This is a genomic window from Rhodomicrobium vannielii ATCC 17100 (assembly GCF_000166055.1).
Lineage (GTDB): Bacteria > Pseudomonadota > Alphaproteobacteria > Rhizobiales > Rhodomicrobiaceae > Rhodomicrobium > Rhodomicrobium vannielii.
In genome coordinates, this window is sequence record NC_014664.1 from 1370885 (window position 1) to 1485481 (window position 114597).

Annotated in this window: 104 protein-coding genes, 2 tRNA genes, 6 pseudogenes and 1 riboswitch; of the genes and pseudogenes, 42 read left to right on the forward strand and 70 right to left on the reverse strand. The window is 62.1% G+C overall.

Translation table 11 applies throughout. The features are described 5' to 3' along the window. Positions 1-59: 59 nt before the first annotated feature. On the reverse strand, positions 60-272 hold the full coding sequence (locus tag RVAN_RS20050) for a hypothetical protein (protein ID WP_155942357.1): 213 nt from the start codon (positions 270-272) through the stop codon (positions 60-62). Positions 273-306: 34 nt separating this feature from the next. Then, complete coding sequence (locus RVAN_RS20055) at positions 307-597, reverse strand: hypothetical protein (RefSeq protein WP_155942359.1); 291 nt, start codon at positions 595-597, stop codon at positions 307-309. Between the two features lie 139 nt (positions 598-736). Here RVAN_RS20055 and RVAN_RS06215 point away from each other — a divergent pair, with 139 nt between their 5' ends. Beyond that, positions 737-1702: an IS481 family transposase gene (locus RVAN_RS06215; RefSeq protein ID WP_013418485.1), complete on the forward strand. Its 966-nt coding sequence runs from the start codon at positions 737-739 to the stop codon at positions 1700-1702. Between the two features lie 190 nt (positions 1703-1892). Here RVAN_RS06215 and RVAN_RS06220 read toward each other — a convergent pair. The 7 genes and pseudogenes from RVAN_RS06220 to RVAN_RS21065 form a co-directional block, all read right to left on the reverse strand. Continuing rightward, positions 1893-2814 (reverse strand): annotated as a pseudogene (locus RVAN_RS06220) (IS1595 family transposase). A gap of 86 nt (positions 2815-2900) precedes the next feature. After that, positions 2901-3881: a FecR family protein gene (locus RVAN_RS06225; protein ID WP_013418906.1), complete on the reverse strand. Its 981-nt coding sequence runs from the start codon at positions 3879-3881 to the stop codon at positions 2901-2903. Between the two features lie 44 nt (positions 3882-3925). Further along, on the reverse strand, positions 3926-4432 hold the full coding sequence (locus tag RVAN_RS06230; protein WP_013418907.1) for an RNA polymerase sigma factor: 507 nt from the start codon (positions 4430-4432) through the stop codon (positions 3926-3928). An 83-nt stretch (positions 4433-4515) separates the two neighbouring features. Next, a pseudogene (locus RVAN_RS20060) lies at positions 4516-4739 on the reverse strand (IS5-like element ISRhru5 family transposase); the annotation flags it as partial. 3 nt (positions 4740-4742) lie between these two features. After that, positions 4743-4853 (reverse strand): annotated as a pseudogene (locus tag RVAN_RS20765) (IS481 family transposase); the annotation flags it as partial. 217 nt (positions 4854-5070) lie between these two features. Then, positions 5071-5898 carry an HsdM family class I SAM-dependent methyltransferase gene (locus RVAN_RS06240; RefSeq protein ID WP_342411032.1) on the reverse strand — a complete coding sequence of 276 codons (828 nt, stop codon included), beginning with the start codon at positions 5896-5898 and terminating at the stop codon, positions 5071-5073. Beyond that, complete coding sequence (locus RVAN_RS21065) at positions 5847-6104, reverse strand: type I restriction-modification system subunit M N-terminal domain-containing protein (protein ID WP_342411033.1); 258 nt, start codon at positions 6102-6104, stop codon at positions 5847-5849. Before RVAN_RS21065 ends, RVAN_RS06240 begins: the two co-directional genes overlap by 52 nt. A gap of 398 nt (positions 6105-6502) precedes the next feature. Here RVAN_RS21065 and RVAN_RS18745 point away from each other — a divergent pair, with 398 nt between their 5' ends. Next, positions 6503-7987: a caspase family protein gene (locus RVAN_RS18745; RefSeq protein WP_013418909.1), complete on the forward strand. Its 1485-nt coding sequence runs from the start codon at positions 6503-6505 to the stop codon at positions 7985-7987. Between the two features lie 17 nt (positions 7988-8004). Beyond that, positions 8005-8772 carry an N-acetylmuramoyl-L-alanine amidase family protein gene (locus RVAN_RS19545; protein WP_013418910.1) on the forward strand — a complete coding sequence of 256 codons (768 nt, stop codon included), beginning with the start codon at positions 8005-8007 and terminating at the stop codon, positions 8770-8772. Positions 8773-8950: 178 nt separating this feature from the next. On the opposite strand, the gene RVAN_RS19550 is transcribed toward RVAN_RS19545, so the two are convergent. Continuing rightward, positions 8951-9711, reverse strand: a protein-coding gene (locus RVAN_RS19550; RefSeq protein WP_155942360.1) for an IS5 family transposase whose coding sequence is annotated in 2 segments (ribosomal slippage) — positions 8951-9378 and positions 9378-9711 — 762 coding nt in all. Because the reading frame shifts where the segments join, the coding sequence is not laid out codon by codon here. A gap of 70 nt (positions 9712-9781) precedes the next feature. Further along, complete coding sequence (locus RVAN_RS06260) at positions 9782-10747, reverse strand: IS481 family transposase (protein WP_013418913.1); 966 nt, start codon at positions 10745-10747, stop codon at positions 9782-9784. A 108-nt stretch (positions 10748-10855) separates the two neighbouring features. Between RVAN_RS06260 and RVAN_RS06265 the strand changes: the two genes are divergently transcribed. From RVAN_RS06265 to RVAN_RS06300, 8 genes are all read left to right on the forward strand, one after another. Further along, complete coding sequence (locus tag RVAN_RS06265) at positions 10856-11947, forward strand: IS5 family transposase (protein ID WP_013418914.1); 1092 nt, start codon at positions 10856-10858, stop codon at positions 11945-11947. Beyond that, positions 11947-12291, forward strand: coding sequence for a hypothetical protein (locus tag RVAN_RS06270; RefSeq protein ID WP_013418915.1), 345 nt, complete (start codon positions 11947-11949; stop codon positions 12289-12291). Before RVAN_RS06265 ends, RVAN_RS06270 begins: the two co-directional genes overlap by 1 nt. A 74-nt stretch (positions 12292-12365) precedes the next feature. Continuing rightward, on the forward strand, positions 12366-13580 hold the full coding sequence (locus tag RVAN_RS18750; RefSeq protein ID WP_013418916.1) for a DUF4384 domain-containing protein: 1215 nt from the start codon (positions 12366-12368) through the stop codon (positions 13578-13580). A gap of 196 nt (positions 13581-13776) precedes the next feature. Next, the gene (locus RVAN_RS06280) at positions 13777-14994 is read left to right on the forward strand and encodes a hypothetical protein (RefSeq protein WP_013418917.1); all 1218 of its coding nucleotides are present in this window, start codon (positions 13777-13779) and stop codon (positions 14992-14994) included. Positions 14995-15019: 25 nt separating this feature from the next. Further along, entirely contained in the window at positions 15020-15481 is a 462-nt protein-coding gene (locus RVAN_RS06285) for a hypothetical protein (protein WP_013418918.1), read from the forward strand. A 3-nt stretch (positions 15482-15484) separates the two neighbouring features. Then, complete coding sequence (locus tag RVAN_RS06290) at positions 15485-16804, forward strand: hypothetical protein (protein WP_013418919.1); 1320 nt, start codon at positions 15485-15487, stop codon at positions 16802-16804. After that, positions 16795-17781, forward strand: coding sequence for a hypothetical protein (locus RVAN_RS06295; RefSeq protein WP_013418920.1), 987 nt, complete (start codon positions 16795-16797; stop codon positions 17779-17781). Before RVAN_RS06290 ends, RVAN_RS06295 begins: the two co-directional genes overlap by 10 nt. A 69-nt stretch (positions 17782-17850) precedes the next feature. Continuing rightward, positions 17851-18321 carry a hypothetical protein gene (locus tag RVAN_RS06300; protein WP_013418921.1) on the forward strand — a complete coding sequence of 157 codons (471 nt, stop codon included), beginning with the start codon at positions 17851-17853 and terminating at the stop codon, positions 18319-18321. A 100-nt stretch (positions 18322-18421) separates the two neighbouring features. Here RVAN_RS06300 and RVAN_RS06305 read toward each other — a convergent pair whose 3' ends face one another. The 4 genes and pseudogenes from RVAN_RS06305 to RVAN_RS06320 all read right to left on the reverse strand — a co-directional run bounded on the left by RVAN_RS06305 (position 18422) and on the right by RVAN_RS06320 (position 22338). Continuing rightward, positions 18422-18925 (reverse strand): caspase family protein, encoded by a 504-nt coding sequence (locus RVAN_RS06305; RefSeq protein WP_155942362.1) that lies wholly within the window; start codon positions 18923-18925, stop codon positions 18422-18424. Further along, complete coding sequence (gene istB / locus RVAN_RS06310) at positions 18922-19719, reverse strand: IS21-like element helper ATPase IstB (protein ID WP_013418922.1); 798 nt, start codon at positions 19717-19719, stop codon at positions 18922-18924. Before istB ends, RVAN_RS06305 begins: the two co-directional genes overlap by 4 nt. Before the next feature lie 2 nt (positions 19720-19721). Then, positions 19722-20938 (reverse strand): annotated as a pseudogene (istA, locus tag RVAN_RS06315) (IS21 family transposase). A 68-nt stretch (positions 20939-21006) separates the two neighbouring features. Continuing rightward, positions 21007-22338, reverse strand: a complete 1332-nt coding sequence (locus RVAN_RS06320) for a tetratricopeptide repeat protein (protein ID WP_049779242.1) — start codon at positions 22336-22338, stop codon at positions 21007-21009. Positions 22339-22573: 235 nt separating this feature from the next. Here RVAN_RS06320 and RVAN_RS06325 point away from each other — a divergent pair, with 235 nt between their 5' ends. The 5 genes from RVAN_RS06325 (at position 22574) to RVAN_RS06345 (ending at position 29573) form a co-directional block, all read left to right on the forward strand. Further along, entirely contained in the window at positions 22574-23482 is a 909-nt protein-coding gene (locus RVAN_RS06325) for an OmpA family protein (protein ID WP_013418923.1), read from the forward strand. Between the two features lie 10 nt (positions 23483-23492). Then, on the forward strand, positions 23493-25139 hold the full coding sequence (locus tag RVAN_RS06330) for a caspase family protein (protein WP_013418924.1): 1647 nt from the start codon (positions 23493-23495) through the stop codon (positions 25137-25139). Then, positions 25136-26620, forward strand: coding sequence for a DUF1986 domain-containing protein (locus tag RVAN_RS06335; RefSeq protein WP_013418925.1), 1485 nt, complete (start codon positions 25136-25138; stop codon positions 26618-26620). The genes RVAN_RS06330 and RVAN_RS06335 overlap by 4 nt, the downstream gene beginning before the upstream one ends. 10 nt (positions 26621-26630) lie before the next feature. Next, positions 26631-27818 carry a serpin family protein gene (locus RVAN_RS06340; protein WP_013418926.1) on the forward strand — a complete coding sequence of 396 codons (1188 nt, stop codon included), beginning with the start codon at positions 26631-26633 and terminating at the stop codon, positions 27816-27818. Between the two features lie 207 nt (positions 27819-28025). After that, a complete protein-coding gene (locus tag RVAN_RS06345; protein WP_013418927.1) occupies positions 28026-29573 on the forward strand; it encodes a tetratricopeptide repeat protein in 1548 nt (515 codons plus the stop codon). A 370-nt stretch (positions 29574-29943) separates the two neighbouring features. Here the strand turns inward: RVAN_RS06345 and RVAN_RS06350 are convergent, their stop codons facing one another. Beyond that, complete coding sequence (locus RVAN_RS06350; protein WP_013418928.1) at positions 29944-31122, reverse strand: tyrosine-type recombinase/integrase; 1179 nt, start codon at positions 31120-31122, stop codon at positions 29944-29946. A 294-nt stretch (positions 31123-31416) separates the two neighbouring features. On the opposite strand from RVAN_RS06350, the gene RVAN_RS06355 reads away from it, so the two are divergent. The 3 genes from RVAN_RS06355 (at position 31417) to RVAN_RS20065 (ending at position 34595) form a co-directional block, all read left to right on the forward strand. Next, a complete protein-coding gene (locus tag RVAN_RS06355; RefSeq protein ID WP_041788473.1) occupies positions 31417-32679 on the forward strand; it encodes a L,D-transpeptidase family protein in 1263 nt (420 codons plus the stop codon). A gap of 332 nt (positions 32680-33011) precedes the next feature. Further along, positions 33012-33992, forward strand: coding sequence for a DUF5996 family protein (locus RVAN_RS06360; RefSeq protein ID WP_013418930.1), 981 nt, complete (start codon positions 33012-33014; stop codon positions 33990-33992). A gap of 357 nt (positions 33993-34349) precedes the next feature. After that, positions 34350-34595, forward strand: a complete 246-nt coding sequence (locus RVAN_RS20065) for a hypothetical protein (protein WP_155942364.1) — start codon at positions 34350-34352, stop codon at positions 34593-34595. Positions 34596-34828: 233 nt separating this feature from the next. On the opposite strand, the gene RVAN_RS06370 is transcribed toward RVAN_RS20065, so the two are convergent. The 4 genes from RVAN_RS06370 to RVAN_RS06385 form a co-directional block, all read right to left on the reverse strand. Further along, complete coding sequence (locus RVAN_RS06370; protein ID WP_013418932.1) at positions 34829-35206, reverse strand: hypothetical protein; 378 nt, start codon at positions 35204-35206, stop codon at positions 34829-34831. 696 nt (positions 35207-35902) lie between these two features. Further along, positions 35903-37078 (reverse strand): patatin-like phospholipase family protein, encoded by a 1176-nt coding sequence (locus RVAN_RS06375; protein WP_049779243.1) that lies wholly within the window; start codon positions 37076-37078, stop codon positions 35903-35905. Between the two features lie 262 nt (positions 37079-37340). Next, entirely contained in the window at positions 37341-37961 is a 621-nt protein-coding gene (locus RVAN_RS18755) for a methyltransferase domain-containing protein (RefSeq protein ID WP_013418934.1), read from the reverse strand. Next, a complete protein-coding gene (locus tag RVAN_RS06385) occupies positions 37958-39190 on the reverse strand; it encodes a hypothetical protein (RefSeq protein WP_013418935.1) in 1233 nt (410 codons plus the stop codon). The genes RVAN_RS18755 and RVAN_RS06385 overlap by 4 nt, the downstream gene beginning before the upstream one ends. Before the next feature lie 240 nt (positions 39191-39430). On the opposite strand from RVAN_RS06385, the gene RVAN_RS06390 reads away from it, so the two are divergent. From RVAN_RS06390 to RVAN_RS06405, 5 genes are all read left to right on the forward strand, one after another. Next, a complete protein-coding gene (locus RVAN_RS06390) occupies positions 39431-39997 on the forward strand; it encodes a sigma factor-like helix-turn-helix DNA-binding protein (protein ID WP_013418936.1) in 567 nt (188 codons plus the stop codon). Then, positions 39994-40869 (forward strand): hypothetical protein, encoded by an 876-nt coding sequence (locus RVAN_RS06395; RefSeq protein ID WP_013418937.1) that lies wholly within the window; start codon positions 39994-39996, stop codon positions 40867-40869. The genes RVAN_RS06390 and RVAN_RS06395 overlap by 4 nt, the downstream gene beginning before the upstream one ends. A gap of 146 nt (positions 40870-41015) precedes the next feature. Beyond that, entirely contained in the window at positions 41016-41876 is an 861-nt protein-coding gene (purU, locus tag RVAN_RS06400; RefSeq protein WP_013418938.1) for a formyltetrahydrofolate deformylase, read from the forward strand. 196 nt (positions 41877-42072) lie between these two features. After that, positions 42073-42240, forward strand: a complete 168-nt coding sequence (locus RVAN_RS20070; RefSeq protein WP_013418939.1) for a hypothetical protein — start codon at positions 42073-42075, stop codon at positions 42238-42240. A 224-nt stretch (positions 42241-42464) separates the two neighbouring features. Then, positions 42465-43364 (forward strand): cation diffusion facilitator family transporter, encoded by a 900-nt coding sequence (locus RVAN_RS06405; RefSeq protein WP_013418940.1) that lies wholly within the window; start codon positions 42465-42467, stop codon positions 43362-43364. Positions 43365-43397: 33 nt separating this feature from the next. Here the strand turns inward: RVAN_RS06405 and RVAN_RS06410 are convergent, their stop codons facing one another. The 6 genes from RVAN_RS06410 to RVAN_RS06435 all read right to left on the reverse strand — a co-directional run bounded on the left by RVAN_RS06410 (position 43398) and on the right by RVAN_RS06435 (position 49355). Continuing rightward, a complete protein-coding gene (locus RVAN_RS06410; RefSeq protein ID WP_013418941.1) occupies positions 43398-44318 on the reverse strand; it encodes a TIM barrel protein in 921 nt (306 codons plus the stop codon). 54 nt (positions 44319-44372) lie between these two features. Next, positions 44373-45281, reverse strand: a complete 909-nt coding sequence (locus RVAN_RS06415) for a sugar phosphate isomerase/epimerase family protein (RefSeq protein ID WP_013418942.1) — start codon at positions 45279-45281, stop codon at positions 44373-44375. Between the two features lie 171 nt (positions 45282-45452). Beyond that, positions 45453-46655 carry a pyridoxal phosphate-dependent aminotransferase gene (locus RVAN_RS06420; protein WP_013418943.1) on the reverse strand — a complete coding sequence of 401 codons (1203 nt, stop codon included), beginning with the start codon at positions 46653-46655 and terminating at the stop codon, positions 45453-45455. A gap of 440 nt (positions 46656-47095) precedes the next feature. Beyond that, a complete protein-coding gene (gene metW, locus RVAN_RS06425) occupies positions 47096-47755 on the reverse strand; it encodes a methionine biosynthesis protein MetW (protein ID WP_013418944.1) in 660 nt (219 codons plus the stop codon). Next, positions 47752-48930 carry a homoserine O-acetyltransferase MetX gene (gene metX, locus RVAN_RS06430; RefSeq protein WP_013418945.1) on the reverse strand — a complete coding sequence of 393 codons (1179 nt, stop codon included), beginning with the start codon at positions 48928-48930 and terminating at the stop codon, positions 47752-47754. The genes metW and metX overlap by 4 nt, the downstream gene beginning before the upstream one ends. A gap of 52 nt (positions 48931-48982) precedes the next feature. Beyond that, positions 48983-49060: riboswitch (SAM riboswitch) on the reverse strand. 73 nt (positions 49061-49133) lie between these two features. After that, positions 49134-49355, reverse strand: a complete 222-nt coding sequence (locus RVAN_RS06435; RefSeq protein WP_013418946.1) for a hypothetical protein — start codon at positions 49353-49355, stop codon at positions 49134-49136. Between the two features lie 471 nt (positions 49356-49826). Here RVAN_RS06435 and RVAN_RS06440 point away from each other — a divergent pair, with 471 nt between their 5' ends. Further along, a complete protein-coding gene (locus RVAN_RS06440) occupies positions 49827-51620 on the forward strand; it encodes an acyl-CoA dehydrogenase C-terminal domain-containing protein (RefSeq protein ID WP_013418947.1) in 1794 nt (597 codons plus the stop codon). A gap of 54 nt (positions 51621-51674) precedes the next feature. Here RVAN_RS06440 and RVAN_RS06445 read toward each other — a convergent pair whose 3' ends face one another. The 7 genes from RVAN_RS06445 to RVAN_RS06475 form a co-directional block, all read right to left on the reverse strand. Continuing rightward, entirely contained in the window at positions 51675-52397 is a 723-nt protein-coding gene (locus RVAN_RS06445; protein ID WP_013418948.1) for a class I SAM-dependent methyltransferase, read from the reverse strand. A gap of 252 nt (positions 52398-52649) precedes the next feature. Then, positions 52650-53837: a GNAT family N-acetyltransferase gene (locus RVAN_RS06450; protein ID WP_013418949.1), complete on the reverse strand. Its 1188-nt coding sequence runs from the start codon at positions 53835-53837 to the stop codon at positions 52650-52652. Between the two features lie 188 nt (positions 53838-54025). Continuing rightward, positions 54026-55537, reverse strand: a complete 1512-nt coding sequence (gene rpoN, locus RVAN_RS06455; RefSeq protein WP_013418950.1) for an RNA polymerase factor sigma-54 — start codon at positions 55535-55537, stop codon at positions 54026-54028. A gap of 127 nt (positions 55538-55664) precedes the next feature. After that, positions 55665-56468, reverse strand: a complete 804-nt coding sequence (lptB, locus tag RVAN_RS06460; RefSeq protein WP_049779599.1) for an LPS export ABC transporter ATP-binding protein — start codon at positions 56466-56468, stop codon at positions 55665-55667. Positions 56469-56542: 74 nt separating this feature from the next. Further along, on the reverse strand, positions 56543-57295 hold the full coding sequence (locus RVAN_RS06465) for an LptA/OstA family protein (RefSeq protein WP_013418952.1): 753 nt from the start codon (positions 57293-57295) through the stop codon (positions 56543-56545). Continuing rightward, positions 57292-58107, reverse strand: coding sequence for an LPS export ABC transporter periplasmic protein LptC (gene lptC, locus RVAN_RS06470; RefSeq protein ID WP_013418953.1), 816 nt, complete (start codon positions 58105-58107; stop codon positions 57292-57294). The genes RVAN_RS06465 and lptC overlap by 4 nt, the downstream gene beginning before the upstream one ends. Before the next feature lie 64 nt (positions 58108-58171). Beyond that, positions 58172-58786 (reverse strand): ribonuclease D, encoded by a 615-nt coding sequence (locus tag RVAN_RS06475; RefSeq protein ID WP_013418954.1) that lies wholly within the window; start codon positions 58784-58786, stop codon positions 58172-58174. 187 nt (positions 58787-58973) lie between these two features. Here RVAN_RS06475 and RVAN_RS06480 point away from each other — a divergent pair, with 187 nt between their 5' ends. Further along, positions 58974-60530, forward strand: a complete 1557-nt coding sequence (locus RVAN_RS06480; protein WP_013418955.1) for a c-type cytochrome — start codon at positions 58974-58976, stop codon at positions 60528-60530. A gap of 9 nt (positions 60531-60539) precedes the next feature. Here the strand turns inward: RVAN_RS06480 and RVAN_RS06485 are convergent, their stop codons facing one another. The 5 genes and pseudogenes from RVAN_RS06485 to petA all read right to left on the reverse strand — a co-directional run bounded on the left by RVAN_RS06485 (position 60540) and on the right by petA (position 65160). Then, on the reverse strand, positions 60540-60776 hold the full coding sequence (locus RVAN_RS06485) for a hypothetical protein (protein ID WP_155942367.1): 237 nt from the start codon (positions 60774-60776) through the stop codon (positions 60540-60542). 322 nt (positions 60777-61098) lie between these two features. Beyond that, positions 61099-62171 (reverse strand): annotated as a pseudogene (locus RVAN_RS06490) (IS630 family transposase). Positions 62172-62371: 200 nt separating this feature from the next. Next, positions 62372-63256 (reverse strand): cytochrome c1, encoded by an 885-nt coding sequence (locus RVAN_RS06495; RefSeq protein ID WP_013418957.1) that lies wholly within the window; start codon positions 63254-63256, stop codon positions 62372-62374. 11 nt (positions 63257-63267) lie between these two features. Then, on the reverse strand, positions 63268-64545 hold the full coding sequence (locus RVAN_RS06500; protein WP_013418958.1) for a cytochrome b: 1278 nt from the start codon (positions 64543-64545) through the stop codon (positions 63268-63270). Between the two features lie 30 nt (positions 64546-64575). Beyond that, entirely contained in the window at positions 64576-65160 is a 585-nt protein-coding gene (gene petA, locus RVAN_RS06505) for a ubiquinol-cytochrome c reductase iron-sulfur subunit (RefSeq protein WP_013418959.1), read from the reverse strand. Positions 65161-65216: 56 nt separating this feature from the next. On the opposite strand from petA, the gene RVAN_RS06510 reads away from it, so the two are divergent. Next, positions 65217-65744 carry a tRNA (cytidine(34)-2'-O)-methyltransferase gene (locus tag RVAN_RS06510; RefSeq protein ID WP_013418960.1) on the forward strand — a complete coding sequence of 176 codons (528 nt, stop codon included), beginning with the start codon at positions 65217-65219 and terminating at the stop codon, positions 65742-65744. 79 nt (positions 65745-65823) lie between these two features. Beyond that, the gene (gene hemF / locus RVAN_RS06515; RefSeq protein ID WP_169309524.1) at positions 65824-66738 is read left to right on the forward strand and encodes an oxygen-dependent coproporphyrinogen oxidase; all 915 of its coding nucleotides are present in this window, start codon (positions 65824-65826) and stop codon (positions 66736-66738) included. On the opposite strand, the gene RVAN_RS06520 is transcribed toward hemF, so the two are convergent. The 7 genes and pseudogenes from RVAN_RS06520 to RVAN_RS06550 all read right to left on the reverse strand — a co-directional run bounded on the left by RVAN_RS06520 (position 66735) and on the right by RVAN_RS06550 (position 71474). Beyond that, the gene (locus RVAN_RS06520; RefSeq protein ID WP_013418962.1) at positions 66735-67250 is read right to left on the reverse strand and encodes a hypothetical protein; all 516 of its coding nucleotides are present in this window, start codon (positions 67248-67250) and stop codon (positions 66735-66737) included. The genes hemF and RVAN_RS06520 overlap by 4 nt on opposite strands. A gap of 59 nt (positions 67251-67309) precedes the next feature. After that, positions 67310-67387, reverse strand: a tRNA-Pro gene (locus RVAN_RS06525). A gap of 473 nt (positions 67388-67860) precedes the next feature. Then, positions 67861-68163 (reverse strand): annotated as a pseudogene (locus RVAN_RS20770) (integration host factor subunit alpha); the annotation flags it as partial. A 166-nt stretch (positions 68164-68329) separates the two neighbouring features. Further along, the gene (locus RVAN_RS06535) at positions 68330-69307 is read right to left on the reverse strand and encodes a beta-ketoacyl-ACP synthase III (RefSeq protein ID WP_013418964.1); all 978 of its coding nucleotides are present in this window, start codon (positions 69305-69307) and stop codon (positions 68330-68332) included. Further along, complete coding sequence (gene plsX / locus RVAN_RS06540) at positions 69304-70368, reverse strand: phosphate acyltransferase PlsX (protein ID WP_013418965.1); 1065 nt, start codon at positions 70366-70368, stop codon at positions 69304-69306. The genes RVAN_RS06535 and plsX overlap by 4 nt, the downstream gene beginning before the upstream one ends. A 126-nt stretch (positions 70369-70494) precedes the next feature. After that, a complete protein-coding gene (locus RVAN_RS06545; RefSeq protein WP_013418967.1) occupies positions 70495-71028 on the reverse strand; it encodes a hypothetical protein in 534 nt (177 codons plus the stop codon). A gap of 2 nt (positions 71029-71030) precedes the next feature. Then, positions 71031-71474 (reverse strand): ubiquinol-cytochrome C chaperone family protein, encoded by a 444-nt coding sequence (locus tag RVAN_RS06550; protein WP_037237203.1) that lies wholly within the window; start codon positions 71472-71474, stop codon positions 71031-71033. 251 nt (positions 71475-71725) lie between these two features. On the opposite strand from RVAN_RS06550, the gene RVAN_RS06555 reads away from it, so the two are divergent. Continuing rightward, positions 71726-72232: an outer membrane protein assembly factor BamE gene (locus tag RVAN_RS06555; protein ID WP_013418969.1), complete on the forward strand. Its 507-nt coding sequence runs from the start codon at positions 71726-71728 to the stop codon at positions 72230-72232. Positions 72233-72285: 53 nt separating this feature from the next. On the opposite strand, the gene RVAN_RS06560 is transcribed toward RVAN_RS06555, so the two are convergent. After that, positions 72286-73461 (reverse strand): DUF2066 domain-containing protein, encoded by a 1176-nt coding sequence (locus tag RVAN_RS06560; RefSeq protein WP_013418970.1) that lies wholly within the window; start codon positions 73459-73461, stop codon positions 72286-72288. 135 nt (positions 73462-73596) lie between these two features. On the opposite strand from RVAN_RS06560, the gene purM reads away from it, so the two are divergent. Next, a complete protein-coding gene (purM, locus tag RVAN_RS06565) occupies positions 73597-74670 on the forward strand; it encodes a phosphoribosylformylglycinamidine cyclo-ligase (RefSeq protein ID WP_013418971.1) in 1074 nt (357 codons plus the stop codon). Beyond that, positions 74667-75302: a phosphoribosylglycinamide formyltransferase gene (gene purN, locus RVAN_RS06570; RefSeq protein WP_013418972.1), complete on the forward strand. Its 636-nt coding sequence runs from the start codon at positions 74667-74669 to the stop codon at positions 75300-75302. The genes purM and purN overlap by 4 nt, the downstream gene beginning before the upstream one ends. A 13-nt stretch (positions 75303-75315) precedes the next feature. Here the strand turns inward: purN and RVAN_RS06575 are convergent, their stop codons facing one another. Continuing rightward, a complete protein-coding gene (locus tag RVAN_RS06575) occupies positions 75316-76308 on the reverse strand; it encodes an alkane 1-monooxygenase (RefSeq protein ID WP_013418973.1) in 993 nt (330 codons plus the stop codon). Positions 76309-76484: 176 nt separating this feature from the next. After that, positions 76485-77600 (reverse strand): beta-ketoacyl-ACP synthase III, encoded by a 1116-nt coding sequence (locus RVAN_RS06580; protein WP_013418974.1) that lies wholly within the window; start codon positions 77598-77600, stop codon positions 76485-76487. 335 nt (positions 77601-77935) lie between these two features. Here RVAN_RS06580 and RVAN_RS06585 point away from each other — a divergent pair, with 335 nt between their 5' ends. Continuing rightward, on the forward strand, positions 77936-80167 hold the full coding sequence (locus RVAN_RS06585; RefSeq protein ID WP_041787313.1) for an alpha,alpha-trehalose-phosphate synthase (UDP-forming): 2232 nt from the start codon (positions 77936-77938) through the stop codon (positions 80165-80167). 44 nt (positions 80168-80211) lie between these two features. On the opposite strand, the gene RVAN_RS06590 is transcribed toward RVAN_RS06585, so the two are convergent. The 3 genes from RVAN_RS06590 to RVAN_RS06600 form a co-directional block, all read right to left on the reverse strand. Further along, positions 80212-80285 (reverse strand) — tRNA-Gly (locus tag RVAN_RS06590). Positions 80286-80413: 128 nt separating this feature from the next. Continuing rightward, positions 80414-81451 (reverse strand): KpsF/GutQ family sugar-phosphate isomerase, encoded by a 1038-nt coding sequence (locus RVAN_RS06595; protein ID WP_013418976.1) that lies wholly within the window; start codon positions 81449-81451, stop codon positions 80414-80416. A gap of 111 nt (positions 81452-81562) precedes the next feature. Continuing rightward, the gene (locus RVAN_RS06600; RefSeq protein WP_013418977.1) at positions 81563-82489 is read right to left on the reverse strand and encodes a UTP--glucose-1-phosphate uridylyltransferase; all 927 of its coding nucleotides are present in this window, start codon (positions 82487-82489) and stop codon (positions 81563-81565) included. Between the two features lie 152 nt (positions 82490-82641). On the opposite strand from RVAN_RS06600, the gene RVAN_RS06605 reads away from it, so the two are divergent. The 3 genes from RVAN_RS06605 (at position 82642) to RVAN_RS06615 (ending at position 86763) form a co-directional block, all read left to right on the forward strand. Further along, a complete protein-coding gene (locus RVAN_RS06605; protein ID WP_049779247.1) occupies positions 82642-83664 on the forward strand; it encodes a lytic murein transglycosylase in 1023 nt (340 codons plus the stop codon). Between the two features lie 145 nt (positions 83665-83809). Then, positions 83810-85087, forward strand: a complete 1278-nt coding sequence (locus tag RVAN_RS06610) for an SGNH/GDSL hydrolase family protein (protein WP_169309525.1) — start codon at positions 83810-83812, stop codon at positions 85085-85087. Between the two features lie 116 nt (positions 85088-85203). Continuing rightward, complete coding sequence (locus RVAN_RS06615; RefSeq protein WP_169309526.1) at positions 85204-86763, forward strand: GDSL-type esterase/lipase family protein; 1560 nt, start codon at positions 85204-85206, stop codon at positions 86761-86763. A 323-nt stretch (positions 86764-87086) separates the two neighbouring features. Here RVAN_RS06615 and hflX read toward each other — a convergent pair whose 3' ends face one another. The 5 genes from hflX to RVAN_RS06640 all read right to left on the reverse strand — a co-directional run bounded on the left by hflX (position 87087) and on the right by RVAN_RS06640 (position 93867). Further along, positions 87087-88475, reverse strand: a complete 1389-nt coding sequence (gene hflX / locus RVAN_RS06620; RefSeq protein ID WP_013418982.1) for a GTPase HflX — start codon at positions 88473-88475, stop codon at positions 87087-87089. Between the two features lie 6 nt (positions 88476-88481). Continuing rightward, complete coding sequence (gene hfq / locus RVAN_RS06625) at positions 88482-88730, reverse strand: RNA chaperone Hfq (RefSeq protein WP_013418983.1); 249 nt, start codon at positions 88728-88730, stop codon at positions 88482-88484. Positions 88731-88871: 141 nt separating this feature from the next. After that, complete coding sequence (locus RVAN_RS06630; RefSeq protein ID WP_013418984.1) at positions 88872-89750, reverse strand: D-amino-acid transaminase; 879 nt, start codon at positions 89748-89750, stop codon at positions 88872-88874. Positions 89751-90191: 441 nt separating this feature from the next. Then, positions 90192-91589: a sigma-54-dependent transcriptional regulator gene (locus tag RVAN_RS06635; RefSeq protein ID WP_013418985.1), complete on the reverse strand. Its 1398-nt coding sequence runs from the start codon at positions 91587-91589 to the stop codon at positions 90192-90194. 19 nt (positions 91590-91608) lie between these two features. Beyond that, entirely contained in the window at positions 91609-93867 is a 2259-nt protein-coding gene (locus tag RVAN_RS06640) for a sensor histidine kinase NtrY-like (RefSeq protein ID WP_049779248.1), read from the reverse strand. A gap of 326 nt (positions 93868-94193) precedes the next feature. Here RVAN_RS06640 and lipA point away from each other — a divergent pair, with 326 nt between their 5' ends. After that, on the forward strand, positions 94194-95204 hold the full coding sequence (lipA, locus tag RVAN_RS06645; RefSeq protein WP_280642122.1) for a lipoyl synthase: 1011 nt from the start codon (positions 94194-94196) through the stop codon (positions 95202-95204). Between the two features lie 123 nt (positions 95205-95327). Next, on the forward strand, positions 95328-95801 hold the full coding sequence (locus RVAN_RS06650; protein ID WP_013418988.1) for a type II toxin-antitoxin system RatA family toxin: 474 nt from the start codon (positions 95328-95330) through the stop codon (positions 95799-95801). A gap of 94 nt (positions 95802-95895) precedes the next feature. On the opposite strand, the gene RVAN_RS06655 is transcribed toward RVAN_RS06650, so the two are convergent. Together RVAN_RS06655 and RVAN_RS06660 are read right to left on the reverse strand one after the other, a co-directional pair. Next, positions 95896-96432, reverse strand: a complete 537-nt coding sequence (locus RVAN_RS06655) for a CinA family protein (RefSeq protein ID WP_013418989.1) — start codon at positions 96430-96432, stop codon at positions 95896-95898. Between the two features lie 128 nt (positions 96433-96560). Continuing rightward, entirely contained in the window at positions 96561-97763 is a 1203-nt protein-coding gene (locus RVAN_RS06660; RefSeq protein WP_049779249.1) for a bifunctional 2-C-methyl-D-erythritol 4-phosphate cytidylyltransferase/2-C-methyl-D-erythritol 2,4-cyclodiphosphate synthase, read from the reverse strand. 216 nt (positions 97764-97979) lie between these two features. Here RVAN_RS06660 and RVAN_RS06665 point away from each other — a divergent pair, with 216 nt between their 5' ends. The 3 genes from RVAN_RS06665 to RVAN_RS06670 are packed head-to-tail and all read left to right on the forward strand — an operon-like array spanning position 97980 to position 100572. Beyond that, complete coding sequence (locus RVAN_RS06665) at positions 97980-99125, forward strand: two-component system sensor histidine kinase NtrB (RefSeq protein ID WP_245258042.1); 1146 nt, start codon at positions 97980-97982, stop codon at positions 99123-99125. Next, the gene (locus tag RVAN_RS21120; protein WP_425337398.1) at positions 99122-99547 is read left to right on the forward strand and encodes a response regulator; all 426 of its coding nucleotides are present in this window, start codon (positions 99122-99124) and stop codon (positions 99545-99547) included. Before RVAN_RS06665 ends, RVAN_RS21120 begins: the two co-directional genes overlap by 4 nt. A 50-nt stretch (positions 99548-99597) precedes the next feature. Then, positions 99598-100572, forward strand: a complete 975-nt coding sequence (locus tag RVAN_RS06670) for a sigma 54-interacting transcriptional regulator (protein ID WP_425337403.1) — start codon at positions 99598-99600, stop codon at positions 100570-100572. A 36-nt stretch (positions 100573-100608) separates the two neighbouring features. On the opposite strand, the gene RVAN_RS18760 is transcribed toward RVAN_RS06670, so the two are convergent. From RVAN_RS18760 to RVAN_RS06705, 7 genes are all read right to left on the reverse strand, one after another. Beyond that, positions 100609-101103 carry a hypothetical protein gene (locus RVAN_RS18760; RefSeq protein WP_013418992.1) on the reverse strand — a complete coding sequence of 165 codons (495 nt, stop codon included), beginning with the start codon at positions 101101-101103 and terminating at the stop codon, positions 100609-100611. 143 nt (positions 101104-101246) lie between these two features. Further along, complete coding sequence (gene lpdA, locus RVAN_RS06680) at positions 101247-102647, reverse strand: dihydrolipoyl dehydrogenase (RefSeq protein WP_013418993.1); 1401 nt, start codon at positions 102645-102647, stop codon at positions 101247-101249. A gap of 40 nt (positions 102648-102687) precedes the next feature. Continuing rightward, entirely contained in the window at positions 102688-104028 is a 1341-nt protein-coding gene (locus RVAN_RS06685) for a pyruvate dehydrogenase complex dihydrolipoamide acetyltransferase (protein ID WP_041788504.1), read from the reverse strand. A 58-nt stretch (positions 104029-104086) separates the two neighbouring features. Beyond that, positions 104087-104365, reverse strand: a complete 279-nt coding sequence (locus RVAN_RS06690) for a hypothetical protein (RefSeq protein WP_013418995.1) — start codon at positions 104363-104365, stop codon at positions 104087-104089. A 6-nt stretch (positions 104366-104371) separates the two neighbouring features. Next, positions 104372-105784 (reverse strand): pyruvate dehydrogenase complex E1 component subunit beta, encoded by a 1413-nt coding sequence (locus tag RVAN_RS06695; protein ID WP_013418996.1) that lies wholly within the window; start codon positions 105782-105784, stop codon positions 104372-104374. A gap of 126 nt (positions 105785-105910) precedes the next feature. Continuing rightward, positions 105911-106918: a pyruvate dehydrogenase (acetyl-transferring) E1 component subunit alpha gene (gene pdhA / locus RVAN_RS06700; RefSeq protein ID WP_013418998.1), complete on the reverse strand. Its 1008-nt coding sequence runs from the start codon at positions 106916-106918 to the stop codon at positions 105911-105913. 121 nt (positions 106919-107039) lie between these two features. Beyond that, positions 107040-107366, reverse strand: a complete 327-nt coding sequence (locus RVAN_RS06705; RefSeq protein ID WP_013418999.1) for an FtsB family cell division protein — start codon at positions 107364-107366, stop codon at positions 107040-107042. Positions 107367-107595: 229 nt separating this feature from the next. Between RVAN_RS06705 and RVAN_RS06710 the strand changes: the two genes are divergently transcribed. After that, a complete protein-coding gene (locus RVAN_RS06710; RefSeq protein WP_013419000.1) occupies positions 107596-108027 on the forward strand; it encodes a hypothetical protein in 432 nt (143 codons plus the stop codon). A 141-nt stretch (positions 108028-108168) separates the two neighbouring features. On the opposite strand, the gene RVAN_RS06715 is transcribed toward RVAN_RS06710, so the two are convergent. Then, positions 108169-108423 carry a hypothetical protein gene (locus RVAN_RS06715; protein WP_013419001.1) on the reverse strand — a complete coding sequence of 85 codons (255 nt, stop codon included), beginning with the start codon at positions 108421-108423 and terminating at the stop codon, positions 108169-108171. 273 nt (positions 108424-108696) lie between these two features. Here RVAN_RS06715 and RVAN_RS06720 point away from each other — a divergent pair, with 273 nt between their 5' ends. Beyond that, positions 108697-109077, forward strand: a complete 381-nt coding sequence (locus tag RVAN_RS06720) for a hypothetical protein (RefSeq protein ID WP_013419002.1) — start codon at positions 108697-108699, stop codon at positions 109075-109077. Positions 109078-109122: 45 nt separating this feature from the next. Here the strand turns inward: RVAN_RS06720 and RVAN_RS06725 are convergent, their stop codons facing one another. The 4 genes from RVAN_RS06725 to lipB form a co-directional block, all read right to left on the reverse strand. Further along, positions 109123-109683: a type 1 glutamine amidotransferase domain-containing protein gene (locus RVAN_RS06725; protein WP_013419003.1), complete on the reverse strand. Its 561-nt coding sequence runs from the start codon at positions 109681-109683 to the stop codon at positions 109123-109125. A 174-nt stretch (positions 109684-109857) separates the two neighbouring features. Continuing rightward, positions 109858-112173 carry a hypothetical protein gene (locus RVAN_RS06730; RefSeq protein WP_013419004.1) on the reverse strand — a complete coding sequence of 772 codons (2316 nt, stop codon included), beginning with the start codon at positions 112171-112173 and terminating at the stop codon, positions 109858-109860. A gap of 170 nt (positions 112174-112343) precedes the next feature. Then, positions 112344-113642 (reverse strand): NUDIX domain-containing protein, encoded by a 1299-nt coding sequence (locus RVAN_RS18770; RefSeq protein ID WP_013419005.1) that lies wholly within the window; start codon positions 113640-113642, stop codon positions 112344-112346. A gap of 81 nt (positions 113643-113723) precedes the next feature. Beyond that, the gene (gene lipB / locus RVAN_RS06740) at positions 113724-114395 is read right to left on the reverse strand and encodes a lipoyl(octanoyl) transferase LipB (RefSeq protein WP_013419006.1); all 672 of its coding nucleotides are present in this window, start codon (positions 114393-114395) and stop codon (positions 113724-113726) included. Positions 114396-114597 lie beyond the last annotated feature (202 nt).

Below are 114597 nucleotides of genomic sequence, written 5' to 3' on the forward strand. Positions count from 1 at the left end.
TGCTTGATCCCCAGACTTTAACCATTGAGTATATCCTCCCGCTTGGCTTCTCCCAGAGGCTAATCAGACAGGAATTTGCCAGAAAAGCTTACCTTTGAAACTACCGGCGTTCCAAGCTGCTCTTCAAGTGCTTGGCGAGCAACAGCGGCGACCTTGGCTCCATCCACGGAGGCAGCCTTGGTGTCTGCGTAGCCCTTGGTGTTGCGCTTGCGAATAATTTCTGTGCCAGCGCGCTCGGCAAAGGCCGTTATAACAAGTTCTGGCCCTGTCATCTCATCCCGCAGGTTAGCTTTCTCTGGCAGTCCCTTATACGGGGAGTTTGAACCCATTACATTCTGTAATGGTTTGGCTCGCACCTTCGGTCCTGAGCCGAGCCTTCATCACCCGCCAATAATTGGCTGGGTCGGCGCTGTCAGAAAGGACGCCGACGACATCGACAACGGCAAAATGCAAGTCCCCACCATGGTAGATAGCGCGAATAGGCTTCCCATCGAACTCCATGACGTGAATATCGCCATCATGGGCCTTCTTGGCTTGATATTCGGCGAGACCGTTAAAGTTGCGCACGCGCTGACGTTCTTTTTTCACAACAGGCATAGGCTTTCGTCTCCTCATATCTGGGGGCGTAGGCTTACAATGGCAGGGGGCAAGGACTTACAAACTTGGCGCGATACGCTAGGTGTTTGATCCCGGCATTTGATGGTGCATTATTCTCCCTCGGCTGGAAGGATGCGCTATGGGACAAATTCTTCATGGGAGCGCCACAACGACTGAGGCGGTCCGTCGAGCGATACAGCATAGTCAAGAGAGCTTGAGGGCCCTGGCCAAGCGCTACGGCATCAACACGAAGACGGTCTCGAAATGGAAGAAGCGCTCATCCGTCGCCGATGTGCCGACTGGACCGAAAGAGCCGAAATCCACGGTTCTGTCGGTCGAGGAAGAGGCGATAATCGTCGCCTTCCGCAAGCATACGCTCTTGCCGCTCGACGATTGCCTCTATGCGCTACAGGCGACGATACCGCATCTGACTCGCTCGTCGCTGCATCGCTGTCTTCAACGCCACGGTATTTCTCGGCTGCCGGACGTCGAAGGCGACAAGCCCGCCAGGAAGAAGTTCAAGTCCTATCCGATCGGCTATTTTCATGTCGACATAGCCGAAGTGCAGACGGCCGAAGGCAAGCTCTATCTCTACGTCGCCATTGACCGCACGAGCAAATTCGCCTTCGTGCAACTCGTCAAAAAGACCGGCAGGACGTCCGCTTCAGCCTTCCTCGTCGCCCTGATAGAGGCAGTTCCCTACAAGATTCACACGGTGCTCACCGACAACGGCATCCAGTTCACGTTTCCGCCGCGTTATGCCGATGGACCAACGGCCAGATACATGACGCACATGTTTGACATGCGATGCAGCGAGAACGGCATTGAGCACCGCCTCACCAAGGTCAAGCATCCCTGGACAAACGGCCAGGTCGAGCGAATGAACCGGACGATCAAGGAGGCGACGGTCAAACGCTATCACTACGACCGTCACGAGCAGCTCGAAACCCACCTATCGGACTTCATCAACGCCTATAACTTTGCTCGCCGACTAAAGACCCTCAAAGGCCTCACGCCTTATGAGTTCATCTGTAAATGCTGGACGAATGAGCCGGAAAGATTCAAGATCGATCCAATCCATCAAATGCCGGGACTGAACAGCTAGGTGCGCGCCCACATCGCCGCTGCTCGCGACGGATTGCCGCAACTATCCTGCTCAAGCTCACACGGAGTCAAGTGAGGCTGGTGCATTCCCAACAACCAATGTTTGCGTGTCTTCGGGTTCGGAATGCGTCGGGTTTGAACGACGCCTACGTCGTTGTGGTTTAGGAGGCGAAGCGCTGCTCGGATTTCCCTCAATGAGCTGTCGTTCGATAGGTGAGGCGCTTGCCGACGACACCTTCCACGATCTTTCCAGCGCGGGTTTCGTCGTTCACGCCTTTGGCGACGCGGTTATTGTAACGGAAATCGAACTCCGCGAGATAACGGTGCAAGTGCTTCTCGGCGCAATGCTGATAGACGCCCTTCATACCGCGCTTGAAGATGGAGAAGTAGCCTTCGAGGGTGTTGGTGTAGCACTCACCGCGCTTCCATACGTCCTTGCTGTGGTCCACAGCTTCATGGCCCGAAAACTCGCGGCCGATGGCGATGTAGTAGCCCGCTTGATCGGTCATCAGGCGGCTTTCCTTGTTGAGGTTCGCGTCAACAATCGGCTTGATGTTGGCGACGTCGGCCTTGTCAATGACGAAGCTGCGCACTTCGCCGCCGCGCTCAACCAAGCTGAGCACCGCCTGCTTGTGAGCATAGCCGCGCGCGTTCGGATGCTTTACCGCGCCTTCCTTCTTGCCGATGAAGGTTTTCATCCGCTTCAACGATGGAGCCGGGGCCTCCCATAGGAGTTGCAAGGCTTCCAGTGCGCATAGCCTCGCGGATGCGGTGAGACATGAACCAAGCAGTCTTGAGGGTCACGCCCAAGGTGCGGTGCAACTGGTTTGAACTGATGCCCTTCTTGCTGCCAGCGATTAGGTAGAACGCCTGAAGCCAGATGTGCATCGGGACATGGCTTTTCTCGAAGATGGTGCCCACCTTCACGTTGAACTGCTTGCGGCAAGCGTAGCATTTGTAAAGGCCGATGCGGGTTGCCTTGCCTTGCATCTTGCTAACGCGCTCTTTCTCGCCGCAATGAGCGCAAACCGCACCTTCCGGCCAAATGCGGGCTTCAACCCAAGCATAGGCCGCTTCTTCGTTTTGAAGATGTTCCTGAGAAAGCAACGACATAGCCGAAATCCCCGTGATTTCCCTATTATATAGCACGAGGTTTTGGGTTTGGCAAGTATAATATCGCCCTTTTTTTGGGGGCGGTGCTAGTTGGCCACGAGCGCGGTGAACAGGCTCGTTGCGCGGATCACGCGAAGATCGAGGCTTTCCGCTATGGTGTCGAGCGCATCGTCGATACGATTTTTCTCGAAAACTGCGGTGATCCTCTTCTGGCCGGCCACGGCGCTCAGGAGGTCGATGCGTCCGACACGATAGCGGCGCAAATCCGCCAGCACGGCTTCGAGCGGCGTATCGATAAAAACAAGCTGATCGCGCCGCCAGGCTTGAATTGCGTCGAGATCCGCGTTTGAAGCAGGAGAGACGGCTTTCTGGTCGAAGCGCACCATCTTGCCTTGCTGAACAGACGCGGTATTGCCACCCGCCGATGTGACCGACACGCTATGCTCGGCGACTGCGACGGCTACCGCGTCGGTGATCTTCACATTGAATGCGGTGCCCCGCACTTCGATCTCGCCTTGAGCCGTCGCAACGATGAAAGGTCGCGCAGCGTCTTTGGCGACCGTGAAAAACGCCTCACCTTCAAGAAGGCGGACTTCACGATGCGTGGGTGAGAAAGCCACATCGATAGCGGTCGCCGAGCCAAGCTCGATTTCCGAGTGATCGTCAAGGAGCACTGTGCGGCGCTCGCCGATGCCCGAACGGTAATCCGCGAAGCTGTGCGGCATCCATGCCCATATCAACAGCGCGCATAACACAAGCGCTGCGCCCGAAACCCTCGAACCGAAGGACAGCGCACGGCGGCCAACGACGTGGGGTGGCGGTGTATGCGAGGGCATCAGCAGCGAAACGTTTTCCCTGCCTGGCCTGCGCAGGCCTAGAGATTGTGGGGACACATGATCGAGATTGCTCCACAACCGCTCGATCTCACCCCATGCGCGGGCGTGAACCGGGTCGGCATCGCGCCAGGCAAGAAAGCGCTCACGATCCTCGTCGGTGGCGGAAGCGTCGCGAAGCACGAACCACTCAACGGCGTCATCTTCGACGGAATGTCCATTCTTCGCGGCCATAGGAATTCTCGGATAGCAATATGCATCAATGAAGTCGAAAAGTTTCAGTGTTCCTGGAGACACGCCCGGAGGCGGCCAAGTGCCTTCACCATATGCACCATCACGGTGTTTTTTGCGATGCCGAGATGTGCGGCGATCTCCGCATAGCTCAGCCCCTCATATTTGTGAAGCAGAAGGACTTCCCGGCAGCGCGCGGGCAGTTCAGATATAGCGGCTTCAAGCGCCGCTATTTGCTCTTGTGAAATTATCTTGGCATCGGCGAGCGGGGCCGCATCGGCGACATTGTCGTCAACCTCCGCGCGCGGATCAATGACCGCCGCCCCGCGACGCGTCCCTCGCATGGTATTGCTGGCAACCGTTTCAGCTACCCTGTTGATATAGGCTCGCTTGTCCTGAATATCGGCACCTGAAAGGCGCAACAGGCGAACAAACGCATCCTGCACAGCGTCGTCTGCGGACGACGCCGATAATCCTCGCCGTTGCAATTTGCGCTTCAGCCTAGCTTGCTCGTTCGAGTATAGAGCGGCGATACCGAAATGATCGATGGTCATGATAAGGAGGTGGCTAAACGCACAAAAACGATTATTGCGTGAATATCGCAGGAAAATTTGTTACGCAATATCAATAAATTAGAGCTATTATAATAGTACCTCGCTGTCAGCGCCAAGCCGATCGCGCGGCCTTCGGCGTCGACAAGCGCGTGGATCTTGCTCGTAAGCCCGCCTCGGGAACGTCCCATGCCCCGATCCATGCCCCGCTCAAGTGCCCCCTTTTTGCGGTCGCTCCGTGTTGATGGACGCGCACGCAGGTGGAATCGATCATGACGATGTGGCCGTCGTAAGCCTTTGAAACCGCATCGAGATCGTTGATGTTGTAGCGCCTCGCGAGTTCCGCGATCGGAGCTTCCGATCGCTGTAGTTTCGTTCGAACGGCGTGCGTTGTCGTGGCGCACCCGTGTAGAACCTGGCCCATAGTCCCTCCCGCTGTGACGGTGTTAACAACACACCATCACACGCCGGGACTGAACACCTAAGGTAAACTCCTCATACTTTCATATCCTTGGGAGTCACCCAAGGGATATTTCCCTTGTAGAATTCGGGATTGCTTTTTGATGGCGTCCCTCCTCCCTTAATCTCGACTAAAATCACCTATGAAAGCGCGCCTCACGCCAACGTCTCCTCAAGCGTGTTCAGCCCTTCGGAGATTCCGCCTCAATCGCCTTCAACTCCGCGATGATCGCGGCGGGGCTTTCATGCTCGACGTCCGCGTGCTCGACCTCTCTGTAGCGGTTGAGCGAGAGGTCGTAGCCGCCAGAAGCCACGATGTCGGCCTTCAACACCATGAAGCTCTGTGCCGTGCGCGGGCGCGCGGCCTCTGTCGCCCGATCCTGCCAGCGCGCCAAAATGTCGGGCAGGTTGTTTTTCGCGTGTTCCTCCGGCGTCAGCGCTTCGTCCGGCAGCGGGCCAAGCTTCGTGCCGTCGAGCAGCGCCGTGCGCTTGTCGTCCAGCGAATAGCCATCCGCCTGCATGTCGTAGAACCAGACGCGATCCGTGCCGCCGGATTCCGTCTTGGTGAACACGACGATGGCGCAGGACACGCCCGCATAGGGGCGGAACACGCCCGAGGGCAGCTTGATGATTGCGTCGAGCTTCTGATCCTCGACGAGGATGCGGCGGATCTCCTTGTGCGCCGTGGACGAGCCGAACAGCACGCCGTCCGGCACGATCACAGCCGCGCGCCCGCCGGTGCGCAGGAGGCGCAGGAACAGCGCGAGGAAAAGCAGCTCCGTCTTCTTCGTCTTGACGGTGGCCTGCAGGTTCTTGGCCGTGCTGTCGTAATCGAGCGAGCCCGCAAACGGCGGATTGGCGAGCACAAGGCTGTAATTGCCGGCGTCCGCGCTGTGCGCCTCGGCGAGGCTGTCGCGATAAGAGACATCCGCGTCTTCCACGCCGTGCAGCACCATGTTCATCGAGCCGATGCGCAGCATGGTGTTGTCGAAGTCGAAGCCGTGGAACATCTTCGAATGGAAGTACGTGGCAAGCGCACGATCGGCTTGCCGAGGCGCTGCGCCTTGTTTTCTTCGAGCGTGTGCAGTTCGTCGAGGCGCTTGATGAACAGGAGGTAGGTGATCTGCTCGATGACGGAAAGCGGGTTCGATACCCCGCCAGACCAGAATGTATTCCAGATTTGATCGATCTGGCTGCGGATGTGTCCTGTGAGCATGGAGACGGGTCTGCCTTATGTGTCCGCGCGCTGCCGCTTCAAACGCATCGTTGCCGGTGCGTCGGAAAGGCTTGCTGCACCGGCTATCGGCGACTGTCAAGGTTGGGGTTTGGGGCCTGCGGGGCGGCGCACAGGCGGGGGCCAATGACGCGGCGGCATTGGAGAGGCAACGGTGCAAGACGCAATGGGCTCAACGGGAGAGCCAGGAAATTGCGCACCCTAAGTTTTGTCGAGGATCGGCCTGTGGGGACGAGGCACGCCGCGGTCTTGTCGCCTACGAAGTGGCAGCCGTCGTCGCCTTGAGTGGCAGCCCATGATGGATATGGCAGAGCACGACTTCCAAATCCATCCCGATTAGGTTATTGCTGGCAGGGCCTCACGATCGGAGCCAAGGGATAATGGGCACACTCCGCGTCGATCATTTGCTTTCGCGCTTTTTTATACTGGCGCTGCTTTTTATCGGTCCTGCCAGCGCTGCTTTCGCCGAAAAGCGCGTGGCGCTGCTTGTAGGCGTCGACGCCTACGACAATCTAGAACCGCTGAAAAAAGCCGTCGGCGACGCTAGGGCGATCCGCGACCTGCTCACCGAACAGGGCGATGTCGAGATAGCAGCCTTCCTGACTAACCCATCGCGCAATGAATTCTGGAATGCATGGCAGGGCTTTCTCACCCGCCTTCGCGAGGGAGACGAAGCCATCGTCGCTATTTCGAGCCACGGCATTGAGATCGAGGGCAACAATTATCTCCTCGCGAGAGATGCGCCGCCATCGGGCGCAGGCCAGCGCGTGATCCAGCAAAACGCCATTCGCTTCGGCGATCTGATGGAAGACCTGGCGGCCAAAAATCCGCGGGTTGCCCTCGTCATCCTTGATGCCTGTCGCGACAACCCCTACCGCGCGAGGGGCGAAAGGAGCTTAGGCGGCGAACGCGGCCTAGGCCGTATCGATCCGCCGCGCGGGACTTTCGTGCTGTATTCGGCGGGCGCGAGCGAGACAGCGCTCGACCGGCTCGCCGAAACCGACCCAGAGCCGACTTCGGTTTATATCCGCAATCTGCTGCCTCTGCTGAAAACACAGGGATCCAAGATTCAGGATGTCGCCGTCGCCGTGCGCGGCAAGGTTTCCGATCTTGCCTATAGGCAGATGCGGCACCAGCAGAACCCTGCCTATTACGACAATCTGAAGGGAAGCGCGCCCTATTGCTTCGCGGGATGCGCCGCACCAGCCAAGCCACAAGCCGCCGCACCGGTTCCACTCCCAGCGCCACAAGCGAGCTTGGCTCCCGAGGAACCATCTGAACGCGGCACAGAACGCGTCGCTCCATCATTCAACTGCAACGGTGTCAATCTAAACTCAGTCGAGCTAAAAATTTGCCATGTTGCGCAACTTGCTCGCTTGGATCTCGAAATGCAACGCGTCTACGACAACTTGCTACGAGCTTCAAAATCAAATGTCACCGCTTTCAACACACTTGTATCAGATCAAAGGCAATGGCTAAAACTCCGCAGCATGTGCGGGCCAAGCGAAAACTGTATAGATGCTGTTTATAAACGCAGGCTGGAAGAATTGAATGAGCGGTTTAGCGTGTCGCTTCCCAACGAAACGGAACGCGTCGCTCCGTCATTCAACTGCAATGATGCTAATCTAAACCTAGCCGAAATCAAGGTTTGCCAAGTCGATCAGCTTTCCCGCTTGGATATCGAAATGCAAAAATTATACGATAATCTGATTCAAGATTTGAGGTCAAATGTATCCGCTTTCAAATTGCTTGTATCAGAGCAAAGGCAGTGGCTTAAGCTGAGAAGCATGTGCGGCGCAAATGAACTATGCCTAACTGATACTTATAAACGCAGGCTGCAACAGCTAAAATACCGGCTTGGCTAGGTGAGGAGAAAAATAACATGCGGGAATACGCAATAACTTTTGTGTTACTCACGCTTCTTTCAGGAACGGCGGTCGCTCAGGAAACACCGCCAACTTGTGATCGCGAAAACTTTAAGGTCGCTATCGACGTTGGCCACAGCGAACAAGCGCCTGGCGCGACAAGTGCAAGAGGGGTTTCGGAATTTTACTTCAATACAGAGCTATCAAAAAAAATAGGAGAAGCCCTCACTAGCAGCGGGTTTCGAAATGCCATCTTAAATGAAACAGGTGGCGGCGTAGAATCATTATTGAGACGCGCTCGTCGCGCTTCTGAACTGCAAGCAAATCTATTTATTTCGATACATCACGATTCAGTACAGAAGGAATATTTGAAAGCCTGGATGTTTAACGGGCGAACGCATTACTATTATGATGGATTTAGTGGATTTTCACTCTTTGTGTCGAAAGAAAATCCTGGATATGAAAGAAGTCTTGCATTTGCGAAGGAGCTAGGGGCGCAGCTTATATCGCATGGTCGGATATTCTCGCGCCATCACGCTGAACCAATAAAAGGAGAGAGTAGAGAAATTGTTGACAACAAGAATGGGATATACCGTTACGATCACCTTGTTGTATTGAGAAGAACATTGATGCCGGCGGTTTTGCTCGAAGCGGGTATCGTTGTAAACCGTGAGGATGAAACCCGCCTAGCTGATCCCGCTTATCAGGAGACCACAGCCCGCGCAGTTGCATCGGCTGTAAATGCATTTTGCAATAGTGTAAGCGGAGAGTTGAAGAACAGATAGACTCTTTGCTTTGCCCGCTACGCGTTCGGAGCCAAGGGATTACGGGGACACTCCGCGTCGGTCATGTCTGGTTAGCCTTTATATAATGATCGCGGAAGGACTGTTCCCCCCCAGTGGGAACGGCGAGCGCCCCTAACAGGCTGTTGAAAAAGCCGCTCGCGGCTAGGCTCAGGACTCATTATTTAGGCAACCAGAAGATGACGGTTGCGGCGATGAGTATGGCGGAAAAGAAGGTGTGGGCGCATCGATCGTATCGGGTTGCGACGCGGCGCCAGTCTTTCAGTTTTGCAAACAGGTTTTCGATCCTGTGTCGCTCCCGGTAGAGCGCCCTGTCGTAAGGGTAGGGCCGCTTGCGGCTTCTGGACGACGGGATGCAAGGCGAGATGCCTTTGTCTTCAAGGGCTTGCCGGAACCATGCGCTGTCATAGCCCTTGTCGGCGATCAGCGCGTGGGCATCCGGCAGCGCGTCGAGCACCAGCGCCGCGCCCTTGTGGTCGCTCAACTGCCCCTCGGTGAGAAGCAGGACGAGCGGCCGACCTTTTTCGTCGCAGACCGCGTGCAGCTTCGAGTTCAGGCCGCCCTTCGTTCGTCCGATAAAGCGGGGTAAAGCCCCTTTTTGAGCAGGCTCGCCGCCGTGCGGTGTGCCTTGAGGTGGGTCGCGTCGATCATGATGCGCTCTGGCCTGGGTCCCTCTCCGGCAAGGCTCGCGAAGATGCGGTCGAACACGCCGAGCCTGCTCCAGCGGATGAAGCGGTTGTAGAGTGTCTTGTGCGGGCCATACGCCTTCGGCGCGTCTTTCCACTGAAGGCCGTGCTTGATGACGTAAACGATGCCGCTCACCACACGGCGGTCGTCGACGCGCGGCACCCCATGCGACAAAGGAAAAAACGGCGATATCCGCGCCATGTGGCGCTCGCTCAGCAAAAACAGATCGCTCATCGAATCAAAGCCTCCTCGTCTCCGGCAAGGCTTTGAATCACATCTTAACGGAAATTAACAGGTCCTGAGCCTAGGTGTTCAGTCCCGGCATTTGATGGATTGGATCGATCTTGAATCTTTCCGGCTCATTCGTCCAGCATTTACAGATGAACTCATAAGGCGTGAGGCCTTTGAGGGTCTTTAGTCGGCGAGCAAAGTTATAGGCGTTGATGAAGTCCGATAGATGGGTTTCGAGCTGCTCGTGACGGTCGTAGTGATAGCGTTTGACCGTCGCCTCCTTGATCGTCCGGTTCATTCGCTCGACCTGGCCGTTTGTCCAGGGATGCTTGACCTTGGTGAGGCGGTGCTCAATGCCGTTCTCGCTGCATCGCATGTCAAACATGTGCGTCATGTATCTGGCCGTTGGTCCATCGGCATAACGCGGCGGAAACGTGAACTGGATGCCGTTGTCGGTGAGCACCGTGTGAATCTTGTAGGGAACTGCCTCTATCAGGGCGACGAGGAAGGCTGAAGCGGACGTCCTGCCGGTCTTTTTGACGAGTTGCACGAAGGCGAATTTGCTCGTGCGGTCAATGGCGACGTAGAGATAGAGCTTGCCTTCGGCCGTCTGCACTTCGGCTATGTCGACATGAAAATAGCCGATCGGATAGGACTTGAACTTCTTCCTGGCGGGCTTGTCGCCTTCGACGTCCGGCAGCCGAGAAATACCGTGGCGTTGAAGACAGCGATGCAGCGACGAGCGAGTCAGATGCGGTATCGTCGCCTGTAGCGCATAGAGGCAATCGTCGAGCGGCAAGAGCGTATGCTTGCGGAAGGCGACGATTATCGCCTCTTCCTCGACCGACAGAACCGTGGATTTCGGCTCTTTCGGTCCAGTCGGCACATCGGCGACGGATGAGCGCTTCTTCCATTTCGAGACCGTCTTCGTGTTGATGCCGTAGCGCTTGGCCAGGGCCCTCAAGCTCTCTTGACTATGCTGTATCGCTCGACGGACCGCCTCAGTCGTTGTGGCGCTCCCATGAAGAATTTGTCCCATAGCGCATCCTTCCAGCCGAGGGAGAATAATGCACCATCAAATGCCGGGATCAAACACCTAGGCTCTTGGCGTGATTCATTGTCTCCGAAGGGATTCGGAGACCGGTGCATGCGCGGCGACGACAAACGAACTGGCCAACTGTTTAGCTACGTCGATCTTGAGGCGCGGGTTCGGCGCGACCATTCGCTGCGAGCGATTCGAACGATCGTGAACGAGGCTCTCGGCGCGCTGGAGCGTGAGTTCGCGGCGCTTTATTCGACGATCGGGCGACCATCGATCCCGCCGGAGAAGTTGCTGCGGGCGATGCTGTTGCAGGCGTTCTACTCGATCCGCTCGGAGCGTCTGCTTATGGAGCGGCTGGAATACGATCTTCTGTTCCGCTGGTTCGTCGGCATCGGCGTCGATGATGCGGCCTGGGACCATTCGACATTCTCGAAGAACCGCGACCGCCTGCTGGAAGGCGACATCGCCGCCAAGTTCCTGGGCGCGGTTCTGGCCCAGCCAAGAGTTAAGCGGCTTCTGTCGAGCGATCACTTCTCGGTAGACGGCACGCTGATCGAGGCGTGGGCGTCGATGAAGAGCGTCAGGCCGAAGGATGGCTCCGGTGAGCCGCCGGTTCAAGGCGGTGGTCGCAATGCCGAAGCGGATTTCCATGGCCAGAAGCGGACAAACGAGACGCACGCCTCGACCACGGACCCGGAGGCGAGGCTCTACAAGAAGGGCAGTGGCAAGGAGGCGAAGCTCTGCTTCATTGGGCATGGGCTGATGGAGAACCGCCACGGCCTGCTGGTCGACGCCTGCCTGACGCTGGCCGACGGGCATGCCGAGCGTGTGGCAGCGCTGCATATGATCGAGCCTCTGGCCGACCGTCCTCGAAGGATCACGCTCGGCGCCGACAAGGGTTACGACACACAGGACTTCGTCAACGAGTTGCGCTCGATGAAGGTGACGCCGCATGTGACGCGGAACACCAGCGGGCGACGTTCGGCGATCGACGTCCGCACGACCCGGCACGGCGGCTATGTCGCCAGCCAGCGCATCAGGAAGCGCATCGAGGAGGCGTTTGGCTGGATCAAGACGATCGCCGGGCAGGACAAGACGAAGTTCCGTGGTCGCGACCGCGTCGGATGGGCCTTCACCTTCGCGGCCGCCGCCTACAATCTGGTGCGGCTGCCCAAGCTGATGACGGAGACCGGCTGATGGCAAAGGTTCCCGCCTTCGCCAAGGCCTTCGCTGGCCGCTGGCGCATCGTCGAGATGGACAACTGGGACAACGACTTCCTGGATCTGATCGAGGAAGCGCATCTCACTTTCGACAGCGCGGCGGATGGCGAAATCGCCTTCGGCGCGCTCAAGGGCTTCCTCGACGTTCGCTACCGCACACGCGAAGGATCGGCCTGCGCGGAGTTCTCGTGGGAAGGACAAGACGAGAATGACCCCGCCTGCGGTCGCGGCTGGGCCGCAATCGGCACCGCCGGCCGCCTTGTCGGCCACTTCTACATTCACAACGGCGACGATTCAGGCTTCGTCTGCCAACGCGGCTGACTTCTTCAACAGCCTGCTAAATCCATCCCGATTACTTAAGTAACGGCCCCTTCGGCCGAATTGAGAGGATTGCCATGAAGACCATTTTCCGCGCAGTGCCGAGCGGGCTATTCGCCGCCGCTCTTCTGATTTCGAACGCCGACGCCGATACCGTCTACCGCGACATATCCATCACCGTCGAGCAGAGCGAGATCGTCAACATCGGCGAGGATGCGCCAGTACCTGCCTCCATCAAGGTTTCGGCGTGGCTCGACCGCGAAAACGCCACCTATCGCCCCGGCGACGCGGTCACGCTTCAGGTGCGGACGAGCAAACCTGCCTATATCACGGTACTCGATGTCGGCACGTCCGGCAAAGTACACGTGATCTACCCGAACCGCTACCAGCGCGAAAAACGCGTCGAGGCGTTCGAGGTTGTGCAGATCCCAACGCCAGACGAGCGCTATCGCTTCACCGTGAACGGTCCGGCGGGCCGGGAGGTTCTGAAGGTTATCGCCACAGAAAAGCCGATTGATACGCTCGACGCGCGACGGCTGAGCGAGGCCGGTCCGTTTTATGCCGTGCCCGGCGAGGCCCGCGCCATCGCCCGCGACATCAGTGTTGAACTGACTGGAAAGCAGAGCGCCGATTACGGCGTCGCGACGCAGATCTTCCGCATCGTGACAGATGGCGCGGCGGCGAAACCCGAGACGGGCGGTGGCGATAACGCCGCCCAACTCTTTAATCTGGCCGAAGCCGCCTACTATGGCGAGACCAAGCAGTCCATCGGCGCGGTAGTTGAGTATTACGAGCGCGCCGCGAAGGCAGGCCACGTGGCGGCCATGGTTCGCCTGGGCGACATCTATCAGTCCGACGCAAACGGGAAGCCCCAAATTCTGAGGGCGGTGGAATGGTATCGCAAGGCGGCAGACCTCGGCTCGACGACAGCCATGGTGCGGCTCGCCATCGTATACGGCAAAGGCGAAGGCGTTGCGCAAAACCTTGTCGAAGCGCTCAACTGGCTCGACAAGGCCGCGCGCGGCGGCGATGGCGTGGCGCTGGCTCAACTCGCTCAAGCCTACGACGAGGGCCGCTGGGTAGCGCGCAACCCGACTCAGGCTGCGCGCTACGGTCTGGCGGCACTGCGCGCAGGCGCATGGAGCATTCAGAAGAGTTTCCCAGCGTATTCGCAGCCGACCCGCGAAGAAGTGCAGAAGCTTCTGAAGGAAGCGGGGCTTTACAGCGGTCCGATCGACGGCGTTTTCGGCTTGGAAACGCGGGAAGCCTTGCTCAACTATGCCAGAGCCTGACGGCGAAAGGGTCGGCACTCTGGATCAGCGTGGCGGGCGCCGATCCGCTATCGAGTTCCAAAGCGTTGCACGCACGCTCCAGCCGTGCGGCGAACCGCCCTTCACGGCTTAATCTGCTTTACGGATGATGAGCACGTTTATATCTTTTTTCGAGCTTGTTCTTGGCTTTTCGCGATAGTTCATCCGGTTTCGCTTCATGGCTTCCCAATTCTCGCGCCGGGCATTCATCATGCGCTTCGCCGGCCTTGTCGCCCGGCGGCTCAATCTCTCAGGAAAAACAACGGCTGTCGTCCTAGGCGAAATCTACGCAGACCTCATCGATATTCTGAGCGGAAACGACCTTCGAAAAGGCGCCCAGGGCGGCGAAAGCACCTCATATTTCGAGCATCTCACGGGACATGCACTGGTCGCCTCGCGGTGTTCGCCGGAAGAGGCCGCCCAAATCTACTTCGACCGCGTTCTGGACCGGAGCCTGTTTCTCGCGAGAAACAATCCTCATCACAAGGGGCACGAACTCCTCGCTGCTCTCTGGCGCCGCTCCCCGGCAGCGGGTTGGACGGATTGCGCGCTCATTCGGAGCCTCGATGAACCCGCGATCCCTTTTCGCAAGCCGGACGGCTTCGCCTTCCTGTGCGCGAGCCTTGTCGGCTCTTCCCGCGACATCTCGAAAGGCAACCCGGCAGCCTCGACCCGCGCGAATCTCGGTCCGCTTTTCCTCCAGGCATCCGGAGCGCGCGTCGAACTGCCGGAGGAGCTGTCGCTCTGGGGTGCGATCAGGCTTTCGCCCGATCGGCTCGTTCCGCTCGAAGGCGAAGCGGGGATGACCTTTCGCAACCTCGTCATTCAGGCGTTCGAAGCGGCGAACGCCCCCTATGCGGCTCTGCTCTCCGTCGGCCTCTGGCCAGCGGATTGGGAGGACACGCTCAGCACACATCAGGCAAAGCAGCTCTCCGCATTTCTATCCGAAGTGAGACAGCGAGACAAAGATCTGCTTGCTGTCTGGCAAAACGTATGGAAGAGCGGGCGTCATGTGTCCGGCTACGACAGCGCCGAAGATCTCTGGCGGTCGGAACTGGGGCAAGCCCTGCGGCCGACAGCCCTCCACACGGTTTCCAATCTCGACATCGAGGCTCTGGAGGATGCGCAGGGAGACGATGAAGAGGGGTGTTCATCGGCGGAGTTCAGGAAACGGTTGCGCTTGTGCCGCGAGGCGAACGTCATCGATGAACTGGAAGAATGGCTGTATCTGCAACTTGAGGCGGGGGCGAACGCGGCCGATCTTGCGAAGGACGCCGCAATCAAGGCACGCCTCAGGGCGAAGAAGACAACGTTGGGGGTTTGGCTTCAAGCGATTGGCGAGCGCGTCTGTGCCTTCGTCCGCCAACTCGACGAATCCATCCCGATAGAAGGTTGAAGGCCCTTAGATTTGTCGAGAAGCCATGACTTTCGATCCAAACAATCGCCCTTGGCGGCAATTTTCGAGAAAAATCAATTTTCTTACCGAGATGGCGCTTGCCGATCTCCAGGCAGGCGAGCTGTTTGTCGAGCCCGATGAAAAGCTAGCGTTCAAGATCACCCTGCTCGCAGCCGCCGCGTCCGATGGCTTTTTCCTGCCAGATACGGAGTTACTTACGGAAGGCAGCGACCTTTCTGTCATGGTTACCCCAGACGAGGGACAAATCGTTGTCAAGTTGCAGCTGTTAGGCGTGGCCGCGCTTGAAGACTATGCGGGGCGCGAAGGGAGGCTGAAAAGCGGCAACGGGGCCATCAACTATCGCTTCTGTTTCAGCCTATCGGGGGGAGCCACCTGCCTGCTTTCGGATACGCCGGACATCCGCCACGGGCTGCGAGACATCGCAATTCTCGTAACCTCCGAAGCGAAATCTTCACCGCAGGAATAGACCGTGGCCTTCAGCGCACGCCGCGTCATGATTCCGCTGGCCTCCGCAGGAGACGCCGGGGGCCGCATCGCTCATATCCGCGCCGACGGCGTCAAACCTGCGAACGACGCCAAACTCATTCCCGAAATTGTTCTCCTGAACGATTGCCGCCTCTATCGCGCTGGCGAAGTGGCCGCAGCCGCGATCCGCGAGCTAGGACTTGCATCGGACAATTTCGTGACGCGGTTTGGACTGCACAGGAGGGCATACCTTTCGCCGGTGAACGCGCCCGATCTGCGCGCTCTTTCGTCAAACAATAGCTCAAGTGCCCAGCTTGGGCTCGCTCTGGCGATCTTGATGTACGAGGGGCAGAGCGAGGCCTCAGTCGCCATCGCGACAGGCCAACTCGCGACGCACGAAAGTCTCCATTCTTTTCGTGACGTTCCCGTCAAGCCTGTCGGATCAATGGGCGAAAAGATCGAAGCGATCAGAACCTACCTTGAAGACCATATGGGCAGCGCGATCGCCCCGCGTATTCCCTTCCTCTTTCCGGCGACGACCCCCGAGGGCGAGGAAACACTCCTAGCCTACAGGGTGGAATTCGAGCGCCTGCGAGAGACCTATCGCGACCACGGGGTCGATCTCCAGCTTCATCCGGTTTCGCACCTCCGGGAGGCGCTCGCCGTGCTCCGGATCAAGGGGCCGAGCCTCGACCCGTTTTACGGACTGATCCTAAAACGGTCGTTTGCAGCTTTGTGCATATTGACCGCCGTTTCACTCTCAGTTGTGGCGTTCAAGAAATGGCTCGACAGACCCATCCGGCTCGAGTTCGCGGATATCGAGCTTTCCGGAGGCGAAACTGTGCCCAGTCCATTCCCGATAGTGAGACGTAATGGCGTGTCGCTGGCTCTCCCTGTTTGCCTGGATTCCGCTGGCCGGGCAATTTATCCGACCAACACCGCCATCGCCCTCCGCGCCCAGATCAAGAACCCAAGTTCCTGGTCGGACTGGATCGCTCCCTATCATTTCGCCGTGCTGACGGTTTCGGCCAAGTCCGGTGTGAAGGTTTTTTCGCCCGGCATATGGGGGGGCGAAGTGGGAGTTCGGGAGGTTTCCATCAGCCTCTCGATCAAGGATGTGGAAGAGAGCAACAAACTCGTCGTTCTCGCGAGGCGATGGACCGCCTTCGACACGGTTGCGCTGAAGGCGCGGCTTGCGGAGGTTGCGGGCGCAACATCAGCCGACGATCGCATCAACGCTGTCATCAATGCAGCGGTCAGTGAAGCACCAGGCTACCTCGACTATTCGTTCCTCACGGAGAAAGGCCCGCCGAAATGCCTGTAAATAGATGTCTTTCAACGCTGATTATCGGTTGTCTCACCAGTGTGCCGGTACACGCACAGGCCGCGCTTTCGTTCGATACGCGAAGTTTCGAGCTTCGCTTCGAGAAGAATTCGAAAGATCTGTCTCAGACGGAAGCCACCGTCAATGAGGAGGCCCTCGACCGCATCGCGAAGCTGCTCGGGAGGATCAAGGACTGGAGAGATGTTCGGCTCGTCTTCGTAGGCCCGAGGCCGCATTGTGAGGCGGACGCAAATTGCAACCCCGAGCAACTGACATGGTTGCGCGTCAATCGGGTGCTGGAGAAGGCGAAAGACCGCGTCAAGGGCGATGACAGCGGCGCGCGGCGCCTCCCCGTAGCAATAGCGTTCTCCGACGAAATCAATGCTCGCGACATTTCCTCGGCACCCGAATCTTTGACGCTGCTTCTGGAGCACAACAGTTCAAGCGAGAATCCGTGTGGCACCCGCGTTTCGCTGCTGGACGCTTCGCTACCACGCTCGCTTTCTTCCGGCCGCACTTACTCGAGCTTTGTCCTGAACAACGGTGAGAACGTGCCTGTCGGAGATAACGCCGAAGTTCAGTTCAGCGAAGCCGCCTCGAAGTCAGTGATCGTGTGGGAGGACACCCGCGGCCGCTTCCGCAAGCAAGATTTCCCCGAAACGGGCCAGTCGCGGCTGTTGCCCTACGGCGCGAAGCGGCTTTACGTCATCGCGAATTCTCATCTGAATGGGGAAATATCGCGTTTTGTTCTGTCTCTCGGGGGGGATTTCGCTGCGCTCCCACGTCCTTCTTTCCTTCCTACATCGAAAGGAGAGAACTGGGCGTCCCTTGCGCCGAGCGACAGGGGTTTTGACGACAATCCCGTGGCAATTCCTCCGAGAACAATTCGCCCCCGCCCGAGAGACGCGATAGCGATCAAGACGCCTAGCGAGAATGGCGACGTGGCGGTCTGCGATTTCGAGTTTGTTTGGCGGTGAGAGCACGCGATTTAAAGCAAATAAGCGCACCAGCGATCTGGTGCAGAACGGCGAAGGGGTGGGACAATCATGAGCGCAATACTTGCCTTCATTCTGCGTATGTTCGTGCGCACATTTTTTGCCGGTGTTTTGGCCGGCATTTTGGTCACCGCATCTACGCCCGAGGTGAGATGCTGCCTTGGTCTAGAAGAGCACTGCAAGCAGTGCGTCGCGGCCGCCTGGGTTCCGGCTGAATGGCGCGCCAAACCGATTGTCGTGGCAAACAGATGCGTGAAGGACTTGAATATAAAGGTCCTCTATGTCGACGCTGACGGTGAGACGCGCGCTTCAGCGTGGAACAGCATCGAAGCCAGGTCGGAAAGTCGCCTCAAGGCAGAGGATGGCCGGGAAGTCGTCTCCTACGGCGGATCATATGGTTACAAGGCCTACCTGACCTCGCCGCCCGCCAATATGGACTACACAAACGTGAATGTTTTCAATGAACTGAGCGCATGGCGAAAGGCGGAGACTCGCATCAACGTCGTCTCGTGCGGCCTGTAAGCGCATCAAACGGGATCGGCTGCGAGGTTAACTCGGCACCCGCCCGAGGCGGCTGGCTGCCCGACCTTGCAACGCATACGTGAACCAGGCGCCGCGCGGCTTACCGCGCCGCCACACCGCAGCGCCCCGACAGGCACGATTTCGGCGCGCCACCACGCGCCAGCACGTCCGGCACCTGCGCGCCGCGCGTCGTCTCGCTCACATCGCGCGCCACATCGTCGAACAGCTCGCGATAATAGGCCTCGCGCTGTGCCTGCATCCGCTGCACCAGCACGCGCGCGAAGGGCGAGCCTTCGCCCGAACGGCCATCGCTCGCAACGCTGCCCGGCGCGGTCGAACTCACAATCAGCGTGCCTGACCGCGTCGCGCGCCCCAGCCCGCGAAAGCCTTCGCCGTCGCCGCGCGACCCGCATTGCTGGAGTGCCCCGCTGCGGCAGGCGTCGAGCACCATGACAAGGCTTGCCGTGCCTCGCATCTGGCGCTCGATCTCGTCGAGCGCGATGTCGCGGCGCACGGTCATGGCACCGGACTTCTCGTCGCAGTCATAGGCTGTCAACCGACATCCGGAACTGCCCCGTTTCGACACGAAGAACTGCCCCGTCATTGATCAGTCCTTTGAGGCTTTGGTTCTGTCGCAGCGGTCTTCTGCAGAAGACCGCTGCGACGTTTTTCCTTGAGGCGGTAGCTGTCGCCGCGGATGGTGATGACGTGGCTGTGATGGAGCATGCGGTCGAGGATCGCGGTCGCCACGACCGGATCGCCGAACACGGCGTCCCATTCGCCGACGCTTCGGTTCGAGGTCATCAGCATCGCGCCCTTTTCGTAGCGGCGCGAGACAAGCTGGAAGAACAGATGCGCCGCAGAGGGCTCGAACGGCAGGTAGCCCAGTTCGTCCACGATCAGGAGCTTCGGTTTGGCGAAGTGCATGAGCCGATCCTCGAGCCGGCCTTCCACATGCGCCCTCGCGAGTTGCGCCACCAGCGCAGTCGCCGGCATGAAGAGCGCGGCGTAACCCGCCAGAATGGCCTCGCGCCCGAGCGCGATGGCGAGATGGGTTTTCCCGACGCCGGGCGGCCCGAGCAGGAGCACATTCTCGCCGTTCGCGATCCAGCGTCCAGCCGCGAGATCGCGCACTTGTCTGGCGTCGACGGAGGGCTGCGCCGCGAAGTCGAAGCCTGTGAGGTCCCGTACCATCGGGAAGTGAGCGAGCTTCAGCGCCATCTCGATCCGGCGCGCGTCCTTGCGCGCAATCTCACGCTCCAAGAGCAGCGTCAGCGTCTGGCGCATGTCGAGGTCGGAACGGGAGGCCTCGTCGAGCAGGCTGTCGAGCCGATCGCGGATGCCGAACAGCTTGAGCTTGCCGAGCATGTCCAAAAGCCGGTCGTCGCAGGAAGACATCGTCAGAAGCCTCCCCCGACATGGGCTTCGTACTCGGCGAGCGGACGCAGCAAGGCGGGTTTTTGAGGCCGCTGCCGCGCCGCATCGTCTGGAAGGCTCAGGGGCCGGGCGCCGGCCAACCCCTCGAAGTGCGAGTGTTCGACGATACGCTGCCGGCGGCCATCGCAGGCGCGATGAACGGCCACCTCCCCCCCGCCATGAAAGATGCGCACCATGCCCCCCGTGACGGTCACGCGCACCCGCTCGCCCACCAGCCGCCACGGAACCGAATAGGCGTTCGCCGCCCGAAACGGCGGGACGCCGGCCGCCGCCTTCAAGGCGCCCGCCTCGTCGCGCTGAAAGCGCGCCACAGGGCTTTCCCCGGTCGTGCCGTGAATGCGCGTGTCGGCGATCTCGCGGGACCAGGCCTCAAGGTGCGCCTCGAACGCATCCCATGTCGCAAACGCTCGCCCCGCGACCGCGTTCTTCTTCACATAGCCCACGCCGTTTTCGGTCTTGCCTTTCGTGCGCGCCCGATACGGAGCGCAGGCTTTCGGCCGGAAGCCCCAATGCCTGGCGAAAGCCAACAGCTTTGCGTTGTAGGCGACCGCGCCGGTCAGCCTGTCATGCCGGTCGACGAGTGCCCTGGCGTTGTCGAACAGCACGTCTTCCGTCACGCCGTCGAACTTCGCAAAGGCGCTTTCCAGCCCGTCGAACCAGCTTTCCTGGCGCTCGTTATCAAAGGCGCGGACATGGATCCGGCGCGAGTAGCCGAGCGTGGCGACGAACAGAAACGCCTTGATCCTGACGCCGCCGATCTCGACCAGGCGCTCGCCAAAGTCGATCTGCATCTGCTTGCCGGGCCGCGTCTCGAAACGCACGCAGGCGCGCGCTTCGGCGTCGAGTTCCTGCCGGAACCACGCCACCGCCCGCTCCACCGTGCGAAGGCTGACGGCGATGCCTTTCTCGCCAATCAGCTCCTGGCGGACCACGTCGGCGTTTGCCGCGATGGCGCCGAAACCGCTCGCGCAGCCAATCCTCAAGGCCGTCGAGCTTGCGCGGCCGCTCCGGCTGCCTGTAGGCCACGAACCCGCCCGCATCAACGTAACGCTTGACCGTGTGATGGCTGCAGCGGAACTCCCGGCCGATCCGCTTCAACCCCCAAGCCGACCGACCACAGCCGCAGCATCGCCGCGACCTCCTCCGGCTCCTTCATGACCTTCCTCCGCGGATCGTTCATCCGCTTCGGGCTTTCGTCGATTCGATGATCGTTCATGAGACCCCTCCTTCGTCACGAGGGGCAGTTCCTCATGTCGTCAGAGGGCAGTTTGCCGTGTCGCCTGACACATAGGCGAGATCGATGGGCGCCAGCACGTCGCGGCCGCCGATGGACATGCCGTGGCCCGCGTAGAACACGAAGATTTCGGTCGCGCCGCGCAGATGGGACTGGCGGAAGGTTTCGAGCTTGTCGAGGAATCTTTCGCGCGTCAGGTCGTAGCCGTCGAGCACGTCGTAACCGTTGGCGCGAAGCTCGCTCGCAACCCGCCGCGCATCGCCGACCGGGTTGCCGAGCCGCGACAGCGCGCGATAGTCGGCGTTGCCGATGACGAGCGCGACGCGGCGACCGAGGGGGCGGGTTTGTGAGGCGGCCGGGGCAGAGGTTGTCATTGCGGGCGCGACCGGAGCAACCGGCGGCGCGGCTGCGACTTTGGCGGACTGCTCGAGCGCGGCGAGCCGCTCGCGGGCGGTGTCCTGGGCATCCCTGTCTTCCCGGTCGGCGGCCTTACCGTCGATAGCCTTCCTGTAATCCGCGACTGCCAAATCCTTCTTGCCCTGCGCCTCGTAAACCTGCCCGCGCCCCGAAAGCGCAGAAACCGCACCGCTTTCAAGCCGCAACGCCTCATTGAAATCGGCGAGCGCGCTGTCCTTGCCGCCGGAAGCGAGATGGATATGGCCTCGCCTGTAGAAGAAAAAGGCGAGTTGCTTATCTAGCGAGATTGCCTTGTCGATGTCGGCCATGGCCGCTTCAAGCTTCCCGGTCTTGAACATCGCATGGGAGCGACCCCCATAGGCATATGCCATTGCAGGATAGAGGCGGATGGCCTCGTCATAATCGGCAATGGCGCGGTCGTAGTCGCTCTTATCGCGATAGGCGTTGCCGCGATTGTAATAGGTGAAAGCGTATTGCGGATCGAGGAAGATGGCCTCGTTGAAGTCCGCGATGGCGCGGCCGTACTCGCCTTTATCGCGATAGGCGTTGCCGCGATGGGTATAGGCGTTGGAGTTTTTCGGATCGAGGCGGATGGCCTCGCTGTGGTCCGCGATGGCGCGGTCGTACTCGCCCTTGTTGTCATAGGCATCGCCGCGGTTGGAATAGGCTTTGGCGTCTTTCGGATCGAGGCGGATGGCCTCGTTGAGATCGACGATGGCGCGGTCGTAGTCGCCTTTGTTTTTGTAGTTATAACCGCGCCAATGATACGCGAGGGCGCGGTCGCCTTTCGCCTTGCGGTCAATGATGAGTGTGCAGCCGCGAATAGAAAGATCGCGATCCTTCTGCTGATTGCAATCCGCCACCGCGTCCGCGAGAGCCGCACAGCATCCCGCCACCATCAGCGCCAGGGCCAGAAACAACGCGCGCATGAAATCCTCCGCAAAGGCAATCCCTGAATTCAGTATCGGGATGTTTTAGCGCGGACGTGACAGCGAGGAAAGTCGCTCCTTTATGCAAAGCATCTTTCTGGTTTATACAGCTTCAGCTAGAGTGTCGGCGGGCGGCAACGCGGGCTCGACGCGGCGCATGTGCGGCGGTGCAGGCAGGCTTGAATTCCATCCCGATTAGAGGAACAGGACGCATCTGAAATCGCGGCGGGGGATCATGGGCGCGATCGGACGAAAGAGTGTGGCAACGGTGGCCGCCGCGCTGGCGATAGCAGCGCCAGCCTACGCGCAGGACGAATGCGCCGCGTTTCGGGCGCGCTTCGAGGCCGCGCTCACCGTGCCCGATTTTCGCGGCGCTATAGCGGTCGAAAACGAGATCGCGTTGAGCGGCGCCTGCGGCAATGAGCGAAACCCCTTGCGGGCGAAACGGGCGGGGCGTCAGATCGAGAGCGCCGAAGCGCTGAAGAAGAGTCCGGCTCACCAGAAGGAGCGCGAGGCGCTGCTTTTTCAGGCCGACGAGCCGGGGTTGCTGTGGACCGCTGCCTATGCCATCGGCGAGTTGCACATGGAAAAAAAGCGCTACAAGGAAGCGGTCCAAGCGTTCGAGCGCTCCATCACGCTGGCGGGCGGAAACAAAACCAACCCCGTCTCTCCCGCGATTATCGAAGACCTTGTGAAGGCGTCCTACGAGGCGCGAGCCTTCGCGGACGGCTATGTGAGTGTCGCCCATAATACGCGCGGCGGTGTCGGCGGATCGCTCGATCGGGGGATACCCGTCCGCAAAGTGCCGCTGCCCATCCAGTTCGAGACGGACCGCGACGAACTCACGCCGGTCGGCCGGCAGTATGCCGACGAACTGGCCGCAGCCATCAACGAACAGCGCCCGGCCGTTATCATCCTGGAAGGACACACCGACGAGCGCGGCACCGACGCTCACAACATGGACCTGTCGAAGCGGCGCGTCGAACGTGTCGCGGCCTATCTCAAGCGCGAGAAGGGGGTCGCCGCCCGCATCGAGACGCGCGCCAGGGGCAAGACCGAGCCCTATGTGCCGCAGAACGCCTCTAACCTGACGAATGAGCAACTTTGGGAACTGAACCGGCGCGTCGTCTGGCAGCGGAACTGAGGAGGCGGTCATGCGCACATACAGGCGATTGTCGTTTGCATTCGCGGCGCTCGGGGCGCTCGTCTTCGCGCTAATCGCGGGCTATGGCGGCGCAGGCGCGGCGATCTTCGCACCGGGCGGCGGCACGATCCGCGCCCTCGTCGTCGGCATCGACGATTACCGCTATCAAAGGCCGCTGCAGGGCGCGGTGGCCGATGCAAAGGATCTGGACAGAACTCTAAAGGCGGCGAGAGTGCCGCCCGCCAATATCGCGCTTCTGCTCGACCGGGTGGCAAAGCGGCAGGCGATCGTCGATGCGATGGAACGCCTCCTTGCAGAAGCGCGCCCCGGCGATCTGGCGATCATCGCGTTTGCCGGACACGGCACCCGCATCCGGGAGATGTACGAGAACACGAAGCCCGATCACAAAGACGAGGCCTACGTGCTGGCGGACTTCGATGAGAATAATGCGTCCGACCGCAGCGAGTTGATTGCCGGACCTGAGATGAAAAGCTGGATCGGCGTTCTCGACGGCAAGGGCGTCGATGTCCTGTTCATCGCGGACACCTGCCACGGTGGCGGTATGACCCGAACGTTCCAGCCGGACAGCAATATCCTGACGTACCGGCAGATCGACCTTTCAAAGGAAGTGCAACTCGAGGCCACGAGCGTCGCGACCGTGCTCGACGCAGCCCGCGACGCGGCAAGCTTTCCCCGGCTCACTTTCCTCGCCGCAGCCGATCCTTCGCAGAAAGCGCCCGAAGTCAAAATCGCCGGGGAAGCCACGCGGCGCGGCGCTTTGAGCTACGCCGTCGCGCGCGCCATCGAAGGGGCGGCACTGCCCAGAGGGGCCGGGGCGCTTTCGCGCGGAGACCTTTTCGAATATGCGCGGCAACGAAGTCTCGAATATACGAACGGACAGCAGACGATCTTCACTACGCCGGGGGAAAAAGCGAAGCTCGGCGAGCCCGTGTTTCGCACGGCATCCGGCGGCGAGCCTGTGCCGACCCCGCACCGGTTGGACGCGCGACCGATCCGGGTGGCCGTCTCGAATGGCGACCTCGCCCTTCTTTCAAACGTGAAGAGCCGCATCGCGAAATTCGAGATCACCGAAGACAAGGCGAAAGCCGACCTTGTTTTCGTGCCTGAAAAACGCAAGGCCGTATCGGACGGCGATATATTGGCGGAAGACGTCAGCGCCGCGGACATTCCCGGCGTGGTCGACCGGATCTATGCTTCACGCGCGCTCACAAGGCTCACGGAAGACAGGTGGCAAAAGTTCCGCCTTGGGCCTGACAACAGCCTTCATCATGCGGGCGATTATGTGTCGCTCGAAGCCGACGATGCCCAGGGCAAGTTCGTGATCGTCTTCAACATCACCGGGTCCGGGCAGGTTCAGTACCTCTATCCGCCAGCAGGCGGCGGTAACTATCCGTTCGGTGGGACGACATGGTCGATGCAGGCTCCCGTGCGGGAACCCTTTGGAAGCGATCAGGTCGTCGCGATCCTGTCGAAGAAACGGCTTGCCGATCTCGAACGCTATCTACAGGACCACGACGGCAGCTTCATCGCCGGTACGCTTCCCGAACTGATACGGAACCATCTCGACCCGGAGCGCGACGTACGCATCGGTATGGCCACCATTGTGACGCAGCCGTGGAAGGGGATTGTGCGATGATCCGCAACCTTTTTGCTGCGGGCTTCTTATGTCTTGTTGCGCCCGCGCTTCTTGCGGCGGAACCGCTCATCTGGCGCGGCCTTGGGCCTGCCACCGAAAGAGCGGCAAAGGCATGCGGGCGCATTGTCGGAGGCACCTGCGCAGCGTCCGGCGACTGGCCTTGGCAGGTCGCGCTCTTCGTCAACAAGCGCAAGGAGAGCGATTTCAGCTTCGCATGCGGCGGTTCCATCATCTCACGAGATTGGGTTCTGACGGCAGCGCATTGCCTCACTCAGCACGGCGAAAGTCTGCGGCCTGATGCCGTCCTCGTGCTGGAGGGCTCACAGAAAAAAAACTCTGGGCGCAAAATAAAGGTCGAGCAAATCATCGTTCACGATGGCTGGAACGACGGAACCAAGGAGAACGACATCGCGCTGCTGAAGCTTGCAGCGCCAGCGAGATCGACACCCGTAGCTCTGGCGACGCCGCGCGACGCTGGCTACGAAACTGGAAGTGCCGTCGTTACCGGCTGGGGACTCCTTCGACCGCTCGATATCCTCCGCGACGAGAACGGCAAGGAGGTTCCCGGCAAATTTGTCGACGGGCTTTCACATGAGGTCATGTCCGTCGAGGATGCGAGAAAATTCGTGACCGACGAGCTCATGCAGGTGAACCTCCCTCTTGTGACGCTCGAAGCCTGCAAGGTCGCTCACAGGAATACGCGAGACGATAACGGTGTTTCACCTGTGATCGATAGCCGTGTCATTTGCGCCGGCGACGCCAAGGGAGGAAAGGATTCCTGTCAGGGGGATAGCGGCGGCCCGCTCGTGGCCAGGGGAGGGGTGGGCTGGGTCCAGATCGGCGTTGTGAGTTGGGGATCAAGTTGCGCATTGCCGGGGACCCCCGGTGCCTACACGCGCGTCGCGGCCTTCGAGGGCTGGATCAAAGCAAAAACAGGCATCGATCAGAGCGCGCCCTCCACAGACACGCAAACCGCGCTCGAAGATAATGCCGCGTTCAAGAATCCTGCTGGATTGTCGATTTCCTTCGTGCAGGGCAAGCATTTGAAGCCGGGCCGATCGGTTTACGCAGCAGTCAGTGCGCGGAAGCCAGGCTATCTCGCCCTGTTCAACCTCGGAGCCGATGGAAAACTGACGCGATTGTTTCCATCGGCTATGTCGCGCCGCTCGCCGACAAGCGAATTACAGCGCGTTCTGACGCCGGGGAAGACGTTGCTCGTTCCCGATCCGAAAGACCCGTATAGCGGCTTCGAATTTACTATCGACCCACCGGCTGGACCGGGGTGGCTGGTCGCTGTGCTGTTGGCCAGTCCCGCAGAAGAAATTGACTTCACTGACGAGCGCGCCGTTATCGAGGATCGCGCGAGCGCCATGTCCTACCTTTCCACCATCGCCAGAGCGATCAACCGCGATATCGAGGTCTCGCAGAAGGGACCGGAGACGACATCGATCGCCGTATTCGACTACGAGATCCTTCCGTGAGGGCCGTGACATGACCGACGCGCCGCTTCACCGCCGCACCCTTTTGCGAGCCGCCGCCCTCCTGGCCGCATCGAGCGCCTTCGAGACCTCCATGTTTTGCGCCGCGAAGGCGGAGACGCCAGCCGCCAGCTCCTTGCCATCCCTGGCGGCTTCGCAGGCCGCTTTTGCGTTCAAGCTCGCGAAAGCGCTTGAAACGGATAGGAACGCCAATGTCGTGTCGTCGCCCGCGAGTGCGGCGGCAGCGCTTGCCGTGATTGCGCTTTTCGCGGATGAGCAGTTAACGCAATCCATCGTCGCCGCTCTCTCGCTTCAGCCAAACAACGGACGGCGGGATCTCGACGCGCTTCTCCTAGCCGCGAAACCTACCGAAGCCGGTCCGCTTGCCCTTGCCAATTCGCTCGCGCTCGATGCGTCGCTCAAGCCATCGGCAAGCCTGCTCGGCGAATTTAAACAGGCGCATGTGAAACTGTTCGATGACAAGGCGCTGGATGATGCGGCCCTTGCACATATCAACGGCTGGGTGAGCGAGGTCACGCACGGCAGAATACCCAAGCTCCTCGAAAGCATGCCAGACGGCGCTGTCTTGATCGCGCTGAACGCGCTGCACTTCAAGGACCGGTGGCAAACCGCCTTCGATCCGGCAAAGACCGAGCCGAAAGCCTTTATGCGGCTCGACGGTTCGACAGTTGAGAAGACGTTCATGCACTCCGGTCCTCGCAGCGCGTTGTTCCGCTCCGATGATCGTTTTATCGCCGCGCGACTGCCGTTCGCGACGGCACGCTTCGCGCTGACGGTGATCACGACGAAACGCGAGCCGGCGCCGCTTAAGGATTTCGAGCCTGTTGCGGCATGGCTTTCCGGTGACGGCTTTGAGCGGGGCGAAGGACAGATCGCGATCCCGCCGCTCGCCTTGTCGGCTCAACTGGAGCTCAAACCAGCGCTGAACGCCCTCGGTCTGAAAGACGACGGGCTCATCGGCTTCTCAGGGCGCCCGCCCTCGATCACCGCCATCGCGCAGCGCGTGGACTTTACTGCCAATGAGGACGGCGCGGAAGCTGCCGCTGCCACTGCCGTCATCGCCAGCCGCTCGGCAAGCACGCGATACACAAATTTCATCGCCGACAAGCCGTTCCTGTTGGCGCTCAACGACCGCACCACGGGCCTCATTCTCTTGTCGGGCTATGTCGCGACGCCGTAAGGGAAGGCGAACCGGCCGGATCGGACATCGGGACGACGAAGCCAAGGATTTGCCGGAAATCGAAGCCTGGCTGACCGGAGACGCGGTGCACGAAGGGGGGGGCCGCCGAACCTCGGCGCTTTCCCGCGCCGAGGCCGCAGGCAGGCGCTGGCGCGCCGATCCATCCCGATATAGAAATTGAAAGAACTGTGACGGGCGGAGGGGGATATGCGCGCGTTGTTTCTGGCTGTGGCGCTGATGGTGACGGGAAGTGGTGCGGCGTGGGCGGATACGAAGGCCGATTGCGAGTCGGGGAGAGATGACGACCATTCCCTCCGTGCCTGTACGCTGATCATCGACGGGAAGGCGACGGGAAACAAGGTAGTCGCCTATATAAAGCGTGGCGACGTCTACGTCTACGGCGATGACAAAAAATATGACCTCGCCATAGCCGACTACAGCAACGCCATTCGCTTAGCCCCCAAAGATTATTCTGCTTATTATCAACGCGGCTATGCGTATGCGATGAAAGAAGAACGCGACCGCGCAATAGCAGATTATAGTGAAGCCATTCGAATCTATTCAACAAACAACGGTATCTACTACAGACGCGGCATTGTTTACAAAGAGATGGGGGACTTGGATCGCGCACTTGCCGACTTAAATGAAGCCATTCGCCTTGAGCAAGACAGTAGCAATTACACGGAGCGTGCTGAAATCTACGCGAAAAAAGGCGAACTCGATCGCGCCATCGCCGATTATAGCGAGGCCATTCGCCTCAATCCGAAATACGACAATCTTTATAAATGGCGTGGTGAAATCTACGAAAAAAGGGGTGACCTGGACCACGCTATCGCTGATTTCAGCAAAGTCATCAGCCTCGATCCGAAATACGATTCTTATTATCGAGCACGTGGCGATATCTACGAGAAGAAAGGCGATTACGACCGCGCCATCGCCGACTATAGGGAAGCCGTTCGCCTCGATCCGAATTACTCCACCGCGCGCAAACGCCTCGCAGCCATAGAACAGGCTGCAAAGGATGCGCAAGCTGCGCCCGCGCCCGCACAAACCCGCCCCCTCGGCCGCCGCGTCGCGCTCGTCATCGGCAACAGCGCCTATGACGCTGTGACCACCCTGCCGAACGCGCGCAAGGACGCCGAGGCCATCGCTTCGAAGCTCGGCGCGCTCGGCTTCGCCGTCACCGCGAAATACGACCTGCCGCTCGCCGGAATGAAACAGGCGCTCGCCGCCTTCGAGACCACGGCGCGGGATGCGGACTGGGCGCTCGTCTATTACGCAGGCCACGGCATCGAACTGAAGGGCGAGAACTGGCTGATCCCGAAGGACGGGCAGCTTCTGCGGGACAATGACGTTCCCGATGAGACGGTTTCGCTCAACCGCGTGCTCGACCGCATGAAGCGCGCGCGCTTCCGCGTCGTGCTGCTCGACGCCTGCCGCAACAATCCCTTCCTGCCGCGCATGGAGATGGGAACCGCCACGCGCGCAGTGGACCGGGGGCTCGGGCGCATCGAGCCGGGGCGCGGCGAAGTAGTCTTTTATGCCGCCCAGGCCGGAACCTTGGCGAGCGACGGCGACGGCGCGAACAGCCCCTTTGCGGCGGCGATCCTAAGGCATATTGGCGAAGACCTAGAACTTAACCGCTTCTTTCGCAGGGTAACGAGCACGGTGCAGACCGCAACGAAGGATGCGCAGCAACCCTTCGTCTACGGTAGCATTCCGGATGAGGACTTCTACTTCAAGCCGCCGAAATAAGAACCTACGCGGTCGCCAAGGCCACATAATCCCGAGTCGTGCGCGCTGTGTTTTAAAACTCCCAAACAACGAGTCTGTCCATGGCGCATGAGTTGATCCCGACGAACACCAGTTCGATCGGGTTGAGAGCGGAAACAGGACGGCATAAAGAGGGGCCTCGCCCCGGCTCCGCGGATCGCCCTGTGCCGGCATCGGGATTGTCCATGACCGCTATGCTACCGGGTCTCATGACGGACCAGTGTTCGTATAGGCGTGGAAGCACTCACCGTTGATCGGGCGGCGAAGACGCCCCCGCAGCGCCCCAAGTAATGTCCGCGTCCGTCGCCGCCGGGTATCTACAAATGGGCGCCCATGCCGATAAGCCCCCGCTTCACCTTTTTCTCCATCCGTCCACGAGGTTGGACCAGTCCTGCATCATCGAGACCCTCTCGTTCCAATAAAGAGTGCGATTGTAGGCCCTTCGGACGGCATTTTTCTCGACGTGGGCAAGCTGCATTTCGATCACGTCGCTCCGATAGCCGCGCTCGTTCAAGATCGATGACGCGCTCGAACGAAAACCGTGAGGGGTCATCCTCCCCTGATACCCAATGGACTTCATTGCCTTCCTGAGAGTCCCATCTCCGAGCACACTCTTACCCACGTGAGCTGAGACAAAGATGTAATCTCCCCTACGGAATTTCGCCATGTCGCGGAGGATTGCGCGTGTCGAGGCTGTCAGGGGGACATCATGAGGTCGTCCCATCTTCATACGCTCTTCGGGGATGCGCCAGACGCCATCTTCTAGGTCAATCTCCGACCATGTGGCGAAACGAAGCTCGACGGTTCGAACGAAGGTGTGAGCGAGGAACAGCATTGCAGCCCTCACGTTCGGGGAACCTTCGTAGGTATCAATCCGCCGCAACAGCGGTGCAAATGTCTGTTCGCTTGTCACCGAAGCCCGGTTCTGAACTCGCCAACTCTTAAGCCGACCGCGAAGTACGACGGTTGGATCGGTCGGAGCACGGTCGCTCAACGCCGCGAGCTGGAACACCTTACCTATAAGGGTGCGGGCGCGATGGGCCATGTCGACTTGCCCTCTATCCTCGATAGATTGCAACGCTTCGAGGATTTCGTGCGGACGGAGTTCTGCTATGGGACGCCTGCCGAGAAGCGGATACACCTTCTTCCGCAGAATATGTGAGTTCGCACGAACGGTCCCCTCCGAACGATCTCGTGCGAGGGAGGCGAGATACTCCTCCGCTACCGCCTCAAAAGTGTTCGCCGCCGCTACCTTGGCCTTGGCGACCTCGACCTGCTTTCGATAGGACGGGTCCACACCCTCAGCTAGAAGTCTCCTTGCTTCTGCACGCTTGTCGCGCGCCGTCGATAGAGCGATGTCGGGGTACTTCCCGATGGCAAGGGTTTTGTTCTTACCGAGATGGCGATAGTTCAAGCGCCATAGCTTCGAGCCGTTAGGCCGAACAAGGAGATAGAGACCGTCTGCGTCGGAGAGCTTGAAATCGCGCTCTGTTGGCTTCGTGGTGCGGATCTTCAAATCGCTCAGAGCCATAATCGATACCTTCAATAATACCTCGACTTCGGGTGCGCTTGGACGGTACAACGCGGGATTACACGGGACAAGTCACTTTAAACGGTTGTCAGATTTCATTGGATTTAAAGGCTTTTGGGAGTAATTGGGACAGCGCGGGAATACGGAGCCGTTGACCTCGGCCCAACGGGAAAATAACCCCGTTATAGACATAATTCGGTGGCACGTAGCGCATTAAGGTTACCGGCAAATCGCGTTGCGTTTGCTTTCAAATTGAGTGCTGGAGACGGGATGGGGATGATGAAACCGAGGGTCATGGCTGCTTTCGTTGCGGCCGCCTTCATGGTTGTCGTTGGGTCTTTCGGAGCGGACGCTCAGCGCAGGGGAAGCTCGATCGACGATTGGCTCGGCTTTGACCAGTCCGACGATTCCTGGGAACAGCCGATGCGAGATCGCGCCTTTCAGCGTGAGTGGGAGACGCAGCCCGAACGCGGCTTCCCGACCCTCGCCAAGGAAAATATCGCCACCACGAAGACTGCGATCAAGCAATATGCCGAGATCGTCGCGCGTGGCGGCTGGCCGCAACTTCCGCCAATCGAACTTCGCACCGGGATGAGCCATCCGGCTGTCGTCCAGCTCCGCACACGTTTGCAGGTCACGGGCGATCTTCAGGCCTATGGCGGCTATCCGGAGGTGTTCGACTCCTATGTCGAGCAGGCTGTGAAGCGGGCGCAGGAGCGTCATGGCATTCCGCCCACGGGTTTTCTCGACCAGACGACGATTGAGGCCCTTAACGTCCCCGCTAGCGCGCGGCTGCGCCAGCTGCGCACCAACCTCGCGCGGCTCCAAAGCCTCGTGCCGGGTACGCCCGCCGGCAAATATGTGATCGTGAACATCCCGGCGGCGCAGATCGAGGCTGTGAACAACAATCAGGTCATTTCCCGACACGCGGGCGTGGTGGGCAAGCCGGACCGGCCGTCACCGCTGTTGAACTCGGCAATCGAAGAAATCAACTTCAACAAGGAATGGGTGGTGCCGCCCACCGTGTTGAAATACGACCTCGTGCCGAAGGGCCGTGGCGGTCAGGATGTGCTCGCGAAGTACAAGATCGACGCGTATGCAACCCACGAAGACTATCAGAAGGGCAAAAAGCTCGACGCGTCGCAGATCGACTGGTCGTCGGACGCGCCGCTCCGTTACTTCTATGTGCAAGCGCCCGGCGACGAGAACCCGCTCGGTTTCGCGAAGATCAACTTCGCAAGCCCGCAGGGCGTCTATATGCACGACACGCCCGGCCAGAGCGTGTTCCAGAGGAGCTTCCGCGCCGACAGTTCGGGCTGCATTCGCGTGCAGAACATTCACCAACTCGTGGCTTGGCTGCTCGAAGACAATGGCTGGTCGGTGCAGCAGGTGCTTCGCATGAAGCAGTCGGGCGAGCGTCTGTTCGTGCGGCTCAAGAAGCGCGTTCCGCTGTACTGGACCTATATTACGGCCTGGTCCACACCAGATGGAACCGTGCAGTTCCGCCGCGACATCTACCGCAAGGACGGCGTGGAGGCGATTGCCTCGGCCTACTAAGCTTGTTGGCAGCCGGGAAGGCTTCTCAAATCGAACCGCCGGGCACTCGCCCGGCGTTTTCGTTTTCGACGCTGCCATCCGTTTCCGGTCTTGAGCGTCCAGACCTCGATCTCCGCGCGCGCGTCCGTCTGCCCCGCCGCTGATGGCGCCGGATCGCCTTCGCCACCCTTTTCGCATCGCTGCGGGCACAAGATCGCGTCTCGTTTGTATGACTCTACGCGGCCGCCGCGAACATTTACCCGCATCTGGTTCGCGCCTCGAAACGCAACTTCGACACTGGCGCTTTCCGGCCGGGGGCCGCAATGGCTCGGAATGCGCACCCGGAGAAACGCATGGATTCGCCCTCGGCATCGACGTCGCGCGACTGGCCCGACATTCCCTACCCCGAATGGAAGGACACCGCCGCCACGCTGCAACTGTGGATGCAGATCGTGGGCAAGGTGCGACTCGCGCTCACGCCTTGGCTGAACCATTCGTGGCAGGTGCCGCTTTACGTGACATCGCGCGGCCTCGACACCTCCCCGATTCCCTATGGCGCGCGAACCTTCGACATCGCCTTCGACTTTCAGGACCACGTCCTCACCATCGCGACGAGCGAGGGCAGCCGCCGCGAGCTGAAACTCGAACCGCAAACGGTCGCCGACTTTCAGGCGCGGCTGATGGAAACGCTGGGCAGCCTCAATATTGCGGTGAATATCTACGAGATCCCCTCCGAAATTCCGAACGCCATTCCCTTTCGCGACGACCGCATCCACCGCGCCTACGACCGCGACGCCGCGCACCGCTTCTGGCGCGCGCTTGTCCAGGTGGACCGCGTGTTCAAGCTTTTCCGCACCGGTTTCATCGGCAAGTGCAGCCCCGTGCATTTCTTCTGGGGCAGTTTCGACCTCGCGGTGACGCGCTTTTCCGGGCGACGCGCGCCGCTGCATCCGGGAGGCGTGCCGGGCGTCTCCGACGACGTGACGCGCGAAGCCTATTCGCACGAAGTGTCGAGTGCGGGCTTCTGGCCCGGCGGCAACGGAATCGATTACCCCGCCTTTTACTCGTACGCCTACCCGACGCCGGACGACTTCAAGCGCCAGCCGGTCGAGCCGGACGCGGCGTTTTTCAGCGAAGCGCTTGGCGAGTTTCTGCTCCCGTACGACGCTGTAAGGACAGCGGCTGCCCCGGATTCGACGCTTCTCGTCTTTCTGCAGAGCAGCTACGAAGCGGCGGCGACAACCGCCAGATGGGACCGCGAGGCGCTCGAATGTCCACTGGGGCAACCGGGAGTACCGCGTCCGCTCGATGGACGTCGCCACTGGGCAGCGTGATCGGGGCGAGATGGGCGAGCCGACTGTCGCGGTGCCGCAGTCGGCGGGGGCAGCCAACTGGCGAGCGCGCCAGCATCCGGCAATCGTTAAAATCACCCGCATTCGCGCAGACATTCCTCAACATCGCACGCCTAGCATCGAACCGAGCGGCCGCCGCGCGTCTGAGGAGGGTTGTGGGCAGAAGCTGCCACGCTGAAGGCAGGAGCCCCGTGTTCGAGCGAACGCATATGAGTCGCTCCGATCTGGCCGCAGGCGGCACGACGCGGCATCGCTCAACTGTTTGGATCTAGCCCGGAGGGCAATATGGACCGGAAATGCTTACACGTCCTTGGACTTGCCTTGACCACGGGACTGGCGATGGCGGCTTTTGCAGGCGGCTCGGCCGCGCAGGAGCGAGGTCGCATCAACGACGGACAGCCGCTGCGAATCGAGCAGGAGCCCAATAGTCTGAATGAGCCAAACCCGGAAGCAGGTGGCGTCATTGACGTCGACGAGCTGCTCGGCGTCGCCCCCGCAAGGAAGACGCCCGAGGATTTGGAAAGGGAAAAACGGAGCGCGAACCAGCATCCCCGGCATAAGGAAAAGAGCCCGGAGGGGCGTTAGCTTTTTCGCATCCGTAAACACGAAATTGCTATCGCGCATTCTCCACGAAACCCCCTCATCTCCGCTCAAACGGACTGTGAGCCGGTTTCTGCGAATGGCCTCACGAGCGCGGTTTGGAGCGGCTGTGCGCCCGCCTTCGCACGCGCGCACCGCGGGATGAAAAGCGTAGCCGACACTGGACAGGAGCTGTTCGACGCGAACGCCCCCGCCAACGATTTTCCAACACGCAGGCCTCAGTGCGCCAGCGCATAGCCTCTCGACGCTTTGATGCGCTTCGCCAGAATTTCGGCGAACGCCAGTACACCGACGCCGGTAATAATGTGGGCGATGTGCACGAGCTTGGCCATCTCGATATCGACAATCCCCTGCTGGTAGATGCCGATTGCCGGCGTTGCAGCCGCGACGATCGCGGCGAGGATGGCGACTACGGTGGCGCGCGAGAAGCCCTGAATTGCAAGCAGAACCAGCGAGAGGGCCGCGATACCGCCCGCGATCTTATGCGCGAGCAGCGGCACGCCCTCGACCGGCAGATATTTGCCGAAGAACGCCGCTCCAAGGCCGAGCGCGATAAGGCCGCCGAGGCGGACCAATATGATGAGAACCGTTGTCATGTCACTTTCCCTCGAAAGAGCAGGCCGCATCGACGCGACGAGTCGCGGATGCTGTGTGCACGATTAGGCGCAAATCATGGTGAAGACGAGCGGCAGCGGCGTCGCAGTCGATGGCGGCGGCGGGGTTGTTCGGCGTCTCGCCCACGCCGCTTCGTAAAATTGGCCGGGAAATAGCAGCCTTCCTGTAATCCGCCGACTGCAAGCTGAGACCAGAACCTCACCGGGTGAATGCCATGTCAGCCGGCAGCGCCGCGATCTCGGCTCTCCGCGGGATGTCAGCGGGCTTTTCGAAACAACGCGCGCGGCTCGCGGATTTGGCGAGGCGGTCGCAACCGTTTCCGTAACGGAAGATGGATTAATGGAAAACCGACCGAAGCAGCATCGATGGCTCACCGCGACGCTCGCCCTTTTTGCCCTATTCGGTGCGGCGGTCTGCGGACCGAGGCACGCCGTCGCGCAAAGCCCCGACGGCCGAATTGGCGGTGGTGCCCCTATTGCGGTCGAACCTCCGCCGGATGTGCGTGGGCCGCTTCCCAGCAATCCGGCACCGCCGTTGCAGGTTGAGCGCACACCGAACCGGCTCGGCACTCCGCCAAGCGCTGTCGAGAGGCCGCGCACCGGTCTGTCGGCACGACGGAAAAACCGCGCTCGCCGATAGCGGATCGAGCGACGTCGCCCCGCGCCCGCCAGAGACCGCTATTGAATCGCGGCGATGGTCGCGCGCGGCTTCAACCCATTTCCCGGCAAAGGCACGGACAGCAGCCAAGGCTGAACAGATCGCGCCTTGTCGTAGCCGTAGCGAAACAGCGTCTGCATGTACGGCGCGTTGAATCCGGGTTGCAAGCCGGGCATCGTCTTCAGAAGATCGTCGAACCCCTTGTCGATGAAGGTCAGGTGGAAATGGCCCGGCCCCACATACGAAGTCGCCGCATAGAGCGTGCCCTTGGCGCTTGCCTTGATGAGGGTTGAAAACGCGCGGGGCACCTCGGACAGGATGCCGGATTCCACCACTTCGAACTCGGGCGAGAGGCGGTTGTTGATCACCACCCACAATTTTGCGGGAGTGCCCTTCGGCGTCGAGAGGCCGCGCCCCGTCGCGAAGACAACGTCCGGCAGGATGAAGACCTGCGTTGTCGCGCCGCCGTCGATGTGCATTTCGCGGAAGCGGCGGCCGTTTGCCTGAACCTCGATATAGGTCGGACCGAAAACGCCGGGGATGCTTGCAGAGGCGACGAGCACATCGCGGAACAGATCGCGGTACTGCGGCCCGGCGGCGGCGATGGCGCCCATATCCCAGACGACACCGCGCTGCGCGTCGAGGTTGGTCGTCACGACAAAAAGACGGCGGCCCTTGGCGTGTTCGGCCGCGACCGCGCGCAGAAGTTCGAAGTCGACGAAGGCATCCACCAGTTCGACAAGAGACTGACGGCGCACCTCGGCTGTGCCGAGCAGCGAGAACACGCCGCCAAGGTCTCCGAGAAACTGCGCGGCGGTGCCCGCGAAGGCTTCCTGAAGCCGCGCGTCGTAGGCCGGTCCGAGAAATGCCAGCGGCGCGATGAGTGCGCCTGCGCTGACGCCCGTCACGATGGCGAATTTCGGCCGCGTTCCCGTTGCCGTCCATCCATTGATGACGCCCGCGCCATAAGCGCCATCATAGGCGCCGCCGGAAAGGGCGAGCACGTCGAAACTGCCCGTCGAGGAAATGGCTCCCGACAAGGCGGTGCCGCGCACGAATTCGCGCAGTTCCGCGTCGCTGCCGTCTACCCAGAAGCGCGCGTTCGGAATGCCGGGAATCTCGGCGATGGCCTGTTCCTGCGCGGTAAATGGCTCGCGCGGAATATAGGCGCAGGCGGCGAGCAGAAACGCTGCCACGAAGAGCGCAAACGACTGTCGCGCCGCGACCGCTAAACGGCCCCGACGTTGCGCATCCCGGTTAAAGCCCATCCGCTTCCCTCTTGCACATAACGTATTCGAGCACGTTTTTTCCACCCGCCAGCCCGAAGCGTCAACAAGACAGCTTCCCTTGCGGAGGATTTGCCCCGTCACCGTTGCCCGGATGCAACCGTAACGGGTTGCTCACGGATGCGTGTGCAATTGCTGGTGGTCAACGAGAGGCACGTCGGCCGCCTCGTTTTCAAAGATAGGATCTCGGTGCAAAGGCGATGATAAAGAGCCACTCGGCATGCGCGCGCGAGGTCCGCGCCTCGCTCACACTCCAGGAAGCGAAACCGGCATCGGCAAGAAGCGGCTCCAAGTCTTGCCGCTCCCAATAACAAAAGAACCTCGGCGCGCCGATTTTCTCGCTCGACCAGGATTCGCCTTGGCCTTTCTTCAAGCTGAATGCGAAACGTCCGCCATCCTTGAGCGAACGCGCCATCTTCTTCAGAACGTAGGTGAACTCGTGTCTCGCAAAATGCAGCAAGACCGCGTTGGCGAGGATGAGATCGTATCGATCCGTCAATTCATCGGTCAGCACATTGAAGTGCCGCGCAGCCAGCCCCTTCGCTTTGAGTTCCGCCAGAAAACCGGGCACGGCGTCGGTGCATTCGATCTCGAATCCGTTCGAGGCAATGTAGGCGGCGTCGCGTCCGAAGGCGCTTCCCAATTCGAGAATGCGCGCTGTGTCGGGAAGGCCAGAGAGGGCCGCATCGATCCAGTCTTTCGCCTCGCCGCTCACCGTCTGCGCGGTCCCGGCGACATAGTTCCGGACGCGGGCGTCATAGGATCGCAAGGTTTCGCGGTTCGAGTCGCTCATTCCAAGGCCTCTCCCTCATTCTTCGACCGGTAAACCGCAACCGGCACGGGCGAGAACAGCCGCGTCTTCACCTCGCTCGCGAACGGCAGCGGCACCTTATCGAACAGCTCCATCTGCTCGCGCCCCTTTTCACGACCGGCGTTCTCGAAAATGAGCCAGATCTCGCGCGGGTCGAGGTGCAACGACGCGGATATGTAACTGAGGATGATGTCGATATGGCCGGTCGGAAGCGCGTCGGGGAAGAACAGCACGGAGGGCTGCGATGGGATCAGCAGGCCGTCGCGGTCGCCACGCAGCGCGCGCACGTCGCGGCAATCGAGCCAGGAGCGCGGGTATTGCGCGAGGTTCATTTCGAGGACTTCGCAGCCCTCGGTGTCGAAGGCGTACCCCGCCGCGTATTCGAAATTCCGCCGCGCCGCCAGAAGAAGCGTGCGACCGTTGCCCGCGCGGAAATCGAGGAAGGCATGGCGCTTCAGATCGCGGGGCAGCGCGGAAAGCGCCCAGTCGAGCACCTTCTTCGGCATCGGCCCGCGATAGACGAATTCCTTTTCGATGCCCTTTTCGCCCTCGCTCACCGCATAGACTTCGAGCGGCGGCGTCTTGCTGAACAGAAGCCGCTCCGTGTGCCGGTCGAACACATGCCGGTGTACGAGGCAGAGAAGCGCGAGACGCCTGCGTCGCCAGTCCTTGAGGCGCATGCGCCGGGACAATGCCGCGCCAGTATCGGTGGCAGCGCGTCGGCCGCTCGCGGCGAGATGCCCGGCCACGCGCGTCGAACGGTGCAGCCGCTCGGCCGCCGATATCCGAAGCCCGCGCACGTTCTCCTTCGCTCGGCGCAGAAAGGAGCCGCCCGGTTCCGGCGTCACATCGACCGCGTCCGGCACAGCGGGAGAGAGGGAGCCTGGCGGCGGCAAGATCTCGCCCTCCAGGATGTGCGGCGCCGCGCTTTCGTTCGAGGGCGCTTGCCGTATCTGCTCGCGCGCGCTGTGCAGTTCTTCGATCAGCCGCGAATGGATCGCTTGAGGTGCTGGGCGCGGCGGCGGCGGCGGCTCGTCGGGAACATGCGTCTCGATGCGGTCGGCAGGCTGCGCGCGGCCCCGGATCACCTGTTCCAGGGCTTCGGCAAGCGGGTCGGGCTTCGCGGCAGAGGGACCGCCGAAGCCATAGGCACCGCGGTCAGCCCTCGAAAACTTGCTCAGACGCTGGTTCTCGGAGTCGTCGTCCGTCATGCCCGCCCTGCCGCGATAAAGTCCGCGAACGGCCTTGAGCCGTCGCCGTAAACGCACGGATCATAGTTTTTTCACGACTTCGGCGATAAAGGCAATTGCCGTGAGCAACGAAATCGCCCGAAACCCGAAGCGGCCTTACGTTGTAGTGGCGGCTGTTGTCATTTTACCGCGCGTCAACCTTTCCGTGCCATTATCGGAAAGAGTAACGGTTCTTTCAATTTGTAAAGGAGGCCGCGTATCATGGCGAACTTCGGGCAGAGTCAGAGCCGCGCGCGCGACGGTCTTCTCGCGGCGGCACCGCGTCTTTACAAGTTCGCGCTGGCGATCACCGCCAATGCCGACCTCGCCCAGGCTCTCCTTCGCGGCGCGCTCAAAAGCCTGCAAAACCGGAAGGATTGGCGCGAGGACGACCGCGATCATCTGACGGAGGCCTTCCGCCGCATCTATGCGCTGTGGAACACGAAGCTTGCCGAAGATCCGAACCTTCAGAAGAAATACGTGCCGGATGCCCGCCTTTTCGGCGCGAGCCTCCTGAAGGGATCGCTTGCCGGCAACGCCCATTTCGCAAAATTCATCTCAAGTTTGCCGTCGCAGCAGAGGGCGGCTCTTTACCTCGTTTACGGCGAGGGTGCGTCCTATGACGAAGCCGCCGACGCCGTCGGTCTTCCGGTGCTCGGGCTGATGAAGTACCTCGCGCGCGGCCATGTGGCGCTTTCGCATTGGCTCGATACGCGCGGGCTCTCGGATAAGGCCCGGCAGAGCGACCTTGAAATCGATCCGTCGATCATCAGGGAGCGTGCCGCATGACGCAACTCTCCGACGAATTTCTTCTCGCCTATCTCGACGGGCAGCTTGAGAAGTCCCAGGCCGCCGAAGTTACGCAGCTTTCGTCCGTCAATGCCGAGGTGTCGCGCCGCATCGCGCGGCTGAAGCGCACGCAGGCGCAACTCATCGAGACGTTCGGCGCCTTCGCCCGTGACGAAATCGCCGTGCCGAAAGCCGCGCTTCAGACCGGCGACCCCGACGCGCAGGCCCGTCCGCAGCGCGCGGCGTCGCAAGCCGTGGCCCGACCCGCGGCGGCGGCCTCCACGTCGACGCAGCCCGCCGCCGCGCGGCAGATGATCTTTGTCGCGGCCGTCTTCCTCGGCGGACTGCTGGGCGGTTACGGCGCAACGCTGCTCGCCGGCGATCCCGCGCCGCTTCCCCCGAAAGACACCGATCGGCCCGCCTCGGCGGTGATCGCCCCGACGGCATGGCCGACCGACATCGCGCGGTTCCACAGCTACTTCCCGCGCGAGACGCTGACGCCCTACCCCGACGCCATCGCGAACCCGGAGCTTATCCGCTTCCAGCTCTCCAAGATCACGGGGCGCGCGCTGACGCCGCCCGATTTCACCCGGCAAGGCTATACGCTCTATCGCGGCCAGACGTTCAACTACCGTCAGGACCGCATGATGCAGCTCACCTATTCCTCGAAAGCCGAGCCGCCGATCACCTTCTACGCCCTCCCCGGCACCGAAAGCGGCGACAACGCGGTCACGGTTCAGACAATCGGCTCGCTCAAGGGCGTGAGTTGGGTCTTCGATCGCGTTCGCTTCTTCATTACGTCGGACAGGAGCGAGGAAGATTTGAAGGTGCTGGCTGCGGTCGCGCAAAGCCAGATGACGCCGAAGCGGTAACCGAGTCGGATTTACCGCAGGCCGATCTAAAGTTGCGCGGAACGCCATGCACTGCGGCGTTAAGCTGCGCGAACGGTGCTTCTTCCGCTTTCCTCGCGAGCGGAGTATGAAGGAGGTGTTAACCGGCCACACCTCAAGAGTTCTCCATGTCCTTCCAGAAGCCAGCGTTCGTTCTGACCCTGTCCTGCGCCGATCAATCGGGCATCGTCGCCTCCATCGCCGGGATATTGGCCGAGCACGGATGCAACATCACCGATAGCGCGCAATTCGGCGACGTGAAGTCCAACCGCTTTTTCATGCGCGTCTCTTTCTCCGCGCCGGACACGATGGACGAGGCGGGCGCGGAACGCATGCTGAAGCCCGTGGTCGACCGATTCAAGATGACCACGCGGCTGCATCCTGTAGCCGAACGCATGCGGGTGCTGATCCTCGTATCGAAATTCGGGCACTGCCTGAACGATCTGCTTTACCGGCACCGTGTCGGCGCGCTCCCGGTCGAAATCCCGGCCATCGTGTCGAACCATCGCGATTTCTACCGCCTCGCGGCAAGCCACGACATCCCGTTCCATCATCTGCCCATGGCGGCCGATACGAAGGAAAAGCAGGAGCACAAGCTCGCCGAGATTATCGAGGATGAGAAGATCGATCTCGTCGTGCTCGCCCGCTATATGCAGGTGCTGTCCGAAGACCTCTGCCGCACGCTCGAAGGGCGCGCGATCAACATCCATCATTCGTTCCTGCCCAGCTTCAAGGGCGCGAAGCCCTATCATCAGGCGCATATGCGCGGCGTGAAGCTGATCGGAGCCACGGCACATTACGTCACGCCCGCGCTCGACGAGGGGCCGATCATCGAGCAGGAAGTCGCCCGCGTGGATCATTCGATGTCGATCGAGGATCTTGTGAACATGGGTCGCGACGTCGAGAGCCTCGTTCTCTCGCGCGCAGTAAAGTGGCATGTGGAACACCGTATTTTGGTCAATGGCAACCGGACCGTCGTTTTCCGGTGAGAAACGACAAGAATAGCGCGGTGATCTTGACTGGGGTCATAGCACCCCCACCCGTCGCCATGGAAAGAATGACTTAAAGCGACGACATCCGATAAATTCTTTTATGTTTTTATATGTTAAGACTGAACAGATTTTTTGTTCCCGCACACCGATAACGACTCTATATTCAGCTCATCGTATTGTGAATGGTGATGCCATGAAAAAGATTGATAGTCTTATTGTCGACATCCAGTCGGTCATCGAAAAGCTCACGGGAATAAACGCCCGCCTTCAGGAAATAAAGGATGAGAACGAAGCAATCGAAAGAGCAAGGGACAAGCTGCGTAGCCAGAAAACCGTTAAGAAAAACTCGAACGAGAACTGAATTATATAACTACCTCTAGTTTGGCCAGCGCACCGGTGCTGTTTCAAATCTATGATACCCGCGCCGCTCGGCCGGGCTTGTCTACCTGAATGCCATGCTTCCCGGCATGCCCGGGGCCTTGGTCGTGCAGCATTTTTCGCTTGTAACGACCGCGCCGAACCTGCTCTGTGTGGGCCTTGGAGGCGCGACCTGACGACGCGCGACAGGTGACGAGGTCTCATTCCATGATTGCCCTCAGCCGCTATGCGCTCCAGAGCGCCGGGGTGGCGGCGTTCGTTCTCGCGCTGAAATGGCTCGCCGCCGTGCTTACGGGGTCGGTGGCGCTGTGGTCCGACGCGCTTGAGAGCATCATCAATGTCGTGGTAGCCGCCGTCGCCTATTTCGCGCTGCGGCTCAGCGCGAAAGGAGCGGACGCCAATCATCAGTTCGGGCATTACAAGGTGGAGTATTTCTCCGCCGTGCTCGAAGGCGCGCTCATCGCCGTAGCGGCCATTGCGATTTTCCGCGAAGCGACCGCCAGCTTCTTCGATCCGAAGGCGCTCGATGCGCCGATCCTCGGCCTTGCGATCAACGGCGTCGCCACGGTCATCAACGCCGGCTGGGGATGGCATCTGACGCGCATCGGACGCCGCGAGCGCTCGCCCGCCCTGTATGCCGACGGCCAGCACGTATTATCCGACGTTGTTTCGTCGATCGGCGTCATCCTCGGGCTCATCGTCGGCGTCCTGACCGGCTGGCTCTGGCTCGACGCGATCATCGCGGCCTGCGTCGGCGGGTGGATTCTCATGGCAGGCTGGCGGCTCATGAAGGACAGCGTCGGCGGTTTGATGGACGTGGCCGCCGATCCCCGCACGCTCGCCGCCATCAAGACAACCATCGGAGCGCAGGCGAACGGCGCGCTCGAAGCGCATGATCTGCGCACGCGCGCCGCCGGCCCTGTCACCTTCATCGAATTTCATCTCGTGGTGCCCGCGACCATGACGGTAAGCGCCGCGCACGACATTTGCGACCGCATCGAAGCTGCCCTGAACAAGGAGGTGCCGGGTGCACGCGTTACGATCCATGTCGAGCCGGAAAATAAGGCGAAGCATGCGGGGATAAAGACGCGCTCTATGCGCGCGTAAAGACGGCACACTTTCCGTTCAGCACCTACGGCGTTACCCCTCGAAGCGGCTGTGCTGTGCTCGCTCGTACGTGGCGGCCAGATCGCGCGCGCGGGCCACGCCATCCGGCAACGCAAACCGATATTGCGCCGACAACTCCAGCAGGAACAGAGCGTCCGGCAGGAAAGCCAACTCGTCCATCAGGCTTGGCCACGGCAGCTTTCCCCAGCCGAGCGGCAGATGCAGGTCGCCGAGGCCATAGGCGACGCGCTCGGACGGCACGAAGATGGGCATATCGGCGGGATCGGCGAAGCAGTCGTGCAGGTGGAGATGCGCCGACGCGCGGCCGAGCGTCCCGGCCTCCGTTATGAAATCTGCACCGTCGGCGGCGCAGGCGAGCGCCGCATGCGCGAAGTCGAGGCAGCCCGTCACGTTCGGATGCGCGATAGCCGCAATCTCGCGTGCGATCTGCGACGGAAGCGGCGCGATCCGGCCGCGATCGGGCACATAGATGTTTTCAATGGCAAGGCTCATGCCACCCCGCGCCGCGACATCGGCAAGCGCGCGAAACACGTCGCGCTGGCGGGCGTAGGCTGTCTCGATCTGCCCTTCGTCGGCGCGTGCGATATGGCCGGTGTGCATGACGATGCGGTAGACGCCAAGCTCGGATGCTGCGGCGATGGCCGCTTCCGCAACGATCCGGTGACGGGCGAGGAGGTCCGGCGAGTCCATCGCGTTGACCCCCACCGGGCCATGCGCCGTAAATGCAAACGGCCTCGCCCCGATGGCGTGCGCCAGCCGCTTCATCTGATCGGGCAGCAAACGGCCGCCCGCGATGATATCGAGCGCGAACAGCGGCAGTTCCACGACGCCGACGCCCAGTTCCTCGGCGAGATCCAGATTGCGCCGGAGCGCCTCGAAATCGGGGTCTTCGCATGCCGCGCTCGCGAACCCCACCCCGCCAACGATTGCCATCGCGCGCTCCTCCGCTTCCGAATCCGCAAACGATAGCACGGAGGCGCGACTGGTTCAGGCGTTCGCGCGACCGGCCTTGTAGACCTCGATCATCTCGTGCATCTCGCGCACGCTGTCGTCGAGCGCGTACCAATAGCGCGGCGGCAGTTCGAGGTTGAAGATGACGTCCGGGCGGAAAGTGAAGCGCTTCATCATCTCCTGCCACGGCAGGTTGCCCCAGCCGATGGGCGCATGCAGATCGCCGATGCCATAGGCGAGCCGTTCGGCGTCCGAGTAGGTGCGGAGCTTCGTCGGATCGCCGAACGAATCATGAATATGCAGGTGGATCGCCACGCGCGCGAGCGCCTCGGCTTCCGCCAGAAAATCCGCCCCCTGCGCCGCGCATGTGATCGCACCATGCGAGAAGTCGAGGCATGCCAACACGCTCGGATGACCGATGGCCTCGATCTCGTGGGCAAGGCGCGACGGCAGCGCGGTCGTCTCGCCCTCTGCCGTCGCGAAGACATTCTCGACGGCGACGATGATGCCGTGCTCGGCGGCGACATCACCGAGCTTTGCGAAATAGTCCCGCTGGTTGCTATAGGCCGCTTCGATTGCCCCTGTGTCGTTCATCTTCATGACGCCGGTGTGGAAGACGACATGCGCCGCGCCGATTTCGGCCGCCGCCTCCACGCTCGCGCGCGCCACGTCGAAGTGACGCTCGGAAAGTTCGCGCTGCATGAAGTTCACCGCGATTGGCCCATGCGCCGTATAGGAGAGCGCGCGCGGTCGCAGCGCTTCCTTGAGGCGGCGCATCTGGCTCTGGATGACGCGTCCGCCCGCAATCAGATCCATCGCGAAAATCGGGATTTCTACGAAATCGACGCCGAGTTCCTGTGCCTGATCGAGATTGCGCCGCAGGATTTCAAATTGATAGTCGTCTCGAACCGCACTCGAGAAACCGGCTCCACGAACAGCCGCCATTTTTCACCTCTTCCTTTTGGCGCGAAAAATTACGCCGCGCCTGCGAAGCGATGATGACACGGCGATGGGGCGGAGGAGTGGCGCAACCTGCGCGTGGTCTGGCGCGATGACGCGCGCAAAAAAAGGCCGGGCGAGCCCGGCCTTGCTAGCGTTTTTCGCTCGACGGCGCTGCTACTTGAGGCTTGCGCAGAAGCGCTGGATGCGGCGGCCAGCTTCCTCAAGCTCCTTCGCGGATGTCGCGTAGGAGATGCGGAAATAAGGCGAAAGCCCGAAAGCCGCGCCGTGGACAACCGCCACGCCCTCGTCTTCGAGAAGCGCCGTTACCACGTCTTCGTCGTTCTCCAGCACCTTGCCGCCGGGCGTCTTCTTGCCGATCAGCCCCGCGCAGGACGGGAAGACATAGAACGCGCCTTCTGGCGTCGGGCAGGTGATGCCTTCGGCGTCGTTCAAGAGCGACACGATGAGGTCGCGCCGCTGCTTGAAGTTCTCCGCGCGCACGGGCAGGAAATCCTGCGTGCCGTTCAGCGCCTCGACGCTGGCCCATTGCGAAATGCTCGTCGGGTTCGACGTCGTCTGCGACTGAAGCGTCGTCATCGCCTTGATGAGCGCTTCGGGGCCGCCACAATAGCCGATACGCCAGCCGGTCATCGCATAGGCCTTCGACACGCCGTTCACGGTGAGCGTGCGGTCGTAAAGCTTGGGCTCGACCTCGGCGGGCGTCGTGAACTTGAAGCCGTCATAGACAAGGTGCTCGTACATGTCGTCGGACAGCACCCACACCTGCGGATGACGCAGCAGCACGTCGGTCAGCGCCTTCAACTCGTCGCGCGTATAGGCCGCGCCCGTCGGGTTCGACGGATGGTTGAAGATGACCCACTTCGTCCTCGGCGTGATGGCCGCTTCGAGCGTCTCGGGCGACAGTTTGAACTTCGTGCCGATGCCCGCTTCCGCAAACACGCAGGTGCCGCCCGCGAGCAGCACGATGTCCGGGTACGACACCCAGTAAGGCGCGGGGATCACCACCTCGTCGCCGGGGTTCAAAGTCGCGACCATGGCGTTGAAGATGACCTTCTTGCCGCCCGGCGCCGCCATGACCTGGCTCGGCTTGTAGTCGAGGTTGTTCTCGCGCTTGAACTTGGCGCATATCGCCTGCTTCAGCTCGGGGATGCCGTCGACGTTCGTATATTTCGTCTTGCCGTCGCGGATGGCCTTGATGGCGGCTTCCTTGATGTTGTCCGGCGTGTCGAAATCGGGCTCGCCCGCGCCGAGGCTGATCACGTCCTTGCCCGCCGCTTTCAGCTCGCGCGCCTTGGATGACACGGCGATGGTGGGCGAGGGCTTAACGCGAGCAAGCGCGTCGGACAGGAAGGCCATTATCTTTCTCCAGAAATACGGGAATGCGCACGGCAAACTATGCCTCTCGGGCAAGACGCGCAAGAGCGGTTTCCTTTGCCAAGCCCGGTTCGTGACTTAGGATGAAAGCATCGCCCCGCCCACCGAAAGGTAGAACACACTTTTCTGATGTAGCCCGTCCTCATTTGCTCTTTACATCGGAAAAGTTCGATGACACCCTTAACCCATGAGCAATGCAACGAAAGGAGGTGATCCGATGTCGAGTGGGATTTCAGCGCTGGAGCCACAGCTTGTGCGTGTCCTGACGTCGTTGGAGCAGCCTCCGGCGAATGCCTGATGCGTCATAGCGTTGCGCCATTGCATGGCGCAACGGGCTGTGTGACAGCCTATCTCACGGCCGCGAGGAAGCGACACCTCGCGGCTTTTTTGCGTCCGCCGTCCGGGCGGCCCACCAAACGCCCTCAGCCTTTGTCTCCCGCCGTCAGCAGGAATACCGCCTGCTGCGCGACGATGTTGTGCATGAAAGCTGGAACACGACTGCCGAGCGGTCGCCCGTTCGGCGACAGCGCGAAGGAGCGCTCGACCCGGGCGCCCGCCACATCGCACAACTCGCGAAAATCCGCGATGGTGCAGAAATGGATGTTCGGCGTCTCGTACCACGCTTCCGGCAGGTTCCAGGTTACGGGCATGCGTCCGTTGAACAGGATCTGCGTGCGGATGCGCCAGTGCCCGAAATTCGGAAACGAGACGATCACATGGCGCGCGATGCGTAGCAGTTCCTGAAGCACCTCCTTCGGGCGCGTGGTCGCCTGAAGCGTCTGCGATAGGATCGCGTAGTCGAAGGCGAGATCGGGATAGTTAACGAGGTCGTGGTCCGCGTCGCCCTGGATCACGGACAGACCCTTCGCCACGCAGAAATTCACGCCGGATTGCGAGAGTTCGATGCCGCGCCCGTCCACATTCTTCTTTTCTTCGAGAAGCTTCAGCAACTGCCCGGTGCCGCAGCCGACATCGAGCACGCGCGCGCCGTCCTCCACCATGCCTGCGATGAGCAGAAGGTCGATGCGGTGTTGCACCGCCTGCGCCGAGGCAAAAGTCGCGCTGTCTTCATAGGCCGTCATCTTGCCCTCCGGGCCGCCGGCAGGCCGCGCTTCGCGCGCGCGGATTCGAGGAAGCCGCGCACGGTGTCGAACAACTCCGGCTCATGCAGCAGAAACGCGTCGTGGCCCTTGTCGCTCTCGATCTCGACGAAGCTCACATTCGCCGCCACCGCGTTCAGCGCCTGTACAACGGCACGGCTCTCACGCGTTGGATACAGCCAGTCGCTCGTAAACGACACGAGGCAGAACCGCGTCTTCGTGCCGGTGAAATTGTTCGCAAGCACGCCATCGCAGTCGGCCGCAAGGTCGAAATAATCCATGGCGCGGGTGATATAGAGATAGCTGTTCGCGTCGAAACGATCGACGAAGCTGATGCCCTGATATCGAAGGTAGCTTTCCACCTGGAAATCGGCGTCGAAGCCGAAAGTGACCTTCTGCCGATTTTGAAGGTTGCGGCCGAACTTCCGGTGCAGCGCGTCATCGGAAAGGTAGGTTATGTGCGCTGCCATCCGCGCCACCGCGAGGCCCTTTGCCGGGTTCGTGCCGTCCTCAAGATAACGGCCGCCGCGCCATTCCGGATCGGCCATGACGGATTGTCGGCCGACCTCGTTGAACGCGATGTTCTGCGACGATTGGCGCGCGGCGGTTGCGATCGGCATCGCGGAAAAAACGCGTTCGCCGTAGCTCGCGCACCATTCGAGCGCCTGCATGCCCCCCATCGAGCCGCCAAGCACGCAGAAAAGCTCCGAGATTTCGAGATGATCGATCAGCCGCGTCTGCGCTCGCACCATGTCGTCGATGGTGATGACGGGGAAGTCGAGCCCCCACGGCTTGCCAGTCGCGGGGTTGATCGATGCCGGGCCGGTCGAGCCCATGCATCCGCCGATCACGTTCGAGCAGATGACGAAATATCGCGTCGTATCGACCGGCTTGCCGGGCCCGACGAGCGTCTCCCACCAGCCGGGCTTTCCCGTCATCGGGTGCCGGTCGGCGACGTGCTGATCGCCCGTCAGCGCATGGCAGACGAGAATTGCGTTGGTTTTGTCCGCGTTCAGTTCGCCATAGGTCTGGTAAGCGATCTGGAAGGTTTCGAGCGAACGTCCGCAATCGAGCGGCAGAGGCTCGCGGCTTTGGAAAAGCTGACACGCTAACGGAATTGTCCGGTACTCGCTGCCGGTAACAAGCAACCTGCTCATTTGGGAAACGGCCTAACCCTCTCGACGGACGGCCGACCGTTAACGCGCCGGACCGGGGCGAGCCACGGCCTTTTAGCGAGTTTTTTAACGTGGCTGCAAGCCGGCCGGCCAAATCACCACGATTCACAAATAAAGGACGCCAGACGGCCTACGTCAAGTGCTGCCGAGTCAGCGCCCGAGCCGTCTGGGGTTGTAGCGTGCTATCAGCCGACCTGCGTTTCGCGGTCTTCTTGCGTTTCGGCGGTCTTGTCTTCCAGTCCGTTGCGATGGTGAAGGACGGTAAGAACCTCCAGGACGACCACGGCGAATTCGTTGAATTCCCAGCCGCGTCGTTCGGAATCAAGCCAGAGATGCTCGATCTTCTTTTCCATCGACGTCGTGAATTTGGGCCGGAGAGGTGGCGCTAAATCGATCTTCTTTTCCATCGGCGGCACGAGCCTATTATTGATATTGGCTATCAGGCTTCTTTCTGTACGCATTACATCCACCCCTTACGCTATGAGCTTGATCGCGCTATTCGCCGGCTCGAATAAGGCAAGCAACTCGTTTTTCCCAATACTCCACGTCTATTCCGTCGAATTTCAACGGCGACACGAAGTGTTTATGAGCATGTGATCGGACGAAAGCCTTCTCATCCGATACCATTTTCAATGGCCCTGCTCCCCGATCTTCCATACCCTCCCGAGCTTTGACTGTTCGTGAGGGTTTCCACACAAGCACCGCCGAACACAAAGGTCTGTGACAAAAGTCAACGCTTCTGCACCTTTAGGCGGGATCGCGTTTTGCTTGCCATTGACGTATACGTAAACTACTTAACGCATGCAGCAGCGCGACGGCCGGCCTTTCGCCGGCGGACCGGCGCTGAAAGCTCGAAAAAGGACCAGGGAGGGAAGACAATGCCCAGCTACAAGGCGCCGCTCGACGATTACCGCTTCATCCTGAATGAGCTGTGGGAAGCGCGCGAATTGTCGGCCATGCCGGGATTCGAAGACGCGACGCCGGACGTCATAGCGAGCGTGCTCGATGAAGCGGCGAAATTCTGCGAGGAGATTCTTCACCCGCTGAACCAGAGCGGCGACGCGGAAGGCTGCGTCTTCGAGAACGGCACCGTGCGCACGCCGAAAGGCTTCAAGCAAGCCTATGACAAATATGTCGAAGGCGGATGGCCATCGATGAACGCGTCGCCCGAGCATGGCGGCCAGGGCTTGCCGCACACGGTCGGCTTTGCGATCGAGGAGTTCATCTGCTCCGCGAACCTCGCTTTCGGCCCGTATCCCGGCCTCACGGCCGGTGCTTATTCGGCCATCGCCTCTCATGCCAGCGACGAATTGAAAGCGCTCTATCTTCCGAAGATGGTGTCGGGCGAATGGTCCGGGACGATGTGTCTCACCGAACCGCATTGCGGCACCGATCTCGGCCTCATGAAGACACGCGCGGTCCCGGCCGAAGACGGCAGCTACACCATCACCGGCACAAAGATCTTCATCACCTCGGGTGAGCACGACCTCACGAACAACATCATCCACCTCGTTCTCGCGAAGCTGCCCGATGCGCCCGCCGGGTCCAAGGGCGTCTCGCTGTTCGTGGTGCCGAAATTCCTGCCGGACGACGATGGCGAGCCGGGCGCGCGCAACGCCGTTTCATGCGGCTCGGTCGAGCACAAGATGGGCATCAAGGCTTCCGCCACCTGCGTCATGAACTTCGACGGCGCGGTGGGCTGGCTCGTAGCGCAGCCCAATCAGGGCATGCGCGCGATGTTCACGATGATGAACGCGGCCCGCCTCGGCGTCGGCATTCAGGGCCTCGGCATCGCCGAAATCGCCCGTCAGAACGCCGTGATCTATACGAAGGAGCGGCTGCAAGGCCGCTCGCTCACCGGCGTCAAGGCGCCCGAGAAGCCCGCCGATCCGCTGATCGTGCACCCGGACGTGCGCAAGAACCTCCTCGAAGCGAAGGCGTTCACCGAAGGCGCGCGCGCGCTCGCGGTGATGATCGGCCTTGGCATCGACCGCGCCGCCCATCATCCCGATGCCGCCGTGCGCCAGCAGTCGAACGACCTCGTCGCGCTGCTGACGCCCGTCATCAAGGCCTATTACACCGACATGGGCGTCGAGACCGCGATCAAGATGCAGCAGATGTTCGGCGGACATGGCTATATCCGCGAGCACGGCATGGAGCAATTCGTCCGCGATGCGCGCATTTCGATGCTTTACGAAGGCGCGAACGCCATTCAGGCGCTCGACCTCGTGGGCCGCAAGCTGCCGCAGAATGGCGGCGCGGCGGTGCGCGCGTTCTTCGCCACGATCCAGACCGAGATCGAGGACACGCTCACCGACCACGACATCGCGGACATCTCAGCCGCGCTCGAAGAAGCCTTTGCGAAGCTGCATCAGGCGACCGCATGGCTCGCGCAGCACGCCTTCGCGAACCCGGACGAAGCGGGCGGCGCCGCGACCGACTATCTCCGCATCTTCGCACTCGTCACCGTCGGCTGGATCTGGCTGAAGACGGCGCGCGTGGCGCAGGCGAAGCTGAAGGAAGGCGGCGAGTGCTCGCCCGAGACCTACGACGGCAAGCTCAAGACCGCGCGCTTCTTCATGGCGAAAGTGCTGCCCGAGGTGGAGGGCCGCTTTCGCATTCTGACCGGTGGATGCAAGCCCATGATGGACATGGCGGAAGATCAGTTCTGACGCTCTTGAGCATGAGGTGGCGGAGGAACGGCCCGAATGCCGTCCCTCCGGCCTTTACGATCTGGCGCGCTGGAAAACGAGAAAATACTGCCGCGGCAGAAAATCATGCGTTTCCGCGAGCGCGTACCCGGCCGCCTTCAGCTCCGCGATCGCTTTCTCCGACGCGATGCGATGCTCGCGCGGCGGACCGTCCGGCGAGTCCGGCTTGAAGTCGACGATGACGAGCCGCCCGTCCGGCTTGAGCTTCGACGCGAGCGCCGCAAAATACGTCTCGCGGTTTCCAATGTGATGGTACGTGTTGACGAGAAGCACCACGTCGACCGGTTCCGGGAGGTTGTCGGACGCCGCGCCCGCCTGAACGGGCACGATGTTCGCGAGCTTTTCAGCCTTCGCCCGTTCGCCGAGGTAGCGCACCATGTCCGGTTCGACGTCGGCCGCGAAAACCTTGCCCTCCGGCACGCGTAGCGCAATCCGCGTGGCGAAGTAGCCGGTCCCCGCGCCGATATCCGCCACGCTCTCGGTGCCCTTGAGCCCAAGCGCGCTCACCACCTCATCAGGCTTCTGCCATGCCGTGCGTTCTGGATTGTCGAACCGCTCGACCCATTTGGCGGCGTTGTCGAATCTCTTGTGGAAGCCGCCATCCGACGCATGCTGCCCGTGCCCTGCGTGCGCCTCGGTCGCGACGCCTCCCGGCGTCGTGTTCGGCTCTGCCTGCGCGACCTGAAGCCCTCCCATAAGCCCGAGAAGGGTCACTGTTCCTGCGATCCTGCTTTTCACGCTGTTCCCTCGTTCCCCGCTAGATCAGTCTGCGTTAAATCGGACTCGATTTGGCGCAGAGAAGCTGATCGACAGCCGAAATCTAGAGCGTCATGGCCCGTCTGATTTACGGCACGACGCGCTAAATCGATGTTCGCCCGATACTGTATCGGCACCGATATAACATTCAAATTTTTGAATGAGAAGACGCTACGCGCGGTATTCGCTAGTGTCGTGCAAGGGACGTGAAAGAGCTGTCGATGGTGGCGCGGGCTACGGCTCCGCCGTCCCGTTGTCGCGCCGGAACGGCAGCGCCGCGGCGAGCGCTTCCTGATCCTGCGCCACTGCCTCGCGTTCCTGCTCAAGAAAGCGCTCGACCGCGCGAGCAAGCCCCGGGCTTGCGAAGTGATGCAGGCTGTAGGTCGTTTCCGGCGCATAGCCGCGCGCGAGCTTGTGCTCGCCTTGCGCGCCCGCCTCCACATGCGCAAGCTTGTGCGCGATGGCGAAATCGATAGCCTGATAATAGCAGGCCTCGAAATGCAGGAACGCCTGATTTTCGAGGCATCCCCAATAGCGGCCGTAAAGCGTGTCGCCGCCGATGAAATTCAGCGCGCCCGCGATCGGCTCACCGTCGCGCATCGCCATGACGAGGAGAATGCGATCGGCCATCGCCTCGCCGATCAGGCTGAAGAAGGCGCGCGTCAGATAGGGGCGGCCCCATTTGCGGTTGCCGGTATCCATGTAGAACGCGAAAAACGCATCCCAGTGCGCCTCCTTGATGTCCGCGCCGGTGAGCCATTCGAACGCGATCCCGCTCCCGCGCGCCTGTTCGCGCTCCTTGCGCACCGCCTTCCGCTTTCGAGAGGCGAGCGACGCCAGAAAGTCGTCGAAGCTCGCATAGTCGCGGTTGTGCCAGTGGTATTGCGTGTCCGTGCGCTGCAAGAGGCCGAGGTCGCCGAGCGCCGCCCATTCGTTCTTTGTCGCGAAGGTGACATGCCAGGAAGACGCGTTGTTCGCTTTAGCAAGCTCGACGGCGGCGGCGCAGAGAAGCGCGCGCGCCTGCGCCGCATCGATGTCCGGCCGCACCAGAAGCCGCCGCCCCGTCACCGGCGTGAAAGGCACCGCCGTCTGTAGCTTCGGATAATAGCGGCCGCCCGCGCGCTCATAGGCTTCCGCGAACGGGTAGTCGAAGACAAATTCGCCGTAGGAATGCGATTTCATATAGCACGGCAAGACCGCCGCCACGCCGCCCGCGCCGTCCCTCAGCGCGAGATGGCAGGGAGCCCAGCCCTTTTTCGCCGTGGCCGAGCCGCTTTCTTCGAGGGCCGACAAAAAGGCATGCGCGATGAAAGGATTGAACGGGAGGTCCGGCGGGTTGGCGCAGGCATCCCACGCCGCCGGAGGAATATCGCGAATGCGCTCGTAAACGCTGACGCTCCACGCGCCGTGTTCAGCGGTCAAATTCAGCTCCGGAGCTGGTGCAGTGATTGATTCAACGCCCGTCGGTGGCGCCGTCATCAAATGCAAAACTTCAGCTTTCACTACACTAGATCATTTGGTTGCCAGTGCGCTTGAGGCGCAGACGTTTGCTAGAGTGCGTGCAGCTGTGGACCACAAAAAATGCCGTGCACGAGGTTCGTCGATGATGCTCATGCAGCGTTCGCGCGCTTCAGCCTCCTGCGCGCGGCGGATGACGGGATGCGCAACGCGTCGCGATACTTTGCCACGGTGCGGCGCGCGATGTCGATGCCGTCTGCCTTGAGCATGGTCACGATCCGGTCATCGGACAGAACCTCCTCGGGCGACTCGTTCAGGATGAACTCCTTGATGCGGTCGCGCACCGCCTCCGAGGAATGCGCCTCGCTCGATGCGCTCGCCGACGGGATGGATGAGGTGAAAAAATACTTCATCTCGAAGATGCCGCGCGGCGTCTGGATCGCCTTGTTGGAGGTGACGCGGCTAACGGTCGACTCATGCATACCGATCTTCGCCGCGATCTGACGCAGGTTCAGCGGCTTCAGATGCCGCACGCCGTGATCGAAGAACGCAGACTGCTCCTCAACCATCGCAGTGGCGACCTTGAGGATGGTGGAAAGCCTTTGTTCGAGGCTCTTCACGAGCCAGTTCGCCGAAGACTGGCGGTCGGCGAGGTAGGTACGCTCGCTATCGGACCGGCATCGGTTCTTGAGGCTTGCATAATAGGCGCGGTCTACGGCGAGCGATGGCGCTGCCGATGGGTTCAACTCCGCGCGCCACTCGCCATCCGGCCCGCGCCGCACGATGACGTCGGGCACCAGCGTCTCGACCTCGCCATGCTCGAAAGCCGCGCCGGGCTTGGGGTTCAGAGCGCGAAGTTCCTGCATCATCTCGCGCAGATCGTCTGCGTCGACACCGCAGACGCGCCGCAGCTTTTGCATGTCGCAGGCAGCGATGAGATCCAGGTTGGCGAGAAGCCGCTCCATATAGGGATCGCAGCGATCCTTTTCGCGGAGCTGGATAGCGAGGCATTCGGCGAGGTCGCGCGCGCATACGCCTACGGGATCGAAGGTTTGCATCACGCCGAGCACGCGCTCGATGTCTTCGAGCGGCGACGACAGAAGCGCGGCGGCGTCTTCAAGCGGCGAGCGGATATAGCCGTCCGCGTCGACGAGGTCGATCAGGTAGCGGGCGATGAAGCGGTCCTGCGCGTCGGGAAACGCGAGTTGCGCCTGCTCGTTCAGATGATCGGTGAGCGATTCCGCCATGGAGAGCGTGGCGAACGGATCGTAATCGTCGCTTGGCGAACCGGCCTTGCCGTTGGTCGAAAGCCATTCGGCCTCGGGAGATGCGGCGGCGGGAGCGCCTTCATAGGCGCGGTCGCCCGGAGTTGCAGGCTCCCAGTCGGTTACGGTTTCCACGGCTGGGCTGGCATCGCGCGCGTCGAAAGCCGGGACATCGGCATCGGCACCCACCGAAGCGCCATCGGCGCGGATAACTTCCGGCAACGGCGCATCACCATCCGCGCGCTCCTCGGCTTCGAGCAGAGGATTATCGCGGATCTCGTTTTCGATATAGGACTGAAGCTCGATGGCTGAGAATTGCAGAAGCTTGATCGCCTGCCGAAGCTGAGGCGTTATGACAATTTTCTGGGTTTGCCGTTGCTCAAGCCTTAGTTGGAGCACATCAACCACCAAATATGCGAAACGATACCCTCTCAGCCGCTAGAGATAGCCCACCTTGAACGGAAAGCGATCACTCCAGCCCTCTGTTAGCATATCCCAAAGCAAAAGCGGTGCCACTTTTACGGAACTAGCGCGAGAACATGTCACCAAGGTAAACGCGCCGCACATCCTCGTTCGCAACCACCTCTGCGGGCGTGCCCTCGGTGAGCACACGACCGTCATAGATGATATATGCACGGTCGATTAAGTCCAGAGTTTCGCGCACATTGTGATCCGTGATGAGAACGCCGATGCCGCGATCGGTGAGGTGCGTCACGAGCTGGCGGATGTCGCCGATCGCGATGGGGTCGATGCCCGCGAATGGCTCGTCGAGGAGAACGTAGGATGGGTTGCTTGCGAGCGCACGCGCGATCTCGCAGCGCCGTCGCTCGCCGCCCGACAGCGCGATGGACGGCGATTTGCGCAGGCGCCCGATCTTGAACTCGTCGAGAAGTTCGTCGAGCCGTCGCTTGCGCTCTTTCCGATCGGGCTCTGAAACTTCGAGCACAGCCATGATGTTGTCTTCGACGGACAGCCCCCGGAAGATCGATGCTTCCTGCGGCAGGTAGGCGATGCCGAGCCGCGCGCGGCGATACATGGAGAGCGCGGTCACGTCGTAGCCGTCGATATGGACGTTGCCTTCGTCCGGCTTGATAAGCCCCGTAATCATGTAGAACACGGTGGTCTTGCCCGCGCCGTTCGGGCCGAGAAGGCCAACGGATTCGCCGCGCTTCAGGTTGACGCTGACGCCCTTCACGACCATGCGCTTCTTGAAGCTCTTCTTGACGCCGTTCACGATGAGTTGCTCGCGAACCTGCGGCGCGGGACGGCGCTCGCGCAGCACCGGAGGCCCCGCGTTCCAGCCGGGCTCCGCCTGATGACGCGGCTCCATCCTCGGATTTGGCTGATCCTTGTCGAGAACGACCATGAAACTCTCACGCCTTCGCTTCAGAAATTGCGGTCACGTTACTGGTTTTGCGGCTGCCAACCGGATCTCGGCTGCGGCTGCGGTTCTGCGGGAGCGGCCTCCCTTTTCTTCTTGCCGCCGAGCGGTGAATCGGCGGGCAGCACGCCCTTCGCCGCACCCTGATCGAAAATCGCCTGAACGCGGCCCTTTTCGGGGATCACCGTGGCGCGGCCGGTTTCGAGATCGATGCTGAGCTGCCTACCCTTCACCACGTTGGCCTTCTGGCTCAAGATCACTTCCTTGCCGGTCATCGTGATCTTCTGGCCCTTGACGTCGTACAGAGCCTCGTCGCCAGTGACCTCCTGCTCATCCTTCTTGTTCGTGACGACGACATGGCCGCCGAGCGCGCGGATGTAGCGGATCTGGCCGCTGGAAATCGGGTCGGCGGCGGCTGCGGCGTCCGTCGCCGTCTTGGGAGACTTTGCGGGCGAGTCGCCACCCGGTGCGCTGACCAACTTCTGCGCCTTGCCGCCCGCGCTGTCGCCGCCCTGGCGTTCATAGGTCACTTCGAGGCGCGGTGCTCTGAGGTTGTAATCGCCCTGGTTCGCCGAAACATTGCCGATGAAGATGGCGACGTGGCGCTTGTCGTCCACTTCGAGACGGTCGGATTCGATGTCGATCGGCTTTTTTGCATTGTCGCCCGAGCCGATGCCGCGAAAACCGGAGCCGGGGGTCTGGGCGTAAGAAGGGATGGACATAACCGCCGCCGACAGCATCAGTGCGAATGCAAGGAGCGCTTTCTCCGCGATCATCGATTGAGCCCTCCGTCGCTTTCCATGACGTTCGCTGCGTCGTCGGGCAGCCCGATTGCGGGAACCGTCGACCACGCGCCGCCATCTGTTTGCGGCTGGCGCGACCCTTTCGACTGGGCCTCACCCGCCGCCGGCTCCTGCCGTTCGATATGAGTGCGGACGTTGCCTTCGAAGATCGCGCGGCTTTCGCCCCAGTACAGCGTCATACCATCCGCATGAATCGTGCTCTCATGAAGGCGGACGACGACGGGCGTATTCGACACCGCCTTCTGCTCTTTCATATAGGCGGTCGCGGTCTGAAACTCCGCCGCGAGGCCCGGCTCGCGCCTGATCGTGACGCCATTGTTGAAACTGATCTGCTCGGCCTTGCTGTTGTGTGTGCCGTCAGGCGCGGCAAGCGTCGTCAGCTTGCCGTCCTGCCCGGTCATGCGGCCGCGCACGTTCAGGAGATACATCTCGTCCGCCTTCACCGAGGCTTGCGTCGCGGAGTCGGCGGTGAAGTCGTAGGATTCGTTTTTCTCGTTCACGCCGCGCACATGCGGCTCGATCATCTTGAGCGCGCCTTTTTCAAGCTCGATCGCGCGAACGGTGGCCGTGCCGCGTCCCTTGTCGACAGAGACACGCAAGAAAGACGGCAGCGCATAAAGACTGAGAATGCCCATCGCCATGAGCGGCAGCACGATTCTCAGCACCCTGACGAGTCGCGAATGGCGGCGCGCGAGCCGGAATTCGCGGTCGCGGTCGATACCACGGTCCGCCGCCCGCGACATCGCGGCATTACGGCCGACAGGCGACGTGGTCACGAGCGCCATTGCTCAGCCTCCGTTCCGCCGAGCGAGACGACGCGCGCCAAGCCGGAAGCCGATGGGAGCGCGCCTAGTGATTGAAAACATCCGCGTCGTCATGCCAGCCTTTCAGGTCGAGTTCGGCGCGGTAAGGCAGAAAGCCGAAGCAGGCCGCCGCCAGCTCGGTGCGTCCCTCGCGGGCGAGCAGCGCGTCGAGCTTCTCTTTCAGCGCATGCAGATGAAGCACATCCGACGCCGCATAGCTGAGTTGCTCGGGCGTGAGCTTCGCCTGCCCCCAGTCCGATGTCTGCTGCTGCTTCGAAAGTTCCACGCCGAGGAGTTCGCGGCAGAGATCCTTGAGGCCGTGGCGCTCGGTGAAGGTGCGCACGAGCTTCGCCGCGATCTTGGTGCAATAGACGGGGCCGGTTTTCACACCGAGGTATTGTTGCATCACGGCGATGTCGAAGCGGCCGAAATGGAAGATCTTGAGAACCGCGGGGTTCACAAGCAGCGCCGTCAGATTAGGCGCGTCGTAGTGCCCTTTCTCAAACTGCACGAGATGCGCGTTCCCGTCGCCCGCCGACAGTTGAACGACGCATAGCCGGTCGCGATGCGGCTTGAGGCCGAGCGTTTCCGTGTCGATAGCGACGGACGCACCGAAGTCGATATCCGGCGGCAGATCGTTCAGATGCACTGTGATTGTCATGGCGTGAGCGTTTCTTCGGGCGTGAGCGGAAAACGGGAGGAGGGAGCCACAAACGCAAAGCCTGCGCAACACATAGTTTTTCGCAAATTTCCCATGGGACGGAAACGGTCTTTCGAGATGCGGCGGGTATAGATGGTCAGATACAACTCCGCCTTTTCACACCTTTTCTGAAAAGAGAGGCCGTTCGATGACTGCTCTTGCCTCGCTCAGGACGGCTTTACCTGCCGCCCTCTTGTTTTTTTCGGCTACCGGCGCAAGCCTTGCCGCACCTGATGAGGGCCTCATCGAACGTGGCAAGTATCTGGCCACGATTGGCGACTGTGCCGCCTGCCACACCAAGCAGGGCGGCGAGCCTTTCGCGGGTGGCCTCCAGATCCAGACGCCGTTCGGCAGCGTGACGACGCCGAACATCACGCCCGACAAGCGCACGGGCATCGGCGAATGGACCGAGGACGAGTTTTATCGCGCCTTGCACGAGGGCATCGGAAAGCACGGCGAGTATCTTTATCCCGTGTTCCCCTTTACTTCGTTCACCAAGGTCAGGCGTGATGACGTCAACGCCATCCGCGCCTATCTGATGTCGCTGAAGCCGGTGCACGCGCCGCATCAGCCCGATCATCTGGCTTTCCCCTTCGATATCCGCGAGTCGCTGTCGGTCTGGCGGGGGCTGTTCTTCGCGCCGGGCGTGTTCGAACCCGATCCGGCGAAGACGGAGCAGGTTAATTGGGGCGCGTATCTTGTCGAGGGGCTCGGCCATTGCGGCCAGTGCCATACGCAGCGCAATCTGATGGGCGCCACCATTCCGGGCGACGCGCTTCAGGGCGCCGCCGTGCAGGGCTGGTTCGCGCCGAACATAACCGCCGACATGACGCGCGGCATCGGCTCATGGAGCGAGGAGCAGCTCGTCTCCTATCTCGCGTCCGGCGTGGCCCCGATGCGCGCGATCGCCGAGGGGCCGATGGCGACCGTCGTTCATGACAGCCTTTCGAAGCTCAAGGTCGAGGATCTCCGCGCAATCGCGGCCTATCTGAAGCAGACGCCACCCCGCGCGGACGTCTCGGGCGGCTCAGTCGTGCCCGTGCCTGCGGGGGCGGCGGGCGTTTATGTCAGCCATTGCGCATCGTGCCACGGGCTTGAGGGTGAGGGCCTCAAGGACAGGATCCCGCCTCTCTCGAAGAATGGGACGGTGAACGCCGAGCAACCTCAGGACATCATCAAGGCAATCCTCGCTGGTCTTCCGGCGACGCAACAATACGGGCCCATGCCCTCTTTCGCCGCGTATCTGAGCGACGGTGACATCGCGGCGGTCGCGAATTACGTCCGGTCGCGCTGGGGCAACAACGCTCCCACCAATGCCGACGGCTTCCTCGTGCGCGAAATCAGGCAATCGACGCCCATCATGTTAGCTGGCGGCGAAGGGAGCACTCAATGCCCGCCGCCCCTGAACGAGAAAGAGCGCGCGGTGGTAGAAAAGGCCAAGGCAGATGCAGGCGAACTCCTCCGCACCACGCAAGGGAGCAATCTCGTGCTGCGCATTCAGGAGATCGTTCCGAAGATCAAGTCCGCAGTCCATCAATCGTCGGAGGCTGACATCGTGAACGGCCTGACAGCCGCCTTCTGCGCTGTCGTCGCGGAACGCGAAACGATGACAGTCGCTCAAAAGCGGAACCTTCTCGATATCTTCGCGCAGGTCACCTATGCGGAAGCAAGCGGAATGCTCGGGCGGCGTCATACACGGCGGTAATTGGCAATCTCAGGTCGAGGCAGAAACGGGCGCTGCCTTGACCCGCGCCATCTCATCGGAGACCCAATTGAGAATGTAAGCCAGCGCCTGCACAGGCGGAACGCCGAGATCGATGGCCTTTTCGAAGCCTTCAATGACGGAGGAGCGAAGAACATCGGCGGCTTCTTCGTCAGCGCAGGGCGAGGGGCAGCATGTGGGAAGCATAGACTCGATCAGCTCAATCTCGGTCTGCGAACCTTGACTCATGAACATAGGTTAATCCCCATTTTTCAACGAATTACAAACTAGAGAAAACACCGTTGGTTGACTACTGCCGGTTTTACACGCCGGTAGGTAAACACTCGCCTACCGATGCAAACAAACCACACCAAGCTTGCCCAGCGCTGGAGTAACGCAACCCCTGAGCGAGGTCGCGCGAGAGAAAATGCATATTATATAATCTCGCCGACCTTGCCTGCAGTCGGAAGATAGCCACGTCGGGCCCCGGCAGCCTCTGCTCCCAGCCCCGACCTCGTGTTTCGCTTCCGCGGAGGGTAATGGGCAAAAAGCCCTTGCCTAGTGCACTGACTCATTCAGAAGGTGCAGATTGAGGCGGTTGAGCTTGTCGAAGATTTCATCGGCGGTTTTGGTCCAGACGAAGGGTTTTGCGTTCCGGTTGTGATCGGCGATGTAGCGCTTGATGGCGTCTTCGAGGTCGGCGACGGATTTGAAGACGCCACGACGGATGCGCCGCCGGGTAATGGCGGAGAAGAAGTTTTCGACCGCGTTCAGCCAGGACGCCGAGGTCGGCGTGAAGTGAAAAACCCACCTCGGATGATCCGCCAGCCAGGCGTCCACCTTGGGATGCTTGTGGGTTCCGTAGTTGTCCAGAATGACGTGGATGATCTTGCCGGCTGGGACCTTGCGCTCCACGGCGTTGAGGAATTTGATGAACTCCTGATGGCGGTGGCGCTTCATGCAGCGGCCGAGCACGGTTCCATCCAGCACGTTGAGTGCGGCGAACAGCGTGGTGGTTCCGTTGCGCTTGTAATCGTGGGTCATGGTCGCGCATTTGCCGGGCTTCAACGGCAGGCCCGGTTGAGTGCGGTCGAGCGCCTGGATCTGGCTCTTCTCGTCGATGGACAGGACCACGGCATGGCAGGGCGGGCTCATGTAGAGGCCCACCACATCCTCGACCTTTTCGGCGAAGGCGGGATCGTTCGACTTCTTGAACGTGCGCAAGCGGTGCGGCTGAAGGCGGTGGGCTCCCCAGATGCGCTGCACCGTGCGCAAGCTGACGCCCGCCGCCTTGGCGACAGCGCGTCCGGTCCAATGCGTGGCGTTTCCGGGGGGCTCGGAACACGGCAGCGCCAGCACTTTCGCGACGCTCTTCGCTGACAAAGGCGGCTTGCCTGGCTTGCGGGTCTGGTCGCGCAACAGCCCGTCCACCCCTTTTTCGGCGTAGCGCCGCTGCCAACGCCATACGGCTGGCCGGCTGACGCCGCTTAAGCGGGCGACGTCGAAAACGGAACGGCGCTCAGCAGAATGAAGCACGATCTTTGCCCGCTGCGCGTGCTTCTGCGGGCTGTTGCGGTCCCCGATGACCGCCGCCAAACGTGAGCGGTCTTCGGACGAGAGAAGGATGCAGACGGTTTGAGCCATGCCTGAAGCATGCCTTGCTTCGTCTGCTTTGTGAATCCTATGTTTGCGTCAGTGCACTAGATGGGGGCGCGAACCGGCATGGCGCTTCGCGTGATCCCCTGAAGGCTTTCCTTCCGGTCTCGTTCAACTAATCCCGGACGAAAAAAAGCGGGGGCCGAAAAGGCCCCCGCATCGAAACATTCGTTGATGTCGCGCTGGCGTCAGTGTTTGACGTTGCGCCAGATCAGCTTCTTCGAAGCATAGAGCAGGCCAGCAAGGATGATGAGATAAATCAGCACCCAAGCGCCGAGCTTCTTGCGGTCGGCAAGTGTCGGTTCCGCTGCCCAGGCGAGGAACGCCGTAACGTCCTTCGACTGCTGGTCGAGTGTGGTCGGCGTGCCGTCGTCATAGTCCACCGCACCGTCGGTGAGAGGCTGCGGCATGCCGATCTGGTGGCCCGGGAACACGCGGTTGTAGCTCAGCCCAGGCAGCAGGTTGAAGGTCGCCGGCGGTTCCATGTAGCCGTTCAAGAGAGCGTGCACATAGTCCGCGCCCTGCTCCTGATATTGCGTAAGGACATCCTTAAGCATAACGAACGGGAACGCATACCACTCCACTTCCCGTTCGACCGTGCGGGCCTTCGTGATGAGCGACAGATCCGGCGGAACCGCGCCGTTCAACGCTGCGGCCGCTTCCTTGTCGTTCTTGAACGGGCCCACGAAAAGGTCGGCCAGCTTCGCCGGGCGCATATTCACTTCGCCCGCGTCATTGAAGCCATCGGCCACCTGCTTCTGCGCGGCGTAGGCCTCGACCTCTTCCTTCGGCAACTCGGGACCGCCCGGTTGCGTCAGGTTGCGGTAAGACAGGTGGGCCAGATTATGACAGGTTTGGCAAACCGTCTGGTACACCTTGAAGCCGCGGCGAAGCTGCTGCTTGTCGAAATAGCCCGACAAGCCGCCGAAAGTCCATTCCAGACGCGGAATCTGGTAGTGCCCTGCCGTCTCGGAGGCCGACGCTGGCGCGCTGAGCGCCGTCGCGGAGAGAACTGAGCCGATTACGAACGCTCCGAGCGAGCGGCGCACGAGGCTCGATGTCATCGTCGTCATTATCTGGTCTCCTACTCGGCCGCCACGGCGCGCGCGCCGCGGCCAGACCCGTCGTCCGATTTATGCGTGAAGGTGTCTGCGATCGAATCCGGCTGCGGTTTCGGTGTCTCGTAGATACCCACCACCGGCATCAGGATCAGGAAGAAGGCGAAGTAGTAAAAGGTGAAGAACTGCGAGGCCATCGTGGTCGTCTCTGTGACCGGCGCCGCGCCCAGATAGCCGAGCGCAAGGCAGGAGAATACGAAACCCCAGAAGAACCAGCGGAACATCGGCCGGTAGTTGAGCGAGCGAACGCGCGACGTGTCGAGCCACGGGATGAAGAAGAGCACGGCGATCGCACCGAACATCGCGAGCACGCCACCGAGCTTGGACGGAACCGCGCGCAGGATCGCGTAGAACGGCAGGAAGTACCATTCCGGCACGATGTGCGGAGGCGTCAGCAGCGGATTGGCGGGCACGTAGTTCACCGCGTCACCGAGATAGTTCGGCGTGAAGAAGATGAAATACGCGAGGATGACGCCGAACACAGCGAGCGCGAACAGATCTTTCGTCGTGAAGTAGGCGTAGAAGGGAAGCGTTTCCTTCTCGACGTTCTTCACCTCGACACCGGTCGGGTTGTTGGAGCCCACGACATGGAGCGCCCAGACGTGCAAAGCGACAAGGCCGACGAGCACGAAGGGAAGCAGATAGTGGAGGCTGAACAGGCGATTGAGCGTCGCGTTATCGACCGAGAAGCCACCCCAGATCCATTGCACCAGCGTGGTGCCAAGGCCGGAATAGAGCGTGTCGAGCGACGAGAAGAGGTTCGTGATCACGGTCACGGCCCAGAAGCTCATCTGGCCCCAGATCAGCGAGTACCCCATGAACGCCGTCGCCATCATGACGAGGAATATCGCCACGCCGATCATCCAAAGCACTTCGCGCGGCGCCTTGTAGGACCCGTAATAGATGCCGCGGAACATGTGGATATAGACGGCGAGGAAGAACATCGACGCACCGACCGCATGAGCGTAGCGGAGCAGCCAGCCGTAGTTCACGTCGCGCATGATCTTTTCGACCGAGTCGAACGCCAGCGCCGTGTTGGGCGCGAAGTGCATCGCGAGGATGACGCCCGTGACGATCTGGGCGATGAGCATGAACGCGAGGATCGCGCCGAAGGTCCAGAGGTAGTTGAGGTTGCGCGGCGTGGGGAAGACCATGAAATCCGCTATGAAGCGGATGATCGGCAACCGCGCGTCGAGCCAGCGCGTTACCGATGTTTTCGGTTCGTAGGTGGAAGCGTGGGACATTTCAGAAAAACCTTCTCGGAATGGCGGGAACTAGCCGATCAGAATCTTTGTGTCCGCCGTGAACTGGTACGGCGGGACGTCGAGATTGCGCGGCGCCGGTCCCTGGCGAATTCGCCCGGCGGTGTCGTACATCGAACCGTGACATGGACAGAACCAGCCGCCATACGGGCCTTTTTCGTCGCCCGGAGCCTGGCCCTTCGGAACGCAGCCGAGATGGGTGCAAATGCCGATCAGCACGAGCCACTTTTCCTTGCCGGCCTTCGTGCGATTCGCATCGGTGGCGGGCAGATCGGAGGGCGCACCGAGAACCTCGGCATAGGGGTCTTTCAGGTCGGCGAGCTGAACGGCCTGAGCTTTCTTGATTTCTTCAGCCGTGCGGTGACGGATGAAGACCGGCTTGCCGCGCCAGAGCACGGTGATCGCGGCACCTTCCGGCACCGGCGTCAGATCGACATCGATCGACGCGAGCGAGAGCGCAGACGCGTCTGGGTTCATCTGATCGATCAGCGGCCAGAGCGCGGCGGCCGCTCCGACAGCCGCGAATGCCGTGGTTGCGAGATAGATGAAATCACGGCGCGACACGTCGCCTTGATCACCGTCGTATGTTGTGGCCATCGGAAGTTCAACCTTGTAGGACGTTTTGCGGGAGCGAAAAAATCGAGCTCTTATGCATGCTAACGATTTCCGTGTCCATGGCACAATTTAGCTCGACCATCCACGGGGACCCGCTCTTGATGCGTGTAGCGCTATATCAACCAGACATTCCGCAAAATACAGGGACGATCTTGCGTATGGCGGCATGTCTAAACGTCGCAGTCGACATCATCGAGCCATGCGGGTTCGATTTGTCCGATCGCGCGCTTCGACGCGCAGCCCTTGATTATTACGACAAGGTGAGGGTGCAACGCCATGCTTCTTTTGAACTTTTCTTAAACAATATCAACGCAAGCGGCGCAAGGCTGGTTTTGATGACGACGAAGGGCGCGACGCCCTATCACGATGTGTTGTATCGCAATGAAGACGTCATTCTGGCCGGTCGTGAGAGCGCGGGCGTGCCGGACAAAGTCCACGAAAGCGCGCATCTGCGGGTCCGGATTCCCATGCAGCAAAGCCTTCGGTCGCTAAATGTAGCCGTTTCCATGGCCATGGTGCTCGGTGAAGCCCTTGGCCAGACTGGCGGTTTTTCGCGTTTCCTGTAGAAAGGACGCGATTCTCCTTTTCAGAACGCCAAGCGCCGGAGGCGCAATGCCGAGACACAGTTCAATTCGCATACCTGCAATGCCTAAATCGCAGACCTCGCCTCTGGATAACTCCGGTCCGTTCCACCCCGAAATGTCAAAAGCGCGGGTCTGGTTTGCATCGCTGCGCAACGACATCTGCAACGAGTTCGAGCGGATCGAGGACGAGCTGAAGAGCGGTCCGCATGCCAGTCTGCCGCCGGGACGTTTCGAGAAGAAGCCGTGGAGACGCACCGACCATACCGGCGAGGATGGCGGCGGCGGGACAATGGCCATGCTGCATGGCCGCGTCTTCGAGAAGGTCGGCGTGCATGTTTCGACCGTCCACGGTGAATTCGCGCCCGAGTTTCGCGCACAAATTCCCGGCTCCGAGGAAGACCCCCGTTTTCGTGCGTCTGGCATTTCGCTGATCGCGCATATGCGCAACCCGAATGTGCCGACCGTCCACCTCAACACGCGTTTCATCGTGACGTCGAAATGGTGGTTCGGCGGCGGCTCGGACCTGACACCGATGCTGTCGAAACGGCGGCGCGTGGAAGACCCGGACGTGCTCGACTTTCATGCCGCTTTCCGCTCGGCCTGCCTCAAGCATCCCGTCGCCGATTACAGCCGCTACAAGGAATGGTGCGACGAATACTTCTACCTGCCCCACCGGCAGGAGGCGCGCGGCCTGGGCGGCATCTTCTACGACTATCACAACTCCGGCGACTGGGACGCCGACTTTGCCTTCACGCAGGACGTGGGGCGCGCGTTCCTTGCCGTCGTGCCGAAGCTCATCAGGGCCAACATGCACACGCCCTGGAGCGAAGCTGACCGTGATGAGCAACTCGTCAGGCGCGGCCGCTATGTGGAGTTCAACCTGCTCTACGATCGCGGCACGGTCTTCGGGCTCAAGACCGGCGGCAATGTCGACTCGATTCTGTCGTCGATGCCGCCCGTGGTGAAGTGGCCTTAAGGCAGGAGCGGGATCGCCAGGCGATCCTTCTCGCCGCTCTCGACCCGGCGGAGATCAGTCGTGACGTCGATCACGCCGGGGATAAGCCACAAAGCATCCCGCAGCAAAAACCTGTAGCTGTTTGTATGGGGAATGTAGGTCGAGTGATCTCGCACGACCTCTGCGGGAATAAGGATCGCCCGCAAGACGCAAAACGCGTCATCGAATAATACGGCGGCGAGTATGTCGAACCCGTCGAGATCGCGTATCGCAGAGAGCTGACGTGACTTGTTACGTCTATGCAGGCGGCGGCCCTTGATCTGATAGCGAACGCCGCCCGCTCCTATCGCGTCGAACGCCTTGACCGAATTTGCTTCCTGTGCCCAACCAAAGGCTTTGCAAAACAGATATTCGGCGAGATCGCCCGTCGGGTTGTTGGCAGACCGGAGCACATTGCGCTCCCTCAACTCCTCCGAAACCGCTGCATGCAGGGCGAGCAGCTCGGCAATCGATTTGGCGCGCAAAAAGTCCATCGCGTCCTTACGGTTTGCGCGGAAATATAGGGTTCGAAATGGATTTGTGGGGTGTTGAATGGTCGGAGCGAGAGGATTTGAACCTCCGACCCCCGGTCCCCCAGACCGGTGCGCTAACCGGGCTGCGCTACGCTCCGTTGCCGCGCACTTTGCGGGCAATCGGCCCGCCCGTCAAGCATTGTAACGGGCCGATTTCACTATAACGCGCCAATCAGGACGAGACGACGCGCTTCTTCGACGATGAGGCTTTGGGGGCGCTCGCACGTTTCGGCGCGGCATCCTCGGCTTTCGTCTTGTCGGCGTCGCTTTTTGCGGCGGCGGCCTTCGAGGCAACCGGTTTCGGAGACGCCTCTTTGGCCGCAGACTTCGGTGCAGCCTTTGTTGCCGGCTTCGCGACGTCCGCCTTCGCAGCTTTCGGCTTCGCTTCGACCTTCGGCACCGACTGTTCTGGCGAAGCTTTTTCCTCGACAGGAGCCGCTTTTGCCGACGCCTTCGCGGGCTTCGGTTTCGCCGTGTCACCAGCCTTCGAGGCGGCTGCCGTTTTCGCCCCCGCCTTCGTGGTCGTCTTCGCCGGCGCAATCTTCACCGCAGGCGGAGGAGGCACCACCTTAGCCAGACCGGCGTTGATCCGGTCCTTCATGATATTGCTGGCTTTGAACACGATAACGCGGCGCGGCGTGATCGGAACGATCTCGCCGGTTTTCGGATTACGCCCCACGCGCTCGGATTTCTGACGAAGTCCAAACGAACCGAAGGATGAAAGCTTGATTGGTTCGCCACGCTCAAGCGCGTAAACGATTTGTTTGAGAACTAACTCTACAAGTTCAGCTGCCTCGTTGCGAGGTAGGCCGACTTTCTCGAAGACTGCCTCAGCCAAGTCGGCTCGGGTCAGTGTTTTCCCGTTAAGCGCCATGACGCGCCGTGTCCCTCCCCATAGAACGAAGCGCATACAATGTTAACGCTCGGCCCGGACCATAGCAAACACTAATCTTGTAAAAATCCCTTTGGAAACAGATATTTTTGGGCAAAAATGCCGCAGGGAGACTGTTTGTTAACCCTATGTTGTGAAAGTTCGGGGGCTACCACCGAACGAGGTTGGCGCCCCAGGTGAAGCCGCCACCCATCGCCTCGAACAGAACGAGGTCGCCACGCTTGATCCGGCCATCGTGAACGGCGGTCGAAAGCGCAAGTGGAATTGAGGCCGCAGACGTGTTGCCGTGGCGGTCCAGCGTGATGACGATCTTCTCCTCGGCTATGCCGACCTTTTTCGCCGTGCCGTCGAGGATGCGCTTGTTGGCCTGATGCGGGACGAACCAGTCGATATCGCTTGGACGGAGGTTGTGAGCGGCGAGGGTGCGCTCAACCACATCCGAGATCGCATTGACAGCAAAGCGGAAAACCTCCTTGCCCTGCATGCGCAGATGACCGACCGTCTGCGTGGAGGACGGGCCGCCGTCCACATAGAGCTTGTCCTTATGGCGGCCATCCGAGAACAGCATCGAGCCGATGATGCAGCGTTCGCGCATGGGGTCTTGTACCTGCGTCGCTTCGAGAACCACCGCGCCCGCGCCGTCGCCGAACAGCACGCAGGTGCCGCGGTCCTCCCAGTCGAGGATGCGGGAGAACGTCTCCGCGCCGATCACGAGACCGCGCTTGCCCTGCCCTGCCCTGATGAAGTTGTCCGCCGTCGCCAGCGCATAGGCGAACCCCGAGCACACCGCCTGCACATCGAAGGCGAAGCCGTGGGTGAGGCCGAGGCCCGCCTGGATCGTCGTCGCGGTCGAGGGAAAGGTGTTATCGGGCGTGGACGTCGCTAGAATGATGAAATCGAGCGACTGCGGGTCGATGCCCGCGTGATCGAGGGCCGCGCGCGCAGCCGCGATGCCGAGGTCCGAAGTCATCTCGCCGTCGGCGGCGATATGGCGCGTCTTGATGCCGCTCCGATCGCTGATCCACTCGTCCGACGTATCGACTATGCGCGCCAGATCCTGATTGGTAAGCACGCGCTCCGGGAGATACGATCCGCAGCCTAAGACGACCGATCTAGTTTGTTTCACTGGGCAACCGCTTTCAGGGCTTGTTCCGGTTTGGCCTGGAGAGCGTTATGGAAGCTCTCGACGCCGCGCTGAATATCCGCGACCAGACCACTGGCTGCCATGTCGTAGCCCAGGTCGATGGCGCTTGCAAAGCCCACCGCGTCCGCACCGCCATGACTTTTTATTACAACGCCATTCAATCCGAGGAACATGCCGCCGTTCATGGTGCGCGTGTCCATCTTCGCACGGAGCGCCTTGAAGGCCCCTTGCGCAAGGACCGCGCCCAGCTTCGACATCAGCGAGCGCGTCATCGCGGCCTTAAGATAGGCGCCGATCTGCTTAGCGGTGCCCTCTGCCGTCTTGAGCGCGATATTGCCCGCGAAGCCTTCGGTGACGACCACATCCACAACGCCTTTGCCGAGGTCGCTGCCTTCGACGAAGCCGTAATAGGTGATGGGCAGCCCCGGCGCCTTCAGTGCCGACGCCGCGCGCTTGATCTCTTCGAGCCCCTTCACTTCCTCGGAGCCGATGTTGAGAAGGCCAATCGTCGGCTTCTCCACCTGGAACAGCGCGCGGGCCAGCGCCGCGCCCATGTTGGCGTTATCGACGAGGCCCTTGGCGGTCGCACCGACATTCGCGCCGACATCCAGCACGATGCTTTCGCTCCTGAGGGTCGGCCAGAGCGCCGCGATCGCGGGCCGCTCGATACCGGGCAGCATGCGCAGGCAGAATTTCGACATCGCCATCAGCGCGCCGGTGTTGCCTGCGGAGACGGCGGCTTGCGCTTCGCCCTGCTTCACCGCTTCGAGCGCCATCCACATGCTGCTCTTCCAGCGGCCGTAGCGGAGCGCCTGACTCGGCTTGTCGTCCATCGCAATGGCGACCTCCGAGTGAACGATCTTCGAGACGGCAGCCAGCGGCGAATCTTTTGACAGATGCGCGCGGATCTCGTCTTCGCGACCGAAAATGATGTATCGCGTCTCGGGATGCCGGATGAGCGAGAGCGCCGCAGCCGGTATCACCACGGACGGGCCAAAATCTCCTCCCATCGCGTCGAGCGCAATCGTGATTGGCGTTCCCATGCTTGAAACCAGAAGCCCCGCACTTGCCCTGTCGGGCTTTAACCCTCTTCAGATAGACGCGGCACCATACTGTATAACGGTTTTGTGACAACGAAAAAGATCGCCGCGATCCCGGTCTGCGTCTTCTTATCCATCCCCGTCGTCTCCGGTCTTCGGCCGAAGGCGGATAAGCTCCGCGAAGGGGTGCGCGTTGCTTTCGTCCGGCGCCTGCCAGGCGAAACTGTCGCCTTCGTTGCGCGGATAAGGTTCGAGCGAAACCGAAAACAGCTCGCAGAGGAAAGCGCCGATGGGGATCTTCGCGCCTGAAAGCGCCTCCGGCGGCTCCGCTTCGAAGGACGGCTCATCTTCGCCGTTGCCCTCGATGAGCTCCGGCGGCCAGAACTCCACCTGAAAGCGCTCGTCGAGCGTCGCGGGGACGTCGGCGAGATCGACAACGCTGGCCTGCACGATGTCGGCCTCAAGCCGTCCGCTGACCCGATAGCGGCCGCCGTTGAGCCCGATCACCTGAACGCTGGCCGCGAATTTCTTGATCTCGCGGACCTCCGCATAAGCGCCAAGAGCCGCACGCTCGGCGGCGTCCGCCTCGAAGGTGACAGTCTCGACCGCGCGCGTCAGCGTATGCGTGTCGATCGCCCATGGGAGCGGCTGTGTTTTCAGCATCGTCAGACCGCCTGCTTCAAGCCGTAGACTTCCGGGAAATTCAGGTGCCCCTGCAGGAGCATGTTGAGCGGCATTTCCCCAACATTTTTTATGGAATGAAAGATGTAGTCGGCGAGTTCGTCGGCGGCGACATTGGCGTTCTCGTCGCCGGACTGGAAGCTCTTCCAGATCGCCTCGGCGAGCGCCGCCTTGTTCTTCTGCTCGGCGGCGTTCGTATAGACCACCAACTGGCGATAGAAAAGGTCGGCGATCTTGCGGACTTCCTGCGCCACATAGGCGTCGGCGATACCGAGATCGCGCACCATGCTGTCCATTTCGCGCACGAAAGCCTCGATGATTTCCTTGCCGAGCAGCTTGCCCTCGTTCGCGCCGAGCTTCAGGTTCTGCATGACGATGAACATGTGGATGACGAGCATGTCGAAGCGGCCCGACAGCGTATCAGGCACCCCGCATCGCACATAGAAAACCGGATTGCGCGATTGCGCGACTATCGAATCGTATATTTTCTCAGCGGCCTCACGGCGAGCTGAGCGCTCAGCAAACCAACGGAACATCGTTCGGCTGACTCCAGTTTTCGCTCTTGCGGGCAACGTACCTTATAAAGCCTTAATCGCATCCAAAAAGGGTGCAATCACGTCGCGGGCATGTTTGGTCAGAACGCGAGGCGCTGACAGCAAACAGCAAATTTGGGGGCGAAATGTCAAATCAATCCTCTAAGGATTTTGGACGAAAGCGCCTGCGGGCGAAGGCCCTCGTCAGGGCTGTCGCGATGTCGTCGGCGCTTGCCGCCGCGTGCTTCACTCTGCCGGGCTGCGCAGGCAACGTCATCAAGCAGGGGCACCAATTTCAGGATGAAGACCTGAATCAGGTTCGCGTCGGCATGTCGAAGGACGAGGTCGTGCTCGCGCTCGGCACGCCCGACACGCAATCGGCCATCGCGGGCGGCACCTATTATTATGTGTCGCAGACCGCTCAGCAGCCGATGGCGTTCATGAAGCCGGAAGTTATCGACCGGCGCGTTGTCGCGGTCTACTTCGACAAGAAGGACAAAGTCGAGCAGATCGCGAATTACGGGCTGAAGGACGGCAAGGTGTTCGACTTCATCCGCCGCGAGACGCCCGTCTACACGCGCGATCAGGGCATGCTGAAGGAGATCTTCCGCAATATCGGCATGGGGCCTGCGATCCCCGGCGTGCAGAAATAGGCGTTCCGCGCAGTCAATCCTTCGCCCCGTGTGTCGAACGCGGGGCGAAGCTCTCAGTGCACCTTCACCACGAGCCCATCCGGGCCATTCTCGACGACGAGCCCCTGCCCCGCCGCCATCGCGGTCAGACGCTCCGCGCCCCCCGGAAAGTCGAACGCGATCGCGGCGCTCCTCGGATTGACCGAGTGCAAGTCCCAGTTCTGCACACCCGGTAGTCCCTGAAGCTGGCGGCGGATCGTCTGCCATTCCTTCAGCCCCGAATAAAGCGCGGTCACCTGAAGCGTTTCCATACTGCCGCCATAGGTCGGGGCGGTATTTCCGTCATAGGGAGCGGACGCGGTGCCGCCATAGCTCTCCGACGCGACCGCCGGAGCCGCCGGCGCGGATGCCTCGCGGGCGAGTTTCCACCGCTCCTGAACCGTGTCGAAGGCGAGGTCGGCCGCCACGTCGAGCGCCGTGCCATCGCCGCCATCCTTCGCCTTGACCTTGCGCTGCACGGAAAACTGACCGCCTGAATCGAGGCCGATCAGCTTCAGCGAAATGGTTTCGCCATCGCCGTCGGTTTCGGCCAGCGCGAACATGATCTGTTGCGTCTGATACTGCGTCTTGAGCGTTTCGAGGGTAGCGGCAGGGCTCGCGATGTAGGCGTTTGCAATCGCGGCGGTGATATCCGAGCGCGCGGGCGCAACCTTCGCCGGAACGAGCGCGTGCGTGAGGTCGAGCGAGGTCAGCGCGGTGCGCCAGGCGTTGCGGTCGGCGGTGCGAGCGGACCCGCCCTCCACATACACCGGGACGATCAGGATTTCCGGCCCGCGGTCGGTGATGGCGGCCACACCGTAGCGCGCAAGAAGCGCCAGCACCGCGCGCTCGGAGAAGCTCACACCAAAGGTCGCAACATAGCCGGTGCCGCTCACGCCCTCGCCGCGCACGTCCATATCGGACACAAGCGCTTCGATCTCGTTCAGCGCGAGATCGGGAATATGCGATTGCGAGCGGTAATCCACGATGCGCGACACGAGCTTGCGGAAGGCGCGGCTCTGCGCCTGTCCTTGCGCGATCTTCTTCGCCTCGACCGCGTTTTCCGCCTCGGCCGCGGCCTTCACGTTCGCCACCGCGAACACGCTTGCCTGGCGCGTCTGCGCGGTTGCCTCAGCGGCAGCCAGCCCCAGACCGAAGCATGCGAGCGCGAGCAACGCACCCGCCTTCGTCAACGCCCTTTTCATCGCCATGAAAGGAACTCCCCGCTCGAAAGGCTTGTGGCGCTTGTGTACCATGCAGCTAAAATGCTAGCCCCTGTCATAAATGGTGCACCACGCCCCCGCAAGCCTTTGCCGGGGCAGTAAGGCAGCCTTGCGGCGGAAAGCATGACAACGGATTCGGACGGTTCTTATAAAAGTGCGGGCGTCGACATCGACGCGGGCGAAGCGCTGGTCGAGCGCATCAAGCCGCTGGCGAAGGCTACGGCGCGGGCGGGCGCGGGCGCGGCGCTGGGCGGCTTCGGCGGCCTTTTCGATCTCAAGGCTGCGGGCTTCACCGATCCGGTGCTCGTGGCGGGCAATGACGGCGTCGGCACGAAGCTCAAGATCGCCATCGAGACGGGCATTCACGACACGGTCGGCATCGATCTCGTCGCCATGTGCGTGAACGATGTCATCGTGCAGGGCGCGGAGCCACTCTTCTTCCTCGACTATTTCGCGTCCGGCCGCCTCAATATCGACACCGCCACCGCCGTCGTGGCTGGCATCGCCGAGGGCTGCAAGCGCGCGGGCGCGGCGCTGATCGGCGGCGAGACGGCCGAAATGCCGGGCATGTATGCCGATGGCGACTACGACCTCGCGGGCTTCGCGGTGGGCGCTGCCGAGCGCGGTACGCTGCTTCCGCGCAACGACGTGGCGGCGGGCGACGTGGTGATCGGCCTCGCCTCCTCGGGCGTCCACTCGAACGGCTTCTCGCTCGTGCGCAAGATCATCCGCGATCACGGCCTGTCCTTCGCCGATGCCGCGCCCTTCGACCCCGCGCGCCCGCTCGGCCGCGCGCTGCTCGACCCGACGCGCATCTATGTGAAGCCCGCGCTCGCGGCGCACCGCACCGGCCGCGTGAAGGCGTTCGCGCATATCACCGGCGGCGGGCTTCCCGGCAACGTCAACCGCGTGCTTCCGCCCGCGCTCGCCGCGCGCATCGACCTGAACGCGGTTCCATATCTGCCGGTATTCCGCTGGCTTTCGGCTGCGGGCGGCGTCGCGCAGAGCGAGATGCTGCGCACGTTCAATTGCGGCGTCGGCTTTGTGGCGGTTGCCGCGCGCGCCGACGCCGGCGCGGTGATCGACGCGTGTACGGCGGCGGGCGAAACCGCGTTCCTGCTCGGCGAGATCGAGGCACGCAGCGAAGGCGCGCCGCAGGTGCTGTTCTCCGGCGCGCTCGGGAGCGACGCACGATGACCACCAAAAAACGCGTCGGCGTTCTCATCTCGGGGCGCGGTTCGAACCTTGTCTCCCTGATCGAGGCGGCCCGCGCGCCCGACTTCCCGGCCGAAATCGTGCTCGTGCTGTCGAACAAGGCGGACGCGGGCGGCCTTCAGCGCGCCGGCGACGCCGGCATCGCAACGCACGTCATCTCCCACAAGGGCCTGTCGCGCGAGGCGTTCGACGAGGCGATGGTGGCGGCGCTGCGCGAAGCGGGCGTCGATATCGTCTGCAACGCGGGCTTCATGCGGCTGCACTCGGCCGTGTTCGTGCGCGCGTGGCACGGCCGTCAGCTCAACATTCACCCCTCGCTTTTGCCGTCGTTTCGCGGCCTCCACCCGCAGCAGCGCGCCATCGACGCGGGCGCGCGCATCGCGGGCGCGACCGTGCATTTCGTGAGCGAGGAGATGGACGCGGGGCCGATCATCGCGCAGGGCGCGGTGCCGCTCCTGCCCACCGACGACGAAGACGCGCTCTCCGCCCGCATCCTCGCGATGGAGCACCGCGTCTATCCGCTGGCGCTCAGGCTCGTGGCGTCCGGCGCAGCGCGGCTCGAAGGCGAGCGCGTGGTGTTCGCGGACGACGCGCCCCCGCCGTTCTTGTTTTAGGGCAATAGAGCGCTTAGGCGCGCGCCTCGCTCAGCGTGGCTTCGGCTTGCGTCTCAGGCGCAGCCGGCGCCGCGGCCGTCTCCCAGAAGCGGGCATGCCATGCGAGTACGCGCGGGTTCATGAGGCGCACGAAGCGCTCGGGCCAGAGCGTGGCGATGAGCGCCATCGCGCAGAAGCCGCCGGGAAGGCGCGGCGCATCGCCCGTCGCGCTCCATGCGTGCTGCGGCCCGAGCGGCTCGAAATGCCCCTGCCCCAGCGGACGGCGCAAAAGCCCGAACCGCGCGACATACGCGCCCGCGTCGATCACCACCCACGCAACGAGCGCTTGCACGAACAGCGCCATCACGCCGAGCGCGCCGCCGAGGAGGAACGCCGCCTCGATCAGTACGGCATAGGCGATGAAGGCGCGCAGGAATGCGTTCGAGAGGCTGAGCGTCGAGCGCGCTTGCGCGTGGAGGCGTTCATCTTCCGCGTCCCACGCGGCGAACAGACCAATGAAGGTCGAGCGCAGGAAATAGCTGTAGAAGCCTTCGCCGAAGCGCGGCGTGATGGGGTCTTTGGGTGTCGCGGCGCGCGCGCCGTTCTCGCCGCCGTGGCGCACCGCGAAGGAGCCGTACAAGATCGGCCACGTGAGGAGTTCGGCCGCCGCTCGGTTGTAGCGACCGCCGCGATCGAGGAGCGCAAAGGCCGACGCGCCGCCGACGCCGCCGGTCGCAAGCCCGATCCCGATGGCTGCGACGAACAGCGCCGAGCCGCCGAGCGTGTCCGCCGACGCCGCAAGGCCGAGCACCAGCGCGAACTGAATCGGCACCCACGCCCACGCGAAGGCGCGCTGAACCCGGCTCGCGGGCGCGGATTGCGCGCAAAGCCCGAAAACATGATCCGCAGCCGGAACGACGACGAGGCCGTAAACAGGGAGAGCCAGAAGCCACGGCCCGCCGTGAAGCAACGCCAGCACGGCGAGGGGCACGAAGGCAAGCGAAACGAGGACGGGCAGCGCGCGCATGCAGTCAGGTCCAATTATCGATGCGAGACCTTAGCGCAAGCAATCCGCCAGGTAAAATACCGAGTGGCCGCACTCCTGTAGGCGTTTCGCGATGTGAGGCTATGGACTAGCCTTCCCCTTCACCGGCTTTACGCCGCTCTCACAGGTTGCACGGGGCGCTCGACCGACGGCCAAGCTCACCGCTTGCGGACGAACACCGTTCCCGCCGAATAGCCCGCGCCGAAGCTGCAAATCAGCCCCGTATCATCGGGCGCGAGATCGTCCGAATGCTTGTGGAAGGCGATGATCGAGCCAGCCGACGATGTGTTCGCGTATTCGTCGAGGATGATGACGTTCTCGCCCGTCTGCGGCTCGCGGCCGAGCACGCGCTGGCCGATCAGGTGGTTCATGTTGATGTTCGCCTGATGCAGCCAAAGCCGCTTCAGCCGATGCGTATCGATGCCGATGTCGGCGGCGTGTTCGGCGATGAGCGCCGACACCATCGGCACCACTTCCTTGAACACCTTGCGCCCCTGCTGCACGAACAGCTTGTCCGTCAGGTCGCGCCCCTCGGGCCAGGCGCGGTTGAGGAAGCCCGAATTGTTGCGGATGTTGTTCGAGAATTGCGTCTTGAGCCGCGCGCCGAGGATATCCCAGCCGCTCGCCGCCTCGTCGCCGCGCTCCACAATGACGGCGGTGGCGACGTCGCCGAAGATGAAGTGGCTGTCGCGGTCCCGGAAATTCAGGTGCCCCGAGCAAATCTCCGGGTTCACGATCAGCACCGCGTCGGCCGTACCGGTCGCCACATAATCCGTCGCCGTCTTGATGCCGAAAGTGGCCGACGAGCACGCCACGTTCATGTCGAAGGCGAAACCGTGAAGCCCGAGCGCGGCCTGCACCTCGATCGCCATCGCCGGATAGGAGCGCTGCATGTTCGACGCCGCGCAGAGCACCGCGCCGATGCGTTCGCGCGGCTTGCCCCAGCGGGCGAGCGCCTCCTCGGCGGCCTTCACGGCCATTTCGGCGAGCAGCGAAAGCTCCTCGTTCGACCGCTCGGGAATGACCGGGCGCATCACTGCGGGATCGAGAATGCCCGACTTCTGCATCACATAGCGCGACTTGATGCCCGACGCCTTTTCGATGAACTCGGCCGACGACGGCTGAAGCGCCGCGACGCTCCCCTCAGCGATGGCGCCTGCGTTGTCCGCGTTGAACCGCTCGACATAGGCGTTGAACGCCTCGACCAGTTCGTCGTTCGAGATGCTTTCGGGGGGCGTGTAAAGGCCGGTCGCGGCGATGACGGCAGAGCGCAAAGGCGTGCTCCTGTGAGGGTTGGGGCGCCGTTGCGGCCCATGCCGCCCGTCGATCCCCGGCTGTCCAGTCTCCACCGTTACAGCGAGCAGGCCTCTGTCGTCCAGAGCGCCTTCCGATCTATGCCGCCGCGCGAAAGGTCGCGGTGGGGTGTCGTGCACCATCGCCAACGCTTGCCGCAAATCTGAATAAAAAAACAATATGGTTGCCAGCGGTAGCTCGAGCACCATAAAACCGGTGCATGCGATGGCCGACCTCCTTTCTTGCCAGCCTTCCGATCATCGGTGGGGATAGTTCTCTGTCCCGCTTTCCCGTGTGGCGCAATCCGACGGTACGGATGTTCGTGCGGTACGCCAGCGCGGCGCTGGTTGCCACCGTTCTCATTGTGCTCGCGCTCGCTCCCTATGCCAGCGCGCTCGTCGAGCAATGGTCGCGCAACGACGTGGAACTTCGCTCGCGTCTTGTCTTCAATTCAATTCGACACAGCTTCTCGGAACTGCTCGCGGCGAACGACAAGGCCGGCATCGAGGATCTGTTTGCACGCGTCGCGAACGACGACCGCGTGCTGGGCCTCGGCTTCTGCGTGGACCCGGGCGTGCTGCGTTTCCAGACCAAGCTCATGCCGTCTACCTTCTCCTGCAAAAAGGCTGCGAGATCGGAAACTGCCAGCTTTTCGTCGATCACCGACGATGGAACCCATCTGATTGCGGCCTCCTTTCCCATCGCGGTGAGGAACGCAAAAGGGCACCTCGTCATCCTGCACGACCTGAGCTTCGCAACGAAGCGCAGCGCTGAAGCCCGCACTTTCTTGACGGCCGCGCTGGTCGGGATCGTCCTTGTGAGCACGCTGCTTGCGGCCCTCGCCGTGCTTGCTGTCGTGCGACGCTGGCTGATTGGCCTGCGAGAGTCGCTCTCAAGTGCTGCCCAAGGCCAGAACATCGAAGAGATGACGAGCAGGCTCGGTCCGATCGGAGAGGAACTGCGCCTTGCGCTTCGCAAGATGGATCTCAATCGCGTCGCCTCGGTCGATACCGAGCGCACCGAATGGACTGCTGAAACGATTCGCGAGGTGATGAACGGCGAACTCGCCAACGCGCAGGTTATCGTCGTTTCCAACCGCGAGCCTTACATCCACAATCACGAAGCCGACGGCATCAAGCTTCAAATCCCCGCTTCGGGCCTCGTCTCGGCGCTTGAACCGGTGACGCGCGCTTGCGGCGGAACGTGGATCGCGCATGGCAGCGGCAGCGCCGATCAGGAGATGGCCGATTCCGAAGGTCGAATTCGCGTGCCGCCAGACAATCCGGGTTACACGCTTCGGCGCGTCTGGATCAGCGAGCACGAGCAGGAAGGTTACTATTACAGTCTCGCCAATGAAGGGCTTTGGCCGCTCTGCCATATCGCCTTCGTTCGCCCGACATTTCGCGCCGCCGACTGGGACACCTACCGCGCCATCAACGAGCGCTTCGCGAAGGCGGTCGTCGACGAAGCGACGACGGACTCACCCATCGTGCTCGTCCAGGACTATCATTTTGCGCTCCTGCCCCGGATGGTCAGGGCGCGGCTGCCGAAGGCAACGATCATCACCTTCTGGCATATCCCGTGGCCGAATTCGGAAACCTTCAGCATCTTTCCGTGGAAAGAAGAAATCGTTCAGGGGCTCCTTGGAAGTTCCATCGTCGGGTTCCACACGCAGTTTCACTGTAACAATTTCATCGAAACTGCGGACCGGTTCATTGAAAGCCGCATCGACCGCGAACACGCGTCGATTACGTTGTCCGGGCGGGAAACCTTCATCAGACCGTACCCCATTTCGATCGAGTGGCCTCCGGCTGCGCTCGGGGCGCAAAAGCCGGTGGCGGAATGCCGGTCGGCGGTCAGGGAGCGGCTCGGCATCCCGGCCGAGACTCATCTCGCCGTCGGTATCGAGCGTTTCGATTACACGAAAGGCATCCTCGACCGGATGTTGGCCATCGACGCCCTTCTGACCGCCCATCCCGAATGGAAGGGTCGCTTCGTCTTCGTACAGGCCGCCGCACCGACGCGGAGCAAGCTGCCCGCATATGCCGCGCTTCAGGCTGAGGCGCAGCGGCTTGCCGCGGAGATCAACGACCGCCACGGCATCAATGGTGTCGCCCCGGTGCACCTTGTCATTCGCCACCACGATCCTGCGGAGGTTTTCGAGCTTTTCCGCGCGGCGGACGTCTGCATCGTTTCAAGCCTGCATGACGGCATGAATCTTGTTGCCAAGGAATTCGTCGCGTCGCGTGACGACGAGCAGGGCGTGCTCGCGCTTTCGACCTTTGCCGGGGCTTCGCGCGAACTGTCGGAAGCGTTGATGGTCAATCCTTACGATCCGCACTCTATGGGAGTTGCCATCGAACGGGCGCTCACGATGCCCGCAGCAGAGCAGCGCGAGCGCATGCGCCTTATGCGCGATCTCATTCGGAACCGGAATGTTTATCGCTGGGCCGGACAGATGCTCCTCGACGCGAGTCGGCTGCGCAAGAAACAGCATGTCCTCGAAATTGCGGCTCTGCATCAGAATGGCGGCAAGCGCAGATCATAGCAGCTGCGGTCGCGCCGGCCAGCCGAGATGCAAAAAGGTGAAGTTGGAGCGGGTAGCGGGAATCGAACCCGCGCTAGAAGCTTGGGAAGCTCCTGTGATACCATTTCACCATACCCGCAGCGGGGAACCATAGCATTCGGCAACCCGTTGGCCGATATCCAGCCAGCGCACAGATTAGCATCGGCGGCGCGCTTTGCAACAGCTTCGGCGGCTTATCCCACCTCGCAGTGCTGAAAACGCGCCCCGTCAGGCGACGCCGACGCGTAACAGGTCGTGGATGTGCACGATGCCGACCGGCACGCCGTCGTCCACCACGAACAGCGCCGTAATCTTCTTCTCGTTCACGATCTGAAGCGCGGCGCTCGCAAGCATCGTCGGCGTGATCGTCTTCGGATTGCACGTCATGATGTCGGCGGCACGGCGCCCCAGGAGATCGCCCGCCATGTGACGGCGCAAATCGCCATCGGTGACGATGCCCGCGAGCCTCCCCTCCGCATCCACCACGCCGAGGCAGCCGAACGCCTTCTCGGTCATGGTGACGAGCGCGGCGCTCATCGGTGCGTCCGCGCCTGCAAGCGGCATGCGCTCGCCCTTGTGCATGATGTCGGCCACGTGCTTGAGGTTCGCGCCGAGCTGGCCGCCCGGATGAAACACCTTGAAATCTGAGGCCGTGAAGCCGCGTCCTTCGAGCAGCGCGATGGCGAGGCAATCGCCGAGCGCGAGTTGCGTCAGCGTCGAGGTGGTCGGCGCGAGGCCGTGCGGGCACGCCTCCTTCACGGGCGGAAGCTGAAGCACGACATCGGCCGCCTTGCCGAGCGCGCTTTCGCGCCGCGAGGTCAGCGCGATGAGTGGCACGCGGAAGCGGCGCGAATAGGTGAGGATGCTCGCCAGCTCCACCGTTTCGCCCGACCACGAAAGCGCGAGGACGGTGTCGGCCGCCGTTATCATGCCGAGATCGCCGTGGCTTGCCTCTGCGGGATGAACGAACTGCGCGGGCGTGCCGGTTGAAGCGAGCGTCGCCGCGATCTTCTGGCCGACATGGCCGCTTTTGCCCATGCCGGTGACGATCACGCGGCCACGGCAGGCGTGGATCAGCGCGACCGCACGCTCGAAATCGAGGGCCAGGCCGTTGGCGAGCGAGGCTCGAAGCGCGAGAAGCCCGTCGAGGCTGCATTCGAGTGTCCGACGCGCCACCGCGGCAGCGCTGCCCGGCTCGGGCAACGCCTCGCCCGCGCTAACGATTCTGTCCACGCCAATGCCGATCCGCGCCGCAGATTGCACCATCGCCGCCCCCTTTTGTCCTGTCGCCGTTTACCCTTTGTTAAGGAGCAAATGCGGTCGCATCAAGAAAAGCGGGCGGGCGTGTGTGAGGAAAAAGCCGTTGCAACCGGCTGATTATTCGGCGGCCTTTTTCACCTGCATCTCGGCGGCGAGCTTCTTCAGCTCCTCGCCAAATTTGGGGCCGAGGTCGGAGCGCGCCAGCGCGAACGCGACGTTCGCCGTGAGGAAGCCAAGCTTCGAGCCGCAATCGTAGCTCTTGCCCCGAAATTTGTAGGCGAAGAACAGTTGATCGCGCATGAGCGTGCGCATCGCGTCGGTCAGCTGGATCTCGTTGCCCGCGCCGCGCTCCTGATACTTCAGGATGTCGAAAATCTCGGGCTGGAGGATATAGCGACCCATGATGATGAGATTCGAGGGCGAGGTGCCCTTGGCCGGCTTTTCCACCATCGAATCGATACGCCACAAGCTGTCGCCCTCGACGCCAGCAAGTCCGACCACGCCGTAGGAACTCGTCTCCTCGGGCGCGACCTCTTCGACGGCGACGATGTTGATCTTCGCGTCGGGATATTTCTCGGTGAGATTGCCATAGACACGGATCATCTGGCCGAGGCAGCTCTCGCCATCGGGCAGCACGATCACGTCCGGCAGCAGCAGCGCGAACGGATCGCTGCCCACGATGTCGTGCGCGCACCACACCGCGTGACCGAGGCCGAGCGGCTCCTGCTGACGCGTGAAGCTCGTCGCACCCGGCTTCGGCAGATGCGTTTCGAGGTTGAGCAGCTCTTCCTGCTTGTTGCGCCGCCTAAGCACTTCTTCCAGCTCGAATTGCCGGTCGAAATGATCCTCGATGACGCCTTTATTGCGCCCAGTTACGAAGATGAAATGCTCGATGCCGCCAGTACGCGCCTCGTCGGCCACGTGCTGGATGATGGGGCGATCGACAACGGTCAGCATCTCTTTCGGCATCGCCTTGTTGGCGGGGAGAAAGCGCGTGCCGAGACCGGCGACGGGGAAAATGGCCTTGCGGATAGGCTTGCTCATGGGACTTCTCGGTGGGGTTTGAGCTTATCGACGAAGTTTCTCGGGCGCTTCAGCGGTGCAACCGTTCGCGAGTGATATAGCGAACGCCCGCCGAGATAGAAGCGTTAATTGCGGCTCCCGCGAGGCGCTTTGAGGGAGAATCGACGGTGCAAATGGTCGCCGCGCGTGTGGCCGCCGTGCTCATCGTGACGATGGCGCTCGCGACCTTCTCAAGCGTACGCGCCGGAGAGGCGCAGGACACCGCATTTGCCGCCCTGAAGTCGGAGCTTTGGCCGGTCGCCGAGCGCGAGGGCGTTTCACGCGAGACGTTCAATGCGGCGTTCGCGGGGCTGGAACCCGATCCCGAAGTTCTGCGGCTCGCCAACCGCCAGCCCGAGTTCACCCTCACCGCGACGCAATATCTCGATCGCATCATCACGCCTGCGCGCATCGCCGACGGCAAGGCCGCCTATCTCAAATACGAGGCGAAGCTCAAGGTGCTGGAGCGGCGCTACGGCGTGAGCCGCTTCGTCCTGGTCGCGATATGGGGCGCCGAATCGGATTTCGGCAACAAGCAGGGATCGTGGGCGGTCTTCCGCTCTCTCGCCACGCTCGCGGCATCCGGTCGTCGCGCGGATTTCTGGAAGACGCAGATCGTGGAGGCGCTCAAGATCGTTGAGAGCCAGCGCATCTCCCCCGACAAGCTGTCCGGCTCCTGGGCGGGCGCGATGGGCCACACGCAGTTCATTCCGTCCACATACAACAAATTCGGCGTCAGCTTCTCCGGCACGCCGCGCGGCGACATATGGGATAATCCGGCCGACGCGATGGCCTCGACGGCGAACTATCTCGCGCAGTCGGGCTGGCTGCGAGGGCGCACCTGGGGCTACGCGGTGCGGCTGCCAGACGGCTTCCAGACGACAGACGAGATGGAGGCCTCCGCGATGCCGCTTGAAAGCTGGCGAAAGCTCGGCCTGAAGCGCGAAACGGGGGGACGCTTCCCGAGGCCCGCCGAAACCGCGCGTCTTTTCCAGCCTGAAAAAACGAACCCGTTCACGGCCGAAAAATCGAACCTTTCCGCCTTTCTCACCATCGCGAACTTTGACGTCATTAAGACATACAACAATTCGGACCTGTATGCTCTCGCGGTTGGGCTGCTCGCCGACCGGCTTGCCGCCGAGCTTTCATGGCGATAGGCGGAAGGCTGAGCTTTCCGTGGCATTGGGTGGAAAAAAGTGTGCAGTCACAGAGCAGGCTTGATCCTGACACATTCCCGCATAAAAGAAGGCCATGGGCAATGGGGTGGAGTTCGGTCTTGGGCGCGTCCGCGAGGATTTTGAAATGACCTCGATTTCCCGCGCCCTGGCGGTCTTTCTCATGACAGCCGTCGTTGTTTTTGCCGCGCTGGCCGCAGGCGGCGGCACCCTTCTCGCGCAGACACCGAACCCCCTTTCGTCGAGCTACGTCACGCCGTTTCCGCAAACGGATCGCTATCAGGTCCGCGTCATCGGCGACTGGCTCGGATCGGGCCTTGCAAACGGCCTTCAGGACGCGTTCAAACAGGATGCGTCGGTGCAAATTCAGGATGCGTCGAAATCGAATTACGGCCTCGCTCGAACGGAGCAGATCAGCCTTTTCGGCGACATCGACAAGCTGACCTCATCCAATCCGCCCGTTAACATCGCGGTCGTCATGCTGGGCGTGAACGACGCCACGTCCATGAAAGCGCCAACCGCTACGGGGCGGCTTCAGGTCGGCACCGCCGAATGGAAGGACGCCTACGGACGGGAAGCCGAAAAGCTCATCCGCAAGCTGAAAGGCGCCAACATCGCGATTTACTGGCTCGGTCTGCCCGTCATGGCCAACAGCCAGAGAAACGACGCGGTCGCGGCCATGAACGACGCGGTGCGTCAGGCGGCCTATGTCAACGGCGCAAAATTCATCGATACGAGCGCAGGCTTCACCGATCAGTCCGGCGCCTACACGGCCTATGGCCCCGACCTCACCGGCCAGACGAAGCGGCTGCGCGAAGGCGACGGCGTGGGCTTCACGGCAGCGGGCAGCCGCAAACTCGCCAACTATGTGGAAATCGTGCTGAGGCGCGATCTCGCCCAGGCGAAGGCGCAGCGCAACATTCCGCTCGCGGGCGACGAGGAAGAACAGGCGCGTGTGGTGCCTGGGAACCGCTCGGCGAAGAGTGCTGGCGGTAAGTCGCGCTGGACGACGGAGATGGGCGCACGGTCCGACGGCGCGCCAGCTGCAGCGACTGAACCGGCAACGAAAGCCACGACCGATAAAGATAATGCGCCCGCCTCGACCGCAGCTTCCGCGACGGCGGCGGCCGCGACTGACGAACAGCGCCGCGAGCAGGCCGCCTTTGCCGGTCCGTCCGGCTTTCAGGGTGGCGAGTTGATCTTTGGCGATCTCGGCGACGGCATGACCGCAATAGCCGTCATATCGCCCGTCGGCGAATTTTCGATGCGGGAGGTCCAGCGGCAGACGCCCCTCGCCGACCGCCTTTATTTCAAAGTCCTGAGCCGTGGCGATGCCCTACCTCCGAAAGATGGGCGAGCCGATGATTTCACGTGGCGCGAGGATAGCGCCGCCTCCCAGCAATAATCCTTTTTCGTGCTTGTCGAATGTCGTCGAGTAAGTGTGCCGGAGTCTTCATGCAGGGAAGTCAACGACCTGATCGGCGCTTATGGCGGAAGCGGTTGCTTCCGGTATTGGGATTGGTGGCGCTTCCGTTCCTTGGCGGATGCCTGCCCGGCATGGGCTGGGGCGACGATTCCGACCGCGCGTCGCTCGCGGACGACCGTGAAGGCGCACCCGCGCTGAACCGTTCCTACAAGACCAATTTTCTTTCGTTCCAGTCTCCGTCGTCGGCAGGCTCCCAACCCGCGCCCACGCTCATGCCGGACAGCGGACCGTCGTTTTTCGCCTTCTCGACCTTCGAGGCACGGCGGCCCTCCCCGTCCGACGCCTCGCTCGCGCTTGCGCTCAACACCGCCGACGCCAACGAGCCGAACCCGGTCACCGCAGCCGAAGCCCTGCAGAACTTCTACGGCGCGCTCGCGCAGTTGAACGCTGGAAGACGGTCGGGCGCGGCAAAGATCGTGCATCTCGGCGGCGACGACATCGTGGACGACCGCTTCGCCGGTGCCCTGAGGGAGCATCTCACCAGCCGCTTCGGCAATGCGGGGCGGGGCCTCATGCTGCCGAGCCTCTATCCCGTGCGCGGGATGAAGATCGACCGACGCGGCGCGTGGTCGCTTGCCAGCGCGGCAGGGAATGCGCCCGGTCCGTTCGGCCTTTCCGGCGTGCGCGTGACGTCGTCCTCCTCCGACGCATGGCTGCGGTTCACCTCGGCTGAAACCTCGTTCGATTGGGTCGAGGCCTCGTTCATGACGGGGCCGCAACAGGGGACGGTCGCCATCAGCGTCGACGGCGAGACGAAGCTCGTTCCGACGCGTGCGCCCAACACGGCCCAAACCTCCATCCGTATCATGGCAAAGGCGCGCGAAATCACGATCCGCCCGCGCGGCGATGGCGCCGTGACGATGCTGTCGCTGACGACCGGCACGCAGACGCCCGGCATCGTTTACTCGAACGCGGGAGTTCCCGGCGCAACTGCGCTGACGCTCGCCAAATGGAACCGCGACTTCGCCGCGAACGACCTCAAGAAGCTCGATCCGGATCTCATCATTCTGAGTTTCGGAAAGAAAGAGGGCTTCGACGACGATCTCGACATGCGCGAATACGAAGCGCGCCTCAGGCTGACGGTCGATCAGATCAAGAGCGCCGTGCCGACCGCCTCGCTCCTCCTGATCGGGCCACCGGATGCGGCGCGGCTGCCCACCTTCGCTAGCTTCGGCGGCGCGCAGGTTTGCCGCGCACTCAATCCGCAGGAAACTGCTGGCTATTCGCGCCTGCTCGGTCGCGGCGACGAGCGGTTAGGGCGATGGCACGCGCCGCCACGCCTCGAAACCGTGCGCGCTGTAATCCGGCGAACAGCGGCTGCAAACGGGGCCTTCTACTGGGACTGGGCGAGATATATGGGCGGCCACTGTTCCATCCACGCATGGACGACCATGAACCCGCCGCTTGCCGCCCCCGACCATATGACCCTGACGGAAGCAGGGAATGCGCGTTCGGCGCGTGCGTTGTTCGCGGAATTGATGGCGGGCTTCGACGGTTATCAGCGCATGGCTTTGGCGAAAACCGCCATCGTGCCACAAGCCGCCGCCTTGATTACCGCCGCGCCTCCGAAGACGGCCGGCAAGAAGCGGCACTGACGGGGATGCGCGCCAGCGCTTTCCGCGATGCCGCCGCCGGTTCGCGTGAGGTCCATGTCGCAACGGAAGACGAGGGGTGAGGACGAGAGGCGCAAGCGCCTCCCGCGGTGCTGCGGGCTATCGTTCCCTTCGGTGGCGGCACTGCTCGGCATCTACCCCTTGCGCGACGCGCAGGCGCGCTGTCCGCCGATGATACCGGGATCGACCAGCGGCAGCCGTAGGAACAAACGCTGATGCGCAGTTGCAGAGAACGAGGGCTGTCCCTCCGACGCGCCGCACGACGCCTCTTGCGTTTCGTTTGCTCATGGGATGGCGGAAGACCTCTAGCTGCCCGGGCGAGCGATATGCAGGTCTAGGTCGTGCTCACGCTCCGGCGCGACGCGCACCTGAAACAGCTGGCTGCCATCCTCGCGGCCTTGCCGGTCGATAACCTCGGTGTTTTCGTAAAGCCAGTGGATGAACGCGCCATCGGCCTCGCCCACGACCACGTCGCGGGTGCGCAGATGCGCCTGAAGTCGGATGCGGATCGCCGCTGCAAGCTCGGGAACGCCCTCGCCTGTCTGCGCCGAGACGAGCCCGGCCGGATGCGCGGCGTTCTCGGCTCGCTTTCCGACTGCCGAACGCTCATCCTCCGAAAGAAGGTCGGACTTGTTCCATACCTCGATCACGCGGCTTGCTTGCGCGGCCGCATCAATGCCGATCTCGGCCAGCACGCGCTCGACCTCGATCTTCTGCGCCTCAGACGACGCGCTCGCGATGTCGCGCACATGCAGGATCAGATCGGCTTCGAGAATTTCTTCGAGGGTCGCATGGAACGCGACAATGAGCTGCGTCGGCAGGTCGGAGATGAAGCCCACAGTGTCGGACAGAATGAACGCGCCGCCATCCGCAAACTCCACGCGGCGAAGCGTCGGGTCGAGCGTCGCGAACAGCATGTCCTTCGCCAGAACGCCCGCGCCTGACAGCGCGTTGAACAGCGTCGACTTCCCCGCATTCGTATAGCCGACGAGCGACACGATCTGCTGATCCGTCTCCTTGCGCCGCTTGCGATGCAGCCGCCGCGTGCGTTCGGACACGGCGAGGTCGTTCTTGATGACGTCGATGCGTTCGCCGATGGCGCGCCGGTCCGCCTCGATCTGCGTTTCGCCGGGGCCGCCGAGAAAGCCGAAGCCGCCGCGCTGGCGCTCAAGGTGGGTCCACGACCGCACGAGGCGGCTCTTTTGGTAGGTGAGGCGCGCAAGCTCCACCTGAAGGCGGCCTTCCTTGGAGCGCGCGCGCTCGGCGAAGATTTCGAGGATGAGCCCGGTGCGGTCGAGCACCTTGGCGTTCCACGCCTTTTCGAGGTTGCGTTGCTGGATGGGCGTCAGCGGATGATCGACGATCGCCACGCTCACGCCTTCGGCTGCGATGATCGCGCCGATCTCCTCAACCTTGCCCGTGCCGAGCAGCGCCGCAGGCTTGATTTGCGCCAGCGGCACCGTGCCCGAAAAGGCAACATCGAGCCCGATGGCAATGGCGAGCCCCACGGCCTCTTCCAGCCTCTCTTCGCTCGAAAGCGCCAGAGCGAATGCGCCTTGCGGACCGCTCTGGCCCTTCAGCACCGGCACGATCACGATAGCGCGCGTCGCCCCGTCGTCATCGCCTGCCGTTGTTTCGCCGTCGTTGATGCCCGCGCGCTGCGCGGCTCGTTCACTGCGTTCGAGCGTTTTCAATGTCTGCTATCGATCCTGTACCTGATCTCCGTCCAAGAACGAAATGGGGCCGCCGGGCATGATTGTCGAGATGGCGTGCTTGTAGACAAGCTGCGAGTGACCGTCGCGGCGCAGGAGCACGCAGAAATTGTCGAACCACGTGACGATGCCTTGCAGCTTGACGCCGTTCACGAGGAAAATCGTAAGCGGGGTCTTGTTTTTCCGTACGTGATTGAGAAAAGCGTCCTGAAGGTTCTGTTGTTTCTCTGGAGGCATGACCTGTCCATTATTTTCTCGCGACACTGATGGCCGCTTGCCCAATACCCGCTATTTGCCCCTGTTAGCTCAGTTGGTTGCTGGCGCAACCCATCTCTGGCACCGCAACGCCGGCACCGCCACCTCCGATAGTCTGACGCTCTAAGTTAAAAGGTGGTGTGGCGTGGAGACTTCAGCCACTCCGTGGTAGGCCGCTCTCAAGCCGCTTGCGATCTCGCCCGGTTTCCCGTTTCCGATCGCGACCCCGTCGATTTTCACCACGGGCATCACAAGCCCGGATGCGGAGGTCTGGAAGGCTTCCCTAGCCGATTTGGCTTCCTCCACCGTGAAAGGCCGCTCTTCGTAGTGAAGACCACGCGCGCGGGCGGTTTCCATCGCAACCTCTCGCGTGATCCCTCGGAGGATACCAGACTCCGCAGAGCGCGTCACGAGCTTGCCATCGCCTGTTAAGATCCACGCGTTGCAGGATGCGCCTTCCGTGACGTAGCCCTTTTCGTCGACAAGCCAGGCCTCGTAGGCGCCCGCTTCGCGCGCCGCCTGCCTTGCGAGCGACTGCGCGAGAAGGCCGGTCGTCTTGATGTCGACGCGCTTCCAGCGGATGTCCGGCAGAGTGATCACCGCCACACCGACCGCCGCCTTCGCATCGCCCGCCTTGCGTGACAGCGAGCGCGCGAAGCACACTACGCCCGGTGCGTCGCCGGGGCTCGGAAAGGCGAAATCGCGCCGCGCCACACCGCGCGTGATCTGCAAATAAACGATGCCATTTCTGACGCGGTTGCGGCGAACGGTTTCGCGCAAAATGACACCCAGCGACCGCAGGCTCATCGGCTCGTCGATCCGCAGTTCCGAGAGCGACCGTTCGAGCCGCGCCATGTGGCGGCGCTCATCCACGAGATTGCCGTCGAGGATCTCGCACACTTCGTAAACGCCGTCCGCGAACTGAAACCCGCGATCTTCCACATGCACGCTCGCCTGCGCGTAGGGAACGTATTCGCCGTTTACATACACAACCCGCGTCATCGTCTGCCTTTCTTACGCGAAGGTGCGAGCCGCTTCTGTCGTCGATCGCAACTTCGCCACATGTCTGCTCGCGCCTGTCCCACCGGAACAGCGCGCACCTTTTCTCCGAAAGTGGCTCGCCGCGCAAGCCTGCTCGCAGGCAACGGGCATGCAACTTTACTGCCAACATGTATCGAGGGTGTGAAGGGACAAAAGACAGCCATCGTTCGACGGCTCCGAAGCTTCCGCCTCGCCTTCAGAGCGCTCCAGCTTTTGATGGAATCAAAAGCGCGCTCCTGTCCACTTTTACGGATCATGCCCTCATGCAGTGAATTTTACATTCGATCCGCATCCGCTGCTGGCACTTTCATCAAAATTCAAAACTGCTCTGCAATCAATTGGTTGCTGGTGCTCTCAAAGCGCATGCGTTTGCTATGTGGACCAGAAATATACGCCAGAGCACTAGTGACGGACCTCGCCGCCCCTTTCGTTGGAATTGACGCCAAGCGCGCGCAGCTTCCTGTGCAGCGCCGAGCGTTCCATGCCGACGAATTCCGCGGTGCGCGAGATGTTGCCGCCGAAGCGGTTGATCTGCGCCATGAGATATTCGCGTTCGAAGATTTCGCGTGCGTCGCGCAGCGGCAGCGACATGAGATGTTCACCGCCGGAGCCGTTCGACGATAAAGGGACGTTCGCGCCGATGTCGTCGGGCAGCATGTCGGCGGTGATGACCGCGTCCGGCTCGCCGGTAGACATGATCATGACACGTTCGACAATGTTGCGAAGCTGACGCACGTTCCCCTGCCATTCGTGGCTTTGCAGCACGGCCATGGCGTCGTCGCCGATGACGCGCGGCGGAAGGCCCGACGACGCCGCGATCTGCTTCACGAAGTGCTCCACGAGTTCCGGGATGTCTTCGCGCCGCTCGACAAGGGCCGAAACCCTCAGCGGCACCACGTTGAGGCGGTGGAAAAGATCCTGCCGGAAGCGCCCGGCCGCCATTTCGCGCTCAAGGTCGCGGCTGGTGGACGACACGAGGCGCACGTCGACCGACACTTTCGGGCCGCCGCCGATGCGCTGGAATTTCTGCTCCACGAGCACGCGCAGGAGCTTGCCCTGAGTCTCGACCGGCATGTCGGCCACTTCATCGATATAGAGCGTACCGTTATGCGCCTCTTCGAGCGCGCCGACCTTGCGCACCGTCGACCCGGTTTCCTCGACGCCGAAGAACTCAGTCTCCACGCGGTCGGCGGCCATGGACGCGGCATTCACGGCGACGAAGGGGCCGTTCGCGCGGCTCGAACTGGCGTGCAGATAGCGCGCGGCTAGCTCCTTGCCGGAGCCCTGCGGCCCCGTAATCATCACGCGGCTGTTCGTCGGCGCGACCTTCTGAATAGCCTGCCGCAGATGGTTCATCGCCGCGGATTTGCCGATCAGGTCGGAGCTGTAATAGCTCCTTTCCTTCAACTCGCGATTTTCGCGGCGGAGCTTGGACGCTTCGAGCGCGCGGGCCGTGACGAGCACGAGGCGATCCGCCTTGAACGGCTTCTCGATATATTCGTAAGCGCCGCGCTTGATGGCGGTGACGGCCGTTTCGATATTACCATGGCCGGATATGATGACCACCGGCAGCTCGGGATGGTTCTTCTTCACCCGGGCGAGCACTTCGAGCCCGTCGAGCTTCGACCCTTGCAGCCAGATGTCGAGGATGACGAGCGAGGGGCGGCGTTCCTCAATGGAGCGCAACGCTTCGTCGCTGTCCTTGGCGAGCCTCGTCTTGTGGCCCTCGTCTTCGAGGATGCCCGACACGAGTTCCCGGATATCGGCTTCGTCGTCGACGATCAGAATGTCTGACGCCATGGCTTGCTCCCTCTTCCCCTCAGCTTTGCAAATGGCTGTCGGCGAGCATCAGCTCCGCCTGGCCGTTCGTTCTCGCTTCGTCTTTTTCAGTTCGTTCCGCGCCGTGCGACACGGGGATCGTCATGCTGATCCGCGCGCCGTGGTCGCAGTTTTCAGTGACCGGAGCGTCGGCGAGTTCGAGCACCCCGCCGTGCTGCTCCGTAATTCTCTGCACGATGGCCAGACCGAGGCCCGTGCCCTTCTGCCGCGTCGTCACGTAGGGCTCGACAAGCCTGTGGCGGTTCTCCTTCGGCAGCCCCACACCTGTATCCACGACCTCGATGTCAAAGCGATGATCGATGAGCCTGAGCTTCGTCATCACGCGCCCTTTCCCGCTCTCGGGATTCGAAGCGCGGTACGCATCCACGGCCTCGCTCGCGTTCTTCACAAGATTGGTGACGGCCTGCGTGAGAAGCCGCCTGTCGCACAGCGCGATGAGCTTCTCCTTCGGCATGTCGAGCTTGTATTCGATGTCGGAGCGGCTCATCTGGAACAGAATCACCGCCTCTCGCACGACTTCGCGAATATCCTGCTCCTCGAAGACTGCCTGAGGCATGCGTGCGAACGACGAGAACTCATCCACCATGCGACCAATGTCACCCACGTGGCGGATGATGGTTTCCGTGCACTTCTCGAAAATTTCGCGATCATGCGTTATCGACGCGCCGTATTTGCGGCGGATGCGCTCGGCGGAAAGCTGGATCGGCGTCAGCGGATTCTTGATCTCGTGCGCGATGCGGCGCGCGACGTCGGCCCATGCGGAGGTTCGTTGCGCGACGGTCAGTTCGGTCACGTCGTCGAAGGTGAGGACGACGCCGAAATCGGCCTGATCGTCCTTCTCGCGCGTGACCTGGACGGCAAAATTCCGTTCGCCCGTCTCGCGCACGATGGTGATCTGGCCATGCACCGGCTTCGTCCGCGACTGGCGGCGGCCCTTCTCGATGACCTCGCCGAACTCCGGCACGGCCTCCACCAGCGGCTTGCCGATGACGCCATCATCGTCGGGAAGGCCCAGAAGTTCGAGGCCGGAGCGGTTGATGAGTTTGATGCAGCCCGCCGGATCGACGCCGATCACACCGGCTGTCACGCCCGAAAGCACCGCCTCAATGAAGCGGCGGCGCTCGTCGAGTTCGGAATTGGCGCTCATGATGTCGTCGCGCTGCGTCTTCAGGTCGACCGTCATCTGCTTGAACGTCTGGCCGAGGCGGCCGATGTCGTCGCGCGCGAACCCGTCATCGAACTGGACGTTCAGATTGCCCTGACTCACTTCCTGCGCCGCGCCGATGAGCTTCCTGATCGGCATGACGAGGCGGTTCGCGAAGACGAGGCCCGTCCAGATCGCCGACGCGAGCAACGTCAGCGCGAGGAGCACATACATCAGCGCGAACACGAACTGATATTGGGCGCGCGAATATTCGAGCTGCTGGAACTGGATGATGTTTTGCTGCGTGCGCTGGAGAAGGCGGAACACGTTCGGGTTCACCGGGCGCAGGGCATAGATGAACGCGTCTTCGAAGCCGTTCAGCTTCTTGATCGCGGCGACACCGTTAGCCAGATCCCACGAAAGTGGCACGATGCGCCCCTCCGCTGCCCGCGCGATGTCGGCGGGCGGCGGGGCCTTGTAGCGCGGGCCATCGGTCGACGACGCCGCGAGCAATTTCCCGCGCGAGTCGATGATGAAGGCCGCCGGCAGCGCGCGAAGGGACACAGCGGACGAGAAAAGGCGTTCGAACGCCGCCTTGTTCTCCGTGAAAAGCGCTGCCCCGATTTCGACCTCGCGCGCCACGTCCACGAGGTCGGAGCGGATCACCTGCCCGCTTTCCTGCAGATAGGACTGCGCGACCTCGACCGTGTTGTTGACGATGCTCTTGACGCGCGTGGAGAAGAAAGTGTCGAAGGTGCGGTCGATGGAGACGGTGGCGAAGACCGCGAGCAGCACCGCCGGAAACAGCGCCACGAAGCTGAACACCGCAGCGATGCGGAAGTGAAGCCCCGCGCCCGCCTCCCGTTTTCGCGCCTTCAGAAGCTGGACGACCTGGAAGCCGATGATGCCGATGATGATGGCGACGAACGAGGCGTTGATGCCGAGCGTCGACAAGACGACATTGTTCGTCGGGAAGATCGAGGTGAGGCCGTTGAGGATGAGGAACGTCGCGACGGAGGACGTAATGGCCGCGATCACGACGCCGAGCGAGAGCCAGAAGCGCAGTGCCTTGCCGAAAAGTCGTGCGTTTGCCACGCTTGCGAGTACCGCCCGCACCCGCGAAAACCCTGCATTCAAATGCGTCGGAATGCCTGCCGCCACGTGGTTTTGCCGCCCCTGTTGCTGTCTCGCATCGGTGCAGCCTGAGTTTGGGGAAATTGTGGCATATGCATCACATTTTAATGTGACCTGGTGTGGCCTGTGGGTTTCTACACCGATGGGTGGACTGCGGCGCACAACCCGCCCTGGTCGACGATGGTGGCTCGAATGGCAACAGACGACAACATGAATCGCGTCCGCGCGAAACGAAGCAGACAAGCGGGCGATTTCGTTGCAAACGCCGCTCCATCCCTTATCTTCGCGTGAGGAACAAGGGCGCAACCATGGCAACACTCCTGGACAACCGCGACGGCAAGCAGTCAGGCGCCCCGCGCCACCCGGAAAAGGCGCATCGGCCTGACACGCCCGTGCTTCGCAAGCCCGCATGGATCCGCGTGAAGGCGCCCGCTTCGGCGGGCTATGCGGGCACGGCGTCCATCGTTCGCGGCAACCGCCTCCACACGGTCTGCGAGGAAGCGGGCTGCCCCAACATCGGCGAGTGCTGGGAGAAGAAGCACGCCACCATGATGATCATGGGCGACACCTGCACGCGCGCCTGCGCCTTCTGCAACGTCAAGACCGGCATTCCCGGCGCGCTCGACGCAGCGGAACCGGAGAATGTGGCGCGCGCGGTGGCGACCCTCGGCCTCAATCATGTGGTCGTGACCTCGGTCGACCGCGACGACCTCGAAGATGGCGGCGCGGCCCATTTCGCCGCCACGATTCGCGCCATCCGAGCAGCGGCGCCCGCCACCACCATCGAAGTTCTGACGCCCGATTTCCTGAAGAAGGGCGCGCGCCCGCTCGAAACCGTCATTGCGGCGAAGCCCGACGTCTTCAACCACAATCTCGAAACCGTGCCCGGCCTCTACCTCACCATCAGGCCCGGCGCGCGTTATTTTCACTCGCTGCGGCTGCTCCAGCGCGCGAAGGAACTCGACCCGACCGTATTCACGAAGTCCGGCATCATGGTCGGCCTCGGCGAAAAGCGGAACGAGGTGCTTCAACTGATGGACGATTTGCGTTCGGCGGACGTGGACTTCCTCACCATCGGCCAATATCTCCAGCCGACGCGCAAGCATGCCGCCGTCGACCGCTTCGTGGAGCCCGCCGAGTTCGACAGCTACAAGGCACACGCCTACGCGAAGGGCTTCCTCATGGTGGCTTCGTCGCCGCTCACGCGCTCGTCCTACCTCGCGGGCGACGACTTCGCGAAGCTGAAAGCGGCGCGGCTTGCCAAAGCCGCCGACAACGCCTTACACAACGCCTCGTGAAGCACGTGCCGGCATGCGGCGAAATACCCTCTCGCCACGGCGGCGCGCGCGCCCCATCCAATGCCATGATGATTGCAGGCCGCATGGAACGCCTTCGGCCCCTCACTCAAGCCTGAGCCGCTGATGCCCCATTTCGAAACGACCCATCGCGTCCATCACACTGCGGAAAATATGTTCGCCCTCGTCGCGGACGTGGAGAGCTATCCCAAATTCCTGCCGCTATGCTCGGCGCTGCACATCGAGAAGCGCATCCCGGACGAAGACGGCGAGACGCTCATCGCGCGCATGACCGCGTCGTACAAGCTGTTCAGCGAGAGCTTCACCACAAGGGTGCGGCTCAAGCCCGAGAACCGCGTGATCATGGTCGATTACCTCGACGGGCCGTTCCGCAAGCTGGAAAACCGCTGGACATTCGTTCCGGGGCCGGATGGCACCTGCCGCATCCTCTTCTATCTCGACTACGAATTCCGCTCGCTGCCGTTGCAGATGCTGATGGGATCGGTGTTCGACAAGGCGTTCCGCAAGTTCTCGGCCGCGTTCGAGGACCGCGCCGACGCGATTTACGGTCGCCATCCGGGCGTCGCCGCCGCTAGCTGACGAAAACGCGTCCTGCACGGTTAAGCCGAGTTTCTCGCACTTTCGGTAGCACATCGACCACCTTCGAATGCGGTGAGTGTTCTTGCGTGGCGGCTTAAGGAGCTTGGGTTTGATCTGCCGGGCTGGCCAGCGCCTCCAGGATGAGCCCTAGCGCCGTCTCGACCGAGCGTGCCCGAACCTCAGCACGGCCGATATCGCCGAAGCGTTCATCGCGATGGAGCAGGCGAACGCCGTTGCCCGTCGTCCGCGCCGCCGCGAAATGCACCAGCCCCACGGGCTTCTCGGCGCTGCCGCCGTCCGGCCCCGCGACCCCGGTGATTGAAACCGCAATCCCTGCATGCGATCGGGCGAGCGCGCCTTTCGCCATGGCGAACGCGACCTCCTTCGACACCGCACCGTGCGCCGCGATCAGCGCGGGATCGACGCCGAGCATGTCGGCCTTAGCCTCGTTCGAATAGGTGACGAAGCCCCGGTCGAACGCGCTCGACGAGCCGGGCACCGCGGTCAGCGCGGCAGCAACAAGCCCGCCCGTGCATGATTCCGCCGTCGCGATGAAGAGCTGGTTCTCGCGCGCCTTCGCCAGCGCGTCTGCGGCCAATGCATAGGCCCGGCCGCTGAGTTCTTCCGCCATTCCCTGAGCCTCCGCTGCGGCGCACCAAGGTGTGCGGCGCCGCTTTATGCCAGAATATGGGGCACGCCCTGCGGTTCGTCAGCCTGGCCCACAGCGATCAAGCGCCGGGCGCTGGACGCGACCCCGCCTCAGCGCGCGGCGAACACCACGGTAGCGGACGCCAGCGCGGCGATGCCCTCGCGGCGGCCGGTGAAGCCGAGTTGCTCGCTCGTCGTCGCCTTGACGCTGACGCGCTCGATCTCAATGCCAAGGATTTCGGCCATCCGCGCGCGCATGGCGTCGCGATGCGGGCCGACCTTGGGGCGCTCGCAGATGAGCGTCACGTCGGCGTTGGTGATGCGTCCGCCCTTCTCCGCCACCAGGGCTACGGCGTGTTTCAGAAACACGGTCGAATCCATCGCGCGCCATTGCGGATCGGACGGCGGGAAATGATCGCCGATGTCGCCCGCGCCGATGGTGCCGTAAAGCGCGTCGGTGAGCGCGTGCAGCCCCGCGTCGCCATCCGAATGCGCCTTCAGTCCCTTGTCGTGCGGGATCTTGACGCCGCAAAGTGTGACGTGATCGCCATCCTCGAAAGCATGCACGTCGAAGCCCGAGCCGACGCGCACATCCGGCAGCGCCACTCCGCCGCTCGCGATCATATCCGCCATGACCAAATCCTCCGCAGTCGTGATCTTCATGTTTTCAGATGTGTTCGAGACGAGCGCCACGGAGAGGCCATGCCACTCCGCAATCGAGGCGTCGTCGGTGAAATCGGTGCGCTCGCCCGCCGCGCGATGAGCCGCCACGATCTTGTCGTAGATGAAGGTCTGCGGCGTCTGCGCGCGCCAGAGCCCTGCCCTGTCCACGGTGCCCGCGCTCCGGCCATCCTCGCCGCGCTTCAGCGTGTCGGTGACGGGTGCCGCCGCGATCGAACCATCGCTCGCATCGAGTGCCGCGATGGTGTCCGAGATGCAGGCCGCCGAAATGAAGGGCCGCGCGGCGTCGTGGATCAAAACCGCATGCGGTGTGTGCGCTTCGAGCGCATCGAGCCCCGCCTTAACGGAAAGTTGCCGCGTCGCGCCGCCGGGGACGGGTGGAAGCAGCTTGCTCGAGTCGAGCCCCGCCACCGCTTCCGCATAAAGCGCCTCGTCGCCCGCGCGCATCACCACGACAACGGCGGCGATTTCCGAATGGAAAAGAAAGGCTTCAAGCGTCCGCCGCAGGATCGGCTTGCCGCCCGCCAAGCAATATTGCTTCGGCCGCCCCTGTTTCTGCCCCGCACGGACACCGCTTCCCGCAGCCACGATCAGCGCCGCATTGACCGGCAAATGTTGGTCTTCTTCTTGCATGTTTGAACGAACCAAAAAGGAGGGAACGCGCCGAAACCTTATAAGCTGCCTCTAAAACCGCCAAGAGCTTTCGCGAGCCTTGAGATTTGCCTGCTGACACGGGGGCCGAATTTGCTACAATGCCTAGAACTTAGTCGATCTGCATTTCTGCCCAGCATTTGGGCAGGGCATGATGCAGCCTCGGCTAGCCTGCCACATTCATTGGACACGGCTAAATTGCTGAAATCTATGGCTCCCCGCGACAAGACGAAGAAGGCGTCCGACGCTGCCAAACCGCTCGATTTCAAGGCGCTGGTGCAGGGTCTGCCCCATGTGGTCGTCGTTGTCGATGCCACAAATCGCATCGTGTTCGCAAATTTCGCCGCCGAGAATTTCTTCGGCCTTGGCGAAGCGCTGCTGAAAAAGCGCGCATTGCCTGCGCTCGTGGCATTCGCCAACCCCTTGACTGCGCTCGCCGATCAGGTGCGCCACACGCGCGGCGCGGTGAACGAATATGAACTCGACCTGGCGATGCCGGACCGGCCAGCGCGCTCGGTGGACGTGTTCGCTTCGATTCTGAACGAACGCGAAGATTACGTGCTCCTGATGCTCCAGCAGCGCAACATGGCCGCGATGATCGAACGGCAGCTGACCCATCGCGGCGCCGCGCGTTCCGTGTCCGCCATGGCCGCCGTTCTCGCCCACGAGATCAAGAACCCGCTCTCCGGCATTCGCGGCGCGGCGCAGCTCCTCGAAGCGGGCGCGTCCGAGGAGGACCAGCCGCTCGCCCAGCTCATCACCGAGGAAACCGACCGCATCCGCGATCTCGTCGACCGCATGGAGGTGTTCGGCGACGAGCGCCCGGTGAGCAAGGACGCCGTCAACATTCATTCAGTGCTCGACCATGTGAAGCGCATCGCGCGTGCGGGCTTCGCGCGGCATATCACCATTCAGCAGAGTTTCGATCCGAGCCTGCCGTCCGTGCCCGGCAACCGCGACAAGCTCATTCAGGCGCTGCTCAACCTTGTGAAGAACAGCGCGGAAGCCATCGGCGACAAGAACGACGGCGTCATCACGTTGTCGACTGCCTTCCGTCCGGGGCTTTCGCTGCGTCTGCCAAATTCCGATTCGAGCGTGAAACTGCCGCTTGAAATCGGTGTGTCGGACAATGGCTCGGGCGTACCGGAAGACGTGAAGCCGCACCTGTTCGAGCCTTTCGTGACGACGAAGGCGAAGGGCGCGGGATTGGGCCTTGCACTCGTGGCGAAAATCGTCGGCGACCATGGCGGAGTGATCGAATGCGAATCGAGAAGCCGGCTGACAACCTTCCGTATGCTTCTTCCGATGTATCAGCCATCCGCGCGAAAGACCGGAGCGATATGATGGGCCGCGGAAACGTACTCATTGCGGACGACGACGCCGCCATCCGCACCGTCGTCAATCAAGCGCTCGCCCGCGCGGGCTACAGCGCGCGCGCGACGAGCAACGCCGCCACGCTGTGGAACTGGATCGCGCAGGGCGACGGCGACGTGGTCATTACCGACGTCATCATGCCGGACGAGAACGCGTTCGATCTCATTCCGCGCATCAAGAAAATCCGCCCGGAACTGCCGATCATCGTGATGAGCGCGCAAAACACGTTCATGACCGCCATCACGGCGGCCGAGCGCGGCGCCTATGAATATCTGCCGAAGCCGTTCGACCTGAAGGAGCTCGTCGCCGTTGTGGGCCGCGCGCTTCGCGAGCCGAAGGTGGCGAAGTCGTCCATGCAGGCCCCGACGCCGAGAGCGAAAATTTGCCGCTGATCGGCCGCTCGCCTTCGATGCAGGACGTCTATCGCGTCATGGCGCGGCTCATGCACACAGACCTCACCGTGCTCATCACGGGCGAAAGCGGCACCGGCAAGGAACTCGTCGCCCGCGCGCTCCACGATTACGGCCAGCGGCGCAAGGGTCCGTTCATCGCCATCAACATGGCCGCCATCCCGCGCGAACTGATCGAGAGCGAGCTGTTCGGCCACGAGAAGGGCGCGTTCACCGGCGCGGCGCAACGTTCGGTCGGCCGCTTCGAGCAGGCGGACGGCGGCACGCTGTTCCTCGACGAGATTGGCGACATGCTGATGGAGGCGCAAACGCGCCTGCTCCGCGTGCTTCAGGAAGGCGAATACATGACGGTTGGCGGCCGCGTGCCGATCAAGACCGACGTGCGCATCATCGCCGCCACCAACAAGAGCCTCGAAAACCAGATCGCGCTCGGGCTGTTCCGCGAAGACCTCTACTACCGCCTCAACGTGGTGCCGCTGCGCATGCCGCCCTTGCGCGAGCGCCTCGAAGACGTGCCGGACCTCGTGCGCCACTTCCTGAAGCTCGCCGAGAAGAGCGGCCTGCCGTCGAAAACGCTGACGCAGGAGGCGTTCGACCGGCTCAAGCGCCACACATGGCCCGGCAATGTGCGCGAACTCGAAAACCTCGTACGCCGGCTGTCCGCGCTCTACTCGCAGGAGTTGATCTCCGCCGACATCGTAGACAATGAGCTTTCCACACATTCCAGCCCGCCGCCGCTCGACACACCGCAGTCCGGCACCGCGAAGCTCAACGAGTGGATGGAGGCGTATCTCACCGACTATTTCGGCGGTTTCGGCGATCAGCTTCCGCCGCCCGGCCTCTACGACCGCGTGTTGCGCGATGTGGAAGCGCCGCTCATCACGGCGGCGCTGACGGCTACGCGCGGCAACCAGATCAAGGCGGCGGAACTTCTCGGCCTCAACCGCAACACGCTGCGGAAAAAGGTCCGCGAGCAGAAGATCCGGGTTGTGCGCAGCCCGGCTTGACGGCTACGGCGCAGTCCGGGGCGCGCCCGATGGAATCTACTGATTGAGCCTCAACGACTTCGCCATGCGGCCGATCTGCGGATCGTAGACGGGCTTGTACTGCGCGGGATAGGTGATCTGAAGGTTGAGGATCAGATCGTTGTCGCGCACGAGCAGATATTTCTCGTAATAGACCGTGTCGCCGCGAAGGCCCGAAAGCACCAGCGTCTTCGCGTCGGCGAAGCGATAGGTCAGGCCGGAATAATCGTCATTGCCGCGCACGAACGCTTCGTGTTGCTCGATGGTGAGCGGGTTCTCGTCCATAGCGTTCCAGGAACCGTAGGCGAGGATCGCCGCGCCGTCCTTCGCCTCGAAGCGGCTTCCGTCCGAGTTCTCGGATGTATCGGCGGCCGTGAACCAGCCGGGATACTCGAACGAGAAGTCGAAACGGGGATTGTGATAAGTCTTCCAGTCGTCCGCCCGCGCCGTGCTCGCGCCGAGCGCCGCCGCCGCCAGCCCCGTCAGAACCGCGCGCCTGTTTACGTGGTCCATGCTCTTGATCCCCGTTTGGTTGCAACTCATGTCTTGCACCGGTAACGTGCCGCCAGTCCGATGGCGCGGCAACCAAAAGCTAATCAGCGGTGGCGCGAAATCCGGCCGCAGGGCGTTGCTAAAAGCCGCCCCGTCGACGCGCCTCAAATATGAATAACCCGCCCATACGCGTCGAACACGCTTTCCAGCATCGTCTCCGATAGCGTCGGGTGCGGGAAAACCGTCTCCATAAGCTCCGCCTCGGTCGTCTCCAGCGTCTTCGCCACACCGAAGCCCTGAATGAGTTCCGTTACCTCCGCGCCGACCATATGCGCGCCGAGAAGTTCGCCCGTCTTCGCGTCGAAGATCGTCTTCACGAGCCCTTCCGGCTCGCCGAGCGCGATGGCCTTGCCGTTGCCCTGATAGGGGAAGCGGCCCACCTTGATCTCGCGGCCGTCCTTCTTCGCCATCGCCTCGGTGATGCCGATGCTCGCCACCTGCGGATGCGAATAGGTGCAGCCCGGAATGTTGCGCACATTCAGCGGATGCGGATCGCGCCCCGCGATCTTCTCCACGCAGATGATGCCCTCGTGGCTCGCCTTGTGCGCAAGCCACGGCGGCCCGGCCACGTCGCCGATGGCGTAGACGCCCGGCATGTTGGTGCGGGAGAACTCATCCACCACGATATGCGTGCGATCCGTCTTGATGCCCAGCTCTTCGAGGCCGATGCCCTCGACATTGCCGACGATGCCCGCCGCCACGATGACGCGGTCGAACTCAGCGACCTGCGTCCTGCCGTCCTTCAGCGCGAGCGTCGCCTTCACGCTGTCCTTACCCTTTTCGAGCTTGTCCACCTTCGCGCCTGTGTGAATCGTCATGCCCTGCTTCTCGAAGCTCTTGCGGGCAAGGGCGGAAATCTCGTCGTCCTCGAAGGGCAAAATCTTGTCCACGATCTCGACGACCGTCACCTTCACGCCGAGCGCATTGTAAAAACTTGCGAATTCGATGCCGATGGCGCCGGAGCCCACGACGAGCAGCGATTTCGGCAAGCTCGGTGGCACCATCGCTTCCTTGTAGGTCCACACAAGCTTGCCGTCCGGCTCAAGCCCCGGCAGCACGCGAGCGCGCGCGCCCGTCGCGATAATGATGTGCTTCGCCTCGACATCGGCGAGCGGCTTGCCGTCCTTGCCCGCCACCGCGACGACGCCCTTCGCCTTCAGCCGCGCCGTGCCGTCGATCACCGTGACCTTGTGCTTCTTCAGGAGGTACGCGACGCCCGAGGCGAGCTTGTTCGCCACCGCCCGCGACCGCGCGACGATCTTGCCGAGGTCGAAGCTTAACCCCTCGGCCTTGATGCCGAACTCCGCGCCGTGCTGCGCGAGCCGCAGCACTTCCGCCGTGCGCAGCAGCGCCTTTGTCGGGATGCAGCCCCAGTTGAGGCAGATGCCGCCGAGGTGCTCGCGCTCGATCACCACCGTCTTGAGCCCGAGTTGCGCCGCACGGATCGCCGCCACATAGCCGCCCGGTCCGCCGCCGATCACCGCGACATCGAATGCTTCCGCCATCTGTCCCTCGAAAACCTGGTCGTTGTTGCCGGTAGCGGGCTTACGCCAGCATCGTCACCGGCTCCTCGATGTAGCCCTTGAACGCCTGAAGCAGCCTTGCGCCGAGTGCGCCATCCACCACGCGATGATCGCAGGACAGCGTGCAGCCCATGGTCGTCGCGATGACGATCTGGTTGCCCTTCACCACGGGGCGCTTTTCGCCCCGCCCGACCGCGAGGATGGTCGCGTGCGGCGGGTTGATGACCGCGTCGAAATTGTCCACGCCGAACATGCCGAGGTTCGACACCGCCGTCGTCCCGCCCTGATACTCATGCGGCGCGAGGCGGCGTTTGCGGGCACGCTCGGCGAGATCCTTCACCTCGTTCGAGATGTCGGCGAGCGACTTCCTCTCGACGCCGCGGATCACGGGCGTAAACAGGCCGCCTTCCACCGCCACCGCCACGCCGACATCGCTCGCCTTGTGCAGGAGGATGCCGCGCTCGGTGAACGTCGCGTTCGCGTCCGGCACGCGCTGGAGCGCGAGGCCAAGCGCCTTGACGATGAAGTCGTTGACGGAAACCTTGAACGCGCCCGGCTGGCCGTCCTTCGGCGAACGCATATTGATGCGCTGGCGCGCTTCGAGCAGCGTGTCGATCTCGCATTCGACGAACAGGCGGAAATGCGGGATCGTCTGCGTCGCCTGCGTGAGGCGCGTGGCGATGGTCTTGCGCATGTTGTCGAGCGGGCGAAGCTCGTAGGTGCCCTTCTCGTACATGGCGATGATCTGGTCGTCCGGGATCGCGGCTGCGAGGCGAGACGGCACGAGCGCGCCGCCGTTCTGCGTGGGCGCGGCAGCTGCGGCGGGCTTCGCGGAGCCGGTCGCTTTCGCCTCCTCGACATCGTGCTTCACGATGCGGCCATGCGGGCCGGTGCCCTTCACGGCGGCGAGGTCAAGCCCGGCGTCCTTCGCGATGCGGCGGGCGAGCGGCGAGGCAAAGACGCGGCCGCCATCATGGCCGTTATGGCCGTTGGACTGCGGGGCGGCAGCGGGTGCGCCGTTCACCTTGGCGACCTGCACAGGCTCGGAGGCTTGCGCAGCCTTCGCGGGCGCGGGCTGCGGCGGCTCCGCACCGTAACTCTTCAGCGCGGCAGCGTCCTCGCCCTCGCCAAGCAACAGCGCAATCGGCGTGTTCACCGCGACACCTTCCGTGCCCTCGGCGACCATGATCTTGCCGATGGTGCCTTCGTCCACCGCCTCGACTTCCATCGTGGCCTTGTCGGTCTCGATCTCGGCAATGGCGTCGCCAGAAGCGACCTTATCGCCCTCTTTCTTCAGCCATTTCGCGAGCTTGCCCTGCTCCATGGTTGGCGAAAGGGCGGGCATCAGGATCGGTGTCGGCATGGCTTTATCCCTGAAGCGCGGGGCAGCGGACGTGCCCGCGAAGAACAGATTCAGAAACCTAAGAAGCAGCATCGCCCGCGTCGATCACGATCTGGGCCGCGCGGCGGCCCATCGGCTGGGTCGTCTCGCCGCGCGCGAGCTTCGCCGCAGCGATGGCCTCGATCTCGTCGTCGATGTCCTCGATGAGCGTCTTGCGGTCGACCGGGCGGTCGGCGGGCATGCGATAGCGCGTGTTGAGATAGCCGTCCGTAACGATCACGAAATAGTCCGTGCCAGCAGCCTCGAAATCCGCCGCATGGCCGTCGCCATACCGTGTCCATGGGGAACGCTTCTGCATCGCGCGTCAGCTCCGGTAGCAGACGGCCTTCACGGCCTCGACAACCTTCTGGGCGTTCGGCAGCGCGAGCTTTTCGAGGTTCGCGGCATAGGGCATCGGCACGTCCTCGCCGGAGACCTTTGTCGGCGGCGCATCGAGATAATCGAACGCCTTCGCCACCACCTGCGCCACGATCTCGGAACCGACAGAGCACACGGGCCACGCCTCTTCCACGGTCACGATGCGGTTCGTCTTGCGCACGGAGGCGAGCACCGTGTCGATGTCGAGCGGGCGAAGCGTGCGAAGGTCGATCACTTCGGCGTCGATGCCATCGGCCTCAAGCTGCTTCGCCGCGTCGAGCGCATAGACCATGCCGCGCGACCAGGAGACGATGGTGACGTCCTTGCCGGGCCGCGCGATCTTCGCCTTGCCGATGGGCACAAGCCAGTCGTCGCCCTTGGGCACAGGCCCGGCTATGCCGTAGAGGATTTCGTTTTCGAGAAACACCACCGGGTTCGGATCGCGGATCGCGGCCTTGAGCAAACCCTTCGCGTCGGCGGCAGTGGAGGGCGCGATGACCTTCAGCCCCGGCACATGCGCGTACCACGCGGAATATTCCTGGCTGTGCTGCGCGCCGACGCGGGCCGCCGCGCCGTTCGGCCCACGGAACACGATGGGGCAATCGATCTGCCCGCCCGACATGTAGTGCGTCTTCGCCGCCGAGTTGATGATGTGGTCGATGGCCTGCATCGCGAAGTTGAACGTCATGAATTCGACGATGGGGCGCAGGCCCGCAAACGCCGCGCCGACGCCAAGCCCCGCGAAGCCCGCTTCCGTGATCGGCGTATCCACCACGCGGCGCGCGCCGAACTCGTCGAGCAGCCCCTGCGTGATCTTGTACGCGCCCTGATATTCGGCCACTTCCTCGCCCATGACGAACACGTCGCCATCGCGGCGCATTTCCTCGGCCATTGCGTCGCGGAGCGCCTCGCGCATGGTGATCTGCACGAGTTCCGCGCCTTCGGGGATTTCCGACGCGGCGTCATAGGCTGCGGGTGCTACGGCCTCGCGCGGCTGATCCTTCACGCGAACGTCGACAGGAGCACGCGCCGTTTCCCCGCCGCCCGTCGCGGCATCGGCCGGAGCATGCGCCCCGTTCGTCTTGCCCGCGCCGTTGAGCGATGCGCCTGCTTCCTCACCCTCCGCCAGAATGATCGCGATGGGCGTGTTGACCTTCACGCCCTCGGTGCCCGCGGGAACGAGGATCTTGCCGATCTTGCCCTCGTCCACCGCTTCGACTTCCATCGTGGCCTTGTCGGTCTCGATTTCCGCGATCACGTCGCCAGAGCGCACATCGTCGCCCTCGGCCTTGACCCATTTCGCGAGTTTGCCCTCCTCCATCGTGGGGGAGAGAGCGGGCATCAATACCTGCGTCGCCATCGTCTTAACGCACCTTTGCGATAAAGGAGGGGGTGGCCGCGAACCCTGCGGACGCGCCTTTACAAAACATCGCCGTGTGTCTCACGCCGTCCCGAAAAATGCTGCTCATCGCGCCGATTCCCCAAGCTACCTCACGACGTTGGTATAAAGCTCCGCCACGTCCGGCTCGGGATCGGTCTGCGCGAATTCCGCCGCCTCGTTCACGATCGCCCGGATTTCCTTGTCGATCGCCTTGAGGTCGTCCTCGGTCGCGCGGTCCGACGCGATGAGACGCTGGCGCACCATCTCGATGGGGTCGTGCTCGTGACGCATCTTGTCGACCTCCTCCTTCGAGCGATATTTCGCCGGGTCGGACATGGAATGGCCACGATAGCGGTAGGTCAGCATTTCGAGGATGTACGGCCCCTTGCCAGCGCGCGCCCAGGCGACCGCCTCTTCGCCCGCTTCCTTGACCGCGCGAACGTCCATGCCGTCGACCTGCCTGCCGGGGATGTTGAAGCTCGCGCCGCGTTGCGACAGGTTCGTGAGGGCCGAGGCGCGGTTGATGCTCGTGCCCATGCCGTACTTGTTGTTCTCGACGACATAGACGACCGGCAGCTTCCAGAGTTCCGCCATGTTGAAGGCTTCGTAGACCTGGCCCTGGTTGGCCGCGCCATCGCCGTAATAGGTGAGCGAGACATTGCCGTTGCCGCGATACTTGTTCGCGAAGGCGAGCCCGGTGCCGAGCGGCACCTGCGCGCCGACGATACCGTGTCCGCCGAAGAAATTCTTTTCCACAGAAAACATGTGCATCGAGCCGCCCTTGCCGCGGGAGTAGCCGCCGCGGCGCCCGGTCAGTTCCGCCATGACGCCTTTCGGGTCCATGCCGCAGACGAGCATATGGCCGTGATCGCGATAGGCGGTGATGACTTGGTCGCCTTCGCGGACGGTCATCTGCATGCCGACGACGACCGCCTCCTGCCCGATGTAAAGGTGACAGAAGCCGCCGATCTGGCCCATGCCGTAGAGTTGCCCCGCCTTCTCCTCGAAGCGGCGAATGAGGAGCATCTCGCGATAGGCGTGCAACTCCTCGTCGCGTGACAATTCCGGCGGATTGCCTTTTGGCGATGTGCCGTTGGGAAGATCGTCAAACATGATGCGCCTCGTCTTGGAGATTGCGCGGCTGAGCGAGGTGCGCTGATTCGCCCCGCAGTCACCTTGTTAGATACGGGTTTTGCGAAGCGCGCGCCACCCGGTTATCTCGCACAAGCGAAGGTTATCGAGCGGTTTTCTCGGCGTTTACGATCACAATATCGGCAGGTCGGGCGAGATCGAGAAGGGCGCGGGCCTGCTCGTCGAGGAGATCGGAATGCGTGGACGCCTTCGGGCCGAGAAGGTCCGCGTCGCGTTCGAGGCGGGCGCGCTCCCGCTTCAGCGCCGTGAGATCCCGGTTGAGATCGGCGATCTTCGCCCGCAGAAGCTCGTTCGCGATCAAACCATGTGGGCCGCGTACGGCGTCGGCCGCGACATAGGCGGTCAGCGACAGGAAAATCGCCAGCAGGCCGAATTGCCGCAGAAGCCGCCCGTTTCGCCCCGGTGTCATGGTCCCTCCATCTTCTGGACCCCAATATGACCGAGCGCGAATACGAAACCGTTAATACTGTTGCGGCGGCAGATTGCCGGTGCGTCGCCCGGCCGCAGCTTGGATGCCTAATCTTTGTTAAAATAGAAGCGGTTAGTCGACAAAGTTAGGGAAAACTTAACGCGAAAACTTTAATCGAATTGTATGGGCGCTCCGCCCTCGGCGAGCCCTTCCGAAGGGAGATATGGACATGTCTGACAGCACTTCGCGGAAATTGGCATTCCTTATTGCCGGTCTTCTCGTGTTGGGAATTTGGCTCAAAGCCCAGGAACAGAAGAAGGCGCATCTCGCCGCCACGCCATCGGCAGCGACGATCAGCGTTTCCGCAACGCAGCCGCAGCTCGCCCCTGGCGTCAAGGCCGTGGCCATCCCTGTGGAAAAATGTGCGCTGACGTTGACGAACGGCGGCACCTACGCGCTCGCCAAGCCGACTGCATGCCCCGGCGTCACAATTGCGTCGGTGAAGCTCGGCGTCTCCGAAAAGCCTTGCTCGGAAAGCAAGGAGTCGGACTTCCAGAGCGTGAGCAGCAGCACTTACTATAAGGGTGAGTTTGGCTTCTTTCTCGGTAAGAGCAACCCGCGCCGTTGCCTCGTCGTGCGGGAAATTCTGGGCGCGATCTAAGGCTGCTCAGCGATGACAGGCGACAAGCCGCGAGGAGTCCGCGGCTTTGCTCGCGTTGCAGCGAGACAGCCACTCGTCATCGATCGTCGCCGACTGACGACGTGCGGCGCTGTGAATGAAAGCTGTCGGTAGGAACGGCTGTCAGGGCTGCGCGGCGGCGCGCCTCTCGAAGGGAATGACGTTGCGCTCGGACGGGTGAACTAGAGGGACAATTCCCTTGGCCATGTTGGCGCGATCCGCACCTTCGACATGCCAGAAAATTTCCGCGTTGCATTGATAGGCGTAAGCTTCGCCTTCGCTCGTGGGAACGCGATGCATCCCATGCCGCGACCTCGCCATTCGGATCGCCGCTTCAAGCGCCTTTATCTGATCTTCATTCAGGAAATCCGTAAACACGGTTTCCGCCTCCCTCGATGCCCGAGCAACCCTCAACTCCCTTAATGGTTTTGGTCATAACCTGACTATCAGTTCCATACAAGCAACGTCGTTGATATTTGCCACGTGAAGCGACGCGGCGAGTATTGTGTACAAGTTTGTCTGGATTACGGACAATTGTAACTTTCTTTCGCTCTTCCACAATTTCGCCCAAAATGCGCGGATTTTTTCGACGGCGTTAACGAATGTTAACGCGACGACATCATCGACATCAAGAAGAGAGACCGATCCCCGATGCAGCGATTTGTCCTGCCCATTCTCCTCGCCGCCCTGCCGGTCGCAGCCGCCGACGCTGGTGAAGAAGCGCTCATTGGCCCGGCCCTTCATAGCGCGGTCTCGGGAAAAACCGTCTATATCAGCACGCCCATGGGCGAAGTGCCGATCCGCTATGCCGCAAACGGTCAAGTCAGCGGGCGCACGGAGCTCGCTCTCCTCGATGGCGAAACCACAACCAAGGACAGCGGTCGCTGGTGGGTCGCCGATAGCAAGCTTTGCATTCGCTGGAACCGCTGGATGTCGGGCGAAACGCACTGCTTCACCATGAAGCGCGTCTCGCCGACCGAGGTGCATTGGCGTCGCGACGACGGGAAGAGCGGCAGGGCGCGATTGGGCTAAAACGCTCTCCAGCCGTCTTGACCCCCAAGGCACCCTTAGCGCGACTTAGGCAGCGCGGCGCTCGTGCCTGCCCTCGCGCACCTCTTCGATGATCTTCGCTGAAAACGCGTCGAGATCGGACGGCTGACGGCTCGTAATCACGCCGTTATCCGTCACGACGGCCTCGTCGACGAACTCCGCGCCCGCATTGGTGAGGTCGGTGCGGATCGTCTTGTATCCCGTCGCGCGCTTGCCGTTGATGATCCCCGTCTCGATCAGGAGCCACGGCGCGTGGCATACGGCTGCGACGGTCTTGCCTTCGGTATAGAAGTCCTTGATGAACGAAAGCGCCTGCTCATTGCCGCGCAACAGATCGGGGTTGATTTGCCCCCCCGGCAACACGATCGCGTCGTAGTCGCTGGCGTGCGCTTCAGCGAGCGGCCGGTCCACCTTCACCGGGTTGCCCCAGTCCTTGCCGATCCAGCCACGTATCTCGCCGGCTTCTGGCGAAATCACCTCAACCGTTGCGCCCGCCTCGCGGAGCTTTTTCTGCGGCACTTCGAGTTCGGATTGCTCAAAACCGTTCGTCGCGAGGATCGCGATCTTCTTGCCCTGGATGTCGGCCATATTGTCCTCCTTGTTCGCGGCGCGGGAGCGAACCGGGCGACGCACGTCAAGCACATCGCGCTCGTATGACTTCCTGACGCGCCCCGCGTTGAGCTTTGCGTGTTGAAGGGCGAACGATCCGGCGCGCAGGCTGTTCCAGGCGCATGCTCTGCGATAAGAGGCCGAAACGGCGGCTTAACCCGGCGAAAGCTGCCAGCTTCCGACAAGCTTCGGCGTGAGCAGCGCGGTGATGCGCTTCAACTCGCAACTGTTGCGGATCGCCATCCTGACGCCCTCGTCGGACGCCTTCACGGCCTCGGGCTCGGTGCAACCAGCCGGGTCGCCGATGGTGAGGCGGATAATGTCGCTCGAAAGCTCGGACAGTTTCCAGCCGAGCGGGAGCGGAAAGGCGCGCTGATCGAGCTGCACGACGATCATCCTGTCGCCGAGCGCCTTGCTCGCCTCGGTGACCGCCCGGCGCGATTGCAGGTCGCGCACGGAAAGCAGCGTCGTCAAAGGCGATATCGTGTCGTAGATCCAGCTTCGCACCGGCTCCAGACCGGCAGGCTCGACATCCGTCGCGTTGAGCGCCTTCAACTTGTCGGTCAGCGCGATCAGATAGACGTCGACATCGTCCCCGCCGATGCGTTTCACCTCCTCGTAAAGCTGAAACGCGGTCGCGGTCGCGGATGCGTCGGCATAGCCGCCATCGACGAAGGTGAGGCGCTGGCCGCCGCCAAGCTCGGAGACAAACGGCGGCATCAGAACCGGAAAGCGCGCGCTGATTACCGCTGCGCCGATGAGCGACGGGTCGGGCGCTTTCGTGCCGACGTCTCGGAAGGAATAGAGTGTGCCGCCCCCGAAGGATTGCAGGTCGAACGGAGAGAACGCCACGCGGTAGCCCGTCTCGACCCAGGTTGCGTTAAGGAGAAGCGCGGGCAGGTCCGTGTTCGCGGCGTCAGGCCAGCTTTGCGAATAGGGCGCGGTAAGTATGACGTCGCGGCTGCCCGTTCCGTGTAGCGCGGGCTTGCCGCCGCCGGAGGGATCGCTGCGGCGGAAGCTCTCGACGAAGCTTCGCTCAAGAATCGCGTCGCGTCCGACAACGCCGAAAGGCAGCGCCTCGCTAAGCGCCTCCGGCGCCGACAGGCTGGCGGGGAACAGGCCCCGCATGAAATCGGGCATCAAAAATGCCAGCACCGGGCTGATGTGGTCGTCTTCGGTGATCGTCCGCAGCCGCTTCGTCAACTCGCGCGGCTCCACGAAGCTGCCACAGCCCGGCTCCACGTCAACCGCGGCTTTCGGCGCTCGCCCGCTCGCCTTGCTGTCGGCGAAGGCGGCCGTGAACAGGCTTGCACCAACCGCGCCGCCCGAAACCGCGCTGATAGCGAACACATGCCGCGCGAACGCCGGGCAGTGGTCCTGCATCGCGGCGAGGAATGCCCCAGCCGACGACGCGGCGTAGATGCCGCCGCCCTGCGCCGCCACGATGAAGACGGGATAGCGGCCGCCGCCTTCGGGCTTTCGCTGATGCAGCCACGTCTTGAAGGACGTTTCGAGATCGGCCCCCGCGTGCTCAAGCGCCGCCGCGCGCAGCGGCTGAGTATCGGGCCGGTCGGCGATGATCCCCCTGACGAGAAAAACGAAGGCGATGAGCGGCAGCGCTGCCACGACAGCGTAACGAAGGCCGGGAAATCGCCCGGTCGACAGGAGCGCCCATGAGGGCAGCGCCCGGATCAGCCACAGAAAGCTCGTGAGTCCGATGACGACGACGCGCACGAGCACAGCAATCTCGATCAGCACAAGCGCGGTCGTGACGAGCGGCCCAGCGAAGCGCGTCGCACCGAGCGTCCAGTCTGGCGCCGCCACAGGGACGATGGCGAAGACGAGCGCAACCAGCGCGCAAAACCATACCAGCACCGCATGCCTCCCGCTTCGCAGCAAGAGGACGATCAGCGCGCCCCAGACGAACGCTGTCACGGCACCGCTTGCGATCACCATGTCCAGCAGGTCGGATAATGTGCCGAGCGCGTGGCCCTGCGGAAGACCGCCGCTATCGCGCAGGCTTTCCGCATCGAGCACATGCCGATAGACCTGCGCGAGGCCGAGCAGGATGCCAACGAACGGAAGGCTCGCCGCGACGGCGCAATAGATGTCGCGCAGCCGGAAAATGCGGCGATCGAAATGAATATCTGCGTGTTCGGGATAGATGCGGTCGATGCGGCGCGTCACCTCGACATGGTTCCACGCGTACAGCAGCGCCGCGAACAGCGCCACAGCCAGAAGGCCACCAACGCCTCGCGCGATATCGGGGCGTTCGATCAGCGCCAGATAGATTTCCTGCATCTGCGGCACGAAGGCGAAGAGCCAGGCGGACGCGAGGCCGATCAGGATCGGCGTGATATAGGCTGTATCCGAAAGATAACGGAAGACGCGGTTCCACGGCATGCCCGCACGCGCGCGCCGCAGATGAAGGCGCAGACGCCTCCCCCGCGTGATGGTCGACAAGCCCATTGTGCCCCCCAAAGGCTAGTGCTCCGGCGCATGCGTTTGGTCCACTTTGCTTCACACTCTCAAGCAAACGGATGCGCCAAAAGCACCAGCACGGCTTATTGCAATATTTCTGAACAAACGCTTGGAGCGCCGACTCTTCAGCGCCGATGACGCTTTGTAAGGCCGAGTCGCTATTCCCCCGCCTTCACCTCGACGGGTGTGACGCCGGTCACGACGCGAATTTCGTTCTTGAGTCGCGCGAGATCCCCCTCCGAATAGGCGACGAAGTAGATTTCGCGCAAAGGCGACTTCGGATTCTCCGCGAAGAAGTCGCGCGCGCCCTTGACCAGAACCGGCACCACCTCGCTAACCGGAAAGCCGCCCTGCCCCGTGCCGAACAGCGGAATCAGCGCCGAGCGATAGCGCCGCTTCGAGATCGCGGCCAGGACGTTGTCGATGGATCGCTCGATATTGGCAAGCGTCGTCGAAAGGCCCGTGCCGATGTCGCCCGCCACGCTCGCAACGTGGAAGATGCGCTGCACATTGTGCGTCTTTTCGAGCTCGCCCGGTTCGGTTTCAAGCACCGTGCCGGGCGTCACGAAGTTGCGACCGCCCAGCGCCTTCGTGAGTGCGAGACCGATCGTGTCCTCCTGTATGGACGTGCTCCCCTCGTGCTTTTTCGCGCCGAGCACCCGGATCGTTGCCGATACGGAGCGCCGAAAGAAGCGGTCCATCTGCATGTCGGTGTTTTCGGAGTTGACCCACGCCTCAACGTCCTTGATGGCGGAGATATTGCCGGTCTTGATGCCGATCGTCTGGCGGGGATTGAGTTCGGCCACGAAGGTTCGCGAGGTCTTGGTGTCGTACTCCGCCGCCAGATTGCCGCGCCGCGCCATCAGCCATTGCCCGGCGATGATGAGCTTCGGATCCTGAAACTCGCCCGCGACGAGCCTGTCGAAAAACTCGTCGATGGCGAACTCGACGATCTCGATGTCTTCGCCCTCGGCCGCGTTGCCGCCGCCCTTCTCGGTCTGATCGACAGTGCGGACTTCGGCATAATAGAGATGGATGATTTCCGTGCTACCGCCGGGCGACGAGTAATATTTGCCGACAGGCGTCAACCGCGTGAGCTGATAGCCGGTCTCTTCCTGCGTCTCGCGCATCACGCAATCGTAAGGCGTTTCGGACTCACCGCCGTCCGTTGTGTTGAGCATGCCGGCGACGGCCTCTACCATCCAACCGCGCCCCGGCTCGCGCAGATGCACCGGCAGGCGGAACTGGCGCACCGTGATGATTTTCCGCCGCTCGGGATCGTACAGGAGCGCGCCCACCGCATCGCCGCGCTCGAAGACAAGCGTCGAACGCGGCTCGCTCATCGCGCCGTCGAGACGCTCGTGGGACACCGCGTAGTCGTCGACCTTGAAAAACAGATCGAGCACGCGGCTATGCTCGGAAATCGTCACCCGCGACGGCTTTGCCAGGTCAGGCATGCGCGCTTACTCCCATTGAATATCGATAAAGCAAACACGAAAATCGCGACGACCGCCGGGCTGGAGTGTGCCGCAATCGTGTCACGATGGAGGCGCCGCCGCGGACACTTCCGCGCGCTCCCGAAGCGCCCCCAGCCGTTCGAGCGAGGTGACGCCCGCGTCTTCGATCCCGCACGGCACGATACCCGCGTAATGCGAGAGGTCGGGCCGCACGTTGATCGCCGTGCCGTGGAACGTCACCCAGCGGCGCACGCGAACGCCGATGGCCGCGATCTTGTCCTCGCGCGCGCCATCGCGCACCCAGACGCCCGGCCTGTCGTCGCGTGCCGCTCCCGCCACGCCATAGTCGGCAAGCGCCGCGATCACCCAGTCTTCGAGGTGGCGGACATGGCGGCGCACATCGCGCCCGCGCCGGTTCAAGTCGAGGAGCACATAGGCGACGAGTTGGCCCGGCCCATGATAGGTATATTGCCCGCCGCGCCCTGCCGCGTGGACCGGAAAGCGCGCCGCGTCGAGGAGATCCGTCGCCTTGGCGCTGGTGCCTGCCGTGTAAAGCGGCGGATGTTCGAGGAACCAGACGAGTTCCGGCGCGTCGCCTGCAAGGATGGCCGCCGCGCGCTCCTCCATCGCGGACACTGCCGCTTCATAAGGCACGAGGTCGGCGCTCGTTCGCCACTCGACGTCCGTCAGATCGCCGAGCGCCTCACGGTGTGCCAGGAGCTTTTCCGCGAAAGCGGCGACCGCCTGATCCACGTAATTTTATCTCCCACTTATCGAGGGCCTTTACTGAAGCGTAACGCCTCCACGCCATACTGCAACTGTCTCGCGTTGCTGCGGGGCTTTGGGGCGGTTGTCCCGCGTTCGCCCCTCAAAAGCCCCGCAGCCGACGAGAACACTCCCGAACTTCGACAAGCCCCTTTCGTGCGGTAACATCGCATCAAGGCTGTCAAAAAAT

Coding starts and splice junctions, on each gene's coding strand:
- RVAN_RS20050 (WP_155942357.1), bottom strand. CDS start 272: ATGACAGGGCCAGAACTTGTTATAACGGCCTTTGCCGAGCGCGCTGGC.
- RVAN_RS20055 (WP_155942359.1), bottom strand. CDS start 597: ATGCCTGTTGTGAAAAAAGAACGTCAGCGCGTGCGCAACTTTAACGGT.
- RVAN_RS06215 (WP_013418485.1), top strand. CDS start 737: ATGGGACAAATTCTTCATGGGAGCGCCACAACGACTGAGGCGGTCCGT.
- RVAN_RS06225 (WP_013418906.1), bottom strand. CDS start 3,881: ATGGCCGCGAAGAATGGACATTCCGTCGAAGATGACGCCGTTGAGTGG.
- RVAN_RS06230 (WP_013418907.1), bottom strand. CDS start 4,432: ATGACCATCGATCATTTCGGTATCGCCGCTCTATACTCGAACGAGCAA.
- RVAN_RS06240 (WP_342411032.1), bottom strand. CDS start 5,898: ATGTTCCACGGCTTCGACTTCGACAACACCATGCTGCGCATCGGCTCG.
- RVAN_RS21065 (WP_342411033.1), bottom strand. CDS start 6,104: ATGCTCACAGGACACATCCGCAGCCAGATCGATCAAATCTGGAATACA.
- RVAN_RS18745 (WP_013418909.1), top strand. CDS start 6,503: ATGGGCACACTCCGCGTCGATCATTTGCTTTCGCGCTTTTTTATACTG.
- RVAN_RS19545 (WP_013418910.1), top strand. CDS start 8,005: ATGCGGGAATACGCAATAACTTTTGTGTTACTCACGCTTCTTTCAGGA.
- RVAN_RS06260 (WP_013418913.1), bottom strand. CDS start 10,747: ATGGGACAAATTCTTCATGGGAGCGCCACAACGACTGAGGCGGTCCGT.
- RVAN_RS06265 (WP_013418914.1), top strand. CDS start 10,856: ATGCGCGGCGACGACAAACGAACTGGCCAACTGTTTAGCTACGTCGAT.
- RVAN_RS06270 (WP_013418915.1), top strand. CDS start 11,947: ATGGCAAAGGTTCCCGCCTTCGCCAAGGCCTTCGCTGGCCGCTGGCGC.
- RVAN_RS18750 (WP_013418916.1), top strand. CDS start 12,366: ATGAAGACCATTTTCCGCGCAGTGCCGAGCGGGCTATTCGCCGCCGCT.
- RVAN_RS06280 (WP_013418917.1), top strand. CDS start 13,777: ATGGCTTCCCAATTCTCGCGCCGGGCATTCATCATGCGCTTCGCCGGC.
- RVAN_RS06285 (WP_013418918.1), top strand. CDS start 15,020: ATGACTTTCGATCCAAACAATCGCCCTTGGCGGCAATTTTCGAGAAAA.
- RVAN_RS06295 (WP_013418920.1), top strand. CDS start 16,795: ATGCCTGTAAATAGATGTCTTTCAACGCTGATTATCGGTTGTCTCACC.
- RVAN_RS06300 (WP_013418921.1), top strand. CDS start 17,851: ATGAGCGCAATACTTGCCTTCATTCTGCGTATGTTCGTGCGCACATTT.
- RVAN_RS06305 (WP_155942362.1), bottom strand. CDS start 18,925: ATGACGGGGCAGTTCTTCGTGTCGAAACGGGGCAGTTCCGGATGTCGG.
- istB (WP_013418922.1), bottom strand. CDS start 19,719: ATGTCTTCCTGCGACGACCGGCTTTTGGACATGCTCGGCAAGCTCAAG.
- RVAN_RS06320 (WP_049779242.1), bottom strand. CDS start 22,338: ATGCGCGCGTTGTTTCTGGCCCTGGCGCTGATGGTGGCGGGATGCTGT.
- RVAN_RS06325 (WP_013418923.1), top strand. CDS start 22,574: ATGGGCGCGATCGGACGAAAGAGTGTGGCAACGGTGGCCGCCGCGCTG.
- RVAN_RS06330 (WP_013418924.1), top strand. CDS start 23,493: ATGCGCACATACAGGCGATTGTCGTTTGCATTCGCGGCGCTCGGGGCG.
- RVAN_RS06335 (WP_013418925.1), top strand. CDS start 25,136: ATGATCCGCAACCTTTTTGCTGCGGGCTTCTTATGTCTTGTTGCGCCC.
- RVAN_RS06340 (WP_013418926.1), top strand. CDS start 26,631: ATGACCGACGCGCCGCTTCACCGCCGCACCCTTTTGCGAGCCGCCGCC.
- RVAN_RS06345 (WP_013418927.1), top strand. CDS start 28,026: ATGCGCGCGTTGTTTCTGGCTGTGGCGCTGATGGTGACGGGAAGTGGT.
- RVAN_RS06350 (WP_013418928.1), bottom strand. CDS start 31,122: ATGGCTCTGAGCGATTTGAAGATCCGCACCACGAAGCCAACAGAGCGC.
- RVAN_RS06355 (WP_041788473.1), top strand. CDS start 31,417: ATGGCTGCTTTCGTTGCGGCCGCCTTCATGGTTGTCGTTGGGTCTTTC.
- RVAN_RS06360 (WP_013418930.1), top strand. CDS start 33,012: ATGGATTCGCCCTCGGCATCGACGTCGCGCGACTGGCCCGACATTCCC.
- RVAN_RS20065 (WP_155942364.1), top strand. CDS start 34,350: ATGGCGGCTTTTGCAGGCGGCTCGGCCGCGCAGGAGCGAGGTCGCATC.
- RVAN_RS06370 (WP_013418932.1), bottom strand. CDS start 35,206: ATGACAACGGTTCTCATCATATTGGTCCGCCTCGGCGGCCTTATCGCG.
- RVAN_RS18755 (WP_013418934.1), bottom strand. CDS start 37,961: ATGAGCGACTCGAACCGCGAAACCTTGCGATCCTATGACGCCCGCGTC.
- RVAN_RS06385 (WP_013418935.1), bottom strand. CDS start 39,190: ATGACGGACGACGACTCCGAGAACCAGCGTCTGAGCAAGTTTTCGAGG.
- RVAN_RS06390 (WP_013418936.1), top strand. CDS start 39,431: ATGGCGAACTTCGGGCAGAGTCAGAGCCGCGCGCGCGACGGTCTTCTC.
- RVAN_RS06395 (WP_013418937.1), top strand. CDS start 39,994: ATGACGCAACTCTCCGACGAATTTCTTCTCGCCTATCTCGACGGGCAG.
- purU (WP_013418938.1), top strand. CDS start 41,016: ATGTCCTTCCAGAAGCCAGCGTTCGTTCTGACCCTGTCCTGCGCCGAT.
- RVAN_RS20070 (WP_013418939.1), top strand. CDS start 42,073: ATGAAAAAGATTGATAGTCTTATTGTCGACATCCAGTCGGTCATCGAA.
- RVAN_RS06405 (WP_013418940.1), top strand. CDS start 42,465: ATGATTGCCCTCAGCCGCTATGCGCTCCAGAGCGCCGGGGTGGCGGCG.
- RVAN_RS06410 (WP_013418941.1), bottom strand. CDS start 44,318: ATGGCAATCGTTGGCGGGGTGGGGTTCGCGAGCGCGGCATGCGAAGAC.
- RVAN_RS06415 (WP_013418942.1), bottom strand. CDS start 45,281: ATGGCGGCTGTTCGTGGAGCCGGTTTCTCGAGTGCGGTTCGAGACGAC.
- RVAN_RS06420 (WP_013418943.1), bottom strand. CDS start 46,655: ATGGCCTTCCTGTCCGACGCGCTTGCTCGCGTTAAGCCCTCGCCCACC.
- metW (WP_013418944.1), bottom strand. CDS start 47,755: ATGACGGCCTATGAAGACAGCGCGACTTTTGCCTCGGCGCAGGCGGTG.
- metX (WP_013418945.1), bottom strand. CDS start 48,930: ATGAGCAGGTTGCTTGTTACCGGCAGCGAGTACCGGACAATTCCGTTA.
- RVAN_RS06435 (WP_013418946.1), bottom strand. CDS start 49,355: ATGGAAAAGAAGATCGATTTAGCGCCACCTCTCCGGCCCAAATTCACG.
- RVAN_RS06440 (WP_013418947.1), top strand. CDS start 49,827: ATGCCCAGCTACAAGGCGCCGCTCGACGATTACCGCTTCATCCTGAAT.
- lptB (WP_049779599.1), bottom strand. CDS start 56,468: ATGGAGCCGCGTCATCAGGCGGAGCCCGGCTGGAACGCGGGGCCTCCG.
- RVAN_RS06465 (WP_013418952.1), bottom strand. CDS start 57,295: ATGATCGCGGAGAAAGCGCTCCTTGCATTCGCACTGATGCTGTCGGCG.
- lptC (WP_013418953.1), bottom strand. CDS start 58,107: ATGGCGCTCGTGACCACGTCGCCTGTCGGCCGTAATGCCGCGATGTCG.
- RVAN_RS06475 (WP_013418954.1), bottom strand. CDS start 58,786: ATGACAATCACAGTGCATCTGAACGATCTGCCGCCGGATATCGACTTC.
- RVAN_RS06480 (WP_013418955.1), top strand. CDS start 58,974: ATGACTGCTCTTGCCTCGCTCAGGACGGCTTTACCTGCCGCCCTCTTG.
- RVAN_RS06485 (WP_155942367.1), bottom strand. CDS start 60,776: ATGAGTCAAGGTTCGCAGACCGAGATTGAGCTGATCGAGTCTATGCTT.
- RVAN_RS06495 (WP_013418957.1), bottom strand. CDS start 63,256: ATGACGACGATGACATCGAGCCTCGTGCGCCGCTCGCTCGGAGCGTTC.
- RVAN_RS06500 (WP_013418958.1), bottom strand. CDS start 64,545: ATGTCCCACGCTTCCACCTACGAACCGAAAACATCGGTAACGCGCTGG.
- petA (WP_013418959.1), bottom strand. CDS start 65,160: ATGGCCACAACATACGACGGTGATCAAGGCGACGTGTCGCGCCGTGAT.
- RVAN_RS06510 (WP_013418960.1), top strand. CDS start 65,217: ATGCTAACGATTTCCGTGTCCATGGCACAATTTAGCTCGACCATCCAC.
- hemF (WP_169309524.1), top strand. CDS start 65,824: ATGCCTAAATCGCAGACCTCGCCTCTGGATAACTCCGGTCCGTTCCAC.
- RVAN_RS06520 (WP_013418962.1), bottom strand. CDS start 67,250: ATGGACTTTTTGCGCGCCAAATCGATTGCCGAGCTGCTCGCCCTGCAT.
- plsX (WP_013418965.1), bottom strand. CDS start 70,368: ATGGGAACGCCAATCACGATTGCGCTCGACGCGATGGGAGGAGATTTT.
- RVAN_RS06545 (WP_013418967.1), bottom strand. CDS start 71,028: ATGCTGAAAACACAGCCGCTCCCATGGGCGATCGACACGCATACGCTG.
- RVAN_RS06555 (WP_013418969.1), top strand. CDS start 71,726: ATGTCAAATCAATCCTCTAAGGATTTTGGACGAAAGCGCCTGCGGGCG.
- RVAN_RS06560 (WP_013418970.1), bottom strand. CDS start 73,461: ATGGCGATGAAAAGGGCGTTGACGAAGGCGGGTGCGTTGCTCGCGCTC.
- purM (WP_013418971.1), top strand. CDS start 73,597: ATGACAACGGATTCGGACGGTTCTTATAAAAGTGCGGGCGTCGACATC.
- purN (WP_013418972.1), top strand. CDS start 74,667: ATGACCACCAAAAAACGCGTCGGCGTTCTCATCTCGGGGCGCGGTTCG.
- RVAN_RS06575 (WP_013418973.1), bottom strand. CDS start 76,308: ATGCGCGCGCTGCCCGTCCTCGTTTCGCTTGCCTTCGTGCCCCTCGCC.
- RVAN_RS06585 (WP_041787313.1), top strand. CDS start 77,936: ATGTTCGTGCGGTACGCCAGCGCGGCGCTGGTTGCCACCGTTCTCATT.
- RVAN_RS06595 (WP_013418976.1), bottom strand. CDS start 81,451: ATGGTGCAATCTGCGGCGCGGATCGGCATTGGCGTGGACAGAATCGTT.
- RVAN_RS06600 (WP_013418977.1), bottom strand. CDS start 82,489: ATGAGCAAGCCTATCCGCAAGGCCATTTTCCCCGTCGCCGGTCTCGGC.
- RVAN_RS06605 (WP_049779247.1), top strand. CDS start 82,642: ATGGTCGCCGCGCGTGTGGCCGCCGTGCTCATCGTGACGATGGCGCTC.
- RVAN_RS06610 (WP_169309525.1), top strand. CDS start 83,810: ATGACCTCGATTTCCCGCGCCCTGGCGGTCTTTCTCATGACAGCCGTC.
- hfq (WP_013418983.1), bottom strand. CDS start 88,730: ATGCCTCCAGAGAAACAACAGAACCTTCAGGACGCTTTTCTCAATCAC.
- RVAN_RS06630 (WP_013418984.1), bottom strand. CDS start 89,750: ATGACGCGGGTTGTGTATGTAAACGGCGAATACGTTCCCTACGCGCAG.
- RVAN_RS06635 (WP_013418985.1), bottom strand. CDS start 91,589: ATGGCGTCAGACATTCTGATCGTCGACGACGAAGCCGATATCCGGGAA.
- RVAN_RS06650 (WP_013418988.1), top strand. CDS start 95,328: ATGCCCCATTTCGAAACGACCCATCGCGTCCATCACACTGCGGAAAAT.
- RVAN_RS06655 (WP_013418989.1), bottom strand. CDS start 96,432: ATGGCGGAAGAACTCAGCGGCCGGGCCTATGCATTGGCCGCAGACGCG.
- RVAN_RS06660 (WP_049779249.1), bottom strand. CDS start 97,763: ATGCAAGAAGAAGACCAACATTTGCCGGTCAATGCGGCGCTGATCGTG.
- RVAN_RS21120 (WP_425337398.1), top strand. CDS start 99,122: ATGATGGGCCGCGGAAACGTACTCATTGCGGACGACGACGCCGCCATC.
- RVAN_RS06670 (WP_425337403.1), top strand. CDS start 99,598: ATGCACACAGACCTCACCGTGCTCATCACGGGCGAAAGCGGCACCGGC.
- RVAN_RS18760 (WP_013418992.1), bottom strand. CDS start 101,103: ATGGACCACGTAAACAGGCGCGCGGTTCTGACGGGGCTGGCGGCGGCG.
- lpdA (WP_013418993.1), bottom strand. CDS start 102,647: ATGGCGGAAGCATTCGATGTCGCGGTGATCGGCGGCGGACCGGGCGGC.
- RVAN_RS06685 (WP_041788504.1), bottom strand. CDS start 104,028: ATGCCGACACCGATCCTGATGCCCGCCCTTTCGCCAACCATGGAGCAG.
- RVAN_RS06690 (WP_013418995.1), bottom strand. CDS start 104,365: ATGCAGAAGCGTTCCCCATGGACACGGTATGGCGACGGCCATGCGGCG.
- RVAN_RS06695 (WP_013418996.1), bottom strand. CDS start 105,784: ATGGCGACGCAGGTATTGATGCCCGCTCTCTCCCCCACGATGGAGGAG.
- pdhA (WP_013418998.1), bottom strand. CDS start 106,918: ATGTTTGACGATCTTCCCAACGGCACATCGCCAAAAGGCAATCCGCCG.
- RVAN_RS06705 (WP_013418999.1), bottom strand. CDS start 107,366: ATGACACCGGGGCGAAACGGGCGGCTTCTGCGGCAATTCGGCCTGCTG.
- RVAN_RS06710 (WP_013419000.1), top strand. CDS start 107,596: ATGTCTGACAGCACTTCGCGGAAATTGGCATTCCTTATTGCCGGTCTT.
- RVAN_RS06720 (WP_013419002.1), top strand. CDS start 108,697: ATGCAGCGATTTGTCCTGCCCATTCTCCTCGCCGCCCTGCCGGTCGCA.
- RVAN_RS06725 (WP_013419003.1), bottom strand. CDS start 109,683: ATGGCCGACATCCAGGGCAAGAAGATCGCGATCCTCGCGACGAACGGT.
- RVAN_RS06730 (WP_013419004.1), bottom strand. CDS start 112,173: ATGGGCTTGTCGACCATCACGCGGGGGAGGCGTCTGCGCCTTCATCTG.
- RVAN_RS18770 (WP_013419005.1), bottom strand. CDS start 113,642: ATGCCTGACCTGGCAAAGCCGTCGCGGGTGACGATTTCCGAGCATAGC.